Genomic DNA, 113,141 nt, shown 5'->3' on the forward strand with positions numbered 1-113,141 from the left:
GCGGGGTGACCTCGCACGGGACGTGGGTTGCCGACCGGTACGGCGTGATGACCGCCGCGCACCGGCTCGGGCAACCTCCCGCCATGACTCGGCGGAGAGCGTTTCCGGCACTTCCGCCTCGACCGTCGTGAACCGGGTGTGCTCCTCCACGCGCGTGGGGAGCCCGGCGGCGGACAGCCGGGCGGCGATGGCCGCCGCAGTCACTCCCGAAGCGGACACAGGGCAGCCTCCGTCACCAGCGATCACTTTCGGTGAAGCTAGTGGACTAGATTTTCCATATGTCTGAGCAGCCGCCGTATATCCGCATCGCCGACGAACTCCGGCGGCGCATTGCGGAGCACGTCTGGGGACCGGGGGACCGTCTCCCTTCCCGCGCCCAGATCGGCCAGGAGTGCGGCGTGGGCGAGAACGTGGTGCGCCGCGCACAGGAGTTGCTGATCTCCCAGGGAGTGTTGGAAGGTCGGGCCGGATCGGGCACGTACGTCGCCGAAGTCCGGCAACGGGTACGGGTCGTGCGGTCGTCGGCACGCGAACAGCCCACGGGGTCCCCGTTTCGCCAGGACATGAAGGCTCTCGGCAGGCAGAGCGATTGGGAGAGCCGGACCGAGGCGAAGGTGTCGGCCCCGACGGAGATCGCCGCGCGGCTCGGGATCGCCGAGGCAGAGTTGTGCGTGCGGACGACGTACGAGTTCCTGGCGGACAGCAGGCCGGTTCAGCTGTCGACGAGTTGGGAGCCGTACGACCTCACCGGCGGCACACTCGTCGTCCTCCCCGAGGGAGGGCCGCACGCCGGGGCGGGTGTCGTGAACCGCATGGCCGTGATCGGAGTGACCGTCAGCCATGCGGTTGAGCAGCCGGAGCCACGGCATGCGACCGCCGAGGAGGCGTCGCTACTCGGCATTCAGAAGGCCGCACTCGTGACGCACATCCGGCGGACGTACTACAGCGACCAGGGTCGGCCCGTGGAGACGGCGGACATCGTGGTGCCCGCGGCGCACTGCGAGATCGTCTACGAGATCCCGATCAGCCAGTAGCGGGCAGTCCTCGGCAGCTCCAAAGCACTGCATGGCCGTGCCCCCGGCGTGCCCCTTCCGTGCCCGATAGAGCGGGAAACCAGGGGGAACAGCGGTGACCGGCAGGGAGCGGGCATGGCAACGGCCCCTGACCATACGTACTGGTCAGGGGCCGTTTACCTGCGGTGGGTGTGGGATTTGAACCCACGGTGACATCGCTGCCACGACGGTTTTCAAGAGCGTCACGCTGCCCGCCTCTGCACACCGCTTGACCTGCTTGAACACTGTCTCCTTCATTCTCGACTGTCCTGCCGGCCCACAGATGGCCCACGAAGGCCGCTTCGCGGACGGGAGGACGACCTCCTTAACCCTCAGGCGGCGTGGCGTCGCATGGGCAACTCACAGACAGCCAGCCTCGTCACACCTCGCCTCACCAGTCAGACAGCAACTGGGCTTAGGCGCGGCGGCATGGGATCGCTCTGGCATCAACACCCCTCCCAGCGAGGTTACTTCGAAGAGGGGGGGCTTGCCGTAGCCACACAAGTACTGTAAGTCAGTGGAAGATCGTAGGCGCGACAAGGTGCCGCGACATCAGCAGTGGGGGCTTGATGATCGACATGTCGGCTTGGGAAGAAATCAACGTCGACGTCGTCGATGAACTCTACTTGGATCCAAAAAACGTTCGAATTGACCTTCAAGGCACGCTCCTGGAAGCTGATATCGTCCAAGATTTATTTCATAACGAAAAGGCACTAACTCTGGTCGAAAGCATTTGCAAGGTGGGGCTACTGACACACGAGGTACCGATCGCCCTTAAACGAGAGGGCCAACTTGTCGTCGTCGAAGGAAACAGGCGCATCGCAGCCTTGAAGGCGATGCAGAACCCGTTCCTGGCCCCCGAATATCAGGCCAGGATCAAGAGGGCGACTCAGAATGTGAGCCTAGACGCCTTCCGGCGCATCTCTGTAAAATTAGCCCCTAACCAGGACGACGCAAACCAACTAATCGCAGCTATCCATACAGGAAATCAGCGCGTGGGGTGGTCGCCCGCAAGGCAATCCGCCTTCTTTCAAGCCCAAATCGATGCAGGAAAGTCACCTGAGTATCTGATCTCGCACTATCCGACGGTTGAAGTGAAGAAGTTCATCATCCGCAGCCGAATTCTCAAGCTGTTCCGTGATGCGAAATATCAGGACCCCCAACTTGCTGACTATGTCGACACTCGCAACTTTCCCGTCTCTGTGCTGGCACGCCTTTACGCCTACGAAGAATTTTTGCTGCTGGCTCAAATTCGTGTCAACGAGCAGACTGCAAGCGTCGAATTGGGATCAACGGACGAACAATTCGCAACGATCGCCGAAAAGGTTGTCGGCGACATTAAGAACAAAAACATCAATACCCGCACCCTCAACTCAACAAAGTCTCAGTCCTACATCGATTATATGAATGAGTTGCGAAATCTCGTGACCTCGGGCGGCATCATCCCGAAAGAAGCTCCACCCATTATTCGATCACCTCAGCCGACAACGGGGGTTAGTCAGTCGACCATAAATGCTCCAGTTTCCTCGCCAACACAACCACCACTCCCGGCCGCCGGCACATCCGCGACTCCAACATCCAAGTCACAGTCAAGTCCACAGCCTTCTTTGGGCACCAACACGCCTCAAACCAAACCCAATGCCCCACAGAAAGAGAAGGAGCCTGGTCCGAATTACCTGAATTTCAGTCAAATAAAAATCGACCCCAGCTACCCTCCATCCATTCGAAAAATATGCGAAGAACTCGCAGTCATCAACGTCAAGAAGTTTCCCAATGCGACTCTTGATCTGATTCGCACTTTTCTCGAAAAGTCGATCAAAGCCTACGCCGAAAAATTAAACGTAGACCTCAAGGCTCACGCAGGTAAGCAGGCAGGCGGCTATGTGCAGTTGGGGAACTGTCTCAACTGGCTTGAGGAGTATGTTAAATCGACAAAGAAGACCCCCTTCATCCAGGTCATCCAGAAGATTCGAGGTAATAAAATCGGAGGCTATATACCAACAATCGACCACATGAACGCAATCAACCATAATCATCATGTTTTCGCCACGCCGGACGAAGTCAAGGCATGTTGGGATGGCATGGAAGGCCTTATCAGGATGGTGCTGAAGCCGTGACCAATTCAGGCGCAACCATGAGGCATCACAAAAAGCCGATCATTTCCCCACTGCGTTACCCGGGAGGGAAAGCCTCGCTCTATCCGAGGTTGCGGGGGATTATAAGGGCCAACAACCTGACTTCCGGGACATACGTAGAGCCGTATGCGGGTGGCGCTGGAGCAGCCCTGGGGCTGCTCGTAACTGGGCAGGTAAGACGCATCGTCATCAACGATCTCGACCCGGCAATCTTCGCTTTCTGGAAAGCCATCACCACCGAACCTCATGAAATTTCTCGAAGGATCAAAGGTGCAGAACTGACCGTTGCAGAGTGGTCACGCCAGAAGGACGTCTATCTCAATTCACCTCGCGACGAGTACTTGGATCTCGGATTTGCTACATTCTTCTTGAATCGCACCAATAGGTCAGGGGTGCTAAATGGTGGCCCCATTGGCGGAATGGACCAGACCGGAAAATATAAGATTGACGCTCGCTTCAACCGTGAAACGCTAACTGAGCGACTTAGGTTGATCTCTCTGCATGCCAAGAGAATTACAGTGAGCAATACTGACGGAATGGCAATAATCAAGAGATATTCAAAACGTGACAACACGCTAATCTACGCCGACCCGCCCTACTTCGAGAAGGCAGGCTCGCTCTATTTGAACTCATTCGAGGATTCAAATCACTCCGCTCTTGCTTCGTGCTTAAATGCGTTGAGTGATTCAAAGTGGTTGCTGACATACGATAACGTCCCTAGGGTGGCCGAGCTCTACCAAAAGCAACGTCGAGAGATTTTCTCTCTGAATTACTCGGCACATAGGGTGACTAAGGCAGATGAAGTCATGGTCTTCTCCGATGCATTGACGGTGGTATGAGATGGAGGCCGTCAACGTATGCATCGGTGAGATTAGCCAATGGGCGGTCCATAACGCTGACTCAACCGGGACCGGGTCGCTGAACAATCTCCACAGCACAGTTCGGTTTTCGTGTAACCAGTGGGCGTGAGGTGAGTGGAATTTGGCAAGACTGCTCTTCTGACCTGCGCGTCTGCCTCTCGTCTTCAGGGGTGAGAGGCATCCAGAATCGCGACCACAACCGCAGGGTCGCCGTCGTACAACAGGTGGGGTTCATCTGCCTGAGGGGGGATGAACCGCGTGCGGTACCGCAGTAGGTCGCTCTCGGAGAAGAAAATCGAGTTGGGGTCGTTCGCGTGGAAGTCGTTGCGCTCGCTGATCCTCGCCCACAGCTCATCGTGGCTGGCTGCAAGGTAGACAAGCGCTGGAGTGGCGCCGGCGGCGATGGCAATGCTTCGCCATTTCGCCCGATCCTTCGGGGTCCAAAAGCCGTGGTCAACGACGACGTCATGCCCGGCCTTGAGTTGTTCCTCAAGGTCGGCCGCCACGTCTTCCAGAACCGGCCGCTCAAGGTCGGGGAAGACGCCACGAGGGAAGTCCACGCCGTATACGCCGTGTCGCCGGAACATCTCTTCGTCAGGGCACAGCCGTACGAACCCGCGAGCTGTGAGAGCGCGGGACAAGGTCGTCTTGCCGGAGCCGGGAAGTCCGGCCATCAGCACGCAGAACGGAGGGCGTTGGGACATCGGTCTCGTCAAGGTTCGGGAGATAGCAGCCATCTCCGCTTCGGTATCGGGTGTGATTGTGCCAGCCCTGCGGGCCGCAAGCGCTGAGGCGAGGCGTTCTTCGAGCACACTCGCGAGCGTGTCATCCATGACCGTCACAACGGGATCTCCGATTCTGTGCGCCATGTTCGATCGGGACCGCCGAGGTCTACTCCGTACTCCACGACATTGCCCTCGCTGTCGACGAACTTCGCCGTCATCACAACCACTGGTTCCGTCGGCAGGTTGTCGGGGTCCAGCTCCAAGAGTCGTGCGTACTCCGGCGTGAGCAGGCGAGCTGAGGCAGTGTCGACGCGGTGGCTGATCGGGTGGCCGGTCACCTGGGCGATGAGCTGAAGCGAGGTTCCGCCCGTCAGACGTTCGCTCACTGCTAGCTGGGGGATCAGCGTTCCGTACCGAGCTGGGATCCATGACGTGCTGTGGGCCACGATGCCGTGCCGATCCCGGTAGACGCGGCTACGGCGCACCACGTCGGCGCCGGGCTGAATGTCCAGCGCCTGTGCGACTTCGTCGGGCGCGCGTACTACGGCCGCCTCGTGTGAGTCGGACCGTTCGCCCGCACCCCAGCTAGATCCGGTGCGGCGTCCTCGGTCCTGCCGCTGTGCCCCTGACGACATCGGCGCCGGCTGATCCAGCACCTCGGTGCCGATGCCGTGGATGCCACGAATAAGCCCCTCGTTACGCAACTTGCGGAGAGCTTTCTCCGCTGTCGCCGTGCTCACCTTCCACTCCTCCGAGAGGTTCTTGATGCTCGGCAAGAGAGTTCCCGGCTCTAGCTGACCAGACGTAATCAACTCTGTGTAGTGAGCAGCAATCTTTGCGTACGGTGCCCGATTGTCGGCCTGGCCTGCCATGTTGCTCACTTCCTGTCGGCACATCCCTGAGGTTCCCTAGCTTACCGCTTGACACCGCAGGGAACCCTAGGGAACCTTAGGGATGTGCCCGGCGCTTCGGGGAGCGGCGGACACGTAACCCCCGGCATACCTGCGTTCAAAGCGGGCGTGAACCGGAGCAGAGGGCGGGGACGCTGCAATCCCGCTAAAGGCCAGGTAGGACGCAATGGGCTTCGGCCCGACTGGCGAGGTGGCCCGGCGACCGCGAGCAACGGCCGGAGTGTGGGGACGAGGTCCCCCTTGTAGTGCTTCACCCCAACCAGGCCGGCCGAACGGAGCCCCGATGAGCAAGCGACATACCAGGGCCGCCGCCCGTCCTTGACCGGCACGGCGGCAACGCTCTCAGCGTCACCGCACCACCCGCCGCGCGACGCGGTGCCGGGATATCACTCCGGCGCCGGTCGGGCGGCTCATCCATTCCTCAGTGCGCATAGCCGCGCTGGGGCCGGTTGCCTCCGCTGCTCGTCTCGTACGGCGGCGTTGAGGGAAGCCGGACCTTTCCGCTTCAACGGCGCGCGACCCCGGGGGGCAACCCGGGGCCGCTGTTCGGGCCGTTCCCACCGTCTACGAGGAGTTCGACCCATGAGAATCATCGTTGCTGGTCATACGGCCGTTACGGCTGATGAGTTCGTTGAGCTGGCCCTGGGTACGCCGCTGGAGTTGTGGCTGGGTGTTGAGGGCGAGAGCGAGATGGAGCGCGCCGCCCGCATGGATGCGGCGCGCGACATCCTCGCGGACGACCCCACGCTGGTGGACCGTGCGAGCGCGGTTGCCGCGGAGACGGTTGAGGCGCTGGCGCCGGACCTGTTCAACGTCGTCACGCTGCCGCGCACGGCCCGCCGGGTCCGTGCGGGAAAGAGGGCCGCGGCATGAACGAGACGACCTTTGACACGCTGGCCGCGCCGCTGCGTGTGCTGCGGCTGCTGCACGCGGACTTCGGGCACCTGCCAACCCCCAGTGTCGACCTGTCCGGCATCTACCCCGACCGGCTCACGCTGCGTCTGCACGAGGGTCTGGGCGATTTCGAGACGTGGCGTGAGGCGCTGGCCATCCCGCCGGAAGGTGTCACGCACAGCGTCCACAGCGGCGGTCACACGCGGTCGCTCACGGCGTCGATCGCCTACGGCGGCGCGGACGTGCATCTGCACGGCTACAGCGACGCATCCGGTCCGGACGGGGGTGCGCTCGCATGAACGGCAAAGCCGCAAGCGCGCTCGTGCTCGCGCTGGTCGTGGTCGTCGGTATGGCGTTCCGAGTGTCGTGGAACGCTCTGCGGGACGTGGCCCGTGCGATCGGCGCCGACGAACAGGCGTCGCTGCTGTATCCGTTCGTGGTCGACGGCCTGATGGCTCTCGCGCTGATCGCGACCCTCGTCCTGACCGGACGGGACAAAACAGTCGCGCTGTGGATCCTCGGTGGCTACACCGTGGCTTCGTTGCTCCTGAACTACGTGCACGGACTCGTTCCCGCGCTGCACGCTCCTGAGGTCGGCTCCCTGGTCCGGCTCGCCGACTGGGACGCCGCCCATTACGCCCTGGTCCTTATCGCCACCTCGCTGCCGGTCGGGGCGATCTTCTTCGGCTCCGACCTGGTCGCGAAGGTGCTTCACCACCGTCCGGCACCCGTGAGCGAACCGGCGGACGAGCGGCGTGCGGATGAGTCCGCACACCTGCCGCACACCCCCGCCCCGGCCGCCCAGATGGACACGTTCAGCTCACGCGCCGGTACGGAGCTGCCTGCTGCGCCGACGGTATCCACCCTGGTCAGGGAGGGTGCGGATGGTGTGCAGGGTGAGGATCCGCACGGCCCGCACGCTGTCCGCACACCGGAGCCGGGCACGGGGGAAGAGGCTGCGAGGCAGGCTCAGTTCGAGGAAGCGGAGCTGGAGCGGACACGGCAGGACGCACGGCGTACGTACGCCGAATCCGCACAGGCGGGCCGCCCGCTCAGTGCCCGCGCGCTGGGTGAGGCGTACGGCATGAGCGAGTCATGGGCGCGCAAGCAGATCCTCGCCGTACGCGAGATCAGCGACTCGCACCCGCCGCACCTCGTGGCAGTCGGCGGTGAGCGCTGATGTCCCCGACGTTCGGCAAGTGCTACGACCCCAACGGCGCCCGCCACGGCATCCCCACCTACCCGTGGAAGTTCGCGCCGGACGGGCTGGCGACGCGCCGGCAGTTACGGGCCCGCGGACTGCGCCCCGGCGGTCAGGAGATCGCCGCCCAGTTGATGCGCCGATCCCGTCGCCGCAAGGCAGGTGTCGCGGTCGCCTACCTCTACCGCGTCGACCGGGCCAAGCCTGTACGGCCGATGACGCCGGGCCGGGCCGCGGCGCTCGCCAAGGCGATGCTCGCGCGCCGTACCTGTCCCAGCTGCCGTACGGACGCCGGGTACTGCATCCCGCCCACGCTCGGCATGTGCGTTCCCTGCGCCTACCCCAACTGATCAGCGCGCCGCCTGACCACCTCTACCACCTGGAGATTCATCGTGAGCAGCCAGTCGCACGCGCAGTCGCAGGGCAGCCACTTCTTCGTTCTGACGGTGGAGAAGCCGGGTCTTGCTTCGGCCACGTCCAGCGGCAGTTACACCCCGCCGGCCGGGGCCACCCGCCTGGACGCCTTCAACACCCACTACGCGGAGCTGACCGGCTCTGCCCCGGCTCTGCAACGGGCGAACGTCGTCTTCTTCTCCCTCGAACCGAACCAGGTCTGACCCATCAGTTCACCGAGGCCCGACCGCTTCCTCTCACAGTCCCGGTCGGGCCTCCAGTCTCCCCAAGAGGAGTGCCCCAAGCATGACGGATACCAGTACGGAAGCGGTAGCAGCCCCTGCGGCTGCACCCCCTTCCACCAGTGAAAAGACCCCCCAATCCGCGCTTACTCCGGCGCCTTCCGCCGATCAGGGCGGGCACACTCCGGGTGGTTGGCCGGTGGTGCCTCTCGCGATGGCCGGCGCCAACTCCACCGCCGGGCTGGTCGCCACCGCCGCCCTCACCGGCGGACCGGTGGCCGCCGCGGTCGCGGCGACCGGCGCCGTGGTGCTGGGCACGGTCGCCGCCACGCGTACCGCTCGCCAGTCCCGCACCGGCCGCAAGCGCAACCAGCCGCGGAGCGGGGCGGGTTCGGCTTCCGGTTCGTCGCCGCGCCGCACCGGTGCCGGCGGGCTCGCTGGTGTCCCGTCGCAGTCCCGCCGCTCCGGACGTTCGAGCGCGGCCGGTGGCCGCGGCGGTGGCACGGCGCCGGGGCTGATGTCCCGTTCCGGCGGGCTCGCCATCGGTTCCAAGTCCCGCACCGGCAAGGGGTCGTCTGCCGGTGGTCGTGGTGGGCGTTCTCCGCTCGGCTCCGGCTGCACGCCCGTAGGCCGGTTGGGGCAGGTCAAGGCGCTGCGACAAGCTCAGAAGCAGAAGGCGCCGACCCGTGCCGCGGCCCGTACGCAGGGCACTCAGGACCGGCGGAAGGTGGCGGATGCCCGCCGCGCGGCCAAGTCCGCCGCACGCACCGCCCGTTCCGGAACCAAGGGTGGCATCGGCCGTGCGGTGTCCAAGGGCATGGGGCAGGTCGGGCGGATGCGTGACGCCGCCGTCGGCAAGGCCCGTGCCGCGCGTGACCGGCGTGCTCAGAACAAGGTCGACGGTAAGCGGTCGTCGGTGCGTCACGCTGCGGCCCGTCGTCGGGCGCGTTCGGCGTTGTGGCGGTCCGCGCTGCGGATGCAGGGCCGCCGCCTGCTCGCCGCGGTGCTGTCCGCGCCGCTGGGTGTGCTCGGCATGCTCACCACCCCGTTGGGTCGCAAGCTCGGCTGGCGCTGGCTGATGTATCCGGGCCGCCGCTTCTACCGGCGCCTGATGGGTGCCGCGCGGCTGGCCCGCGAGGAGCGCGATCGCGCGATCCGCGCAGCTCAGGACAACGAGGAAGCTGCGGCCGATGCCGCGGCTGAGGACGACGACGTGATCGGGGATCGCGTTCAGCGTCCCGCACAGCTCATCCCTGGCGTTCCCGCCCCGCAGTTGGAGGTCAACAACGTGTCTGGTTTCCGGTTCGAAGAGGCCGCGGCCGAGATGGAGAACGCCGCCCGTTCCTACGACCCCGACGGGAGCATGGAGATCCTGGCCATGGTCGAGGGACTGCCCGAGGCGCTGCGGTCGGTGGCCAACACCTTCCAGATCCTCGCGGAGCGCTCCGACTCCGAGTTCCCGCTGGAGAAGGACGTCGCCTACGGCTTCGACGGCATCTTCCAGGCGCTCATGAACGCCGTGGACGCGGCCGAGGACCTGGGCCCGCTGTTCCGGCAGGCGCACGAGGCGGACATCGCCCGCCACGAGGACCCCCGCAACGGCCCCGAGGCCGAGAAGGGCTGGAACGTCTGATGACCACCAACACCACCACCAGCAAGAAGACCCCGAAGCAGAAGAAGCAGGATGCGGGTACGGGGCCGGTGTGGGACTGGGCCGCCGGCCACGGACCGGTGACCGGCGCCCTGTCCGCCACGACCGGGGCGTTCGCCGTCGCCACCACCGGAGCCGCCACCGGCATGCCGCCCGGCTGGGCACTCACTGCGGGTGTCGCCGGGGCGCTCGGTCACACCATCGCCGGACTGAGGGTGCGGAACGCGGGGCGCACGATCGCCACCCGCGCCGCCTCCTGGCTGGTCGGCGCCGGGTGGACCACGTGGGCCATGACCACCGGCCCGCTCACCTGGGCCGCCCTCGGGTCGCTGGCCACGATCGGGATCGGCATGGGCGCTGCCGCCCGCACCGCCAGCCTGTACGAAGAGGCCCGCGAGGAAGAGGCCCTTGCCGCGGCTGCCCGCCAGGTGGCTGCGGAGCTGTCCGCGGACCGGCGGGCGATCGCTGCGGAGTGGGTCGACCGGATCCAGCGCGTGTGCGGAATCACCCTGCGCGTTCTCGCAGTGGAGATGTGGCCGACCGGGACCGGGTTCACGATCGACGCCGAACTCCCCGCCGGCGGAACGACGTACGACCGGATCGCGAAGGAGTCCGCCAAGCTCAGCGCGGACGCCAGGCTCCCGCACGGCTGCACCGCCACCGCCGGCCCCGGCATCCACCAGGGCCGCGTGCTGGTCGACGTCACCACCGCGGACGTCCTGTCCGCGGAACTCACCTACCCCACCGACTACGGGCCGCTGTCCATCTACACCGGTCTGCCGTGGGGGTACCGCACCAACGCCGAGGAGATCTGCGCCTACCTGCGCGAGCAGTGCGCGCTGGTGGTGGGGCCGACCGGGTCGGGCAAGACGAACATGGTCCACGTCATCCTCGCGTCGTTCGCCCGTGCGACGGACGTGCTGACGTGGGTGATCGACCTGAACGCCGGGTCGGCCGGCCTGCCGTGGGTCCGTCCCGCACTCGACTCCACCGGTCAGACCACGAGCGGGATGCGGCCGGGTGTGGACTGGCTCGCCGGAACCTACGACGAAGCCCTGTTGATGCTGGATGCTGCGGTGAAGGTGGCCAAGCACCGCAAGATGGCCTACCAGGACCTCCTCTCCCAGGCCAACACCGATCTCCTGCCGGTGAGCGCGAGCATTCCTCAGGTCATGGTGGTCATTGACGAGGGTGCGGAGATCCTGGCGAGCAACGACCCGCAGATGCGGAAGCTCGCCGCGAAGATCCTCGAAGTGATCCGCATCGCCCGCGCCATGGGCATCCGCACCGTGTTGACGGCGCTCGGGGCCACCGGCTCCGTGCTCGGCAACCTCATGATCCGCCGCGAGGCCAAGGTGCGCGTCGCGCTCACCGGCGGCGAGACCGAAGGCATGGACCTGGCCAAGCTGTTCCCCGGATCTCGCGGGCTGCGCGTGGACCAGGCCCCGTACAAGGGCTCCGGGTTCATGGGCACCCCCGAGTCACCGGCCGCGTTGTTCAAGTGCTGGCGGATCCTGCCCAACCAGATCCGTGACATCGTCGCCGCCACCAGCGACCGGCACCCCGTGCTCGACGCCCCCTCGGCACACGCCGCCGGACCGGCCTACGCACGCCGCTGGGACAGCGGGCGCACGGCGTGGATGCGCGACCACCTCAACCCCAACCCCGTCCCCGCGGCAACCGGACCGACGTCGGCGTCGACACCGGCCACCAACGGTGCCGGTGGCGGGCTGAACCTGTCGGCGCTGCGCGACACGGGCGGGAGCACGCCGGACGAGGACGCAGCGGTACGGGCGTTCATGGAGGAAGTCGACGCCCACTTCGGCAACACCCCCGAACCGCCCATCGGGGGCCGGCCGCCAGCCGCGACCGGGCTGAACCTGTCCGCCCTGCGCGAGGGGGACAGCGACGCACGGCAGGCCGCGTTGGCGCTGCTGCTCGCCGCGGGCCCCGAGGGCACCGGTGCTTCCGCGATCGCCCGCGAACTCGCGGACGACTTCGGCACGACACGCCAGACCGTCGTCGGCTGGCTCAAGACGTGGACCGACGACGGGGAAGCGGTACGGATCGGGTCGGGCACCAAGACCCGCTACGTCCACCGCCGGCACGCCCCCGAGACCCCCGACAGCGAGTGAACCGAGCCTCTACCTGTCGCCTGTCACCCCACCGCAGAAACACGAGTCGGGCGGGTGTCGTGAGCGCCGAATCGGGTCTCTGACCTGCGAGGCGACAAGCGACAAGACAAGACAAGCGACAACCCGCACGACAAGACGGACGACAAGCAACACGACAAGTGCACACCGCTTCACGGGCCCCGCCGGAACACCTTCCGGCGGGGCCCGTGCGTACCCGGAAGGAGCACGTCATGAACGACCGCGAACCGCCGGGCACCCTCGCCCCGCACATCCCCGCCGACCTCTACCACCGCGCGCAGACCACCGGCCGACCCATCGTCATCATCACCGGCGCCCCGCCCACCGGACGCCCGGCACGGACGTACCTGATCCCGATCGTCATCACCGGCGCGTGCGCGCTCGGGCTCATCGGCACCATCGCCGCGGTCCTCGCGCTGCTCGACTACGCCGCCCACACCGCCGCCGCCATCGCGGGCGCCGCCGGACCGATCGGCATCGGCGGACTCACGCTCAAGCTCACCCGCCCGAACGGCAAGTGACGCTGGAACGACCGAGGGCGGCCCCCGTCTCGCCAAAGTCCGGGGCCGCCCTGGTTCTCCGCTCATCTCAGAACAGGAGACACCAAGCATGACCCAACCTGTCCACAACAGGCGAGAGCGCCTGCTGACCGCCGCCCTGAACGTGGCAGAACGCGGCTGGCACGTGTTCCCCCTCCGTCCCGACGACAAGCGCCCCGCCCTGCACGGCGAGGAACGCTGCACCCGTACCGGCGACTGCGTGAACGGCCACCTCAAGTGGGAGCAGCGCGCCACCACCAGCCCCGGACGTATCCGGTACTGCTGGGAGTTCTACCCCGCGAACATCGGGATCGCCACGGGCCCGTCCGGGCTGGTCGTGGTGGACCTCGACATGCCCAAAACCAAGAACAAGGCCACAGGCAGTGGGGACACGCCTTGCGGCGTGACGACCTTCAAGGCGCTCTGCGAGCGCGCCGGGCAGGAAGTGCCCGCCACCTACCGCACCCGGACCGCGAGCGGCGGACAGCACCTGTACTTCACCGCACCCACCGGAATCCGGCTCACCAACACCGCCGGGAAGCTCGGTGCGTTGATCGACACACGGGCGTGGGGCGGGTACGTCGTCGCGGCGGGCAGCACCACCCCGGCCGACCGGTACGAGGTCACCGACGACACTCCTGTCGCCCCGCTGCCCGGATGGCTGCTGAGCCTGCTCCAACCCTCGGCACCCGTCCGGGTGGAGCGGTTCGCGCCGCTGGTCGTCAACGGCGACCGCGCGGCGCTGGCGGCCATGGACCGCGAGTGCGACAACGTCCGCAACGCCCCGGAGGGGGAGGGCAACAACACGCTCAACCGATGCGCCTTCAAGGTCGGGCGCTTCGTCGCGTGGGGCGACCTCGCCCGGCACGTGGTTGAGGAGGCCTTCCAATCGGCGGGGCAGGAGCGGGGACTCACCGCTGCCGAGTGCCACGCCACGATCCGCAGCGCCCTCGACAACTCCATCCGCAAAGCCCGGCCCAGGGACGCGGCATGAACCACCGCCCACATCCCCCATTGGAAGGCCACACCCCCACCACCAACCCCCCGCCGGCCGCCGAACTGCGATCCGTACCCCCAGCCGTGGGCGCCCCGACGGGCGTCGCCGAAGGCGTCCCCACTGCTGTTCTCCCTGACCAGCAGCTCGGAGACGGGCGGCACGTCACCGGGTGGCTCACGATCCGGGTACCGCGCAAGGGAACGCCTACCGCCACCTCGTGGTGCGCCTGCGGCCGAGACCTGTTCGCCTCCGGACACGCCAAGGTCCTGGCCCTGACCGAGGACCACACCGCGCACCGCGACGCCTGCCCGCTCCGCACCACCAGCACTGAAGGGAGGGCCGCCGCATGACCGACCTGGAGGAACTACCCGCACCGTCGAACCCGATGGCCGTTGCGCGTCGTCTGCTCCCGGACTGGCAGAACGAGGACGGGCAGATGCTGTACCGGCGCTGGCGCGGTTCGTGGATGAGCTGGACCGGAACCTGCTGGCGCGAGATGGACGACGCGCAGGTACGCAAGGCCATGTACGAGCGGCTTGAGCACGCCATCTACACCACGCCCGGCAAGGACGGCGAACCCGAGGAACGTGCCTGGGCCCCCACGAAACCGAAGATCAGCAACCTGCTCGACGCCCTGGGATCGATCACGCTCCTGCCCACCGACACGGACGCCCCGGCATGGGTGGACCAAGACAGGGCCGGCGAGGACGACGGGCCGATCGTGGCCTGTACGAACGGGCTGCTGCGCATCCGGGACCGCGCGCTCCGCCCGCACACGCCGGACTTCTTCAACCTCGTCTCCGTCCCCTTCGCCTACGACCCGAACGCCACCGCCCCAACCTGGGAACGCTTCCTCGCCGGAATCTGGCCCGACGACCCCGAGGCCATCCAGTCACTCCAGGAGTGGTTCGGCTACGTCCTGTCCGGGCGCACCGATCAGCAGAAGATTCTCCTGGTCAAAGGCCCCTCCCGATCGGGCAAGGGCACTATCGCCCGCGTGCTGAAAGAGCTGGTCGGCAAGGAGAACCTTGCCGGTCCTACGCTGGCCGGCCTGGGGAGCAACTTCGGGCTGTCGACCCTCGTCGGCAAGCCCTTGGCGGTCATCTCCGACGCCCGGCTGTCCGGCAAGGACGGCGGCCAGGTCGTGGAACGGCTGCTCACCATCTCCGGTGAAGACACCATCGACATCGACCGCAAATACCGGCAACCCTGGACCGGAAAGCTGCCGACGCGGCTCATGGTTCTGACCAACGAGCTGCCGCACTTCGGGGACTCCTCCGGGGTCATCGCCCGCCGGTTCATCGTGCTCAACATGACGGTCTCCTGGCTGGGCAAGGAAGATCCCACGCTCACCGACCGGCTCACCGCGGAGATGCCCGGCATCATCAACTGGGCCCTTGAAGGACTCGCCCGCCTGGGACGCACCGGCCGCATCACCGAACCGGCCGCGAGCCGGGAAACGGTCATCTCCATGCAGGACATCGCCAGCCCCACCAGCGCGTTCGTCCGCGAACGCTGCACCACCGGACCCACGTGCAGCGTCCCCGTGGACGCGCTGTGGAACATCTGGCGCCAGTGGGCCGAAGACAACGGCGTCAAAGCCGTAGGCACCAAGCAACTCTTCGGCCGCAACCTGCTCTCCGTCGTCCCCCAACTCAACCGGGCCCGACCCCGAGACGAGTACGGGCGACAGGTCCCCACCTACACCGGCATCACCCTCAACCCGTCCGACCCGTAATAGCGAGTGTCGCGACTCAAGCGACTCAGGGGCCGCCGGTAGGGGGCTTGAGTCGCTTGAGTCGCGACACACAGCAATGCGGACTCAACACACATCAGCACCGCCGCCGCCGTGAGGAGTGCCATGTCCCGCCCCAAGATGCTCAAGCTCCGCGAAGTGCTGGAAGAGATCGACATGAGCCGAGCCGCGTTCTACCGCATGCGCGCCCGCAACCAGGGCCCGCGACTCATCAAGCTTCCCAACGGGCACCTCCGCGTGCGCCGTTCAGACCTGGACGCATGGCTGTCCAAGGGCGAAGAACTCGCTGCCTGATTCAGCCGCACACCGACAGGGCCCGCCAGCCGGCGGGCCCTGTCCCTCATTGGAGAGCCATGCTCACGTACGACGTAGACATCTGGTCCATCAGGCAGCGCAAGGGCCGCCCGAAGCCGTTCGAGCTACGGTGGCGGGTCGGCGAGCGCTCGCACTCACGGAGCTTCAAGCTCAAACCGCAGGCGGAAGGACGACAATCCGAGCTGCTGGCCGCGCTGCGCAACCGAGAGCAGTACGACGAGGAGACCGGACTCCCCGCCTCTGAGTTCGAGGCGCTGACGACACCCACCTGGTACGAGCACGCCACCGCCTACGTGCTGATGAAGTGGCCGAAGGCAGCGGCCAAGCACCGTGCGAGCATCGCGGAGACGTTCGCAACGATTACGCCAGCCTTCGTATCCAGTTCGCGTGGTGCCCCCGACGCCGCAGTACTTCGAAAGGCGCTCTACGGATGGGCTTTCCGCGCGGCACAAGACACGGACGGAAACCTACGCATGCGCCACCAGGTCGAGACGCCGCCTGCGGACATCGCGGCGGCCCTCACCTGGATCTCTGCGAACACGGTCAAGATGACCGAGGTCGGAAAGTCGGAACGGCTCCGGAGCGCGTTGGACGCGCTGTCCAAGAAACTCAACGGGATGCCAGCGGCGGACAACACGGTGAACCGTAAGCGCATGGTTCTGAGCAACGCTCTGCGATACGCGGTTGAGCGCGGAACCCTCGTCTCGAATCCGCTCGTTCGCGTCGACTGGACCGGCCCTGACAAGGACGACGAAGTCGACTTCCGGTACGTCCCCAACCCGGACCAGGCCGCCGCCCTGATCGACGCCGTGCGGCAGCTCAGCGCGCGCGGTGAGCACATGGCCGCCTTCTTCGGCTGCCTCTACTACGCGGCCATGCGGCCCTCGGAGATCGCGGCTCTCAGAGCCGAGGACTGCAAACTGCCCAAGAGCGGCTGGGGTGAGTTGGTTCTTGCCGGGAGCCAACCCGAGGTCGGCTCGGGGTGGACCAACGATGGGCAGTCGTTCGAGCAGCGCGGACTGAAACGGCGGGCTCGGACAGCCACTCGGTCTGTACCGATCCCGCCCGTACTCACCGCGATGCTCCGGGGCCACAAAGAGAGGTACGGGGTGGCGGACGATGGCAGGCTGTTCCGCGCTGCGAAGGGTGGGCGCGTCCGGTCCACGGAGTACTGCGAGCTCTGGGACTCGGCTCGGCTCAAGGCCCTGTCGGCGAAAGAGGCCAAGACACCGCTCGCGGACGTGCCGTATTCACTCCGGCACGCCGGAGTGTCCCTGTGGATCAACTCCGGGGTGGACCCGATGGAAGTCGCGCAGCGGGCCGGCCACAGCCTCGCGGTCCTCTTCCGCTTCTACGCCAAGATCCTTAAGGGACAACAGTCCCGCGCCAACGACCTCATTGAGCGAGGTCTGAGCGGGGGGTGAGTCCGCGGTTCTGGCCCACACATGGCCCACACGCACTGGTCAGCAGTGGGATACAACCGACTCAGGGTGAGACAGAGTGAACACAGAGGGCGGGCTCCCGAACCGGGGGTCCGCCCTCTGACCTGCTAGTTCTCTGACCTGGCGGTGGGTGTGGGATTTGAACCCACGGTGACATCGCTGCCACGACGGTTTTCAAGACCGTTCCCTTAGGCCGCTCGGGCAACCCACCCACGCCCCGCCCACCAGCGACGGAGCGGGTACAGCCTACCGGGTGTCTGATCCAGAGGCGGCGCAGTGCCGGGGAGAGGAGCCGGGTGGGGCAGGGGCTCGGTGTGAGGGAGGTGGCGGGGCGTGCCCGGCCGGGTGTCCCGTGGGGGGAGCGGGCTTTCGGTGTTCCGCCGGGTGGTCAGGGGTAGTACCGCGACGCCTTTTCCAGGACGCGAGTCGTGAACATTCCGCCCCATACGACTCCGCCCCGGTACATCGTGGCGCGGCCGGCCCCCGGGGCCGGGGTGTGGACCACGACGGGGCGGCCTATCACGGTCGTTCCGAGGATTCGGGCGTCCGCGGCGGCCCACTGCGTCGCCGACGGCTGGACGTTGCCGCTGATCAGAGTGGGCAGGACCATCAGTGCGTTGCGGGCGCCGGGCAGGCCGCCGCGGAGGTCGCCGGCGTACTCCGTCGCCCATCCGGTGAAGTTGGCCAGCAACGCGTCGTCGACCTGGGGGACGGCGGCGGCGAGGACGAACAGCTGAACCTTGGTGCCGAACCACCGTGCCTTGCGGTCCGATCGGCTGCCGATGACCGCTTGGTGCTCGTCCCAGGGGGTCGCGGTCACCTTGCATCCGTCGGCGGCGAGCCGCTCGCGGAGTGCCTCCAGGTAGGCGGTGGCCGGCTCGGCCGACGGCGTCCCGTCGGTTCTCTGTTGAGTCATGCGCCGATCCTCCATCACCGTCGCAGCAGGAGGAAGTGCGGGGGCAACACATCGGTGGCAGCGGCGTGTTGAGCGGACCGGAGGGGCGCGGGTGTATTGACGGGCGCTCAGGGGCGCGGGCAGCATTGATGGAACGTGTACGTTCCTGTTGCTTACTGTGCGGGAATGTCCTCGTGGAGAACGGTGTGCGTGCTTCCGACCCCCCACCTGCGGAGCTGCCGACGATGAACGTCCGAATGCTCAGACTCCACGCCAAGGCCGTAGCCACGCTGCTCGCCGGCTGCCTCATCGCGATGTTCTCGCCCGCCACCGCCACCGCCACCGCCATCAGCACCGCCACCGCCGTCCCGGTGCCGGATTCCCCGGTCGCCGAAGCCGGCAATCCGTTCGTCGACGGCTGGTACGCCGACCCCGACATCACCATGTACGACGGCACCTACTGGGTGTACCCGACCACGTCCAAGACGTACGCGGAGCAGACGTATCTCGACGCCTTCTCCTCGACCGACATGGTCAACTGGACGAAGCACGAGAAGGTGCTGACGACAGAGGATGTCGAGTGGGCCGAGTACGCGGTGTGGGCGCCCGCGCCGGTCGAGCGGAACGGGAAGTACTACCTGTTCTTCGCCGCCAACGACATCCAGAACGACTCCAGCCTCGGCGGTATCGGTGTCGCCGTGGCGGACAGGCCCGAGGGGCCCTACTCGGATGCCCTGGGCCACCCGCTCATCGGACAGTTCCACAACGGCGCCCAGCCCATCGACCAGGACGTCTTCATCGACGACGACGGTCAGGCGTACATGTACTACGGCGGCTGGGGACACGCGAACGTCGTCAAGCTCAACGACGACATGACGAGCCTCGGTACGTTCGCCGACGGCAGTACGTACAAGGAGATCACGCCCGTCGCCGACTACGTCGAGGGCTCGCAGATGTTCAAGCGCGACGGCATGTACTACCTGATGTGGTCCGAGGGAGGGTGGACCGGTCCGGACTACTCGGTCTCGTACGCCATGTCCGACTCACCGACCGGCCCCTTCGAGAAGATCGAGGAGGTGCTGGCCCAGGACCCCGCGGTCGCGAAGGGCTCCGGGCACAACTCCGTCGTCAACGTGCCCGGCACGGACATCTGGTACATCGTCTACCACCGCAGGCCGCTCAGTGAGAGCGCGGGCAACAACCGCCAACTCGCCCACGACCCGATGCACTTCAGGGCGGACGGGACGATCGAACCCGTCACGATGCGGGTCAGGGACAACTTCGCCGACGGCAACTCCCTCGGCTGGAAGACCTACGGCGGGTCGTGGTCGGCCGGTGACGGAAGCTACCGGGCCGAGAGTTCGCCGGGCGGCAGAGCGCTGCTCGACACGGACTTCGCCGACTTCACGTACGCCGCCGACGTCACGGTCCCCACGGGCAGCAGCGGCCTTCTCGGAGCGAGCGGCGGCGACGGGGGCCTGCTCTTCCGCGCCGCGCGGCCGGCCGTCGGTGTCGACAGCTACGCCGGCTACTACGCGGGCATCGGCCCGACCGGCAAGGTCGTGCTGGGCCGCGCGGACGACGGCGCCTGGACGCCATTGGAATCCGCCCAACTGCCCCTCCCCACAAGGCCGGACCACCATCTGCGGATCTCGGCCGTCGGCTCCACCATCAAGGTGTACGTCGACGACATGGCCACGCCGGCGATCTCGGTGACCGACGACACGTACCGCAGCGGCGCCAACGGAGTACGGGTCTTCAACACCGCCGCGGCCTTCGACAACGTCTCCGTCGACAAGGCCGGCTGAGCCGGGCCGAGCCGACCGGAAGCTCCGCCACGACCCGCCCCGCCCGTAGCACCGGTCGGGTGTCTCCGGCCGCGCCCCCGGGCGGGGCTTCCACGGCGGCGGGCGGACCCGGGTCATGATCGCCGTTGGCCGGCGTCCGGGCCTCGGGTCGGCGTGAACGAGCCGGTCAAGGAGCTGGTCATGCACATCCTGCTGGTCGCGAGTGCCTTCAACAGTCTGACCCAGCGCGTCTTCGCCGAACTCGGGGACCGCGGACACCGCGTCGGTCTCGAACTGGCCCTGGGTGACGAGCCGTTGCGCGAAGCCGTACGCCGCACCGCCCCGGACCTGATCATCGCCCCCATGCTCAGGACCGCGATCCCGCCCGACATCTGGTCCGCCCACGTCTGCCTGATCGTCCATCCGGGTCCGGTCGGCGACCGTGGACCGTCCTCCCTGGACTGGGCGATCCACCTGGGCGCCACCGAGTGGGGGGTGACGGTCCTGCAAGCGTCGGGAGAGATGGACGGCGGGGCGGTGTGGGCCACGGCCCGCTGTCCGGTGCCGGCGGACATCGGGAAGAGCGACCTCTACCGCAACGAGGTCTCCGACGCCGCTCTGGAGGCGGTGCTGCTCGCGGTGGGGCGTTTCGCCTCCGGGACATACGTTCCGCGGCCGCAGGAGAGCACCGGTCCGGGCGCGGAGGTCCGCGTCCGGCCGTACTTCGAGCAGAGTCTGCGGCGCGTGGACTGGGCGTCGGACCCGACCGAGACCGTCGTACGCAAACTGCGCGGGGCCGATTCGCAGCCCGGTGTCCTGGACGAACTCCTCGAAGAGGAGTGGTATCTGCACGGCGGCCACGCCGAGGACACCCTGCGGGGGCGCCCCGGAGAGCTGCTCGCCACCCGGTCCGGAGCGGTCTGCCGCGCGACGGTGGACGGTGCGGTGTGGATCCCGGAGCTGCGTCCCCGGCGCCGGGCCGGTGGCCCGGCCACCTTCAAACTGCCGGCTGTTCTCGCCCTCGGTGACCGGCTGCCGCCTGCGCTGCCCGAGATCGCCGCGCCCTGGGAGCACTCCCCCGAGTACTCCTTGGGAGCGTCGCGGGAGTCGCCCGGAGGGCGGTCCGCCACCCACCGGACATGGCGGGACATCCGCTACCGCGAGAACGGTCAGGTCGGATTCCTGTCGTTCACCTTCCCCGGTGGCGCGATGAGTACGGAGCAGTGCCGGCGCCTCCTCACGGCGTACCGCTTCGCCTGTGCACGGCCGACCACGGTGCTGGTGCTCGGCGGCGGCCGTGACTTCTTCTCCAACGGGATCCATCTGAACGTCATCGAGGCCGCCGACGCCCCCGCGCGGGAGTCCTGGGAGAACATCAACGCCATGGACGACCTCGTGGAGGCCGTTCTGACCACCACGGACCGGCTGGTCGTGAGCGCGCTCGGCGGCAACGCGGCAGCGGGCGGCGCCATGCTGGCCCTGGCGGCCGACCAGGTCTGGTGCAGGAGCGGAGCCGTACTCAACCCGCATTACCGGCTGATGGGGCTGTACGGGTCGGAGTACTGGACGTACACGCTGCCTCGTCGGGTGGGGGCCGAGGAGGCCGAGCGCCTGACGCGGCGGGCCCTGCCGGTGACGGCGGCCCGCGCGCGCGAGATCGGGCTCGTCGACGTCGTCGTCGACAGCACGCCCGAGGACTTCGGGTCCGTGGTCGCGCGCCATGCCGCCCGTCTCGGGTCGGCGCCGGGTACACAGCGGCGCGTCAGTGAGAAGAAGGCGGCCCGTGAACGGGACGAGGCCGTCGCGCCGCTGAGTGAGTACCGGGAGCGTGAACTGGCCCGGATGCGGGCCACGTTCTTCGACCCCGGCGCGCCGTACCACGCCCTGCGGGCCGCCTTCGTACGGAAGGTGAAGCCGTCGTCGACGCCGGAACATCTGCGAGCCGGGGCGTCACCCGTCGTCCGGGACGCGCGCACCGGCGGTGCGGCGCTCGGCACGACGAGCGCAGCACCCGGCGCCGCACCGGACGCCGCGGCCGACGGTCAGCCCTTGACCGGCCACTCCAGCGGTTCGTTGTAGAAGCCCTGCGTCAGCTCCACGGCCGCCGCCTTCTCGCCCTTGGTGATCAGGAAGGTCGTGCAGATCTCCGCCGACTGCCCCTCGCTCAGCTCCTTGTCGGTGTCCGGCGCGGGGCAGTCCGGCCAGGTGGCGCTTCCCATGAGGACGAGGAGGGCCTTGGTGCGGTCGTCCTGGTCCGTACGGACCACCAGAGCGCCGTCCATGTCGCCGACCGGCATGGGTTTGCCGCTCTTGTGGGTGAGGGTGGTCCACACGTACACGGGGACCTTGGGGCCCGGCAGTTCGGCCAGGTCCAGGCCGGACTTGGCCATGTCGGCCTCGGTACCCGTCAGCACCTTCGTGGGTGCGACCGTGAACGTGCTGTCCTTCGTCGCCTGCATGGTGCTCTCCTGGGGAGGACTGGCCTCACCCAGGCGGTACGTCAGCCGGCCAGTGCCAGGGCCAGCGCGAGGGCGCCGAGTGCCGCTGGAACGGCGCGAGTCCACGTGCGCATGTCTTCTGTGCTCCCCGTTGGTGCGTTGTCGCTCGCTGTGCGGCCGGGGGCGCCAAGTCCCCACGGTCAGAGCGTCGTTCGTATGACGATCTTGCCGGAGTGGAATCGTCAGCTCGGCGAGCGGTGGGGCGTCGGCTACAGCGGGCGCTCGAAGCACAGGGAGTTGCCCGACTCCGCGTAAGGACCGAAGGGCGGGATCGGTTCGTAGCCGGAGCGGGTGTAGAAGCGGACCGCGTCGGCCTGGGCATCTCCCGTCTCCAGACACAGACTTGACCAGCCCTGGTCCCGCGCCCACTCCTCCAGCGCGAGCAGGACGCGCTGCGCGACGCCCGAGCCACGGGACGCCGGCGCGACGTACATCCGCTTGATCTCACCGATTCCCGCGCCGAGGGCACGCAGCCCTCCACAGCCCACCGCGGACCCGTCGTCCTCGTACGCCACGAAGAAGGCGGCTGTGTCGGCCTGGGACGGGGGTATGCCGGGTTCGCTGTCCGGTGTGCCGTACCGCTCGGCGATCTCGGCCCGCTGCCGTGCGCGCAGGGCGACCGCGTCCGTGTTGTCCCACCCGACCTGTTCGATCTTCATGTGGGTGGATTCTGCTGAACGCTCGTTTCGAGCGGGTAAAACGGGCTCCGGAAGCCGATCATCAGGTGCCGGTGGCGGTGCCTGTGGCGGTGCCTGTGGGCGGTGCCGTACGGCCACGGGTGGCCGTGGGTGGCCGCGCGGGGAATTCGTGGCTCCCGTGCTGTCGATCGCGGGCGGTCCCCTTCGCCGTATCAGTGAGGCCGCCGACCGGCGCGGCACGGAGTTACGGGCGCAAGGACGCCGTACGAGCGAAGGAAAACGCGCATGCGAAAACTGACGGTGACCACATTCGTCTCCCTGGACGGGGTCATGCAGGGGCCCGGCGGCGCCGGCGAGGACCGGGACGGCGGGTTCGAGCACGGCGGCTGGTGCGTACCGCACTTCGGGGCCGATCTCATCGAGCGGATGACCGCCGTGGTCCGCCGCGCCGACGCGCTGCTCCTCGGGCGCAGGACGTACGACATCTCGCCGCCACCTGGCCGCTCGCCGAGGCCGACGACCCGATCGGGTCGAAGATGAACAGCGTGCGGAAGTACGTCGCGTCGCGGACGGCGGACACCGTGTCGTGGCAGAACTCGACGCTGCTGACGGGCGATGTCGCGGAAGCGGTCCGCGCGCTCAAGCAGGACAGCGGCGACGGCGACGGCGACGGCGTGGACAGCGGCGAGATCCAGGTGCACGGCAGCGGTGATCTGATCCAGACGCTGATCGAGCACGACCTCGTGGACGAGTTCCACGTGCTGGTCCTCCCGGTGCTCGTCGGCTCCGGCAAGCGGCTCTTCGGGGCGGGCACCGTCCCGGCGGGGCTGAAGCTGCTCGAACACCGCGAGTTCCGACAGCGGTGTCGTCATCAGCACGTACGCGCGGGCGGGCGAGGTCGGGTACGGGGCCATGGGCCCGGAGACCGGCAACTGGTGAGCGGCTGAAGAGGCGGAAAGCGGGCGGAGGATGCCGCGTTCGTCTGGGGGCGGGCCTTCGCGCTCCCGTACAACCGCGCGAACGCGACTTCCTCGCCGCGCCCGCCACGCGGACCGCCTCTGCGTCGAAGGGACCGCCTCTGCGTCAACACGACGACGGGGCGCCGTAGATCGGCGCCCCGTCTCCCGCCCCACCTGTGACGGCCTCTCGCGGTGTCCTTCGCGATGTCCGTCAAGTCCCTTACTGCGAATCGCCCTTGCGCTCACCCAGGGTGACCTCGACCTGCGACTCCTTGCCGTCGCGCGTGTACGTGATCTTGATCTTGTCGCCCGGCCTGTGCGTCCAGATCTCGCTGATCAGCGTCGGGCCGCTGTCGATCGGCACGTCGTTGAACTTCGTGATCACATCACCCGACTTCAGCCCCGCCTTCGCGGCCGGCCCGTCCGGCGTCACCGCCGGGGTGCCGCCCCCGCCGTCGCCCGAGATCGTCGCGCCGTCGCCGCCCTCCGCCATGGAGACCGTGGCGCCGATGACCGGGTAGACGGGCTGGCCGGTCTTGATGAGCTGCTCGGCGACGTTCTTCGCCTGGTTGATCGGGATGGCGAAGCCGAGGCCGATCGAACCCGACTGGCCGCCGCCTCCGCCACCGCCACCGCCCGAGGGCTGGATCGCCGAGTTCATGCCGATGACCGCGCCCCGCGCGTCCAGGAGCGGACCGCCGGAGTTGCCGGGGTTGATGGAGGCGTCCGTCTGGAGGGCGCTCATGTACGAGTTCTTGTCGCTCGACCCGTCGCCGGAGGCCACCGGGCGGTTCTTGGCGCTGATGATGCCCGTTGTGACGGTGTTGGAGAGCCCGAACGGCGCGCCGATCGCGATCGTCGAGTCGCCGACCGCCACCTTGTCGGAATTGCCCAGGGCCAGCGGCTCCAGCCCGGACGGCGGGTCCTTCAGCTTCAGCACGGCGACGTCGTAACCCTCGGCGCGGCCCACGACCTCGGCCCCGTACTCCTTGCCGTTGGAGAAGGTCGCCGTCAGGTCTCCGCCGTCGGCGGCCGACGCCACCACGTGGTTGTTCGTGAGGATGTGGCCCTGCTTGTCGTAGACGAAGCCCGTGCCCGTGCCGCCGTCGCCACCCTGGGCCTGCGCCGTGATGGTCACGACGCTCGGCAGCGCCTTGCCGGCCACCGCCGCCGTGCTGCCCGCCTCGCGCTTGAGCGCGGGGGCGTCGGCCGCCGAGACCGTGGTCGATCCGCCGCCGACGCTGTCGTCGTTGCGGTCCGCCGCCCAGTAACCGATCCCGCCGCCGACCACACCGGCGACCAGCGCCGCCGCGAGGACCGCCGCGATCAGACCGCCGGGGCGCTTGCGGGACGGCTTCGGGCCGGACGCGGGCGGCTCGCCCCAGCCGCCGCCACCGCCTCCGTAGGAAGGCTGGGCCGGCGGGGGCGGGGGCGGCCATCCCGCGTCGGGGGCCGATCCTGTCGATCCCGTCGAGCCGGGGTAGTACGCCGGTACGGCTCCGGGCAGCGGCGTCGCGGGCTCGGAGCCCTGACCGGGTCCGGACGGGGGCACCGACGGCGGCTGGGCCGGCGGCGACCCCTGCGCGGTCCCGCCGAAACCGCCCGCCCCACCGGGCTCACTGGACCGGCCGGGCTGGTCTGGGTACCGCTGGTCCTGGGGCAACCCCCCCGAGGCGGACGCGGGTGTGCCATCGGGAGCGGCAACCGGCACGGGAGGTACGGACGGGGCGGACGGGACCGCAGTGCCCTCGTTCTCGGTGCTCACAGTCTTTTACTCCTCGGTTCCACATCAGTCTTCGGCAAGAGTTCCGCTGTTTTCCGCCGCGTTCGGCTGTCCGCGCATGCCTCTTCGACATGTACACGTCTCTCGTATGTCTCTGCCCTCAGCTTTTCCCACAGCACGTCAGGCCACGGTAAGCAGGACCTGTGTGTCACCCCGCCATCCTTTATTACGGGGCAAACGGGACGCATCCGCAGGACGACCGCGGAGGGGTACCGCCCCACGCTTACCCCGTCTCGGTGACACCATGGCGGGGTGACTCACGCACGGCAGCCCAGCATCCAGGTCGTCGCCCACCGAGGAGCCTCCGAGGACGCCCCCGAACACACTCTGGCCGCCTACAAGAAGGCCATCGAGGACGGCGCCGACGCACTGGAATGCGATGTACGGCTCACCGCCGACGGGCACCTGGTGTGCGTACACGACCGACGTGTGAACCGCACCTCCAACGGACGCGGCGCCGTCTCCGCCCTGGAGCTCGCCGATCTGGCCACCCTCGACTTCGGTTCGTGGAGGGAGACCATGGAGAACTCGGGCAGCGAGGAGAGCCCCGACTGGAAGGACCGCTCCCTCACCTCCGTACTGACGCTGGAGCGCCTGCTGGAACTGGTCGCCGACACCGACCGGCGCATCGAGCTGGCCATCGAGACCAAACACCCCACCCGCTGGGCCGGACAGGTGGAGGAGCGGTTGCTCCACCTGCTGGCGCGCTTCGGACTCGACGGCCCGGCGCCCGACGAGTCACCGGTGCGCATCATGAGCTTCTCCGCCAGGTCGCTGCATCGCATCGCCGACGCCGCGCCGCAACTGCCCACCGTCTATCTGATGCAGTTCGTCTCGCCCAGGCTGCGTGACGGGCGGCTGCCGGCGGGGGCCAGGATCGCCGGGCCCGGCATCCGCATCGTGCGCAACCAGCCGGGCTATGTGGAGCGGCTGCACAGAGCGGGGCACCGTGTCCATGTCTGGACGGTGAACGAGCCGGAAGACGTCGAACTCTGCGCGAGCCTCGGAGTGGAGGCAATCATCACCAACCGCCCCAAACAGGTGCTGTCCCAGCTGGGACGCCTTGCCTGACTTATCGGGGATTCGGACACACAGGGTGTGACTGGGAGTGCACCGGCGCGTTCGGTAAGTGTTCGACCTTGTTGAGTGCGTCACTGACCCTCCCTTGGCCGGTTTCCGGTCCAGGCCATCGGGGCATTCACACCGTGGCGTGGGGCAAAGGAGGTCTCGGGGGTGGCGTTTGTGGTGGCACAAGAAGTGCCCACGTCGTCGAGCATGGCCGTTCCCCATGGCCCTGCGGGCGTGGGACAGGCAAGGCATCGGATGCGTGAGCAGTTGCGCGACCGAGGCGTTTCGGACGCGGTCGTCGACGATGCCGTACTGATCCTCTCCGAACTGCTCAGCAATGCCTGCCGACACGGCAGACCGCTGGGCCGGGCGGAGATCGGCGACGGCGACGTGCGCGCCGCCTGGCAGGTCGACCCGGCGGGCCGGCTGACCGTCGAGGTGACGGACGGCGGCGGCCCGACACGACCGGTTCCGGCCACGCCCTCGGTCACGGCGCGCGGCGGTCGCGGTCTCAACATCATCACCTCGCTCGCCCAGGACTGGGGCGTACGGGACGGCGCGTCCGGCGAGGTCACGGTATGGGTCCTCGTAACCGAAGGGCACCGCCGCGAGGATTTCGCTACGCGCGTCAACGTCCCGGAACTGGACTTCAACGACACCTACGACGACCTCGGCTGAAGCATTCCCGATCACGGCCGACGTACCACCCGGCGCGCATCGGGCCCGTACACGCACTCCCACCGGCCCTGCCCCGATGGGGCGTTGCGCCCACGACCGCGGGCGGTACGGCTAGGCTCGCGCCCGAGACCGCACTGCCGCTATCGGGAGAAGCCCACCATGGCCAAGAAGCGCCCCCAGACCAAGGCCGCGAAGGCTCAGTCCGCGAAAGCTCAGCTCACGGACGGGCCGATTCCGGTCGTGGGGGCCCGCGAGCCCTGCCCGTGCGGCTCGGGCCGCCGCTACAAGGCCTGTCATGGACGCGCCGCCGCACACGCCGTCACCGAGCTGGTCCAGCGCCCCTTCGACGGGCTGGTTGGCGAGTGCGACTGGATCGCACTGCGCGAGCTGGTGCCCGCCGCGACCGCCGAGCTGACCCTCAAGGGCGGCCTGCCGGAGGGCGTACCGTCCGTGACGCTCGCGACCGTACTGCCGATGGCGTGGCCCGCGCTGCGCCGCGACGACGGCTCCGTCCTGCTCGCGCTCCAGAACGACACCTCGTCCGGCGACCTCAGCCGCGACCTCGCCGACACGCTCCGGCGTGCGCTGACCGCCGAGCCCGGCAATCCGGTCGCGGCCCAGCGTGTCCCGGCCGACGGTCCGCGCCTTCAGGACCTGCTCGACCCGGAGGCCGACTTCGCGCCGGTCGTGCACCCCGGCTTCGAGTTCTGGGTGCCGGACGCCGAGAACGCGACCCCCGAGGTGGCCGCCTCGCTGGAGCGCGCCAACGCCGCCGCGATCCCGACGGTGAAGCTCTCCGGTACGGACGCCGCGTACTGGTGCGAGACGCCGGACAAGAACCATCTGCGCTGGGTCATGCCGCACCCGGAGGAGAAGCTGCTCGACGCGCTCGCGCGGCTGCACGCCGCCGGTACGTCGAGCCTCGGCGAGGGGACGCGGCTGGTCGGCTCCTTCCGGGCGCACGGGCTGACGGTGCCGGTCTGGGACCTGCCGAGCGCGATGCGCGCCGAGGACTGCGAGAAGCCGGCGGCGGAGCTCCAGGAGCGGCTGACCGCGGCCCTGGCGGTGGACGCGTCACTGACCGGGGACGAGCGCCGGGCGCGCGGCGGTCTCACCAACCGCCAGGTGACCCTCAGCTGAAGCTCAAGGAATTCGTCGCCCACGGTGACAGTCGTCACAACTGCCCGTACCGGCAAGTAATTTCTTGTCCGAATACACCAGATCGAATTTGCTAACCGCCGATCTCTTGTTACCGTTCTAGAAGCCCGGTCGCTGGTGCATCCCCCGTCGCCAGCGACCGGGCGTCCGCGTTCCCCGGGACTGTTCCTGCAATTTCCGGAGTGGAGACTGCAGAGTTGTCGGCCGCTCACGACGGCTCCCGCCGACGCTCGCGCCAGGCACCCGGATCGCTCAACCAGCGGACGGAGCAGCCGAGTTGCTGCCGGACCTGAGGAGGAGCGGCCCGGTCCCGTCGGCGCTTCCCGCGAACTCCGCCACCGCCCAGTACCGCGCGGGCTTTCCCGCTGTGCGTTCACGCGGAGTTTCACAAGAACCCGGCTCATCGCCGTCTTCGACCGCGCAGTGGGACTGCACGGTCCGCCCGCCGGGGCCCATCAGACTGAGCACGGAACTCAATTCCCCGCCCGACACGTTCCGGTAGTACGTACGGCCCCAGGTGTCCCCGTTCCCGGTGAGTACACAGGTCTGGGCCTCGATCCCGTCACGCGACGTGAGCGCCGGTCCGCAGCACTCGACAGCCGCCACGTCGCCGTTCTTCGCCGCCAGGAGCCCGGCGGGGAGCACCGCCGGGGGCGCTGCGCGCCGGAGAGCGGGCCGGTGCGGGGCATCGGACCCGGATCGGACGGCGGGACCGCCCGCGGGGCCCGCGGACGCGGCCGGTGGCAGCAGGGCGGTGACCGCCACCAGGGTGGCGAGCCCGATCACGCGAAGATTCATGGGGCCCACCTGCCGGGGAGGTCTTGACGGTCGGCCGAAGATACCGGCGGAATCGGGCTCCCCGGAGCGCCGCGCGCCCATTCCCCCACAACTCGGGCCACGTCACACCCGTACGAGTGATGGCGCGCACGGAAGCCGGGTCGCACCCATGGGTGCGACCCGGTTTCCGGTCAGTACGCGAAGCTCCGTAAGAGGCTCAGTACGCGAGCCTGCTGCCACCGTCCGGTGCGCTCGTGCTCGCCTCGACCAGCGCGTCCACGACCGCCTCGACGTCCGGCAGCCACGGCGACGCCGAACCGGGCAGCGGCGCCCGCTCCCAGCGGACCTGACCGCCGACCGCCTCGGACGGCGGGAGCACCAGATAGCCGCCCTCGCCGTGGAAGCGGAGCGAGCTGGGCACCCAGTCCTTGGCGAAGAGCAGCTCGCCGAGCCGCTCCAGGGTGTACGGGGCGACCAGCAGCGACCAGCGAGTGGGGGTCGCCACGACCGGGCCGAGGCGCATACCCATCTCGTCGAGTGCGACCAGCGCACGCTCCCCGGCGGCCGCGGGCAGAGACACCGCGCAGGGCGCGGCGCCTCCCGTGGCCATCACGATCGGGGCCGTGGGCCGGTTGGCCCACCACCAGCGCACCATGCGCTCGTCGGTCGTCGCGGCCAGCAGGCCGGGATCGAAGGGGTGCGCGCCGGGTACGGCGCACTCGGGGTCCGGGCAGGCGCAGCCGCGGCCACGATCGCCCCGGCCGCCGGACGTCTTCAGGCCGGCTCCGGGAAGTACGGGCCACTGCCACGCCGTGGCGCACGTGAGCGCCGCTTCGAGTGGGGCAGGCATCCCCTTGCGCCTGAACAGGAGCCTGCGTCGCCTTCCGAGGATCTCGCGCATGAGCGCTCGTTCCTTTCCGTTGAACGCCGAGGTCCACATGCCACACCGGTCAATCTGTGTGCATGGCTTCACTGTGCGTATCGCTGTGCGTACAGTCGACGCGTGTCGTCGACGCTCCGCCGCCCCCGTGGACAGGGCACAGTCGGACTTTGCCAACCTGCGGCTGGGCTCACCGCTCCTGGGCCGAACGCGGTCTGTCTTCACTAACCCGTGGCGATGGGTGGCGCACTCTACGGCTGTCGTCGCGCTGTGACAGCCCCGCCGTTCCGGGATGGCGCGCGGGCTACGGCGGGTAAGACGCCGAAGCCGTCCGTCAGGTTCCGGGGCAGTCCCAACTGCCCCTGTCCGTCACCGTTCACGTACCCATCACGTGCTGGATGACGCTCCTCCTCGATGTCGCCTGCGCTTCACCGGGGAGGCCCCTGTCGAGTTCCCTCAGTCGATCGCAGAATACAGCGTTGGGAGCATTTTCTCGCCAAGTTGAACGTAGCGCAGACACCAGTGCTTCCACCGGGACAATGCTGGACATCGCCTCAGTTGTGCGTGTACATGTGGACGCATTGCTAGTGGCGCAGAATCACGCGGTGGTTTGCGATGCTATTGCGCGAAACGCACCAGTCAGAAAGCCGGTTGCCATGAGCGCTCCGCACATGCCGAAAGTGGCTGGAATCGATTCAGCAGTTCCGGCTCCCGCGCACACTGTCGCTCCACTCGACGAGTCCCCCGGCGCCCCCGTGATCCTGATCCAGGACCGGCTGGCCGGCTGGGTCTCCGACCTGACCACCCTGCACGAACTCACCGAACGCATGGTCAGGACCGGTTCGGTGGACGCGGCGCTCAACGAGGTCGTACGGGCGGGCGCCGCCCTCGTCGGCTCCTCGCGCGGTCTGGTCGTCCTCGAACCGGCAGCCCGAGCGGACGAGCACGTTCCCGGCACCTCCGTAGGGCTCGGTCTCAGCCACGCGGACCTCGGCCAGTTGGAGACCGTACCGCGCGGCGCGTCCTCCTACGGACGGCTGCTCGACGACACCGCTGAGCCCGCCACGGCGGCCGAGTCCGTCGGCGACGTGCTCGGCGACCCGGACCTCGACCCGCTGCACCGCGAAGTCGCCCTGCGGCTCGGCTACAGCGCCACGTACGCGGTCTCCCTCGCGACCGACACCACGGGCCGGATCGGCGCCGCGGTCTGGTTTTACGACGAACCCGCCGAACCGGTCGAAAGACAGCGCCATCTGGTGGGTCTCTACGCGAGGTACGCCGCCGAGCATCTCGCGCGCCTCCTGGAGCTGGAGACCGCCCGCGCCCGCGAGGCCACGATCGCCGACGAACTGCTGCCCAGCCGGCTCCCCCGGGTGCCCGGCGTGCGGCTCGCCGTACGGCACCGCACGAGCAGGCGCGGCGGCGGCGACTGGTACGACGCGCTGCCGCTGCCCGAGGGCGCGCTGGGGCTGGCCGTCGGGTCGGTCAGCGGCTCCGGGCCGAGCGCGCTGGCGGCCATGGGACGGCTGCGCGCCTCCCTGCGGGCGTACGCGGTGATGGAGGGCGAGGACCCCGTCGCCGTCCTGTCCGACCTCGAACTGCTGCTGCGGCTGACCGAACCGGCACGCACCGCCACCGCGCTCTTCGTCTACGCCGAACCCGCGCTGCGCAAGATCGTGCTCGCCGGGGCCGGGCACGCGCCGCCGCTGGTCGTGGGGGAGCGGCGCACCGAATTCGTCGAGACGACCCTGTCGGCGCCGCTCGGGATGCTGTCCTGCTGGGAGGCGCCGAGCGTCGAGCTGTCACCCGCGCCAGGAGAAACCGTGCTGCTCTACACGGACGGCCTGCTGCGGCGCACCGGCGACCCGATGGACCGGGCCTTCGCGCGGCTGCACGCGGCGGCCGCGAGCGTCCCCAGGAGCCTGAGGGACGATCCGGGGGCCGTCGCCGACCACGTGCTGCGCGTGATGCTGCCGGACGGACCGGACGGAGCCGGCCCCGGCGCCCGCTCCGCGGGAGACGCGGCCGGGAGCGCGGAGGACGTCGTGATCCTCGCCGCCCTCTTCGAGTAGCTGGCGCTCTCTCCGAGCGAAACGGACGGAACCCCTCCAGCGGTGGTACATCCGCCGGTCACCTTGTCCACAGGCCCCCTGGCCTGTCCCCCGTACAGACATACGATGGTGCCGGGACCCGAAAGGTCCAGTGTCGTACAGGAGGAGGCAGACCGTGGCCGAGGAGCTCATCCCGGAAACGCCGGAGACCCCGGAGACCCTGGGAAATCCGGACACAGTTCTCGATGACGCCGACGAGGCGTCGGCCGAGAAGCCCGTCAAACAGCGCAAGAACGGCCTCTACATGAGCGTGTCCGACGAGCTGGCCGAGAACATGAAGTCGGGCTGGGCCGACACCGAGCTCCGTGATCTGGAGCCCGTCGCACAGGCGCCGTTCGCGGCGGCCCGCCGTGCCGCGCTGTCCGCGCGATTCCCGGGCGACCGCCTGGTGATCCCGGCGGGCGGCCTGAAGACCCGGTCCAACGACACGGAGTACAGCTTCCGCGCCTCCACGGAGTACGCCTATCTCACCGGCGACCAGACGGAGGACGGCGTCCTCGTGCTGGAGCCGGAGTCCGGCGGCGAGGGCCACCGGGCGACGATCTATCTCACTCCCCGCTCCAACAGGGAGAACGGCGAATTCTGGCTCGACGGCCGCCAGGGCGAGCTGTGGGTCGGCCGCCGGCACTCACTCGCCGAGGCCGAGCAGCTGCTCGGCCTGCCCGCGAAGGACGTACGGGAGCTGGCCGGGGCGCTGCGCGAGGCGACGGGCCCGGTGCGCGCCGTCCGCGGGCACGACGCGTCGATCGAGGCCGCGCTGGCCGACAAGGTCACGGCGGAGCGCGACGACGAACTGCGCGTCTATCTGTCCGAGGCCCGCGCCGTGAAGGACGAATTCGAGATCGGCGAGCTCCAGAAGGCCGTCGACGCGACCGTGCGCGGCTTCGAGGACGTCGTACGGATCCTCGACAGGGCCGAGGCGACGAGCGAGCGCTACATCGAGGGGACGTTCTTCCTGCGTGCCCGCGTGGAGGGCAACGACATCGGCTACGGCTCGATCTGCGCCGCCGGCCCGCACGCGACCACCCTGCACTGGGTGCGCAACGACGGGGACGTGCGCCCCGGCGATCTGCTGCTCCTCGACGCGGGCGTGGAGACCCACACCCTCTACACGGCGGACGTCACGCGCACCCTGCCGATCAACGGCCGGTTCGACGCGCTCCAGCGCAAGATCTACGACGCGGTGTACGAGTCGCAGGAGGCCGGTATCGCCGCGGTGAAGCCGGGCGCGAAGTACCGGGACTTCCACGACGCGTCGCAGCGGGTGCTCGCCGAGCGGCTCGTGGAGTGGGGCCTGCTCGACGGACCGGTCGAGCGGGTCCTGGAGCTCGGTCTCCAGCGCCGCTGGACGCTGCACGGCACCGGGCACATGCTCGGTCTGGACGTCCACGACTGCGCGGCGGCGCGTACGGAGGCGTACGTGGACGGGACGCTGGAGCCCGGTATGTGTCTCACCGTGGAGCCGGGGCTGTACTTCCAGGCGGACGACCTCACGGTGCCGCAGGAGTACCGGGGCATCGGCGTCCGGATCGAGGACGACATCCTCGTCACGGAGGACGGCAACCGGAACCTGTCGGCGGGGCTGCCGCGTACGTCCGACGACGTGGAAGCGTGGATGGCGGCCACCAAGCAGGGCTGAGCCCGGAGGTCTCCGAGCCGGCCCGGTCGTGCGAGAGGCACGGCCGGGCCGCAGGGTGCGGCGTTCGGACTCCGGTGCGGTGTCAGACTCCGGCGGTCGTGCCGCCCAGTGCCACCAGCGGGGTCTCCTCGCGCCACTTCAGTATCTTGTCGAAGCTGATCACCGCGCCCCGCCCCGGCCGGTTCCGGCAGTGGACGTGGTCGGCCAGCTGTTCGATCAGTGAGAGCCCCCGCCCGTCCTCGGCGGTGAAGGGGGCGAGGGCGGTGGCCCGCCGCAGGGTCCGGCGGGCGGGGAATCCGGGCCCGGAGTCGGCCACCTCGATACGGCACTTCTCGCCGTCCAGATAGGCCGTCACCCGGTACGCCTCCGACGACCGCCCGGGGTCGTCGGAAGGACAGCCGTCTCCACCGTGTTCGACGGCGTTGGCACATGCCTCACTCAGTGCGACGGACAGATCGAAGGAAATGTCGGGGTCGACGCCCGCGGTCTCCATCGTGCCGATCAGGAGACGGCGCGCCAGCGGGACGCTCGCGGCTTCACGCCGCAAATGGAGGGACCACCAGATGCTCATGCTCCAGCCTCCTGGCCACAGCTCGACATACCGATACGTATTGCCCCTGTAGGCGTGTCGTAAGCGCTTCGACTGCGTGAAACAACCCATTCGGCGGAAGCGGATGGCCGGTCCGCCGCTGTAAGGGACAGAGGGTGATCTTCCGGACCTGCCGTACGAAGCCGTCGGCCGCAGTGCGATGATGAGCCGGCCATGCCTGATCGTGTCGCACACGCCGGAGCCAGTCTGCGGCTCCTGAGGGCCGCGGTGTTCACCGCGGTCTGTGTCGTGCTGTCCGCGACAGGACATGTGATCGCGGCCTGTCAGGCCGTCCCCTGGTGGACGCTCGTCGTCGGATTCGCCGGTGTCCTCGCCGTGGCCGCGCCGCTCGCGGGCCGCGCCCGTTCGCTGCCCGCCATCGCGCTCGCCCTGACCGGTGGACAGCTCGCGCTGCACGCCTTGTTCGGGATGAGCCAGCACCACCTGACGATGCGCCCCGGCGCCGACGACGTACTGGTCCGCATGGCGGCGAAGCTGATCTGCGGGGCCGGTCCGGCGTCGCTGAGCCCCGGGGACGCGCACCGCATCGTGACCGACGCCGGGATCGACCCCGCCACGGTCTCCGGGGCCTCCGGCGGGCTCGCGCAGGGCGGTCACCTGCACGGTACGGCCGACGCGGCCCTTGGCGCCGCCGGACCGCTGCCCGAGCTGCCGACCCTGCCCATGTTCCTCGCGCATCTGCTGGCCGCCCTCGCGACCGGCTGGCTCATGCGCCGCGGTGACCTCGCGCTCGCCCGGCTCGCCACGCTCTCGGCCCAGGGGCTCGGCGACGGCATCGGCGAAGCCGTGGCGGACAACGCGCGGCTGCGGGCGCTGCGGGCCGCCCTCCGTCTCGTACGGGCCCTGCGCTGGGGCCTGCCGGTCGCGTCCGCCCCCGGGCTCCACGGACAGCCGGCCCCGCGTCCCGACGCCCCGCCGTCGGACACGGACAGGACGCTCCAGCATTCGGTGATCAGGCGCGGCCCGCCGGCCGTATTCACTCTCGCCGCCTGACGCGACGACACGCTCCGTACGAAGACGCGGTGCGGTGGCGTCGCGATGCCGTCGCGTATCCGCGCGCGGTCCACCGTCCTCCCCACACCGTGGAGTGTCTCCTGTCATGAACGCCTCTCGTGCGAACACCTCTCGTCGCGGCGTCCCGCAGCCGTCCACCGCCGGTCGTAACCGCACTGCGCGCCGCGCGGCAGTCGTCGGCGGTGTCGCCGCGTCCGCCGTCGTACTGCTGGCCGGTCCCGCGCTCGCGCATGTCGGCGTGCAGCCGGTCGGCGAAGCCGCCAAGGGCGGGTACGCGACGGTCAACTTCAAGGTGCCGAACGAGCGTGACGACGCCTCGACCGTCAAGCTCGAGGTGAACTTCCCGACCGAGCACCCGCTGGCTTCGGTGTCGCCGCAGGCCGTGCCCGGCTGGAAGATCGCCGTCACCAAGAGCAAGCTCGACAAGCCGATCGAGATGCACGGCAAGCAGATCACCGAGGCCGTCTCGAAGGTCACCTGGACCGCCACGGGCGACAGCAAGGTCGCGCCGGGCTACTTCCAGCAGTTCCCGCTCTCCATCGGCCAGCTGCCCGAGGACGCGGACCAGTTGGTGTTCAAGACCCTCCAGACGTACGACAACAAGGAAGTCGTGCGCTGGATCGACGCGCCGACGGAGGGCGCCGAGCCCGAGAGCCCGGCACCCGTACTGGCACTAACCGCCGCCGCCGAGGACGGCCACGGCGCGGCGGCCGGTGCCGAGGACGACGACGCCAAGGGCGGCGCCGACCACGCCTCGGACGAGAACGACGGCGAGGACGGGGCCACCAAGAACGCCGCCTCGTCCGACAGCAGCGACGGCACCGCGCGCGCCCTCGGCATCGTCGGCATCGTCGTCGGCGCCGCCGGTGTGGCCTTCGGCGTCCTGGCCGGGCGCCGCCGTACCTCCTCCACCGGCACTCCGGCCACCCCCGCCAGCTGACCGCCGGGCGCGGGCCCGCCGCAGGGCCCGCGCCCGTCACCCGTACTCCACCAATGGGATCTCTCTCCATGCGCAAGAAGACCGTGCTCACCGCCGCCGCACTCACGGCGGTGGCGGCACTCACCCTGTCCGCCTGCGGAAGCGGCGGCGACGACGCCGCGTCGAAGCCCGTGGCCGACGTCTCCGCACAGCCGAAGACCGAAGCGGCGACCGTGCTCGACAAGCCCTTCGAGAAGCCGGACCTCGTCCTCAAGGACACCGAGGGCAAGACGTACGACTTCCGCGAGGAGACCAAGGGCAAGCCGACGCTGATCTACTTCGGCTACACGCACTGCCCCGACGTCTGCCCGCTGACGATGAGCAACATCGCCATCGCCAGGAAGGCGCTGCCCAAGGCCGACCAGGACAAGCTCCAGGTCGTGTTCATCACCACCGACCCCGAGCGGGACACCTCCGCCGAGCTCGCCAAGTGGCTCCCGAGCGCGGGCGATCCGTCGTTCGTCGGCCTCACCGGCGACTTCCCGACCATCCAGGCCGGCGCGCGTCAGGTCGGCATCGGCATCGAGCCCGCGACCAAGGAGAAGGACGGCAGCGTCGTCTCCATGCACGGGGCCCAGGTCATCGCCTTCTCACCCAAGACGGACGGCGGTTACGTCCTGTACGGCGAGGACACGACGGCCGACGACTACACGAAGGATCTGCCGAAGCTCGTCAAGGGCGAGACCCCGTGAGGAGGCGCGGCGGCCGTCCCTCCGTGGGGGCGGTGCTGGTGTCGCTGGCATCGGCGGTGGCACTGGTCGGCTGCTCGTCGGCGGACGCCTCCGAGGACCGGCCTCAGTTGGAGGTCACCGGGGCCTTCATGCCGCAGCCCGTCGGCGACATGGCGTCCGGCTTCCTCACCGTCACCAACAGCGGCGGCGCGGCGGACAAGCTCACGTCCGTCACCAGCGACGTCTCGGACGACATCACGATCCACGAGACCAAGGACCAGAGGATGCGGCAGGTGAAGTCCTTCGACATCCCGGCCGAGGGCGAGCTGACCCTGGACCGAGGCGGCAACCATCTGATGTTCATGGGCCTGAAGAAGAAGCTCGTCCAAGGCCAACGGATCTCCGTGGAACTGCACTTCGAGAAGACCGACCCGATCGAGGTCGACCTTCCAGTGAAGGAGACCACCTACAACCCCACGCGGCACTGAGGGACTGACCCACCATGACGGCCACCGCCCCCCGCATACGTCAGCTGCCGCTCGTACGGCTGCTGTTCGTCATCGCCGTACTCGTCTGCGGCCTCTTCGGCACCCTCTCCGGGACGGCGTCGGCGCACGCCGCGCTGACCGGGAGCGATCCGAAGGACGGGGCGGTGGTCGATGTCGCCCCCAAGGACGTCACGCTCACCTTCTCCGAACAGATCGCCATGGGCGACAACTCGATCCGGGTCCTCGACCCCACCAGCAAGCGCGTCGACGTCGCGAAGATGCGTGATCTGAGCGGGGGCGGCACGGTGCGCTACGCCGTCGACCTGAAGCCCGGACTGCCGGACGGCACGTACACCGTCGCCTGGCAGGCGGTCTCCGCCGACAGCCACCCCGTGTCCGGCGCGTTCACCTTCTCCGTCGGGGCGCCTTCAAAGACCACGGCCACCGTGCCCGACCAGGAAGCCGGCGGCGGGCTGGTCGGCACCCTCTACGACACGGTGCGCTACCTGTCGTACGCCGGATTCGTCCTGCTCGTCGGCGGGACCGCCTTCATCCTCGCGTGCTGGCAGCGCGGCGCCTCCGTAAGGCCGTTGCAACGGCTCGTCGTCGGCGGCTGGGTCACCCTGACCGCGGCGACGCTCGTCCTCCTACTACTGCGCACTCCGTACACCGGGTCCGGCAAGCTGGGCGACGCGTTCGACCTCGGCGGGCTCGCGGACGTACTGGACACCAAGACGGGGGCCGCGCTCGTCTCACGGCTGCTGCTGCTCAGCGCGGCGGCGCTCTTCATAGCGGTACTGTTCGGCGCGTACGCGAAGCGCGTGACGGAGACGGAATCCGGGACGGAGGCCGAAGCGGAATCGGGGACCGGAGCGGAATCCGGTACGGATGACGGGGAGGGCTCGGGCGGCGCGGGCTCCGAGGCGGAGAAGGCGAAGGCCGACCTCACGTTCGGACTGGGCCTCGGCGGCACGGTCGTCGCCGCCGGTATCGCCGGGACGTGGGCGTTGTCCGAGCACGCGTCGACCGGGATCCAGACCGGTCTCGCCATGCCGCTCGACGTCCTGCACCTGCTGGCCGTGGCGGCCTGGCTCGGCGGCCTCGTGTCGCTGCTGACCGTGCTCCACCGGATGCCGGACATCGAACGTGCCGCCGTGCGGCGCTTCTCCCGGATCGCCTTCACCAGCGTCGTCGTGCTGGCCGTGACCGGGCTCTACCAGGCGTGGCGACAGGTCGGCTCCTGGTCCGCGCTCACCGACACGTCGTACGGCCGGCTCCTGCTGGTCAAGGTCGCGCTGATCGCCGTACTGCTCTGCGCGGCCTGGTTCTCACGGCGCTGGACGGGGCTGCTCGGCGAGCGGACGACGGCCGGGACGCAGGCCGGGGAGGAATCGGAAGCGGAAGCCGAAGCGGAATCGGAAGCCGGGGGTGAGGCGGTTGACGGGGCCGGGGAGACGTCCGATCCCGCGCGCGCCGCTCAACTCGCCCGCCAGCGGACCGCGTTGGCCACGGCGCGAAAGAAGCGCGACCGCGACGCCGACACCGAGCGCTCCGGACTGCGCCGCTCCGTCCTCATAGAGGCGTGCGTCGCCCTGGTGGTGCTCGCCGTCACGACCGCGCTGACGGGCACCGAGCCGGGACGTACGCAGGAGAAGGAGGCCGGCCGGCCGGGCACCGAGGCCGCCGCTCCCGCGCCCGCCCGCCCCGTCAGCCTCACCGAGCCCTTCGACACCGGCGGCGCGAACGGCAAGGGCACTGTGCGGCTCACCCTCGACCCCGCCCGCTCGGGCGACAACCTCATGCACGTCTGGATCGACGACCCGGCCGGCAAGCCGATGGACGTGCCCGAGGTAAAGGTCGCGTACACCCTGAAGTCCGAGCAGATCGGCCCGCTCCCCGTCGTGCCCGCGCGCCTCGCACCGGGACGCTGGAGCGCGAGCAGCGTACAGATCCCGATGCCCGGCGACTGGCATCTGCAGGTGACGGTGCGGACCTCGGACATCGACCAGACGACCATCGAGAAGAACGTGAAGATCGGCTGACCGCGTGAGCGACACCCGTACGACCAGCGAAACCGACACCGGCGGACCCGACTCCGGTTCCACCGGTGCGGGCAACACAGGCGCCGCTCCCGCGATCTCACGGCGGCGGCTGCTCGGTACGGCCGGGGCCGCCGGCGCCGCCGGGCTCGTCGCGGGGGCGGCCGGCGGGAGCGCCACGTACGCCGCCACCCGCGCGGACGAGCCGACCGCGCTCAGCACGGTCGGCTCGGCGACCGCGGCCTTCCACGGCGCCCACCAGGCCGGTATCACCTCCCCCATGCAGGCGCGCGGCCATCTGGTCGCCCTCGACCTCGCGCCGGGCGCCGGACGCAAGGAGGCCGCCGCGCTGCTGCGCCGCTGGTCGCAGACCGCGCGGCGGCTCATGGCGGGCGAACCGGCCGGGGAGCGCGACACGGGCGTCGCGCTGGACGCGGGACCCTCCGCGCTGACGGTCACCTTCGGCTTCGGCCGGACCTTCTTCGACCGTACGAAGCTGACCGCCCGGCGTCCGACGGCGCTGGACCCGCTGCCGGCCTTCTCCTCCGACCAGCTCGACGCCCGCCGCAGCGACGGCGATCTGTGGGTACAGGTCGGCTCGGACGACGCGCTCGTCGCGTTCCACGCGTTGCGCGCCCTTCTCAAGGAGGCGGGCGACGCGGCGCACGTGCGGTGGCAGATGAACGGCTTCAACCGCTCGCCCGGCGCCACCGCCCGCCCGATGACCGCCCGCAATCTGATGGGCCAGATCGACGGCACCGGCAACCCCAGGCCCGATGAGCCCGACTTCGACCGGCGGATCTTCGTGCCCGCGAAGCCGCCGGCGGGCACACCGGAGTGGATGGCGGGCGGCTCGTACGCCGTCGTACGCCGGATCCGGATGCTGCTCGACGACTGGGAGGCCCTGTCGGTCGACCGCCAGGAACTGGTCATCGGCCGCCGCAAGTCCGACGGCGCCCCGCTCACCGGCGGTGAGGAGACGACCGAACCCGACCTCGACAGGAGGGGCCCGGACGGCAGACTCGTCATCCCGGACAACGCGCACGCCCGGATCTCGGCGCCGGAGCAGAACGGCGGCGCCGCGATGCTGCGCCGTCCCTTCTCCTTCCACGACGGGATCGCGGCGGACGGCGCCCCCGACGCGGGCCTGTTGTTCATCTGCTGGCAGGCCGATCCGCTGAGGGGTTTCGTGCCGGTGCAGCGCAAGCTCGACCGCGGGGACGCGCTGTCGGCGTTCGTCCGGCACGAGGCGAGCGGCCTGTACGCGGTGCCGGGCGGGGCGCGGGAGGGCGAGTACGTGGGCCAGCGGCTGCTGGAGTCCTGAGCCGGAATCCGCGGCAGGAGTCCTCGGCGGCGGTCCCCGGCCGTCCGCGGGCGTCCGCCGGTCGGACTAAAGTGACCACATGTCGGCCACGCGCTACACATACCTCGGCCCCGAGGGCACCTTCACCGAAGCCGCCCTCCGCACCCTTCCGGAAGCCGCCACGCGGGAGCTCGTCCCGATGGTCTCGGTGCCCGCGGCCCTCGATGCCGTACGGCACGGGGACGCCGCGGCAGCCCTCGTACCGATCGAGAACTCGGTGGAGGGCGGCGTCACCGCGACCCTCGACGAACTCGCTTCGGGCGAGCCCCTGATGATCTACCGCGAGGTGGTGCTGCCCATCGCCTTCGCGCTGCTCGTCAGGCCGGGGACGGCGCTGTCGGACATCAAGACGGTGACCGGTCATCCGGTGGCGCAGCCGCAGGTGCGCAACTGGCTGCGGACCCATCTCCCGAACGCGCTGTGGGAGTCGGCCGCCTCGAACGCGGACGGCGCGCGGCTGGTCCAGGAGGGCCGGTTCGACGCCGCCTTCGCGGGTGAGTTCGCCGCGGCGACGTACGGGCTGGAGGCGCTGGTCACCGAGATCCACGACGCCGAGAACGCGGAGACGCGCTTCGTGCTGGTGGGCAGGCCCGCGCGCCCGTCCGCGCCGACCGGCGCGGACAAGACGTCGGTCGTCGTCTGGCTCGGCGACGACCATCCGGGCGCGCTGCTCGAACTGCTCCAGGAGTTCGCCGTGCGCGGGGTCAACCTGATGCTCATCCAGTCGCGGCCGACGGGCGCGGGCATCGGTAACTACTGCTTCGCCGTGGACGCCGAGGGCCACATCGCGGACCGCCGCGTGGGCGAGGCGCTGATGGGGCTGAAGCGGATCAGCCCGAAGGTGCGGTTCCTGGGGTCGTACCCGAGGGCGGGGGTGGCTCCGGAGGACGTACGGCGACTTCGGGCGGGGACGTCGGACGCGGAGTTCATGGACGCGGCCGACTGGCTGGCCCGCAGCCAGGACGGCCGGATCTGAGCCGCCGGGGGCAGCGGGCGGCCCGCTGCCCCCAAAGTTATCCACAGGCTGATCGGTTCTCCTGGGGACAAGTCGACAGTGCCGTCCTGGCGTGGTCGACAAATCGGCTCAGTCACCACACTTCCGCCCACAGGGCCTCAGGTGGCCCGTGTCACCCCAATTCCATTGATCAACTCGTTAGAGGGATCAAGTCCCACCCGAAGGAGGGTGTGAAGCGGGTTCAAGGGGGGAATTCTCCCGCCCCCACTTGGGCTTTCACCGCGACCTCGCTCTCGATCCACAGATCCCTCACACAGTCTGTGGATAACTTTCCGAACCGGTGGGGCCCTGTGGACAACGTCGACCCAAGTACCGTGCGCCGCAAGAGAAATGGGTCAACGGGCCACCCGTCGACGCCCCTTTCCGGGGAATTGGCCGCCCATTATTGACGGGGAAGCCCCTTCCTTTTCACTCTTTCCTCACCCTCGCCAATTGCGGCAATTCAGACAAAGTGCCACACGCTGAAATATGGGGTGGGGTGGCGGAAGCGCGCACCGGTAGCCTGGTGGGGTGATTGACCTTCGCCTGCTCCGAGACGACCCCGACCGTGTCCGCGCCTCGCAGCGCGCCCGTGGAGAGGACGTCGCCGTCGTCGACGCCCTGCTCTCCGCCGACGAGCGGCGCAGGGCCTCCGGCGTCCGCTTCGACGAGCTGCGTTCCGAGCAGAAGACGCTCGGCAAGCTGGTGCCCAAGGCCACGGGCGACGAGAAGACGGAGCTGCTGGCGCGCACGCGGGAGCTCTCCGCCGCCGTCAAGGCCGCCGACGTGGCGCAGCACGAGGCCGACGAGGAGGCCAGGCGGCTGCTCCTGCGGCTCGGCAACATCGTGCACCCGGACGTGCCCGTGGGCGGCGAGGAGGACTTCGTCGTCCTCGAAACGGTCGGCACTCCCCGCGACTTCGGCGCCGAGGGCTTCGAGCCCAAGGACCACCTGGAGCTCGGTGAGGCGCTCGGCGCCATCGACATGGAGCGCGGCGCGAAGGTCTCCGGATCGCGCTTCTACTACCTGACGGGCATCGGCGCCCTGCTCGAACTCGCCCTGGTGAACGCGGCGATCGCGCAGGCGACCGAGGCGGGCTTCGTCCCGATGCTGACTCCCGCGCTGGTGCGCCCGCGCGCGATGGAGGGCACGGGCTTCCTCGGCCAGGCGGCCGAGAACGTGTACCACCTGGAGAAGGACGACTACTACCTGGTCGGTACGTCGGAGGTGCCCCTCGCCGCCTACCACATGGACGAGATCATCGAGGCCGACAAGCTGCCCCTGCGGTACGCGGGATTCTCCCCGTGCTTCCGCCGCGAGGCGGGCACCTACGGCAAGGACACCCGTGGCATCTTCCGGGTGCACCAGTTCGACAAGGTCGAGATGTTCTCGTACGTCGACCCGGCGGACGCCGAGGCCGAGCACGCGCGGCTGCTGGAGTGGGAGAAGCAGTGGCTGACCGGCCTCGGGCTGCCCTTCCAGGTGATCGACGTGGCCACGGGCGACCTGGGGGCCTCGGCCTCGCGCAAGTTCGACTGCGAGGCGTGGATCCCGACGCAGGGCAAGTACCGCGAGCTGACGTCCGCCTCCAACTGTGACGGTTTCCAGGCGCGCCGGCTCTCCGTACGGATGCGGGTGTCGCAGGACGGCAAGCAGCAGGTGAAGCCGCTCGCGACGCTGAACGGCACGCTCTGCGCCGTACCGCGCACGATCGTGGCGCTGCTGGAGAACCACCAGCGGGCCGACGGTTCGGTGTGGGTGCCCGAGGTGCTCCGTCCGTATCTGGGCGGGCGCGAGACGCTGGAGCCGATCGCCAAGTGAGCTCCGCCGCCTCAGCCGCCTCAGCCTTCCCGTACAGACTCGTCGCGACCGACCTCGACGGCACGCTGCTGGGCGAGGACCACGCGGTCTCCGCGCGTACGCGTGAGGCGCTCGCCGCCGCCACGGCGGCGGGCGCCGCGCACATCATCGTCACGGGGCGGGCCGTGCCGTGGACGCGGAGCATCCTCGACGATCTCGGGTACGAGGGGTTGGCGGTCTGCGGCCAGGGCGCGCAGGTTTACCACGCGGGCGAGCACAGACTGCTGACGTCGGTGACGCTGGACCGGCAGGTGGCCGTCCTGGCGGTGTCGAAGATCGAGGCGGAGGTCGGCCCGCTGGCGCTCGCCGCGAGCCGTGACGGGCTGGACGGTGACGTCCTGATCGGTCCCGGCTACCGGGTCCAGGAGGGCCCGCTGCCCGCGCTGTTCCTCGACGATCCCGCCGAGATGTGGACGGCGCCGATCAACAAGGTCTACATCCAGCATCCGGAGCTGAGCGACGACGAGCTGGCGAAGGTCGCGCAGGAGACGGTCGGCGGTCTGGTCGCCGTGGTGATGGCGGGGCCGGGTGTCGTGGAGATCCTGCCGCTGGGTCTGAGCAAGGCGACGGGGCTCTCGCTCGCCGCGCGGCGGCTCGGTGTGACGGCGGCCGACACGATCGCGTTCGGCGACATGCCCAACGACATCCCGATGTTCGGCTGGGCGCGGCACGGTGTGGCCATGGCCAACGCGCACGAGCGGCTGAAGGCCGTGGCGGACGAGATCACCGCGTCGAACGACGAGGACGGGATCGCCGTGGTGCTGGAGAGGCTGCTTCAGCCGCGCTGACGGGCGCGCGTGCCGCCGGCGTCGGGGCGTGCTCACGGGAGTGGGGAGGGGGCGGTCCACGCGCGGACGCGCGCTCGAAGCGACCGCCCCCCTGGGCGGGTCACCGTCGGCTGCACGGAGCGGAAGTGGTTACTCCGGTGCCGGGCCGGGACTGCCCTGTCGGGAACCCGACGGACTCGGACTACCGGTCATCGCCGCGCTCCTCTCCCGGTTCAGTGGTACCTGACATCACCACTGTCCCCCCGTGAGGGGGTTGAGCGCCAGTGAATTACTTCGGGCTACTTCGCCGCTTTTTTCGACGGTACGACCTTGATGTTGAAGGTGTACGTCCCGAGGGCGCCCGCGATGCCGATGAACAGCAGCGCGAAGTGCTCCTGCCCGCGCGCCGTCTCGATGCCGCCCAGGTCCAGCCGGGAGCCGGCGGGCCAGCCCAGGTCCCCCAGCAGCGCGCCGACCTCGGCCTTCGCACCGGCGTCGTCGCCGGACAGGAAAACCGTGCTCTCGCCGCTCAGCCCGCCCGGATCGACCATCGCGGCGGAGTCCATCGTGGCGAGCGTCTTGACGACCCTGGTCTCCGGGAGCGCCCGCTGAAGCTGCTCGCCGATGCTGGAGTTGGGGTGGGCCAGCGCCATGTCGTCGGTGAGGCCCACCGCGATGTCGAGGAGGATTCTCCCGGCGAGTCGCTCCCGCAGCTCACCGAGCAGTTCCAGGGACACGGTGCCGGGGGTGGCGTTGACGACGATCCCGCCGTGCTCCACCGCCTCGGCCAACCCGGTCACCGGCAGGCCGAGTTCTCTGTCCGCGGCGGCCTTGGGGTCGCGTGAACCGAGCACGACGTCGTGGCCCGCGGCGGCCGCTCCGGCGGCCACCGCGCGGGCGACAAATCCTGTTCCGAGAAATCCGATTCGCATGGCTGTGACGCTAGGTGCGACTTCCCGGCAGGTCATCGGGCGCTGGGACCAGAACGGGCTCCCGCGCGACGGCTTGAGTCCTAGGCGTATCCGTACGACGACCTAGGTCCGAGGTTCCTGGGCGGAGCGGGAAGCGGCGTACGGAGGCGGCCCCCGCCCGGATCGGGCGGGGGCCGCCTCCGTAGGCAGAGACACTGTCGGGACGGGCCGGCCTCACTCGTCGCCGGCGAGCGTCAGCGTGCGCAGCTTCTGCCCCGCGTACCAGGTCGCGACGATCGTCACGCCGGCCAGCAGCACGACGGCGAGCGGCAGTCCGACGTCCGAGGTGATCATGCCGTCTCCGCCGGTCTTCTCGGCGACCGCCAGGGACCACTGCTGGACGCTGAGGGTGCGCGCGCCGGCGATCAGGCTGCCGAAGAGCGTCTCCCACACCAGGGCGTAGACGAGACCGATGACGACCGCGTGGCGGCTGACGGTGCCGAGCAGCAGGAACAGCGCGCTGTAGGCGATGGAGGCGACCAGCGCGGCGATGGTGTAGGACACCGCGATCTGCTGGCCGTTGCCGTTGAGGATGTATCCGGCGATGAAGGTGGGGATCGCGGAGAACGCCATGGTCACGGAGATCGCGACGATCAGCTTGGTGAAGATGATCGTCGGCCGTTTCACCGGCTTGGCCAGCAGGTAGACGATCGATCCGTCGTCGATCTCGGGGCCGATGGCGCCCGTTCCGGCGATCACGCCGATCAGCGGGATCATCGTGGCGAGGGCGAAGCCGCCCAGGACGTCCGAGGCGATCTGGTCGTCCACGCCGTTGAAGGTCCGCACGGCCACGGAGATGAGGATCAGCAGGGCCGGCAGGATGAACAGGACGGCGGCCCGGCGCCGGCCGAGCAGGGCCCGGTAGGTGAGCCGGGCGACTGTGGGGTGGTACATGGACGTCACAGCTCCTATCAAGGCCGCTCAGGCCGCTACGAGGTACGAGAAGACCGATTCGAGGGACTCGTCGGACGGCGAGACGGTGAGCAGCCGGATGGAGTGCTCACGGGCGACTCTCGGCAGCAGCTCGGTGAAGCGCCCGAAGTCGACGGCCTGGATGCGCAGCGCGCCCTCGGTGACGTCGACCTCGATGCCGGCCGTGGACGGGTCGGCGATCAGCGCGGCGGCCAGGGTGCGGTCGTCGCTGGACCGTACGAGGTAGCGGTGCGGCCGGTCGGTCATCAGCCGGCGGATCTTGCGGAAGTCGCCGGACGCGGCGTGCCGGCCGGCGACGATCACCTCGATGTGCGCGGCGAGCTGCTCGACCTCCTCAAGGATGTGCGAGGAGAACAGGACGGTGCGGCCGGAGTCGCCCATCCGCCGCAGCAGGTCCATCAGTTGCATGCGCTGGCGGGGGTCCATGCCGTTGAAGGGCTCGTCGAGGAGAAGCACCGACGGGTCGTGGACGAGCGCGGACGCCATCTTCACGCGCTGCCGCATGCCCTTGCTGTACGTCCCGATCTTGCGGTCCTGGGCGTACTCCATCTCGACGGTGGCGAGCGCCTTCCCGGCCTCCTTCTTACCGAGGCCGTGCAGTTCGGCGTTGGCGACGACGAAGTCGAGCCCGGTGAGGAAGTCGTACATCCCTTCCCGCTCGGGGACGATGCCGATCTGCCGGTAGACGGACTCGTTGCGCCAGATCTGGTCGCCGTCGAGGGTGACGCTTCCGTTGGAGGGTGACAGGAACCCGGCCATCATGTTGATGAGCGTGGACTTGCCCGCGCCGTTCGGTCCGAGCAGTCCGGTGACGCCGGGGCCGACGGTCATCGTCACGTCGTTGACGGCGACCACGTTGCCGAACCAGCGCGACGCGTGCTCGATGTTGATGGTGGTCACAGCCCGACCTTCCGGTAACGGCGCATGAGGACGGCGTACGAGCCGAGGACGAGCGCGAGAACGACCAGCAGATAGATGACGCCGGCACCGGCCGAGGGACCGGCCTCACCGGGGAACGACGAGGTGGCTCCGAGGAACGCGGTCTGTACGCCGTCGATGAGCGTGATGGGCGAGAAGAGGCCGATCCACTGGACGGCGCTGTCCGAACCGGTCCCGAAGGCGATCGCCTGCACGGTGGAGACGGCGCCGTAGGTGATGGTCAGCGTGGCGATCACGGCGGCGACGCCGAAACCGCGGCGCGGGGTGAGGGCGGCCATCACCAGGCCGAGTCCGCCGAAGAGCAGTGCGAGCAGGGCCACGGAGACGAGTCCCTGGCCGAAGCCCTTGGTCTGGTCGACGAAGTCCATCTTGGCGAGCAGCGAGCCGATGTAGAGGATCAGGAGCGGCGCGGCGGTCAGGACGAAGAGGGCGGAGGCCATGGCGCCGTACTTGGCGACGACGTAGTCGACGCGCTCGATGGGGCGCGAGAAGTACAGCGGCACCGTCTTGAACCGCAGGTCGCGGGAGACGGACTGGGGGGCCTGGGCGGCCAGGAAGAGCGCGATGACGGCCTGGAGGAAGATCGCGTACTGCGTGTAGGGCACCGGCAGGGACTTGAGGTCCGTGGCGACGGCTACGGCGACCATGATCGCCGCGGGCAGGCACATCACGGCGAACAGGATCATCGGCAGGATCTTGGACTTGCCGGAGCGGCCGAGGCCGTAGGAGCCGCGCAGGGACTGGGAGAACAGGGATCGGCGGGCGTAGGCGCGGCCCAGCCGAGGGCCGTCGTAGTTGCGGTAGCCGATGTTGTGGATCTGGGTGAGGTCAGTGCTCATCGCTGCCGCCTCCCTTCTGAAGTGCGAGTTCCGCGGTGCCCGTGCCCGCCGGTGCGGCCGGCGCGTCGGCGGCCGCCGACGCGGCGTCCTTCGCGCGGAAGACCTCGGCGATGTGGTGGCGGCGCTGTTCCATCCGTACGAGGCCGAGGCCGAGTTCGGCGACGGTGTCGCGTACGACGTCGTACGTCTCCTCGCCCGTGGCCTCGATCAGCAGGATGTGGCCGGCGCCCGGCAGCCCGTCCTCCTCGCCCACGTGGAGCGAGAGTCCGGCCGCGGTGAGGGCCTCGCGCAGGGCGCGGGTGCCGTCGTGGTGGGTGTCGGTGTCGGTGACCTCCACGGCGAGCGTCGCCGTGTTCTGTGTGAAGTCACTCGTGGAGCTGGAGCGCAGCAGCTTCCCGCCGTCGATGACGACGACGTGGTCACAGGTGCGTTCGAGCTCGCCGAGGAGGTGCGAGGTCACGAGGACGGAGATGCCGAAGTCCGTGTACACGCGGCGGATCAGATTGAGCATCTCGTCGCGGCCGACGGGGTCGAGACCGTTCGTCGGCTCGTCGAGGAGGACGAGTTTGGGGTCGTGGACCAGCGCCTGCGCGAGCTTGACGCGCTGCTTCATGCCGGTCGAGTAGCCACCGATGGGGCGGTACCTCTCCTCGTACAGGCCGACGTGACGCAGCGTGTCCGCGGTGCGTTCACGGGCGGCGGTCGGGGGGAGTCCGGACATGCGCGCCATGTGGACGACGAGTTCGGTCGCCGACACGTCGGGCGGCAGGCAGTCGTGCTCGGGCATGTATCCGACGCTCTCGCGGATGGCGGCGCCGCTGGTGGCGACGTCGAAACCGAGCACGGCGGCCCGGCCTTCCGTGGCGGGGGACAGACCCAGCAGGATCTTGATCATGGTGGACTTGCCGGCTCCGTTGGCACCCACCAGACCGGTCACACCCGGTCCGATGTCCAAGGAGAGCCGGTCAAGCGCGGTTACCCGGGGGAACCGCTTACTCAGGCCTTCGGTAGCGATCACAGTCACGTGTCTGACGGTAGTGGCGCACACCACAGCGGACGTCAGCCCTGACGGTTGTCTCGGGGTCCGTCTTGAGGTGTACAGACCCGTAAGGGCAGCGTCAAAAGTCAGTCCGAAGGTTCGGGGTCGGCCGGAAATGGGCTGGAACCGGGCCGGAATTGGCGGGGATCGACCCTGATCGGGGAGTTGTCCACAGGCCGAAAGGACCCCCTTGACGCAGCCGTCGGACATTGTCACATTCATCAGTGTCAAGTTACGAATGCGTACCGCACACGGCACACGGCACAGAGGGGTGGCATGGCTTCGGCGGTGAGGGGCGAACAGACCGCGGAGCTGCGCGGATTCAGATCGGTGCAGCGGCTGGCCTACGAGTGCGCCAAAGCCGTTGCCGCGCGCCTGCGGCCCGGTGTCACGGAGCGCGAGGCGGCCCGGATGCAGCGCGAGTGGCTGCGGGCGCGCGGGGTGCGCGACTGGTTCCATCTGCCCTTCGCCTGGTTCGGGGACCGCACGGCCTTCAAGGGGTTCCGGATCCCGCTCCAGTTCTTCCCCACCGATCGCAGGCTGACGGAGGGCATGCCGTTCATCCTCGACCTGGCGCCGGTCCACCGGGGTTACACCGCCGATGTCGGCTACTCGGGCCGTCTCGGCCCCGGCCCCGACCCGCTGCACGACAAGCTGCTCGCCGATCTGCGGGCCCACCGCGACCTGCTGCTGCGCGAGGTGCGCGAGCGGCGTCCGCTGCGGGAGATATACGAGGACGTGGACAGGCTGATGGTGCGGCAGGGATATGAGAACAGACACCGGGCCTACCCCTTCGGGGTGATCGCCCACAAGGTCGACCGCGTGAAGGACCGGCGCTGGTCACCGCGTGTTCTCGGTTTCGGTACGCAGTCGCTCAAGGGCCTGGCGAGCGACGCGCTGCACGGGCACCGGGACGGCTGGTCGCCCCTGTGGAGTCCATACAGATTCTCCGACCACCCGCCGAGACCCGGGCTGTGGGCGGTCGAGCCGCACCTCGGATTCCGGGGCACGGGCGCCAAGTTCGAGGAGATCCTGGTGGTCACCGACTCAGGGGACCCGGCTCAGAGCGCGTTCTGGCTGGATGACGATCTGCCGCATGTGCGGCGTTGGGCGGAGGGTGCGTGATGTCGCTTCAGTCAGGTCCGTGGCCGGCCGGTGCGCGTGAGCGCAGGGTCCGCACGGGCGGGATCGATCTGTGCGTGGCCGAGCTGGGTGACCCGGCGCGGCCGACGGTCCTGCTCGTGCACGGCTATCCGGACAGCAAGGAGGTCTGGTCCCGGGTCGCCGCCCGGCTCGCCGGACGGTTCCACGTGGTGCTGTACGACGTGCGGGGGCACGGCGGTTCGACGGCGCCGAAGCCGCTGCGCGGCGGCTTCACCCTGGAGAAGCTGACGGACGACTTCCTGGCGGTGGCCGACGCGGTGAGCCCGCGCCGCCCGGTGCATCTGGTGGGGCACGACTGGGGCTCGGTGCAGGGCTGGGAGTTCGTGACCGTACGGCGCACGTCGGGCCGCATCGCCTCCTTCACCTCCATGTCGGGTCCCTCGCTCGACCACTTCGGGCACTGGATCAAACGGCGGATGACCCGGCCCACCCCGCGCGCGGTGGGCCAGCTCCTCGGCCAGGGCGCCAAGTCCTGGTACGTGTACATGCTGCACACCCCGGTGCTGCCCGAGCTCGCCTGGCGCGGGCCGCTCGGAAGGCAGTGGCCGAGGATCCTCGAGCGGTTCGAGAAGCTGCCGTCGGGGCGTCGGCCCGCGAAGCGGGGAAGCGGCGCACGCGGGAAATCGGCGGGCACGGAACGCATCGAGGCCTATCCGACCGCATCGCTGCCGGACGACGCCGCGCACGGCGCCTGGCTCTACCGGGACAACATCCGAGCCCGGCTGAGCCGGCCCCGCGCCGACGCGCACGCGCACGCGCCGGTCCAGCTGATCACCCCGACCGGCGACGCCTTCCTCTCCGAGCGGCTCTACGACGACCTGGAGCGGTGGGTGCCCCAGCTGGTGCGCCGTACGCTCCCCGCCAAGCACTGGGTGCCGCGTACGCGACCGGATCAACTGGCTTCCTGGATCTCCGAGTTCGTCATGGCCCACGAGCCCGACCCGGAGCCGGTGAGCGATGCCGACATCGTGACGGCGATCGAAACGGCCGGCAAGGCGCGCCGGGAGAGCCGGGCCCGCCGGGTGCGGGACCTGGTGCCGAGCGGCCCCTACGGGGAGCGGTTCGGCGGACAGCTCGTCCTGGTGACCGGCGCCGCGAGCGGCATCGGGCGGGCCACCGCGTTCGCGTTCGCCGAGTCGGGCGCCCGGATCGTCGCCGTGGACCGGGACGCCGAAGGGGTCGCCAGGACCGCCGAGATGGCCCGGCTGATCGGCGCACCGCGGGCGTGGGCCGAGACGGTCGACGTGGGCGACGAGCAGGCGATGGAGAAGCTGGCCGAGAAGGTCGCCTCCGAGTGCGGCACGGTGGACGTCCTGGTGAACAACGCGGGGATCGGGCTCTCGGGACCGTTCCTGGACACCACGAGCGAGGACTGGAAGAAGGTCCTGGACGTCAATCTCTGGGGCGTCATCCACGGCTGCCGGATATTCGGCGGACAGATGGCGGCCCGCGGCCAGGGCGGGCACATCGTCAACACCGCGTCGGCGGCGGCCTATCAGCCCTCGCGGACCCTGCCCGCCTACAGCACGTCCAAGGCGGCGGTGCTGATGCTCAGCGAATGCCTGCGCGCCGAGCTGGCCGGCCAGGGCATCGGCGTCACCGCCGTCTGCCCCGGCTTCGTGAACACCAACATCGCGGCCACCGCGCGGTTCACGGGAGTCTCCGCGGAGGAGGAGAAACGGCGCCGGAGGAGAACGTCCCGGCTGTACGGGCTGCGCAACTACCCGCCGGAGAAGGTCGCCGACGCCGTCCTGCGGGCAGTCGTCCGTAACGAGGCCGTCGTACCGGTCACTCCGGAGGCCCGGGGAGCCCGGCTGCTGTCCCGCTTCGCGCCCAGGACGCTGCGCGCGATAGCCCGTCTGGAGCCACCGCTGTGAACGCGTCGGCGAACGGCCGGGAACCGCGCGAGGACCCCCGGAGGGAGGATCATGCGATCGCTCCGCGCCGGGTGTCGTTCGACTGGCGGGAGACCCCGCTGCACTGGATACCGGACGAGCCCACCGCCACCCATGTCATCAACGTCCTGCATCTGCTGCTCCCCGCGGGCGAGCGCTGGTTCGTCAAGGTCTTCAAGGAAGCCCTGCCGCTGGTCGACGACCCGGTCCTGCTGGGGGACGTCAAGGGCTTCATGGGCCAGGAGTCGACGCACAGCGTGCAGCACGCTTATGTGCTCAGCCACCTCGCGGAGCAGCGGCTGGACACCACGCCGTACACCCGGCACGTCGACTACCTCTTCGAGATCCTCCTCGGCGAGAGGCCACCCTTCGGGGTGCCGTGGCCCCAGCGGGAGTGGCTGCGGTTCCGGCTGGCGATCGTCGCCGCGATAGAGCAGTTCACGGCGGTGCTGGGGGACTGGGTGCTGCGCGCGGACGCGCTGGACCGGGCGGGGGCCGACGAGGTCATGCTCGACCTGCTGCGCTGGCACGGCGCCGAGGAGGTCGAACACCGGTCGGTGGCCTTCGACATGTACCAGCACTGCGGCGGCCCCGATCCGGTCCGCTACGCCCGCAGGCTGGAGACGATGGCCGTCACCGCGCCGGTGATGCTCTGGCTCTGGGGCCGGGGAGCGGCGTATCTGATCCGGCACGATCCGCAGCTCGCGGGCGGGCCCCGCTACTCGCTGCGCGAGCACAACCGGGCCGTGGCCAAGGGCCTGTTGCCCACCTGGCGGGAGCTGGGCTCGGCGGTGCCCCGGTACTTCCGGCGGTCGTACCACCCCTCGCAGGAGGGCTCGCTCCGCAGGGCCGCCGACTATCTCGCGACCTCGCCCGCGGCCGGGGCCGTCGGCCGCGCCGCCCTGAGGTAGGGCGTGCCGGGGACCCCGGCGGGTGGCCGGTACCGGATCGAGGCCTTGGCGCACGCGAGCGGCGCCACGGTCCGGACCATCCGCGCCTACCAGGACCGGGGGCTGCTGCCGACCCCCGAGCGGCGGGGCAGGGCCAATGTGTACGGGGACCGGCATCTGGCCCGGCTGCGGCAGATCGCGGACATGCTCGACCGGGGCTACACGCTGGCCTCCATCAAGGAGTTGCTGGAGGCGTGGGACACCGGGCGCGGTCTCGGCGGGGTGCTCGGCCTGGTCGCCGAGGTGCACGGGCCCTGGACGGACGAGCACGCCGTCCGGATCACCCGCGCGGAGCTGGACGAGCGGTTCGGCGGCTCTCCCGACGACGCGGCGCTCGCCGAGGCGGTGGAGCTGGGGGTGCTGGAGCGGATCCCCGGGCGCGACGACGAGTTCCTCGTACCGAGCCCTCAAGAGCTGTCGGTGGCAGCCGAGTTGTACGCGGCCGGGGTGCCGCTGACCGCGATCTCCGCCCATCTGCGGGAACTTCGCGGCCAGGTCGAGCACATCGCCGCGCGCTTCCTGGAGTTCACGACCGAGCACGTCTTCGCGCGGTATCTGGGGCATCACCCGCCGACGGACGCGGACGCGGCGGAGGCGGCCTCGCTCGTACGGCGGCTGCGACCGCTGGCACGGCAGACCGTGGACGCCGAACTGGCCCGCGCCATGCGGCTGTTCGCGACGCGCCATCTCCAGCAGCATCTGATGGACGGGGAACCGGGACCGGCGGGTGCGCGGACCCGTTCCGTACGGCTGCCGGCCACCACGATCGACGCCGTACAGGCGCTGGTTGGCGAGGAGAACACCTCGGCGTTCATCGCTGCGGCGGCCGAACGGGAGCTGGGGGCGAGGACGTTGGACGCCCTGACCACAACCCACAGACAGAGCACTCAACTTGACCAAATAGGTTAATCCGTCCAGCAGTTGTCCACAGACTCGTCAAATAGCCTGTGGATAAGTCGAGTTGACTGTGGATCAAACATTTCGGCACTGATCGTTTTCCGATCGATCGGATCGGATCGAAGCGCTTCGGAACGGGGCCGGTGCGCCGGGGACGGGACCGAAATGAGTGGCGGCCACCCGACACCACCGGGCACGCTGTGCGAATGACCATCACACGAACACCGGGCACGGGAACGCCCGACGAGCGACGCACCGTGAAGGTGTCGAAGTATCTCTCCAAGCACCTGCGGCACCAGCCCGAGCGGATCGGCCTCACGCTCGACCCGAACGGCTGGGTGGAGGTCGACGCGCTGCTCCGCGCCACGGCCGACCACCGCTTCCCCATCACCCGCGCGGAGCTGGACCATGTCGTGGCCGTCAACGACAAACGGCGCTTCACCATCGAGGGCGACAGGATCCGCGCCAATCAGGGCCACACCGTCGAGGTCGACCTGGACCTGCCGCCCGCCGAGCCGCCCGCGTACCTCTACCACGGCACGGTCGCCCGCAGCCTCGACGCGATCCGCGCCGAGGGCCTGCGGCCCATGAACCGCCACCACGTCCATCTCTCGCCCGACCGCGAGACGGCGACCCGCGTCGGCGCGCGCCGCGGCCGGCCCGTGGTCCTGCCCGTGGACGCCGGCGCCATGCACCGCGACGGCCATGTCTTCCGGGTGAGCGCCAACGGCGTCTGGCTGGCCGACGCCGTACCGCCGTGCTACCTCCGCTTCAGCGGCTGAGCTGCGCCAACCCTTCCGTGGCGATCCGCTCGAAGAGGGCCGGCTCCATCGCGAAGTCGGAGTCCGGGATCGGCGCGTGGACCACGATCTCCGTGATCCCGAGCTCGAAGTGCCGTCCCGCGAAGTCCACGAACGCGTCGAACGAATCGAGCGGACGGCCCGGTGTGAAGCCACTGAGCAGGATCTTCTCCAGACCGGCCGCGTCACGCCCGATCTCCGCGCACGCCTCGCCGAGCCGGCCGATCTGTCCGCGGACCGCCTCCAGCGACTCCTCGGCCGTGCCCGACTCGAAGAGCTTCGGATCCCCCGTCGTCACCCAGGCCTGGCCGAACGCCGCGGTCAGCCTCAGTCCGCGCGGCCCGGTGGCGGCGACGGCGAACGGCAGCCGCGGGCGCTGCACACACCCCGGAATGTCGCGCGCCTCGACCGCCGAGTAGAACGTCCCCTCGGCCGTCACCGCGTCCTGCGTCAGCAGCCGGTCGAGCAGTGTCACGAACTCCGCGAACCTGTCGGCCCGTTCACGCGGCGACCAGGGCTCCTGCCCGAGCACCACGGCGTCGAAGCCCGTCCCGCCGGCCCCGATCCCGAGGGTGACCCGGCCACCGGAGATGTCGTCCAGCGATATCAGCTCCTTGGCGAGCGTCACCGGATGCCGGAAGTTCGGCGACGTCACCAGCGTGCCCAGCCGCAGCCGGGCGGTGGCCGCCGCGGCGGCTGTCAGGGTCGGGATCGCGCCGAACCACGGGCGGTCCCGGAAGGTGCGCCACGACAGGTGGTCGTAGGTGTACGCCGCGTGAAAACCCAGCTCCTCGGCGCGCGACCACTCGTCGCGACCGCCCTCGTGCCAGCGGCGGACGGGAAGAATCACAGTGCTCAGACGCATGGCCCCGACCCTACGTCCCGCCTTCGAGGCGCCGCGCGGCAGGCGGTGGGCGGGCATCGCGGCAGTTCGGTGCCGCGGGCGCGGCGGCGGGGCGGTGCGGTGGATGTCCGCCACCTACGGGCGTGAGGGCGCTCACATGTGCGTGCTCCGCACTCACGTTCACATGTGTGCGGGAGAATGGGCGCGTGACCTCAGCTAGCGAGTCCCCGCTTCCCGCCCGCCCCCGGCTGATCGCCACCGATCTTGACGGAACGTTGCTGCACGACGACAAGACCGTCTCGGAGCGCACCGTCGCCGCGCTCGCCGCCGCCGAGGAGGCCGGGATCGAGGTCTTCTTCGTCACCGGCAGGCCGGCCCGCTGGATGGGCGTCGTCAGCGACCATGTGCACCGGCACGGCCTCGCCATCTGCGCCAACGGGGCCGTCGTCGTCGATCTGCACGGCGGCGGGGAGCTGGTGAAGGTCCGCGGGATGGACCGGGCCGTCGCGCTCGACGTCGTACGGGCGCTGCGGGACGCGGCGCCCGGCACCGCGTTCGCCATTGAGAAGACGACGAGCTTCGACTACGAGCCGAAGTACCCGCCGTTCCTGGACGACGGCGGCGCGAACGTCGCCGCCGCCGAGAAGCTCCTCCAAGAAGGCGGGCCGGGCGACGGCGAACCGGTCGTGAAGCTGCTGGCGCACCACCCGACCCTGACACCCGACGGTTTCCTGACGCTGGCCCGTACGGCCGCCGGACACCTGGCCTCCTTCACCCGTTCCAGCCCCACCGCGCTGCTCGAAATCAGCGGCCTCGGGGTGAGCAAGGCGAGCACTCTCGCGCTCTGCTGCGCCGAGCGCGGTATCTCCTCCGACGAGGTCGTCGCCTTCGGGGACATGCCGAACGACGTGGAGATGCTGGCGTGGGCCGGTACGTCGTACGCGATGGGCAACGCGCATCCGGACGTGATCGCGGCGGCGTCCGGACGCACCGTGGCGAACAACGAGGACGGTGTCGCCGTCGTCATCGAACGTCTGGTGGCACGCGCGCGGGCGGCGTCGGGGCGGGGCTGACGACCGGAAAGCCTTTGGAAACCTCCGGCGGACAGACCCTAGAGCGGGGCCTGCCAGGTCACTGTCGTACCGGTGCCGTCCTCGCCGAGGCCCGGCCCGACCTCGCTCGAACCGCCCAGCGACTCGGCGCGCCGCCGCAGGTTCCGCAGTCCGCTGCGGCGCCGGTCGCCCTCGGGGATGCCCACGCCGTCGTCGGCGACCGAGAGCCGGACGGCGGGCGTGCCGTCGGGCAGCACGGCGCTCGCGTCCACCGTGACCTCGATACGGGAGGCCCGCGCGTGCCGGAAGGTGTTGGAGAGGGCCTCGCGCAGCGCCGCGATGAGGTTCTTGCCGGTGAGTTCGCCGACGGCCGAGTCGAGCGCGCCGACGAAGCGATGGGCGGGCTTGAAGCCGAGCGGCACGGCCGCCATGTTGATCTCCCGCAGCACCCGGGTGCGCAGCCCGGACGGCGCCTCGGATGAGCCCTGTTGGAGCGCGAAGATGGCCGTACGGATCTCCTGGATGGTGACGTCCAGCTCGTCGACCGCCTTGCCGATGCCCGTACGCACCTCGGGCACGTCCGACTGACGCTGCGCGGTCTCCAGCATCATCCCGGCGGCGAACAGCCGCTGGATGACCAAGTCGTGCAGGTCGCGGGCGATCCGGTCGCGGTCCTCGAAAACCGCGAGCCGCTCCCTGTCGCGCTGTGCCTCGGCCAACATCAGCGCGAGGGCCGCCTGTGAGGCGAACTGGGTGGCGAGGGTGCGTTCGGACTCGGTGAAGGGCCGGCCGCCGATCGCACGCGGTGTCACGAGCACGCCGAGCACCCGGCCGTCGCTGTGCAGGGGGAGCACCATGGTCGGGCCGAAATGGGCGGCTTGCGGGGAGACCAGCCGCGAGTCGGTACTGGAGTCCTCTATGTAGACGGACTCCCCGGCCAGCAGTTTGGCGACGATGGCGCTCCGTCCCGGGATCCGGGTGCCGACGGAGACGTCCGGGGTGTCGGACGAGACGGCGACGATCTCCAGTCCCCCGTCGGAGGTGGGCAGCAGGACGAGGCCGGCGGCCGAGTCGGCGAGCCTGCGTGCCTGTTCGGCCACGACGATGAGGGCGTGGTGGGCACGGTCGGCGTAGTCGGTGCGCTCGGTGCGCTCGGTGCGCTCGGTGCCCTCGGTCGCCTCCGTACCGACGGGGCGTTCGAGGCGGCCGGAGTGGTCGGCGTCCTTGCCCGAGAGCAGGGCCGTCGTGACGGCGACCGAACCGTCGATCCACCGCTCACGCCGGCGGGCCGCCTCGTACAGCCGCGCGTTGCCGATGGCGAGACCCGCCTCGGTCGCGAGCACCCGCGCCATGTGCTGGTCGTGGTCGGTGAATTCGGTGCCGTCGTGCTTCTCGGTGAGGTAGAGGTTCCCGAGAATCTCGCCCTGGACGCGGATGGGGACTCCGAGGAACGTCCGCATCGGCGGGTGGTGCGGAGGAAAACCGGCCGAGCGCGGATCGGCGGTGAGGTCGGTGAGGCGGATGGCTTCGGGGTGGCGGATCAGTTCGCCGAGCAGTCCGGTGTGGCCGTCCGGGCGGTTGCCGATCTGCCGGGCGACGTCATCGCCGACGCCGTAGGTGACGAAGTCGGAGAGGCCGCCGCCCGTCTCGTCCACGACGCCGAGCGCCGCGTAGCGGGCGCCGGCGAGCCGGGCCGCCGTCTCGCAGATCCGGTCGAGGGTGGAGTGCAGTTCGAGGCCGGTGCCGACGGAGCGCATGGCTTCGAGGAGTTGCGGGACGCGGGCGGTCAGCTCGGTGGACCGGCCCTGGAGACGGCGCGCCGCGTCGGCCTCGGGGAAGTTCTCGGGTTCGGGCGCCTTCATGCCCTTGACCCTAATTAGTACTATTTGATAAGGAAAGTCGGCTGACGGGGTCGGCCGGCCGAGCCGCTGACGACACCGCTGATCAGGCCGGTTGATGGACCGGCGCGAGCGGACCTCGCTCACGCTCCAGCATCGTCCGCAGTGGCCCCGCGACCGCGACGAGCTCGGCGTACGGCCCGCGCTGCACCACCTGCCCCTCGTCGAGCACGATCACCTCGTCCACCGCGTCGAGCCCCTGAAGCCGATGGGTGATGAGCAGCGTCGTCCGCCCCTCGGTCACCGCCAGCAGGTCCGCGGTCAGCGCGTCGGCCGTCGCCAGGTCGAGATGCTCGGCGGGCTCGTCCAGCACGAGGACGGGGAAGTCGGCGAGAAGCGCGCGGGCCAGTGCGAGGCGCTGCCGCTGGCCCCCCGACAGGCGCGCGCCGTGCTCGCCGACCAGGGTGTCGAGGCCGGCGGGGAGCGAGTCGACCCAGTCCAGCAGACGGGCGCGGCGCAGGGCGTCGCGGAGGTCGTCCTCGGTCGCGTCCTTGCGGGCGAGAGCGAGGTTCTCGCGTACGGAACTGTCGAACAGGTGCGCGTCCTGTGCGCACAGCCCGACGAAGCGCCGCACCGTGTCACCGCCCAGCGCGGCGGTGTCCGTCCCGCCGAGGCTCACGCCGCCCTCGCGGGCGTCCATGAACCGCAGCAGCACCTGCGCGAGCGTCGTCTTCCCGGCGCCGGACGGGCCCACCACGGCCACCCGCTTCCCGGCCGTCAGGGTCAGATCGACGCCACGGAGCGCGTCGCGCTCCTGCCCCGCGTAACGGGCCGCCAGACCCCGTACCTCCAGCGGGAACGGCGTGGCGGGAGCGGCGGCCGGGCGCTCGGGCTCCCGTACGGGGACGGGCGCGTCCAGCACCTCCCACACCCGCTCGGCGCCGCGTGCCGCCCGCTGCCGGTACTGCACCGCGAGCGGCAGACCGGCGACCGCCTCGAACGCGGCGAGCGGGGTCAGTACGACGACGGCCAGCGCGACGCCCGGAAGCCGCCCGTCGTGCACGGCGCCCACTCCGGCGTACGCGGCGGCCGCCACCGTCAGACCGCAGATCAGCGCGGAGAGGCCGCCGCCGAGCGCGGTGGCGGTGGCGCCGCGTGCGGCGATGGCCGTCAGCGTCGCGTCGGCGGCGCGCGCGGCGCGGACGCGGCTGCCGAGGGCGCCTGCCACGGTCAGTTCGGCGCAGCCTTCGAGGAGTTCGGCGACCCGCGTCGCCAGCAGGCCCCGCGCCGGGGCGAGTCGCCGCTCGGCCCGGCGCGCGCGGGCACCGCTCACCAGCGGCACGCCGACGCCCGCTGCGAGCAGTCCGACGGCCAGCACCGCGCCGGCCTCGGGCAGCAGCCAGCCGGTGAATCCGACGGCGCCGACGCCGACGAGCACGGCGGAGCCGACCGGCAGCAGCCAGCGGAGCCAGTAGTCCTGGAGCGCGTCGACATCGGCGACGAGCCGGGAGAGCAGATCACCGCGCCGGGCCTCGCGCAGCCCGGCGGGGGCGAGGCGTTCGAGGCGCCGGAAGACGGAGACCCGGAGGTCGGCCAGCATGCGGAGCACCGCGTCGTGGGACACGAGCCGCTCGGCGTACCGGAAGACGGCCCGCCCGATCCCGAACGCACGCGTCGCGGTGACGGCGACCATCAGATACAGCACGGGCGGCTGCTCGGACGCCCGCGATATGAGATACCCGGACACGGCCATGAGCCCGACGGCGGAGCCGAGGGCCAGACTCCCCAGCACCAACGCCACGACGAACCGCCCCCGCAGGGCGCCGACCGCGGCCCGCATCCGGGCGAGCGGGTGGGCCCGGACGTCACCGACGACACCGGAGCCTTCGGCCCCGCGGGTCCCACCGGGCGCCCCGGAGCCCGCCTCTGCGGCCGTCGACGCCGACGTCCGGCGAGCATCGGTGGGCCGGTCGGGCGCGGTGTCCGTGACGTCCGCCCCGGAACCGGCAGCCGCGCCGGCTCCCGCAGGCGACCCGATCCCACCGAGCCCCGAGGCCGACTCCGCCGACGCCGACGCCGACGCCCGGCCCGTACCGGACGGCCAGATGACCGCCCCCTCCGAACCGGCAGCCGCGCCCGCTGCCGCAGGCGACCCGATCCCACCGAGCCCGGAAGCCGGCTCCGCCGGCGCCCGGCCCGTGAGGGACGGCCAGATGACCGCCCCCGCATCCGCCCTCGCCGTCCGGTCGCCCAGTTCGATCACGCGGTCCGCCACCGACAGCAGCGCCGGGCGGTGGATCACCAGGAGGACCGTGCGGCCCACCGCCAGGCGGCGGACCGCCTCCACGATGCCCGCCTCCGTCTCGCCGTCGAGCGCCGCCGTGGGCTCGTCAAGCAGGAGCAGTGGGCGGTCGGCGAGAAAGGCCCGTGCCAGGGCGAGGCGTTGGCGTTGGCCGGACGAGAGGCCCGCGCCGTCCTCGCCGAGAAGCGTGTCCGCACCTTGGGGGAGCGCGGTCACGAAGTCGTACGCCCCCGCGTCGCGCAGCGCCTTCCGTACGGCGGTGGCGTCCGCGTCCGGGCGGGCCAGGCGTACGTTCTCCGCGATCGTCCCCGCGAAGAGGTACGGGTGCTGCGGCACCCAGGCGATCCGTTCGCGCCAGCGGTCGAGGTCCAGGGACAACAGGTCGGTCCCGCCCACCCGTACGCGGCCCTCCGTGGGGGCCGTGAAGCCGAGCAGCACGTTCAGCAGCGTCGTCTTCCCCGCGCCGCTCGGGCCGACCAGGGCGACCGTCTCCCCCGGCTCGACCACCAGCGTCGCCGAGTCCAACGAGGGCTCCGTACGGCCTTCGTGGCGGACCGTCACACCTCCGAACTCCAGCCGCGGTGAGTCCGGCACCTCCGTGATGCCACCGGAAGCCCCGGCCGCCGCACCAGACGCACCGCCGGCACCACCCGCCCCCGCCCCCGTCTCCAGCACCGCGAAGATCTCCTCCGCCGCCGCCAGCCCCTCCGCCGCCGCGTGGTACTGCGCCCCCACCTGCCGGAGCGGCAGATACGCCTCGGGCGCCAGGATCAGCACCACCAGGCCCGTGTAGAGATCCAGGTCCCCGTGGACCAGCCGCATCCCGATCCCCACGGCCACCAGCGCGACCGACAGGGTCGCGAGCAGTTCCAGCGCGAAGGACGAAAGGAACGCGATCCGCAGCGTACGGAGCGTGGCCCGCCGGTACTCCGAGGTGATCTCCCGGACCGACTCCGCCTGCGCCTTCGCCCGTCCGAAGACCTTCAGCGTGGGCAGCCCCGCGACCACGTCGAGGAAGTGACCCGACAGCCGGGACAGCAGTTGCCACTGACGGTCCATCCGGGACTGCGTGGCCCACCCGATGAGCACCATGAACAGTGGGATCAGCGGCAGCGTCAGCACGATGACGCCCGCCGACACCCAGTCGTCGGTGACGATCCGCGCCAGTACCGCCACCGGCACCACCACCGCGAGCCCCAGCTGCGGCAGATAGCGCGCGAAGTAGTCGTCCAGCGCGTCCACGCCACGGGTCGCCAGCGCGACGAGCGACCCGGTGCGCTGACCGCTCAGCCACCCCGGCCCCAGCTCGGCCGCCCGCTCCAGCAGCCGCCCCCGCAGCTCGGACTTGACCGCCGCACTCGCCCGGTGCGCCGCCAGCTCCGTCAGCCACGCGACCAGTCCGCGCCCGGCGGCGACCGCGCCGAGCAGGAGCAGGGGCGTACGCAGCCCGGAGGCGTCGAGCCCGTCCCCGAACGCGCCGACCACCACCTCGGCGATGATCAGCGCCTGGGCCACGACCAGCCCCGCACCGGCGAGTCCCAGGACCACCACCGCCACCAGGAAGCGCCGGGTGGCCCTTGCGTACCGCAGCAGACGCGGATCGATCGGTTTCACGTGAAACACCCGCCCAGTCAGCTAGTGCGCGTCCGCGATGTGATGCGTACCGATGCGCTTGCGGAAGACCCAGTACGTCCAGCCCTGGTAGAGCAGCACGACGGGCGTGGCGATGCCCGCGCACCAGGTCATGATCTTCAGGGTGTACGGCGTCGACGACGCGTTGGTCACCGTCAGATTCCACTGCTCGTTGAGCGAGGACGGCATGACGTTCGGGAAGAGCGTCAGGAAGAGCATCGCCACGGCGGCCACGATCGTCAGCCCGGAGAGCGCGAACGACCAGCCCTCCCGGCCCGCCCGGATCGCCACTACCGCGGCGGCCAGCGCCACCACCGCGACGACCATCGCCCCCAGGCTCGCGCCGTCGCCGCTGTCGAGCTGGGTCCAGCTCAGGAATCCGATCGCCAGCACGGCCGTGAGCAGCCCCAGGGCCACCGCCTGCTTCCGCGCCCGCGCCCGGATGTCCCCCACCGTCTTGAGCGCCGCGAACACCACGCCGTGGAAGGTGAAGAGGGTCAGCGTCACGAGCCCGCCGAGGATCGCGTACGGGTTGAGCAGGTCGGCCAGGTTGCCCACGTACTCCATCTCCGCGTCGATCTTCACACCGCGCACGATGTTCCCGAAGGCCACGCCCCACAGCACCGCCGGCAGCAGCGAGGTCCAGAAGATCGCGTGTTCCCAGTTGCGCTGCCACCGCTCCTCGGGCCGCTTGGCGCGGTACTCGAAGGCGACGCCGCGCACGATCAGACAGACCAGGATGAGCAGCAGCGGGAGGTAGAAGCCGGAGAAGAGGGTGGCGTACCACTCGGGGAACGCGGCGAAGGTCGCCCCGCCGGCCGACAGCAGCCACACCTCGTTGCCGTCCCAGACGGGTCCGATGGTGTTGATGAGGACCCTGCGTTCCTTGCGGTTTCGGGCGAGCAGCTTCGTCAGGACGCCGATCCCGAAGTCGAAGCCCTCCAGAAAGAAGTAGCCGGTCCACAGGACGGCGATCAGTACGAACCAGACGTCGTGGAGTTCCATGACTCAGATCAACTCCTCAAGCCTCAGTAGGAGAAGGCCATCGGGCGGTCGGCGTCCTCGGAGTCGTGGCCGCCGATCTTCGTGGGTGGGTTGAGGTCGTCGTCCGTCAACTCCGGTGGTCCCGCCTTGACGTACTTCACGAGCAGCTTGACCTCGATGACGGCGAGCACCGCGTAGAGCAGGGTGAAGACGATCATCGAGGTGAGCACCTCTCCCTGGGACGTGCCGGGGGAGACGGCGTCGGCGGTGCGCAGCACCCCGTAGACCACCCAGGGCTGCCGGCCGGTCTCGGTGAAGATCCAGCCCCAGGAGTTGGCGATCAGTGGGAAGAGCATCGTCCACAGGGCGACGAGCCAGTACATGTGGGCGAACCGCGCGCCGAGCGCCTTGTTGCGGAAGAGCACGAGATTCGGCACCTCGTCCTCGCCGGTCCGCAGCGCCTTCGGCAGCAGGAACTTCCGGCGGGTCAGCCAGAGCCCGAGGAGGCCGATGCCCAGCGACGCCATGCCGAAGCCGATCATCCAGCGGAAGCCCCAGTACGCGACGGGGATGTTGGGCCGGTAGTCGCCGGGCCCGTACTTCTCCTGCTCGGCCTTCTGCACGTCGTTGATGCCGGGCACGAAGGAATCGAAGTCGCTGTGGGCGAGGAAGGACAGCAGGCCGGGGATCTCCACGGCGACCCTGTTGTGGCCCTCGTCCACGTCCCCGTAGGCGAAGAGGGAGAACGGCGCGGGCGCCTCGCCGTCCCAGAGGGCCTCGGCGGCGGCCATCTTCATCGGCTGCTGCTCGTACATGATCTTGCCGAGCGTGTCGCCGCTGACTGCGGTGAGCAGGCCGGCCGTCACCAGTGTGACCAGTCCCAGGCGCAGCGAGGCGCGCATCACCGGGATGTTCTTCCGGTGTGCCGCGCCCTTGCGGCGCGCGAGGTGGAAGGCGGATATGCCGACCATGAACGCGCCGCCGACCATGAAGGCCGCCGTCATGGTGTGGAAGAACTGGGCGAGCGCGGTGTTCTGGGTCAGTACGGCCCAGAAGTCGGTCAGCTCGGCCCGGCCGCGCTCCTCGTTGATGCGGTAGCCGACGGGGTGCTGCATCCAGGAGTTGGCCGCCAGGATGAAGTAGGCGGAGAGGATCGTGCCGATCGAGACCATCCACATGCAGGCCAGATGGATCTTCTTGGGCAGCTTGTCCCAGCCGAAGATCCACAGACCGATGAAGGTGGACTCGAAGAAGAAGGCGATCAGCGCCTCGAAGGCGAGCGGGGCGCCGAAGACGTCGCCGACGAAGCGGGAGTAGTCGGACCAGTTCATCCCGAACTGGAACTCCTGCACGATGCCGGTGACGACACCCATGGCGATGTTGATCAGGAAGAGTTTGCCCCAGAACTTCGTCGCCCCGAGGTACTTCGGATTCGACGTCCGCACCCAGGCGGTCTCCAGGCCGGCGGTCAGCGCGGCGAGGGAGATCGTCAGGGGGACGAAGAGGAAGTGGTAGACGGTGGTGATGCCGAACTGCCATCGCGCGAGAGTCTCGGGAGCCAGTGCGATGTCCACGTCGTCGTCTCTCCTTCTCCTAACGAGCCGGCCCTGTGAGGCGGCGGCCTGCCCTATTGGTCCCGGCCTGATCGGGAGGAACCGGGATACAGGGACGCGCTTGTGAACGCGTTCACATTCACAAGCAAAAGTATGGCGCACGGCCCGACCGGATCTTCAAGGGGGGTCCCCTTCGAACATCCGACCGCGACCGCGCGCCGGAAAACGGTGCGCGAGGACCGCCCGGAGGCGCCTCAGATCGCCTTGGAGGCCTCGGGTCCCCGGCCCCGGGAGTCCTCCTCGATCTCCTTGCGGAACGATTCCGCCGTGTGCAGGAACAGGTCGTTCGCCTCGTACTCGCCGATCGTGACCCGCACCCCTTCGCCCGCGAACGGCCGGATCGTCACGCCCGCGCGCTCGCACACCGCCGCGAAGTCGGTCGTACGCTCCCCCAGCCGCAGCCACACGAAGTTGGCGTGCGTCTCGGGCACCGTCCACCCCTGGCCGCGCAGCGCGTCGTACACCCGGGTGCGCTCACCGACCAGCGACCCCACCCGCCCCAGCAGCTCGTCCTCGGCGCGCAGCGAGGCGACCGCCGCGTCCTGCGCGATCTGGCTCACGCCGAAGGGCACCGCGGTCTTGCGCAGCGCGGCGGCCACCGGCTCGTGGGCGATCGCGAAGCCGACCCGCAGCCCCGCGAGGCCGTAGGCCTTGGAGAAGGTCCGCAGCACGGCCACATTGGGCCGCTCCCGGTAGATCTCGACGCCGTCGGGGACATCGGTGTCCCGGATGAACTCGCGGTACGCCTCGTCCAGGACCACCAGGACGTCGTCCGGCACCCGGTCGAGGAACCGCTCCAGCCCGGCCCGGCGCACAACGGTGCCGGTGGGGTTGTTCGGGTTGCAGACGAAGATCATCCGCGTCCGGTCGGTGATGGCGTCCGCCATCGCGTCGAGGTCGTGCACCTCGTCGGCGTCCAGCGGCACCTTCACCGACGCGGCGCCCGAGATCTGGGTGATGATCGGGTACGCCTCGAAGGACCGCCACGCGTAGATCACCTCGTCGCCGGGGCCCGAGGTGGCCTGGAGGAGCTGCTGGGCGACGCCCACGGAGCCCGTGCCGGTCGCGAGATGCGAGACCGGCACCCCGAAACGGTCGGCCAGTTCGTTCATCAGGCCGGTGCACGCCATGTCGGGGTAACGGTTGAACGCGCCGGCCGAGGCCAGCACCGTCTCCATCACGCCGGGCAGCGGCGGATAGGGGTTCTCGTTCGACGACAGCTTGTACGCGACGGGCCCGCCGGCAGCCGCCGGCCTGCCCGGCTTGTAGGTGGGAATGCCGTCCAGCTCGGCGCGCAGCTTCGGGCTCGTCTCGCTCACCGCGGGTCCTCCTCGGGCGTTCTGGGGGCGTGCACATCGTCGGCTCGCCTCATGCGGATGTACCAATACTGCTCACCTTAAGAGGATTGACGGGCGCTGCGAATACCGCCCGCGAGACCGGTCCCCGACTCCCCCCGGGGCCGGTCCCAGCAAGGGGAGCACTCGCGAACCCGGCGCGCGCCGGTGGCTCACTCCGTGGCGCGCATCCCCCGTGAGGGTGAGTTGAGACCTCTTCGAAACATCGGACACTCGCCAGGCCCATCCTGCTCAACGCTTGACAGACCACAACCGAATCGCTCAACGACCTTGATTTCCATGCCCATTGAGCTTTGTTGATCATGCAGAAACGTGACTCTTGGGGAGTGAATATGCGACCGGCCTTACCACCTTGATGCGCCCTACTATCGGCTCGCCATGACACCAGCAGGGAAACACCAGGTGAGCCGGACGGACACATCCCGCCGGGGCAGCCGGCAAGGTCGGGCGGGCATCCGGGACGTGGCCGCCGCAGCCGGTGTCTCCATCACGACCGTGTCCGACGCGCTCAACGGCAAGGGACGGTTACCCGACGCCACACGCAGACATGTCCGTGAAGTCGCCGAGCGGCTGGGCTACCGCCCGTCCGCCGCGGCCCGAACCCTCCGTACGGGCAAGTCGGGTCTGATCGGCCTGACCGTGACCACGTACGGGGATGAACCTTTCACCTTCACCGAGTTCGCCTACTTCGCCGAGATGGCCCGGGCCGCGACCTCCGCGGCGCTCGCCCGCGGCTACGCCCTCGTCATCCTGCCCGCCACCTCCCGCCACGACGTCTGGTCGAACGTCGCACTCGACGGCACCGTCGTGATCGACCCCTCCGACCACGATCCGGTCGTCACCGAACTCGTACGCCAGGGCCTGCCCGTCGTCTCCGACGGCCGTCCGGCCGGCACGCTCCCCGTCACCGCCTGGGTCGACAACGACCACGAGGCCGCCGTACTCGATCTGCTCGACCATCTCGCCGCCGCGGGCGCCCGCCGGATCGGGCTGCTCACGGGGACCACCACCGACACCTACACCCGGCTCTCCACCACCGCCTACCTGCGCTGGTGCGAGCGCGTCGGACAGGATCCGGTGTACGAGTCCTACCCCGCGCACGACCCCTGCGCCGGGGCCGTGGCCGCCGACCGGCTGCTCGCCCGGCCCGACCGCCCCGACGCGGTGTACGGGCTCTTCGATCCCAACGGCACCGATCTGCTCGCCGCCGCGCGGCGGTACGGCCTGCGGGTGCCCGAGGACCTGCTGCTCGTCTGCTGCAGCGAGTCCACCGTGTACGCGACCACCGAGCCGCCCATCACGACGCTCTCGCTCAAGCCGCGCCGTATCGGCACCGCCGTCGTACAGCTCCTCATCGACGCCATCGAGGGGATCGACACCGGGCGGCCGGTCGAGCAGGTGATACCCACGGAGCTGATCGTCCGGACCTCGTCCCAACGGCGCCCGCCCCGCACCACGGTCAGCGCTCCGAGGTCTCCGGCGAGAGACTGACGCGGGCGGGCCGGGAACGCGGCCGGGGACGGACCGGAGACGGTCCGCGGACGAACCTGGTACGTACCGGGGACAGGACGCAGATCGCACAATTCGGGGCGATCCTCGTGAAAACATCCGGTGAAACGTGAGTGGAATCGGATTGACCACCCCTGGTGCGTCACACAGGGGTGGCTGCATTCCTATGATGGGCGCACGACACCGCGGACCCTCCCCTCCCTCCGGTGGGGATGTCCCGCCCGACCAGGCGGGCCCGAAAGGTGTACGGAGGCGCGACGTTGGTGGAGGGGTCGATGACTCAGGGGGCCGGGGCCGGTCAGGGACCCGTGGTACGGACAGCGACGTTGCGCGATTTCCGGGTGCCGCCGTACACGCAGGTTCCCGTGCGGCCGGGGGAGCCCGGGGACCCCACGGCGTCCAAAGTGTCCGAGACGCCCGCAGAACGGCCCGTCGCCGGGCAGCCCGGCGCTCCGGGGAGCCTCGGTGTCCTGCCCCGTACGGATCCGCGGGGCATCTCGCTCACCGGGCCGGTCGGGCGACCCGCCGCGGCGCCGGCTCCCGCTCCGGCACCCGCCGCGACTCCCGCGGCCACGAGGGTCTCTGACGCCCCGTCGCACCCCGATCCGCGCAGCTTCGTCGGTACGGTGGCCGCCGCGCCGCCGACGCCCGCCCCAACGTCGGCGCCGGGCGCGCCCGCCGCCGACGCGACCCCCTCCGTCCACCCCGGCAACGCGGTCCCGCGCGACGAGACCCCCGAGGGCTACACCCCCACCGAACGCGATCTCCCGGTCATCAAGCGCGTCGAGAACGCCCAGGTGCGCGCCGCGCCGGCCGAGAGCCCCGCCGACGCGGACGGCCTCGGCCCGCTCTTCGTCGTCGGCGACGTCCACGGCTATCTCGACGAACTCGTCGCCGCCCTCACCGAACAGGGCCTCATCGACCACGAGGGCAGCTGGGCGGCGGGCAACACCCGACTCTGGTTCCTCGGCGACTTCACCGACCGGGGACCGGACGGCGTCGGCGTCATCGACCTCGTCATGCGGCTCTCCGCCGAGGCGGCGGCCGCCGGCGGCTACTGCAAGGCCCTGATGGGCAATCACGAGCTGCTGCTGCTCGGCGCCAAGCGGTTCGCCGACACCCCCGTCAACTCCGGGGCCGGCACCGCCACCTTCCAGGCCGCCTGGCTGCTCAACGGCGGTCAGAAGACGGACATGGAGCGCCTCCAGGACGTGCACCTCCAGTGGATGTCGCGGCTCGACGCCCTCGTCGAGGAGGACGGGCATCTGCTGATGCACTCCGACACGACCGCGTATCTCGACTACGGCACCACCATCGACGACGTCAACGACAACATCCGCGCCATCCTCACCCGCAACGACGCGGACGAGTGCTGGGACATCTTCCGCAAGCTCACCAAGCGCTTCGCGTTCCGCGACGACGGCGGCCCGGACGCCGCCCGGGAGCTGATGGCCGCGTACGGCGGTGGGCGCATCGTCCACGGTCACAGCCCCATCCCGTATCTGCTCGGTGAGGTCGGCACCGAGGACGCCTCGGACGGCGACGAGAACGCCGGTCCCGTCGTCGACGGGCCGCACGTGTACGCGGACGGTCTCGCCATCGCCATGGACGGCGGAGTGACCATGGCCGGAAAGCTTCTGGTCGTACGGCTCCCGTTGCATAACTGAACAGAGTGGGGTCGGGCGATTTCGGTGAACCCCCTGTCACCGGGTGCCGTAACCGCTCTACCATCGGCTTATCCGTAGCAGGCTCTCCTCCGTTTTCGCCAACCGCCCGTTCTCAACGGGCAATCCGGCTCTACGGAGCATCGGGGGACGCACATGAACAGCGCTCCGCATCTGCTGAACGAGGATCGCGCCGATTTCGAGCGGATTCTCGACGAGACGCTGCGCCACGCGCACGACCGTCCGGATCTGGCCGATGTGGGGCAGCGGCTCAATACCGAACAACTGCGCACGATGGCTCTCAACGCGACGTCTCTGATAACCGCCGCCGCCGCGACGGAGTACGAGCACTACGCGAAGATCCGGGAGGAGTTCCGGGCCCCGGCGACCTCGCCGGTGGGCAACTCCGTACTGGCTCCGGCGATGCACGGGGCCACCGAGACCGGCGCGGGTCTCGCCGCCGTCGTCGCCGTCCTGGTGCCGGTCCTCGCGGGCGCGGCTGCCGTCGTCTTCCTGCTCGTCGGGTACGCGCTGAGAATGCTCAGCCCGGTGCCGGGCTTCTCCGACACGCTGCTGACCGTCGGCTGGTTCTTCTCCGCCGTCACGGCCCTCGGCCTGGCGGTCGCCGCGGCAGGGCTGCTGATCACCGCGCTGCGCAACGCCTCGACGCAGGTCCCGGCCGGCGACAGGGACGGCTCCTGGCCCGACGACTTGTCACGGGCCCGCGAGGAGTGGCGCGTCGCCGTACTGGAACGAGGCATCCTGCCGTTCCTGCGCGAGGCCCTGGCCGCGCCCGGCGTGGAGCCGGCGCCGAAGGTCCGCCCGGCACAGCATCTGCCGAAGATGGGCTACAGCCGCCCGAACTTCTCCAGCCCGGACGACGGCGCCACGGCCGGCCAGCGTCCGACGTACTCCAGCCCGGACTTCTCCAGCCCCGACTTCGGCGGTCCCGAGCACAAGCCCGAGTGAGCCCCGCGGGTGGGTCTTCACCCTGCGGGGCTCGATACGGCGGGCGGGTCAGCGGGTCGCGAGGCTGCGGCGTTCGAGGACGGCGGCCACGGCGTACGCGCCGCCGCCTGCGACGGTGAGGACCCAGTAGAGACCGGGGGTGTCGAGGAAGAGCGCCGCGGTGGAGGTCAGGGCGAGCCAGCAACCGAGCCCGTAGTGAAGAGAGTTGCGGCGTGCGGCGCCCTCGGCGAGATAGAGCAGGCCGACGACCAGGCCGGAGCCGGTGGGCCAGAGCGTGGACTGCAGGTCCGGCATGTCGAGACTGTTCGTCAGGCCGGTGATGGCGAGGAACAGGGCGGCGAAGGCGACCACCCAGGCCGCGCCGAGCAGTTTGCCGGTGCGGATGTCGTCGGGGTCGGTCGCGGCACGCTGTGCGCGTCCGGCGGCGACGGTCGCGCTGACGGTGCCGGCCGCGAGCCCGATTCCCAGGAGCGTCATGGGCAGCCACCCGGGCAGGTCGAGCAGGGGGGCGGCGCCCTGGGAGACCGCGGCGGCGCCGTGTCCGAGCAGATAGGCCAGTCCGAAGCTGACATAGGTGGCGCGGTTGTCGACCTCGCTCGTACGGCCCGTCGGACGGCCCGTCGGAGCGACGGGGGCGGGGGTGGGGGTGGGGGCGGGGGTGTGGGCGGCCTGTGAGGCGAGGGTGGCGACGGACATGGCGGAAACCTCCGGGTGTCGGGGCGCGGAAGCCCTGTCGGGCGGCGCGTGCAGGTGCTGAATACGGGGGAGTTCGGGTCCGGCCGGGCTCAGACCGGGCCGAGGCGCGACAGCGAGGCCGCAAAGTGCCGCACCAGATCGGCGGGCCGGGGGAAGGCGTGGGAGACGGTGCGCTGGTGAGCGAGTCCGTGCAGACCGAGCCAGAGCGCGACCGCGTCGGCGCAGGGGTCGGTGCTGGTGGAGCGGCCGGCGGTGACGCAGTCGCCGAGGACGCCGGTGAGGACGCGCAGGGCTTGTGCGCCGAGGGAGGCCGGGCCGGGGCCGGGGGCGCGTCGCCGGTGGTCCTGCTGCCCGTCGTCCCGTCGTCGGCGGTTCCGCCGTCGGTGGTGGCGGGTTTCGCGAGCTCACCGAACATGGCGCGGTAGCGCTCGGGGTGGGCGGCGGCGAAGTCGAGATAGGCGTGGCAGGCGGCGTACGGGCGCTGTTCGGCGTCGTCGCCTGCCGCGTCCACGGCGGTCCGGAGCCGGAAGGCCAGTTCGGCGAAGGCTTCGCGGACGACGGCGAGCAGGATGGCCGGGCGGCCGGGGAAGTGCGGGTAGATCGAGAGGGTGGCTATCCCGGCCTTCCGGGCCACGGCGCGCAGGGTGACGGCCCGTTCGTCGCCGTGGTCGAGCAGGTCGGTCGCGGCGGCCAGGATGTCGGCCCGCAGGTGGCCGCCCTCGCCCCGGCGGTTCCTCGGACGGAGGGTGCGGCGGGGAGCGGGCGCGTCGGCGGCGAGTGCCACGGCGTCACGTTCCGGGGACGATGACGACCTTGCCGAGGACGGTGCGGGACTCGGCGAGTGCCAGCGCCGACGCGGCGTCGGTCAGCGGAATCTCCGCGGCGATCTGCGGGACGAGGGAGCCGTCGGCCACCAGTCGCAGCACCTGGGTGAGGTCCTCGTTCAGCCGGCGCTGCCAGGAGGCCCGGCAGCGCTTACCCGCCCAGTAGTTGTAGAAGTGGGCGCTCCTGCCGTTGGGGAGGGAGTTCCAGGCCGCCAGGCGGGCGAACAGCTTGAGCACCGGCAGCTGTGAGTTGCCTTCCTCGTCCTTCGTGGCCGCGGTGCCGTAGGAGACCAGCGTTCCGCCACGGCGCAGCAGCCGCCACGACTGCTCCAGCGCGTCGCCGCCGACGTGGTCGAAGACCGCGTCCACGCCGTCCGGGGCGATCTCCCGGATCCGGGCGTACATGCCGGGGTCGCGGTAGTCGACGGGGCTCGCGCCCAGTTCACGCACGGTGGCGTGGTGGCGGGGGGACGCCGTGCCGATCACCGTGATCCCGGCGTGCCGGGCCAGTTGTACGAGTGTGGAACCGACGCCGCCGTTGGCGCCGAGCACCACGATGATGCCGCCGGAGCGGACCTTGGCGATCCGGTGCAGCATCTGCCAGGCGGTGATCCCGTTGACGAGGACGGTCTCCGCGGCGGCCGCGTCCACGTCGTCCGGCACGGGCATCAGGTCCGCTGCGTCGATCAGCAGGTGGCTGGCCCACGCGCCGGTCTTGGTGACGGCGGCGAACCGGCGTCCGGTGAGCCCGGTGTCCACACCGGGGCCGGTGGCGGTGACGGTACCCACGACGTCGTAGCCGGGGACGAAGGGGAACGGCGGCTGGTCGTAGTACTTGCCTCGGCGCATCTGCTGCTCGGCGAACGCGACCCCGGTCGCTTCCATCCGCAGTACGACCTGGCCCGCGGCCGGCGCCGGGAGATCACGGGTCCGGACCTCCAGGCCGTCCGGCTCGACTGTGCCGGGCAGGACGATCTCGGTGGCGCTCACGGTGACGGTGCTGGTGGTCATGGGATTCCCTTCAATGCTGCACTCGTTAGCTTACGGATGTAACTGTACGAGCGCAAGTCTCGGTTCGCACGGGGATACAGCCATAACCTTCACGGCGTAAGGTGACACCATGGACAGCACCGGAACAGCGGCCTCGGCCGCACCGAAACAGGGCCGCGCGCGCAACCGTCGCGGCGAGGGCGGGCGCCTGCGGGAGGACATCATCGCCGCCGCGGTGGAACTCCTCGACGAGGCGGGCGACGAACACGCCATCACACTGCGCTCGGTCGCCCGCCGGGTCGGAATCGCCGCCCCGTCGATCTACCGGCACTTCCCCGACCAGCCGGCCATCATGCTCGCCGTCGTACAGGGGGAGTTCGCCGGGCTGCGGAACAGCCTGCTCTCCTCGGTGGAGAAGGCCGGGGACGACCCCCGGCGACGGATGTACGCCGTCTGCGAGGCGTATCTGGAGTTCGCCCGGATCCACCCCGAGCGCTACCGCACGATGTTCGGCGGGCTCTGGATGCCGGATTTGGACGACAGTTCACTGACCAAGGAGGATCTGGCCTCGCTCGGAGACGAGAGCATGCGGATCCTCGTCGACACCCTCGGCGAGTGCGCCGCCGCGGGGCAGTCCACCAGCACCGACCCGTCCAGCGACGCGGTCGCGCTCTGGCTGGGCCTGCACGGACTCGCCCACCAGCGAGCGGTGGCCGAGTCCTTCCCCTGGCCCCCGGACATCGCCGACCGCATCATCACCACCCTCGCCCGCCTGAAGGCCACCTGAGCCCATCCAGGGGCCCAGTTCGTGGGTTGGGCCCGGGGTTGGGTCTCGGGGCCCATGCCGGTGGGTGCCGCCTCTTCGTATGTTTCTCATGTCGCCAGCGGGACCGGCCAGGAGGAAGCCGGAAACGCGGGGCGACACCAAGGACTCGTACGAGTCGGCCGGTCACCGGCCGGCCGACACATAAGGGGAAAGCTCATGTCGAACGTCACGCTGAAGGCCGCCACCAACGCCAAGCTCTACGTCGGCACCTGGGCCAACACCGCCGTCACCGCGATGAAGCGCCGCAGCGACAAGGGCCAGGGCGCCGTCGAGTACGTCGGCGTCATCGTCCTCGTCGCCCTGATCATCGCCGCCATCGTCGGCTCCGGTGTCGCGGACGAGATCGCCGGCGGTCTGACCGACAAGGTCGGCGAGATCCTCGGCGGCTGATCACCCACAGATCACACACACCCCCATCGAGTAGGGCAGGCCCCTTCCATCCCAGGCCAGGATGGAACCGGACCTGCCCTACTCGCGTTCAACGGCCATGGGCCGTTCCGGGGTCAGAACGCGGCGTGTCAGTCGGCGATCGGCAGGTACACCCGGTTGCCGCTTGCCGCGAACTCCTTGGATTTGGCCGCCATGCCCGCCTCGATCTCGTCCTGCGAACCGCCGTGGTCACGACGGATGTCGTGGGAGATCCGCATAGAGCAGAACTTCGGCCCGCACATCGAGCAGAAGTGCGCGGTCTTCGCCGGCTCCGCCGGCAGTGTCTCGTCGTGGAACTCCCGTGCCGTGTCAGGGTCGAGCGCCAGATTGAACTGGTCCTCCCAGCGGAATTCGAACCTCGCGTCCGACAGCGCGTCGTCCCATTCCTGCGCCCCCGGATGGCCCTTGGCCAGATCCGCCGCGTGCGCGGCGATCTTGTACGTGATGACGCCGGTCTTCACGTCGTCGCGGTTGGGCAGGCCAAGGTGCTCCTTGGGCGTCACGTAGCAGAGCATCGCCGTACCCCACCAGGCGATCATCGCGGCGCCGATGCCGGAGGTGATGTGGTCGTACGCCGGGGCGACGTCCGTCGTCAGCGGCCCGAGCGTGTAGAACGGTGCCTCCTCGCAGATCTCCTGCTGGAGGTCGATGTTCTCCTTGATCTTGTGCATCGGGACATGGCCCGGCCCCTCGATCATGGTCTGTACGTTGTGCCGCTTGGCGATGGTGTTCAGCTCGCCGAGCGTCCGCAGCTCCGCGAACTGCGCCTCGTCGTTGGCGTCGGCGATCGAGCCCGGTCGCAGGCCGTCACCGAGGGAGTACGTCACGTCGTACGACGCGAGGATGTCGCACAGCTCCTCGAAGTTCTCGTACAGGAACGACTCCTGATGGTGCGCCAGGCACCACGCCGCCATGATCGAGCCGCCGCGCGAGACGATGCCGGTCTTGCGGCGGGCCGTGAGCGGCACGTAGCGCAGCAGGACGCCCGCGTGGACGGTCATGTAGTCGACGCCCTGCTCGGCCTGTTCGATGACCGTGTCCTTGTAGATCTCCCAGGTCAGTTCCTCGGCCTTGCCGTCGACCTTCTCCAGCGCCTGGTAGAGCGGCACGGTGCCGATGGGGACCGGGGAGTTGCGCAGCACCCACTCGCGGGTGGTGTGGATGTTGCGGCCGGTGGAGAGGTCCATGACCGTGTCGGCGCCCCACTTGGTGGCCCAGGTCATCTTGTCCACCTCCTCCTCGATGGAGGAAGTGACCGCGGAGTTGCCGATGTTGGCGTTGACCTTCACCAGGAACCGCTTGCCGATGATCATCGGTTCGATCTCGGGATGGTTGACGTTGGCCGGCAGTACGGCGCGGCCCGCGGCGATCTCGTCGCGCACCACCTCGGGCGGGACGTTCTCCCGGATGGCGACGTACTCCATCTCCGGGGTGATGTCGCCCCGCCGGGCATAGGCGAGTTGTGTCACCGCCCGCCCTTCGCGGCCCCGGCGCGGCTGGCGCGGGCGGCCGGGGAAGACCGCGTCGAGATTGCGGAGACCACCGCGCGGCGAGGTGTGCTTGAGGCCGTCGTCCTCGGGACGGACCGGGCGGCCCGCGTACTCCTCGGTGTCGCCGCGGCCGATGATCCAGTTCTCCCGGAGCGGTGCGAGACCGCGCCGTACGTCGGTTTCGACGGTGGGGTCGGTGTACGGGCCCGACGTGTCGTACAGCGTCACGTCGTCGCCGTTGGTGAGGTACACCTGACGGACCGGCACCCGGAGGTCGGCGCGCGATCCTTCCACGTATCCCTTGTGCCAGCCGATGGCTCGTGCGGCAGGCGTGCGTGCGTCCTGAACGGTCATATGAGACCTACTCCCTACGCCGGCATTACCCGGTAACAGGTTCGGCGGTCGACGCAGCTCAGGGATCCGGGGAAGCCCCGGAACTCCACAGTCAGCGTCCTCTCAGCCCGGTGCTCCGAGCTCCCGCGTGTGTAAAGGCACCACCACGCTAACGCGATGTCGGGCGTGCTGAACAGAGGGCCCCCGCCGTTCTTGCGATGATCGGTCGGTGACCTCACCCCAGCAGACACCCGATTCGCACGGCCACTCGCACAGCCACGGGCCGGCCGCGCCGGTCTCCAAGCACCTGCGCAAGGTCATCGCCGCGGTGCTGATCCCCTTCGCCACGGCCGTCCTTGTCGGACTCGTCGTGCTGTGGCCCGGCGGCGCCCCGGCGCACGAACGCACCGGTGTCGGCTTCGACCGCCAGACCGAGCAGGGCCAGGTGGTGAAGATCGAGCAGATCGACTGCAAGGACGTGAACGCCGCTCAGGTCCCGCCGACGGGCGACACGACGACGCCGGAGGGGCGTGAGGCGCAGCGCGCGCAGACCGGCGACTGCGAGAAGGCGACGGTCGAGGTGACGACCGGCAAGGACAAGGGGCGCAGGTTCGTCGAGATCGTCCAGCCCGACGCGCCGCGGCAGTTTCACGTGAAACAAGGCGTTGTGGTGGCATTCGCCCCCGACGCGCCCCGGGATCTCCAGTACTCGGTCACGGACGTGGACCGTTCGACGCCGATGGCGCTGCTCGCCGGGATCTTCGCGCTCGCGGTGGTCGTGGTGGGGCGGCTGCGCGGGCTGATGGCGCTGATCGCGCTGGTCATCTCGTTCGCCGTGCTGACGCTGTTCATCCTGCCGGCGATTCTTCAGGGCTCGAATCCGCTGATCGTCGCGGTCGTCGGCTCAAGCGCGATCATGCTGCTCGCGCTGTACCTGTGCCACGGTCTGACGGCCCGTACATCCGTCGCCGTACTCGGCACGCTCATCTCGCTGCTGCTGATCGGGCTGCTGGGCTCGCTGTTCATCGGCTGGGCGAGTCTGACGGGCAACACGGACGACAACACCGGACTGATCCACGGGCTCTATCCGGAGATCGACATGAGCGGCCTGCTGCTGGCGGGCGTCATCATCGGATCGCTCGGTGTACTGGACGATGTGACGGTCACCCAGACATCGGCGGTGTGGGAGCTGCGCCAGGCGAATCCCGACATGGGACCGCGTGCTCTCTACCGGGCGGGCATCCGTATCGGGCGTGACCACATCGCGTCGGTGGTCAACACGCTCGTACTGGCCTACGCGGGCGCCGCGTTGCCGCTGCTGCTGCTCTTCTCGATCGCCGAGTCGAGCGTGGCGACGGTGGCCAACAGCGAACTGGTGGCCCAGGAGATCGTACGGACCCTGGTCGGGTCGATCGGTCTGGTCGCGTCGGTGCCGGTGACCACCGTGCTGGCGGCCCTGGTGGTGTCGGCCGACCGGCCGGGGACGGGGGAAGGCGCGACGCCGGAGACCGAGACGGGAGCGCCGTCGGGGACGCCGTCAGGGGCACCCTCGGGGGCGCCGCCGAAGGCGCCTACCGGGCGGCCGTTCGGGGGCCTGCGGACGCGGGGCGGCGGCGGGCGGCGCCGCAAGGCGTAAGCGCTCAGCCCGCGTTCTCCTCGGCGAGGATGCGCCCCAGCGTCTCCTCCAGGTTGGTCTCGAAGTGCCCGAGCGTCATCTCCTGGCCGAGCGGGACCAGCCGGTCCGTACGGTCGAGGAAGGCCACCAGCGGTGGTGCGCTGACGCGGAACAGGGCGCGTTCGGTGCCGACCTGGAGTCTGATGTGGACATCGGAGAGCTCTTCGGGCTCGGTCGGCGAGATGTACACGTCGCCGTCGCCGCTGGGTTCGTTGATGCCGTCGACCAGCAGCTCGCGGCCGAAGGCCCAGGTGACCGGGGCGTCGCCGGGCAGATGGAACGTCATCCGCACCGCGTAGGGGTCCGCCGTCTCGTAACGGAGTTCCACGGGAATTCGGAATGAGAGCTCCTCGGAGACGAGGAAACTCATCAGGACTTCGGCCTGAACCAACTCGCGCATCATGTACCCCGCAGTTGATGACGGAAAGTTACGGAGAGTAAGAAATTCAGAGGGATTTCGGGGGTTTGAAGGGTGAAACGTCCGATATTGATGCCCCTTGATCCTCTTCTTAATCGTCCAACACGCAGTAACGGATCACAAGGAGTGATATTTCAGATACTGATAGAGAATTCCAGCGAGCCGATCAAGTTTCCGATCTCTTTGCATAGCCGTTCGACATTGGGAAGCAGTTTTCTCTCCTGATGCAGCGGCACCGACGTCGCGAGCGCCGCGACCGTCGGCCCGTGCGGCACGGGTACGGCGGCGCAGACCTGGCCGAGCACGTACTCCTGCCGCTCCAGAAAGGGTCCCGTACGCCCCCTGGCACCGAGGCGCGACAGAAGTGCGCGCCGGTCCGCCACGGAGTAGGGGGTGAGCGGGCCCACGGGGTGCCGGTCGAGGTGGTCCCGGCGGGCGGCCTCGTCGAGCTGGCCCAGCAGGCACTGGCCGATCGCGTGCGCGTGCCCGGTCTCGCGGAAATCCGCCCATTCGGCGACGGCGGGCGCGGCGGGGCTGTCGGCGACCGCGACGATCTCGATCTCGCCCTCTCGGTAGACCGCGAAATAGACGGGCGCCCCGATCAGATCGCGGCAGTACTCCATCGACTCGGCCAACGTGCGGCAGGCCGGGCCGGTCCCGGGGCCTTCGCCGCTCACCAGGCGGTCCACCGCGGCGCCGAGGAAGAAGACGCCCTTCTCACGGCGCAGATAGCCCTCGTGGGTCAGGGTGCGCAGCAGGTGATAGGCGGTGGGGAGGGGAAGGCCGGCCTCCCGGGCGAGCTGTTTCGCCGGTGCCCCGTTCGGATGGGCGCCGGCCGACTCCAGCAGACGCAGCGCTCGCCGCACCGAACCGATCAGGGTAGGGGCAGCTGACGTGCTCGCTGTGGCCAAAGGTCACCCCCGGGCGTACTGACGGGCGTGCGCCCGCTCGCGGGGGCCGCCCCCGCACCTGTCACACCCCCGGTGACCCGAGACAGAGTCTGAGGCCCGGCGCCGGGAACTCGCACAATGCATTGGTCAAAATGACCGGCGACGCTGTTTTCGCAAGGGGTGCCAGAGGCTTGCCACTCTAATGGCAGTCTCTGAGGTGGAAGTGGTTTCGTCTCCGCCTTTCCCCCGCGCGGGCTAACGGCCGGGGCGGGGGCCGCCCCCGGCGGGGGCGGGACGGCGGCGGAACGACAGGGGCGGGGGTACGAATGTGGAGGACGGCGCGGGCTACCAGTCACCTCGCGAGGACGACGCCGTGAACTTCCGCACCGCGTAGACGAGCCCACCGACCAGGGCCACCAGGATCAGCAGCTTGAAGAGCAGTCCGATCACAAAACCGACCACGCTCGCGATCAGCCCGCCGAACACGACGAGCACGACCACGGGCAACGCGATCCACTTCACCCACCAGGGCATTCCCGCGACCATCTCCCGCACCGCCATCGTCCCTACCTCGTTCCGTGAGTACCTGAAGCACGCAGAAGCGTGAATACCTGATGAGCGTTCCCGCTGCTTCCGATGCTAGAGCGGCGCGGGGCGGAGCGGAGGCCCCGCGGCCCTGGAACTCCCCTGATCCGACCCTGACGGAATCATGAGGGTCCGGCCTCAGCCCTCCGGAGGGGAGAAGACGACCATCACCCGCAGGTCCTCGGTGATGTGGTGGAACTTGTGCGGCTGACCGGCCGGTACGTAGACGACGCTGCCGCGACCGACCTGCGTCGTCTCCATACCCACGGTGATCGATGCGCGCCCGCTCACGACGAAGTAGACCTCGTCCTGTCGGTGCGGCTGCTGCGGGTCGATGGTCCCGGCGTCCAGCGCGTACAGGCCGACGGACATATTCCGTTCCCGTACAAACTGCAGATACGCCCCGTCGTTGGCGGCACGTTCCGCCTCCAGCTCGTCCAGTCGGAATGCCTTCATGCCACGATCTCACCATGAAGAATTTCGTAGTCAAGACGATCGCCAACGCCGGAGCGCTGGCCGTCGCGATCTGGCTGATCAATGACATCACCCTGACCGGCGACAGCACCGGCAAGAAGGCGCTGGCACTGGTGGTCGTGGCGCTGATCTTCGGAGTGGTGAACTTCGTCGTCAAGCCCATAGTCCAGCTGCTGACACTGCCGCTGTTCATCGTCACCCTGGGGCTGTTCACCCTGGTCGTGAACGCGCTGATGCTGTTGCTGACCTCCTGGTTCGCCGACAAGCTCGACCTGAGCTTCCATGTCGAGGGTTTCTGGACCGCGGTGCTCGGCGGGCTCATCATCTCGATCGTGTCGTGGGCGCTGAACGTCGCGCTCCCCGACGACAAGGACTGATCCCCCTTGGACCCCATGAACCTTGTGGAGCCGGCGGGGAGCGGCCTCGGGGACGGCACACGCGCCGTCCGGGCAGGGCTGCCCGACCCGGTGAAATACGAACCGACCATGCCGGGCCCGGTGTTCGCCGCCCACTTTCATCTGCCGGGTGAGCCGACGGGTCCCTACACCTACGGCCGCGACACCAATCCGACCTGGACCCATCTCGAACGTGCCATCAGCGAGCTGGAGGCGCCCGGCCGGAGCGTCGAGACCGTCGCCTTCGCCTCCGGGATGGCCGCGATCTCGGCGGTGCTCTTCTCCCAGCTGCGCACCGGCGACGCGGTCGTCCTGCCCGACGACGGCTATCAGGCGCTGCCGCTGCTGCGGGAGCAGCTCACGGCGTACGGCATCGAGGTACGGACCGCGCCCACCGCGGACGACGCGCAGCTCGGTGTGCTGGCCGGTGCCCGGCTGCTGTGGATCGAGACCCCGTCCAACCCCGGGCTCGATGTCTGCGACATCCGCCGGCTGGTGCGGGCCGCGCACGACCGGGGCACTCTCGTCGCCGTCGACAACACGCTCGCCACACCGCTCGGCCAGCGGCCCCTGGAGCTCGGCGCGGACTTCTCCGTGGCCAGCGACACCAAGGGCATGACGGGCCACGGCGACATCCTCCTGGGCCATGTGACCTGCGAGGATCCCGAGCTGGCGGCGGGTGTGCGGCGCTGGCGCAAGATCGCCGGGGCCATCCCCGGACCGATGGAGGCCTGGCTCGCCCACCGCTCGCTGTCCACGCTCCAGCTCCGCGTCGACCGCCAGTGCGCGACCGCGCTGCTGCTGGCGCGGGCGCTGGCCGGGCGCGCCGATGTGAGCGGACTGCGGTATCCGGGGCTGCCCGACGACCCCTCGCACGCAGTCGCCTCGGCGCAGATGCGGCGGTACGGGTGCGTGGTGTCGTTCGTCCTGCCCGACCGCGATCACGCCGAGCGTTTCCTGGACGCACTGCGGCTGGTGGACGACGCGACGAGCTTCGGCGGTCTGCGCTCGACCGCGGAACGGCGGGGGCGGTGGGGCGGCGACGCGGTACCGGAGGGCTTCGTCCGGTTCTCCGTCGGAGCCGAGGACCCCGACGATCTCGTCGCCGACGTCCTGCGCGCACTGGCGGAAGCCGCCGGCTGAACCGTGGGCGAGACCCCGGGCGGAACGGACGGTCCGAGCCTCCCCCCTCGTGGCTCGGGCCGTCCGTTCCGCCCCGGGTCTCGCGCGCGAAGAACCACGCCAGCAAGGCTAGTTGACTCTGCGTCAGTGTCCAATCACGGTAGCGACAGCCGCCTATCGACTTATTTATAGTTGGACGTTCCGGCGAAGGGCCCGGGACGGGTTCGGACGGACCGGAAGTTGAGGAGGGCTGCCATGGACCTGGCCCTGCTGCGTACCTTCGTCACCGTGCACCGAGCCGGATCGTTCACCCGCGCCGCCGCCCTGCTCGGGCTCTCCCAGCCCGCGGTCACCGGCCAGATACGCACCCTGGAACGCCAGTTGGGCCGCCCGCTGTTCCTGCGCCAGGCCCGTGGCGTCACCCCCACCACCATGGGCGACGAACTCGCCCACCGTGCCGCTCCCCATCTCGACGCCCTGGTCGAGATCACCGAGACCGGTCTCGACGAGGAGTCCGGCGTACGGACGCTGCATCTCGCCGGGCCGCCCGAGTTCACCTCCGTACGCGCCCTGCCCGCGCTCACAGCGCTGATCAGCCAGGGGCTCGCCCTCCGCGCCTCCTTCTTCGCCGACGCCGAGGAACTCCTGGACGGCCTCGCCGCAGGACACCACGACCTCGCCATCGTCACCGCCCGGCCACGCGGCGGACTGCTCACCTCGACCCCGCTCTGCGACGAGGAGCACGTCCTGGTCGCCTCGCCGCGCTGGGCGGCGCGGCTGGGCCACGACGTGCTGCGCGAGGGCCATGTCGTACTGGAGCAGCTTCCGGTGGTGGAGGTACACGAGTCCCTGCCGCTCGTCTCGCGCTACTGGGCGTCGGTCTTCGACTCACGGCCGGCCGCCGCGGGCGCCGTCATCGCACCCGACCTGCGCGCCGTCCTGGAGAGCGCGGCGGCCGGCGCCGGGCTGGCCGTGCTGCCCCGCTATCTGTGCGAAGCCGCACTGGAACGCGGTGAGATCGTCGCTCTCTACGATCCGCCGGTGCCCCCGCTGCGGACGTACTTTCTCGTCGTACGGACCGGCACACTGGCCCTTCCGCACATCGCGCGGGCGCACGAATGGCTGCTGCGTGCTTCGGTCGACTGGTGACCGCGCGGGCCCGGGGAGTTTCGGCACGGCCGTATCGGGCCACGCTCTTCCCATGACCGAACGGCCCGTGGTCAAGCGCACCGCACGCGCCATCCTGCTCGACGGCGACCATCTCGTCCTGATCAAGCGCACCAAGCCGGGTGTGGATCCGTACTGGCTGACTCCCGGCGGCGGGGTGGAGCCCGACGACGCCACCGTTGTCGCCGCGCTCCACCGCGAGGTCGACGAGGAACTGGGCGCCAAGATCACCGATGTCGTGCCCTGCTTCGTCGACACCGTCGAGCACATCGCGGACGGCGGCATCACCGGTGTGAAGGTGCAGCACTTCTTCGTCTGCCGGCTCGAATCGCTGGACCCGTCACTGCGGCACGGGCCGGAGATCGACGAGCCGTGCGGGGAGTACGAGATCGTACGGGTGCCGTTCAGCCGGGTCGGGATCGCCGCCGTCCATCTCGTCCCGCTCTCGCTGCGGCACTATCTGGACGGCAACATCGAGGGCGTACGGGCGATGCACGCGCCCGACCTGGGCTGACACGCCGACCGGCCTCAGCCGCGCGAGTGCGGGCGGGTGCTCAGCAGTTCGAACGCCTCGCGCAGATCGCCGCCCCGGTAGGTGTGCGTGGCGAGCCCGGTCAGATGGTGGTCCGCGTTCACCGCCACCGCGCGGGGGACGGACGCGAAGATCGCCGCGTCGGACATGGAGTCCCCGAAGGCGACACAGTCTTCGAGGCGGACACCGAACCGCTTACACAGCTCGTTCGCGATCCGGACCTTGGCCGCCGTGTCGAGGATCCCCGACCGGTCCACCGGCCCGGTGAACGGCAGGGCCGGCCAGCGTGAGCCATGGGTGGCGTGCGCGCCCCACGGCAGCAGGCGTTCGACGAAGAAGTCCGGCGACAGCGTGATCACGGCGCAGTAGTCGCCGCGTGCACGGATGTCCGCCCAGACCTCGCGGATGCCGGCCAGCCACGGCGCCCCCTCGAAGGCCGTCTCGACCTGCGCGGCGGTCAGCTCCGCCCACAGCTCCCTGGCCCGGACGGCGAACTCGTCCGGGGCCAGCCCCGCGGTCAGGAACTCACGCTCCAGCTCCGCGATCTCGGCACTCACACCGAGCTGCCGGGAGATCTCGACGGCGGCGGCCGATCCCCGGATCAGCGTGCCGTCGAGATCGAACAGATGCAGGGTACGCGGGCGGTCGTGGATGTTCTTCCCGGGGCTCTCCATGTACGCCGAGGTTAGTACGGGCGGTTACTCCCGCCGTCAGACGCCCTCCGCCGCGGATCGCGGCACCGTGTTTCACGTGAAACCAGTCAAGCGGCCCGTCCGCCGGGCACTCCTCGTCGTCCATGTCGCCGTCTCCGTGAGCTGGCTGGGCCTCACCCTCGGCCTGCTCACGCTCGGCATCACCGCGTACACCACCGGGGACTCCTCCCTCACCGAGGCGTCCTACCGTGCGATGAAGGTGTTCGCCGACTGGCTGCTCGCGCCCGTCGTCGTGATCACGCTGGTCAGCGGGCTGGTGCTCTCCCTGGGAACGCCCTGGGGGCTGGCCCGGTACCACTGGGTCCGGGTCAAGTTCTGGATCACGCTGGTCACCGGCGCGGCCACGGTCTTCGCACTGCGGCCGGGGATCGGAGAGGCCGCGGAGAGCGGCGGTGTGCCCGACATCAGTCTGGTCGCCGCGCCGTCGGTGGCGACCGGTGCGTATCTCTTCATGACCGTCGTCTCGGTGCTGAAGCCGTGGGGGCCGACACGCCGGGGGCGGCGGGTCCGGGCCGCCTCGGCCGGGAAGCGTGCCGGTCGCGAGGTGGCGGAGAAGCGCCTCGGCCCGGCCGCGTGACGGCCCCGGCGGGGACCGTGTCCGTCGCCGCCTCCGAGGTGGTGGCCGTGGTGGTCTCCGTGGTGGCGATCTCGCCGTCACGGGCAGCGCGGCGTTCCAGGGTGCGCGAGACGACGGCGAGGAGCAGCGCGGAGGCGGCCAGCGCGGCACCGACCCAGTTGGGCGCCGTGTACCCGAGCCCGGCGCCGATGACAAGGCCGCCGAGCCAGGCGGCGAGGGCGTTGCCGAGGTTGAACGCGCCGATGTTGACGGCGGAGGCGAGCGTCGGGGCGCCGGACGCCTGGTCGAGCACGCGCTTCTGGAGCGGCGGCACGGTCGCGAAGCCCAGCCCACCGATCAGGAGGAGGGTGACGGCAGCGGCGATCTTGTTGTGCGCGGTGAGGGTGAACAGCCCCAGGACGACGGACAGGGCGCCCAGCGAGACGTACAGCATGGGCATGAGGTGGCGGTCGGCGTACCTGCCGCCGATGAGGTTGCCGCCCACCATGCCGAGGCCGAGGAGCACGAGGAGCCAGGTGACGGAGGAGTCGGCGAAGCCGGCGGTCCGCGTCATCATCGGGGTGATGTAGGTGATCGCGGCGAAGACGCCGCCGAATCCGAGGACCGTCATCCCCATGGCGAGCAGGACCTGGACGTTGCGGAAGGCGGCCACCTCGTGGCGGATCCGTACGCCTCGCGGCCCGGGCTGCTCCGGTACGAGCTTGGCGACACCGGCGAGACCGACGACTCCCAGGCCCGCGACGAGGAGGAAGGTCGCGCGCCAGCCGGTGCTCTGGCCGACGTATGTGCCGAGGGGGACGCCCACGACATTGGCGAGGGTGAGACCGGTGAACATCATCGCGATGGCGCCGGCCCTCTTGTGCGGGGCGACGAGCCCGGCGGCGACGACCGAACCGATGCCGAAGAAGGCGCCGTGGGCGAGTGAGGCGACGACCCGGCCGGTGAGCATGAGGCCGAAGGTGGGGGCGAGTGCGGACATGACGTTGCCCGCGATGAACAGGCCCATCAGCAGCATCAGCATGCGCTTGCGGCTGACGCGGGTGCCCAGGACGGTCATGATCGGCGCGCCGAGTACGACTCCGAGGGCGTAGCCGCTGACCAGATGGCCCGCGGTGGGGATGGTGACGGCGTACTCGGCGGCGACCTCGGGGAGCAGCCCCATGATCACGAATTCGGTGGTCCCGATCCCGAACGCCCCGATGGCCAGGGCGAGGAGCGCGAGTGGCATGGATGTGGCCTTTCCCGGATGTGTGTCGGTACGCGGGCCGCTCGCGTGTGCGCTGCCCACGTGTGCGCTGCTGACGCGCCTGCTGCTTGTGCATGCGCTTTACGAGCGTGGACAATACTTGCAGACGCCGTTTAATTGCAAGCGCGCTATATTGCAGACGTGCCCTATCCTGGGTCCCGCAAGCTCCGGTCGATGGAGACGACGGAGACGACGGAGGAAGACGCCATGACCGCCACGGATCCCGCACTCACCGCCCTCGCCCAGGGCTGGGTGGCCCTCTCCCTGCTGCACAGCAGGATCGAGACGCATATCGAGCGGGCCCTGCAGAGCGGGCACGATCTGAGTGTCCGTGAGTACTCGCTGCTCGACGTCCTCAGCCGCCAGCACGACGGCGAGGGCGGACACCTTCAGATGAAGCAGGTCGCCGACGCGGTGGTCCTCAGCCAGAGCGCGACCACCCGACTGGTCACCCGTCTTGAGGATCGCGGCCTGCTCACGCGCTATCTCTGCCCGACGGACCGGCGCGGGATCTACACCGACGTGAGCGAGGCGGGCCTGCGCCTCCTCGCCGGGGCCCGGCCGACGAACGACACCGCGCTGCGGGAGGCCCTGGACGCGGCGGCGACGAATCCGGAGCTCGCGCCGCTGGTCAGGGCCGTGGAGGAGCTGCGTGTACCCGCGCGGTCGACCCCGGTGACATCGGCGTAATCTGCGAGCCATGAGCGATCTGCGCATACGGCCGGCCGACGCCGGTGACCTCCCCGAGATCGTGGCGATGCTCGCCGACGATCCACTGGGAGCGGCACGCGAGTCGCCGGACGACCTCACCCCTTACCTCAGGGCCTTCGAGCGGCTCGCCGACGACCCGAATCAGTACCAGGTCGTCGCCGAACGCGACGGGCGCGTCGTCGGCACGCTCCAACTGACGATCATCGCGGGCATCTCACGCCGGGGCGCCACGCGTTCGGTCATCGAGGGCGTCCGCGTACACGTCGACGAGCGCGCCTCCGGCCTCGGCACCCGGCTGATCCGGTGGGCCATCGATGAATCCGGGCGCCAGGGCTGCCAGTTGGTCCAGCTGACGTCCGACGCGACGCGAAAGGACGCCCAGCGCTTCTACGAGCGGCTCGGATTCACCGCGTCCCACGTCGGATTCAAGATGAGCCTGGAGAGCGGGAGCTGACGCGAGGGACGGCCCGGTGCGGGCACCGGCGCCGTGCGTCCGGTTTCACGTGAAACATCACAGACCGCGCCAGCCCTGCTCGTCCACCCCGCCCGGGACCGCGTCCCCCGGCGCGTACGGCTCGCGGGTGTAGACGAAGGAGCCCAGGTCGAGATGGCTCACCCGGCCGTCCGGGCGGCGGACGGCCTTCAGCGTCTCCCCCGTGTAGTAACCGTCGAGCCCCTTCCACGTACCGTCCGCTCGGGCCACGAACCGGGAACGCCGGCCCGCGTCGCGCAGCGGCGCGAAGTCCAGTCCGCGATCCGCCGTCAGGCGCAGGACATACGGAGTCGCCCCCCAGTACCAGGGACCCGTCAGCTCCAGCAGTGACTGGTCGACCTCGGGCAGCGGCCGCCACGGCTCGGGGATACGGGGCTCCGCCTCCGCGACGATGTTGATGAGTTCGGCGGCCACGACACCGGTGAGCGGGCCGGAGGTGGCGTTGGCGAGCGCGACGCCGACCAGTCCGTCCTCGACACTCACCCAGAGCGCGGCGACAAAGCCGGGCAGCGAGCCCGTATGCCCGGCGTATGTGCGGCCACCCCCGTGGACGAGCTGCACGCCGAGCCCGTAACCGCCGCCCCACTGACCGCTCTCGGGGGGCGTGGCGGGAGTCCGGGCCTCCTGTACGGAAGCGGCGCTCAGGACCCGGTCGTCGCCCCCGGCGAGGAACGCCCCGAAACGGCACAGATCGTCCGCCGTCGACCAGAGCTGGCCCGCCGGGGCCATCAGGCCGAGATCCTCGGCCGGTTCGGGCAGGATCGCGTCCGCCCAGGGATGCACGGCCCAGCCGCCGGCCGCCGGGGCGACGGGCTGTGTGGTCGTACGGCGCATCGACAGCGGCTCCAGGATCTCCCGCCGCAGCACCGCCTCCCAGGGCGCGCCGCGCAGCGCCTCGATCAGCGAACCGAGCAGGGTGTAGCCGGGGTTGGAGTAGTGGTGCAGCCGGCCCGCGGGGTGCAGCACGGGGTTCTCGCCGAGCACGTCGGCCAGTTCGGGGCGCGTCGTGCCGGGCGTGCGCTCCCACCAGGGGGCCGGTGCCTCGGCCGCCAGACCTGCCCCGTGGCCGAGGAGCTGGGCGATGGTGACCTCACCGACCCCGGTACCGGGCAGGTGCTTCTCCAGCGGGTCGGCCAGATCGAGCAGGCCCTCGTCGCGCAGCCGCAGCACCAGAACGGCGGTGAAGCACTTGGTGATCGAGCCGATCCGGTACTGGGTGTCCGCGTCCGGCTCATGACCGTCCACACAGCTGCGCCCGCCGGACCAGACCGTGTGCCCGTCGCGCGCGACCGCGCCGACGAGCGAGGGGGCGCGCCCTTCGGACTGCGCGGTGGCGACGCGGTGCAGCAGGGCCCGTCGCGTACTGGGGAGGAGTTCTTCGAGGGGTGAGGTCATGGTCCACATCTATCGGTAGAGCCCTGTCCCGTCGACCGCATTTCGGCGACCCTGCCTCCGGGGGCGGAGCGCTCTCTCAGAGCGCCAGGCCGTCGAGGATCCCGGCCACCTTCGGGGCCTGGAGCAGGAACCCCGTGTGGCTGCTGTCCAGGGTGTGCACGTCGTAGGGGTTCTGCGGCGTCAGCTCGTCCGCCTCGGCGATCAGCCGGTCCTGCATGGCGAGCGGGATCGACCGGTCGTTGGCGAGGCGAATGTAGGAGCGGGCGACCGTGCCCCACATATCGGCGTGCCCACGCCCCTCGCCACCGATCACCATCAGCGACTTGTCGGGCTGGAGGATGTTGATGAAGGCCATGAACTCCGCGTCGGTGGCCTCCGCCATCGTCGCCTCCTTGAGGGCGGCGAGCAGCTGCGGATCGGCGGTGCGGTAGTTGGCCCGGCCGACTCCGATCACCTCCGGGTCCCCCACGTTGAAACCGCCGAGACCGGGGAGCAGGCTGTCGGCGAACTCCGGCTCCGCCATGTACTCCATCGGGTTGCCGTGCCGCACGCACGACCACGCGGAGATGTACACGAGCCGGTCGATCAGACCGGGAATCTCATTGCCGACGGCGGTGGTCGTCAGTCCGCCGAGGCTTGCGCCGACGAGCACCACCGGCCCGTGCCCGGCCACCCGGCGGACGGCATCGGCCACCAGGTCGACGTTGTCCCGCAGGGTGACACCGGCCAGGGTCGACGGCTCGGCCGCCCACGCGTCGAGATCCTGCGGTGCCTGGTAGGCGACCGGATACTGCGCGTCGAGCCCGTGCCCCGGCAGATCGACGGCGAGACCGCGGTGCCCGATCCAGCGCCAGCTCCCGCTGGATCGGGGCCCACATGAAGGAGCCGCCGCACGAGCCGTCCACGAGTACGAACGTGGGGCGGGCAGCAGCGGCGGAGGGCACTGGGACCAGTCCAGTTCGACGGAGTCGGAGAGTGCGACGAGCGTATCGACGGCCGGACTTCTCATCCGTACTTTGGTCGGCCGAGCGGTGGCGACGAGCCATACCTTGGACGGAAACGGCAGTACAGAAGGCGGGTTACCGGGCCCGTACCCCGTTCCTAGCGTTGAGCCATGACAGCCGAGACGACGCACGAGACCCCGCGCACGGCACCGGCTCACCCAGGCCGGGCAGGAGCGAACTGAAGGCGGCGAGGACGGAAGGCACCCTCCCCGCGTACGTCTTCGACGGCCCGGCCGCCCACCGGGACCGACGGCTGCGCCGCGTCGTCGCGGGAACGGCGATCCCCGCCGGCCTGGGACGGTCGCTGATACGCATGGGCAGGGCCGCCGATCCGGACCACGGCCACGACTACGAGGACGGCGGGGACCCGGACTCGCCTTCCGGCAGCCACTCGTCCCCGGAACCGGGCGGCTTCAGCTGCGGAAGCGGCGGCGGGGGCGGCGGCAGCGACTAGGTCCGGACAGAGCCCGGGGTGGGGCTGATCCGATAGCCTCCAGCGCCCCCGGTCGCCCGCCTCGGCGACCTCGGAGCGGGCGACGTCCCCGGAGTCCTCGAAGTCCGCCGGAAGAATTTCGCGGCAGGATGTCGAGAACCCGGCCGCGGCTCCGTCTCAGGGGTGAACGCGGCCACAATGGGCCGTACAGCACCAAGGAGAACCATCATGGCCAAGTACCTGCTGCTCAAGCACTACCGGGGCACTCCGACCGCGGTCAACCACGTGCCGATGAACCAGTGGGAGCCGGAGGAGGTCGTGGCTCACGTGCAGTACATGCGTGACTTCGCCGCTCGGCTCGAAGGCACCGGCGAGTTCGTCGACGGCCAGGCGCTCTCCGAGAAGGGCACGTTCGTCCGCTACGACGGCGAGGGACGGCCACCGGTCACCGACGGCCCGTTCGCGGAGACCAAGGACCTGATCGCGGGCTGGATGGTGATCGACGTCGAGACCTACGAGCGGGCGCTCGAACTGGCGGCGGAGCTGTCCGCGGCTCCGGGCGCGGGCGGGAAGCCGATCCACGAGTGGCTTGAGCTGCGCCCGTTCCTCGCCGCGTCCCCGACCGTCACGGAGTGACGCGCATGGACGAGGCGCTGCTGCGCACCCTCACCCCCGCGGTGATCGGCGTCCTCGTCCGTCGCGGAGCGGACTTCGCGTCGGCCGAGGACGCCGTGCAGGACGCCCTGGTCGAGGCTCTGCGCGTATGGCCGGACGACCCGCCGCGCGATCCCAGGGGCTGGCTGGTCACCGCGGCCTGGCGCAAGTTCCTCGACACCGCCCGCGCCGAGACCTCACGACGGCTCCGCGAGGTGCGCGTCGAGAGCGAGCCAGTGCCCGGCGCGGGCGAGGCGGTGGACGACACGCTCCATCTGTACTTCCGGTGCGCGCACCCGTCCCTGACACCGGCCTCGGCCGTCGCGCTCACGCTGCGCGCGGTCGGCGGCCTGACCACACGCCAGATCGCGCGCGCCTACCTGGTGCCGGAGGCGACCATGGCCCAGCGCATCAGCAGGGCCAAGCGGACCGTCTCCGGTGTCCGGTTCGACCGGCCCGGTGACGTCGCCACGGTGCTGCGCGTGCTCTACCTGGTCTTCAACGAGGGCTACTCCGGCGATGTCGACCTCGCCGGCGAGGCGATCCGGCTCACTCGCCAACTCGCGGCCAGGACCCACCACGAGGAGGTCGCGGGACTGCTCGCGCTCATGCTGCTCCACCACGCACGCCGCCGGGCACGGACCGGCCCCGACGGCAGGCTCGTGCCTCTCGCGGAGCAGGACCGCGGCCTGTGGGACACGCGTCTGATCGCCGAGGGCGTCGACGTGCTCCAGGCAGCCCTCGCCCGCGACCGGCTGGGCGAGTTCCAGGCCCAGGCCGCCGTCGCCGCGCTCCACGCCGATGCCCGGTCGGCCGAGGAGACCGACTGGGTGCAGATCGTGGAGTGGTACGACGAACTGGTGCGGCTCACCGACAACCCGGTGGCCCGCCTCAACCGGGCCGTCGCGGTCGGCGAGGCCGACGGCGCGCGGGCCGGCCTGGCGGCCCTGGCGGCGCTCGACCCCGCCCTGCCCCGCCACACCGCCGTCGCGGCGTATCTGCACGAGCGCGACGGCGACCCGGCGACCGCGGCCCGGCTCTACGCCGAAGCCGCCCGATCGGCGACCAGCCTGCCGGAACGCGACCACCTCACACGCCAGGCCGCACGGCTCAACGCGAGGCTGAGGGGCTGCTGAGCGGCAGAGCGACGAGGGTCCGAACACCGTCCGGTGGCGCCGCAGGTCCACGCCCCGGCGCCTTCGCTTCGACGCCTGGGCCCCGTCCGGGCGTGACCGCACTCCCACCGGTACAGCCGCGTCGCTCAGGTCTGCGCCATGTCCACGAAGCGCGAGTAGTGGCCCTGGAACGCCACCGTGATCGTCGCCGTCGGGCCGTTACGGTGCTTGGCCACGATCAGGTCCGCCTCGCCCGCGCGCGGTGACTCCTTCTCGTACGCGTCCTCCCGGTGGAGCAGCACCACCATGTCCGCGTCCTGCTCGATGGAGCCCGACTCACGCAGGTCCGAGACCATCGGCTTCTTGTCCGTACGCTGCTCGGGGCCACGGTTCAGCTGGGAGAGCGCGATGACCGGCAGCTCCAGCTCCTTCGCCAGCAGCTTGAGGTTTCGCGACATGTCCGAGACCTCCTGCTGGCGGCTCTCCGCGCGCTTCGAACCGCCGGACTGCATCAGCTGGAGGTAGTCGATGACCACCAGCTTCAGTCCGTTGCGCTGCTTGAGCCGGCGGCACTTCGCGCGGATCTCCATCATCGACAGGTTCGGCGAGTCGTCGATGTACAGCGGCGCCTGCGAGACGTCCGGCATCCGGCGGGCCAGCCGCGTCCAGTCCTCGTCCGTCATCGTGCCGGACCGCATGTGGTGCAGCGCCACCCGCGCCTCCGCAGAGAGCAGGCGCATCGCGATCTCGTTGCGCCCCATCTCCAGGGAGAAGATGACGCTCGGCAGGTTGTTCTTGATGGAGGCCGCGCGCGCGAAGTCCAGCGCGAGGGTCGACTTGCCCATGGCGGGACGGGCCGCGATGACGATCATCTGGCCGGGGTGCAGCCCGTTGGTGAGGGAGTCGAAGTCCGTGAACCCCGTCGGCACACCCGTCATCTCTCCGCTGCGTGAACCGATCGCCTCGATCTCGTCGAGCGCGCCCTCCATGATGTCGCCGAGGGGCAGATAGTCCTCGCTGGTGCGCTGCTCGGTGACCGCGTAGATCTCGGCCTGGGCGGAGTTGACGATCTCGTCGACGTCGCCGTCCGCCGCGTATCCCATCTGTGTGATCTTGGTGCCGGCCTCGACGAGACGGCGCAGCACCGCGCGCTCGTGCACGATCTCCGCGTAGTACGACGCGTTCGCCGCCGTCGGGACCGACTGGACCAGCGTGTGCAGATAGGACGCTCCGCCGACCCGGGTGATCTCGCCGCGCTTGGTCAGCTCGGCGGCCACCGTGATGGGGTCGGCCGGCTCGCCCTTCGCGTACAGGTCGAGGATCGCCTGGAAGACCGTCTCGTGCGCGGGGCGGTAGAAGTCGTGGCCTTTGATGATCTCCACGACGTCGGCGATCGCGTCCTTGGAGAGCAGCATGCCGCCGAGCACGGACTGTTCGGCGTCCAGGTCCTGGGGAGGCACCCGCTCGAAACCGGGTGATCCGCCGTCCCACGCGGCGTTGTCCCTGCCGCGCTCGTGCTGCTCGTCGCGGCCCCTTCCCTCACCTCGGCGCTGGCGGGAGACCGGCAGACGATCACCCGGACCGGCTTCGGTCCAGGGGTCGTCCAATGGCTCGGGGATGCTCATCCGGCCACCTCCTCCCGTCCGCCATGCGGACCTCGCCGTGCGAGTCTTTCTACGGCACGACACTGACAAATCGAGTGGCCTGACTCCGGTTCCGGCGCGTCGGACGTCGGTCCACGGTAGGCCTGCGGGGACGGTCCGCCAATCTGGTTATCCACAGGCCATGTGGACGAAGGACCATATGCTGTGGAGAACTCCGGTGAACCTGTGCACGGACCGGGGGACAGCACTGTGGACAACCTCGTGCCACCTCCGCCACACCGACTCTGACCTGGGTTTTCTCCATCCACCGGCTGTGGGGGAGAAAAACTTTCCAAGCTGGTCCAAGATCCGAGCAAACGGCGCACAGCAGCGCCCGAATCTCATCAGTCGGTAAGGATCACAGCCGCATTGCATCTCTTACCTGTGGAAGATTGGATTGAGCGCATGACACAGGTCCCCACGGCATCCGGTTCCGGCTCCGACAGCGGTCGGGACAGTGACCCCGGCGACCGGCTCGACAGGGGACCCGACACGGGGTCCAAGGCCGCCCGACGGCGACACGACCGCGAGATCGTCGCCCTCGCCGTGCCCGCTTTCGGCGCCCTCGTCGCCGAGCCTCTCTTCCTGATGGTCGACAGCGCGATCGTCGGCCATCTCGGTACTCCGCACCTCGCCGGACTGGCGATCGCGGCGGCTCTGCTGGGCACGGCCGTGAGCGTCTTCGTCTTCCTCGCCTACGCCACCACTGCGGCCGTCGCGCGCCGCGTCGGCGCGGGTGATCTTCAGTCCGCCATCCGGCAGGGCATGGACGGGATCTGGCTCGCCCTGCTGCTGGGCGCCGCCGTCATCGCCGTCACCCTCCCCCTGGCGCCCTGGCTCGTCGGCGTCTTCGGCGCCTCGGACACCGCCGCGCCGTACGCGATCACCTATCTGCGCATCTCCAGCCTCGGCATCCCGGCCATGCTGGTCGTCCTGGCGGCGACCGGCGTCCTGCGCGGTCTGCAGGACACCCGGACCCCGCTGTACGTCGCCATCGGCGGCTTCGGCGCCAACGCCGTCCTCAACGTGGTGCTCGTCTACGGCGTCGGCCTCGGCATCGCCGGTTCCGCCTGGGGCACCGTCCTCGCGCAGTTCGGCATGGCCGCGGCCTATCTGGTGGTCGTCGTACGGGGGGCGCGCCGCCACGGCGCCTCGCTCCGGCCCGACTCCGCCGGCATTCGGGCCAGCGCCCACGCGGGCGTCCCCCTTCTGGTCCGTACGCTCTCCCTGCGGGCGGTCCTGATGATCGCCACCGCCGTCGCGGCCCGCCTCAGCGACGCCGATGTCGCCGCGCACCAGATCATCCTGTCGCTGTGGAGCCTGATGGCCTTCGCACTCGACGCCATCGCCATCGCCGGACAGGCGATCATCGGCCGCTATCTGGGCGCGAACGATCCCCAGGGTGCCAAGGACATCTGCCGTCGCATGGTGCAGTGGGGTGTGGTCTCCGGCGTGGGACTCGGGGTGCTGATCGTGCTGGCACGCCCGCTGTTCATCCCGCTGTTCACGGGCGATCAGCTGGTCCAGGACACCTTGCTGCCCGCCCTCCTGGTGGTGGCGGTCACCCAGCCGGTCGCGGGCATCGTCTTCGTACTGGACGGTGTGCTGATGGGCGCGGGCGACGGTCCCTATCTCGCGAAGGCGATGGTGGTGACGCTGGCCGTCTTCGCACCGGTCGCGCTGCTGGTGCCGGTGTTCGGGGGCGGACTCACCGCCCTGTGGTGGGCCATGACGCTGATGATGGCGGTCCGCATGCTGACTCTGTGGCTGCGCACCCGGTCCGGCCACTGGCTGGTCACGGGCGCCACGCGCTGACCGGAGACTCCGGCGTCCCCGCGTTTCACGTGAAACAGCGCGGAAAACGCAATCGCCGGACGGGCCTGAGCCCGTCCGGCGATTGCGGACGAAACAGCTACCGGGCGGACCCGGTCAGCCACCGCGGTCGAAGCCCTAGGCGGACACGACCTCGACGCCGAACTTCGCGGCGACCTCGGGGTGCAGACGCACCGACACCTGGTGCGAGCCCAGGGTCTTGATCGGCGAACCGAGCTCGATACGGCGCTTGTCGACCTCCGGACCACCGGCGGACTTGATCGCCGAAGCGAGGTCGGCCGGGGTGACGGAGCCGAAGAGACGGCCGGCGTCGCCGGAGCGAACAGCCAGACGCACCTTCACACCTTCGAGGCGGGCCTTGATCTCGTTGGCCTGCTCGATGGTGGCGATCTCGTGGATCTTGCGAGCACGACGAATCTGCTCGACGTCCTTCTCGCCGCCCTTGGTCCAGCGGATCGCGAAACCACGCGGGACCAGGTAGTTGCGGGCGTATCCGTCCTTGACGTCGACGACGTCGCCGGCGGCGCCGAGGCCGGAGACCTCGTGAGTGAGGATGATCTTCATGATTAAGTCACCCTCCCCTTATCGCGCGGTGGACGTGTAGGGCAGCAGCGCCATCTCACGGCTGTTCTTGACTGCCGTGGCGACGTCACGCTGGTGCTGCGTGCAGTTGCCGGTGACGCGGCGGGCACGGATCTTGCCACGGTCGGAAATGAACTTCCGCAGCATGTTCGTGTCCTTGTAGTCCACGTACTGGGTCTTGTCCTTGCAGAATGCGCAGACCTTCTTCTTAGGCTTGCGCACAGGCGGCTTCGCCATGGTGTTTCTCCTGTGTGATCAAGAAAGTGGGAGCGAGCTGCCCTAGAAGGGCGGCTCGTCCGAGTAGCCGCCGCCGGAACCGCCGGAGCCTCCGCCCCAACCGCCTCCGTTGCCTCCGCCACCCTGCTGCTGGCCACCGCCGGCCGGCGCGCTGGTCGCCCAGGGATCGTCGGCGGATGCTCCGCCGCCGCCCTGCTGCTGACCACCACCGGGGCCGCCGCCCCAGTTGCCGCCGCCCTGCTGCTGACCGCCGCCACCGCCGCCGTAACCGCCCTGGCCACCACGACCGGTGGTCTTGGTGACCTTGGCCGTGGCGGTCTTCAGGCTGGGGCCGACTTCCTCGACGTCCAGCTCGTAGACCGTGCGCTTGACGCCTTCGCGGTCCTCGTACGACCGCTGCTTGAGCCGGCCCTGCACGACGACGCGCATGCCCCGCTGAAGCGACTCGGCGACGTTCTCCGCCGCCTGACGCCAGACCGAGCAGGTGAGGAACAGGCCATCGCCGTCCTTCCACTCGTTGGTCTGCTTGTCGAAGATGCGGGGAGTCGACGCGACACGGAACTTCGCGACCGCCGCACCGGACGGGGTGAAGCGCAGCTCGGGGTCGTCGACGAGATTGCCGACGACCGTGATGACGGTCTCGCCTGCCATTGGGTGAACCTCTCGGCGGGGATTGCTTCTGGTGCTGGCTGCTACTCGGACCCGATTACCGCTGAGCTAGAAGCTCAGTGGGTCTCGGGACGGAGGACCTTGGTCCGGAGGACCGACTCGTTCAGGTTCATCTGTCGGTCGAGCTCCTTGACGATCGCGGGCTCAGCCTGCAGATCGATGACCGAGTAGATGCCCTCGGGCTTCTTCTTGATCTCGTAAGAGAGACGACGACGGCCCCAGGTGTCGACCTTCTCCACCTTTCCGTCGCCCTCACGGACGACGGAGAGGAAGTTCTCGATCAGCGGGGAGACTGCTCGCTCCTCGAGATCGGGGTCGAGGATGACCATCACCTCGTAGTGACGCATGTGGAACCCACCTCCTTTGGACTCAGCGGCCACGGTCGTTCCGTGGCAGGAGGGTCGTGATGCGTGAGCAACGGTATCGGCAGCCACTGACAATCCCGCTCGACGAGCGAGGATCGCGTTCTGGCCTGGGCAGACACCGGTGCAGACCGTACAGACTACCTCTTGACCGGCTTCCGGTTGAAATCCGGCCGGGGACGGACGCACCCTGTACACATCGGGTGTGGGCGGCGCTACGATGCGCCGCCCTCCGGCAAGGCGCCAGGAGGTGCCCCATGGCTCAGGCAATGCAATCCAGGAGAACTGGTTCTCTCTTCGCCTCCGATCACCGGCCCCATCCCCTCCAGGACGTTCTTCTCTGGGTGACCGCGGTGGTGGGTGTCACCGCCTTCGTCTCCGGGATGTTCGACAACCTGCACATCCTCAGCTCCTGGGCGGGGCTCATCGGCATCCTCACGGGCCTGTACGGCCAGTTCGTCTCGGTGACGACCCACGAGCGGTTCGCGTTGATCATGGGCCTGGCCTCCTCGGCGGTCGGCTTCTATCTCGGGATGGCGCACGGCGGTCTCTTCGGCGGAGTACTGGGCTGAGGCCCGCTCCGCCCCGTGGCCAGCCGGGGCGCTCCTTCGGCAAGTAGGCTTCGGCGCGAGAGCCGGAGCCCCCCTACTCCATGGGGACACATCTGCGAGGAGCGCCCCGCATGACCCTGACGCTGAGCACCATCAGTCGCGAGCAGCATCTGGCGTACATCCAGAGCCTGCCCGCGGCCAGCCACTGCCAGGTCCCCGCGTGGGCGGACGTGAAGACGGAGTGGCGCTCGGAGAGCCTGGGCTGGTTCGACAGGGACGGCCAGCTGGTCGGCGCCGGCCTGGTGCTCTACCGCCAGCTGCCCAAGATCAAGCGGTATCTCGCGTATCTGCCCGAGGGCCCGGTCATCAACTGGTACGCCCCCAACCTGGCCGACTGGCTCCAGCCGATGCTCGCGCATCTGCGCAACCAGGGCGCCTTCTCCGTGAAGATGGGGCCGCCGGTGGTGATCCGCCGCTGGGACGCGGCGGCCATCAAGTCGGGCATCCAGGACCAGGACGTCAAGCGGCTCCGCGATGTGGAGGCCACCCACATCGAGCCGCGTGCCTTCGAAGTGGCCGACCGGCTGCGCAAGATGGGCTGGCAGCAGGGCGAGGACGGCGGGGCGGGCTTCGGAGACGTACAGCCCCGCTACGTCTTCCAGGTGCCGCTGGCGAACCGGTCGCTGGACGATGTCCTCAAGGGCTTCAACCAGCTGTGGCGGCGCAACATCAAGAAGGCGGAGAAGGCGGGCGTCGAGGTCGTCCAGGCCGGCTACGACGACCTGGCCGAGTGGCAGCGGCTGTACGAGATCACCGCTGAGCGCGACCACTTCCGGCCCCGGCCGCTCTCGTACTTCCAGCGGATGTGGACCGTCCTCAACTCCGAGGACCCCAACCGCATGCGGCTGTACTTCGCCCGGCACGAGGGGGAGAACGTCGCGGCCGCGACGATGCTCATCGTGGGCGGCCACGTCTGGTACTCGTACGGGGCGTCGGCCAACCACAAGCGGGAGGTCCGGCCCTCGAACGCGATGCAGTGGCGGATGCTCCGTGACGCCTACGCGATGGGCGCGACCGTCTACGACCTGCGCGGGATCTCGGACTCGCTCGACGAGACGGATCACCTGTTCGGTCTCATCCAGTTCAAGGTGGGCACGGGTGGCGAGGCCGTCGAGTACGTGGGCGAGTGGGACTTCCCGCTCAACAAGTTGCTCCACAAGGCTCTCGACATGTACATGTCTCGCCGTTGAGCCGTATCCCGACGCATATCCAGACCGGTATCCCGACCCGGTGGACCCAAGACCCTCAAGCACGTTCATATCCTTCATACACCGCAGCCACGAGAAAGGTTCCGGACCGGCATGGCGCTCTCCCTCTACGTCGACACCGCGCGCTGGCGGGCGCACCAGAAGACGGTCATTGACCAGTTCCCGGGCCTCGTCCCGGTCTGCAAGGGCAATGGCTACGGCTTCGGTCACGAACGGCTCTCCGAGGAGACCTCCCGCTTCGAGTCCGACATCCTCGCCGTCGGCACCATCTACGAAGCCGCCCGCATCAAGGACTGGTTCAGCGGCGATCTCCTGGTCCTGACCCCGTTCCGCCGCGGCGAGGAGCCCGTACCGCTGCCCGACCGCGTCATCCGCTCCGTCTCCTCGGTCGACGGCGTCTTCGCGCTGGTGGGCGCCCGTGTCGTCATCGAGTGCATGAGCTCGATGAAGCGCCACGGCGTCCGCGAGGAGGAGCTCGGCCAGCTCCACACCGCCATCGAGGACGTACGCCTCGAAGGCTTCGCCCTGCACCTGCCTCTCGACCGCACGGACGGCTCCGAAGCGGTCGAGGAGGTCATCGGCTGGATGGACCGGCTGCGCGCGGCCCGGCTCCCGCTGCACACCATGTTCGTAAGCCATCTGCGCGCCGAGGAACTGGCCCGTCTCCAGCGGCAGTTCCCGCAGACCCGGTTCCGCGCCCGCATCGGCACGCGGCTGTGGCTGGGCGACCACGAGGCGACCGAGTACCGGGGCGCCGTGCTGGACGTGACGCGCGTCGTCAAGGGCGACCGGTTCGGCTACCGCCAGCAGAAGACCGCGTCCGAGGGCTGGCTGGTGGTCGTCGCGGGCGGCACCTCGCACGGGGTCGGACTTGAGGCACCGAAGGCGCTGCACGGCGTGATGCCGCGCGCCAAGGGCGTCGCGCGGGCGGGCCTGGCGACGGTCAACCGCAACCTCTCGCCCTTCGTGTGGTCGGGCAAGCAGCGCTGGTTCGCCGAGCCGCCGCACATGCAGGTGTCGATCCTGTTCGTGCCGGCGGACGCGCAGGAGCCCAAGGTGGGCGACGAGCTGGTGGCGCATCTGCGGCACACGACGACCCAGTTCGACCGGCTCGTGGACCGCTAGAACCGCCTGTCGGACAGGAGTCAGGAACGCGATGGCCGGTCGGCCGCCCTTCCGGGCGCCGACCGGCCGTCGGTTTTCAACCCGTCGGTCGGTGGCTCAGGCGGCCCCGGGCGGCCGCATCCCCCACGAGACGCGCTGAGACGCCTCCACCGTGTGCGCCGTGTACGCCCCCGGCCGGGCGGCCCGGCCGAGCACGAACACGTCCCGCGCCCCGTCCAGCACCCCGCCCGACGGATCGTCCGAACCGTCGCGCCGTACGCCGTCGCGCTCCGGCAGCAGGACGTCCCGTACGACGACGGCGCACAGGTACAGCGTCCCCAGCAGGTGCAGCGCGATGGCCAGCTGGTAGCCCTCGGTCGGCAGCCCCTTGTGGGCGTCACCGCTGGTCGTGTACGCGAGATACATCCAGATGCCCAGGAAGTACATGACCTCGCAGGCCTGCCAGATCAGGAAGTCGCGCCACCGGGGCCGGGCCAGCGCGGCGAGCGGGATCAGCCACAGCACGTACTGCGGCGAGTAGACCTTGTTGGTCAGGATGAAGGCGGCGACGACCAGGAAGGCGAGCTGGGCGAACCGGGGACGTCGCGGCGCCGTCAGGGCGAGCGCCGCGATGCCCGCGCACGCCAGCACCATCAGCACCATCGACCAGGTATTGACGGTCTCGACCTCCAGGGAGCGCCCCGTGCGCTGAGTGATGATCAGCCAGAACGAGCCGAAGTCGACCTGCCGCTCCTGGCTGAACGTGTAGAACTTCTTCCACCCCTCGGGCGCGAACAGCATCACCGGCAGATTCACCAGCAGCCACGAGAAGGCCGTACCGCCCAGCGCCGCCCCGAACTCCCGCAGCCGCCCCGCGCGCCAGCACAGCAGCAGCAGGGGCCCCAGCAGCAGTACGGGATAGAGCTTGGCCGCCGTCGCGAGGCCGATCAGGATGCCGAATGCCAGCGGACGGCCGCGCGACCACATCAGCATCCCGGCCGCCAGGAGCGCGACGGCCAGCAGGTCCCAGTTGATGGTGGCGGTGAGGGCGAAGGCGGGCGCCAGGGCGAGGAGCAGGGCGTCCCAGGGGCGGTGCCGGTGGGTGCGTGCGACGCAGACGGCGATGATCACCGCGCAGATCATCAGCATCCCCGCGTTCACCATCCAGTACATCTGTTCGCGGTGCTGGATGGAGCCGTCGCCGGGGGTGAACCAGGAGGCGACCTCCATGAACAGACCCGTCAGGACGGGGTACTCCAGGTACTGCATGTCGCCGTTGAGCTGATCGAAATACGGTACGAGGTTGTCGGCGAAGCCCCGCCCGAGGAAGAGGTGCGGGATGTCCGAATAGCAGGCGTGCGTGTACTGGGAGCTGGCGCCCCGGAACCAGGCCCATTCGTAGCAGGGCATCTTCTGCACCATGCCGAGCGCGAACATCCCGATCGCCACCAGCGCGACCACCCGTACCGGCGTGAGCCGGCTGGTGCCGTACCAGGCCCAGCGGCCGATGGGACCGCCGATCAGCTCGCTGCCCGCCGCGGCGATCCTGTCCCGCCTGGTGGGCGGTACGACCGGCCGGTCCTTGGGCACCGCGATGTCTTCTGTGCTCGGCATGCCGCCCATCCTGCCGTACGCCGCCGCGGCACGGCGAAGGCCGCCGCACCGGGGCGTACACGGTGTGTGTACGCCCCTGGTGCGACGGCCTTCGCGTCGCTTCCGGACTCTCTCTCGCGGGCCTCACGACCCGCGTCCCGGCCCGGGGGGGTGTCTCAGCCTCCCGGGCCGCCGATCCAGCCTCCGCCGTCGCCGCCCTCGGGATCCCCGGTCTCCGGTGGTGGACTGGTCGAAGAGCCGGGATCCCCGATGACTCCGCCGGGATCCTCACCGCCCGGACCACCCGGATCACCGGTGCCTCCGTCCTCACAGCCGTTCCACTGGTCACAGGACTCGGTCGGCTCCGGGCTCTCGGACGGCTCCTCGGACGGGCTCTCGGACGGCTCCTCGGACGGGGTCTCGGACGGCTGCTCCGTCGGCGTCGGCTCCGGGCTCGGCACGCCGCCGCCGTAGACCGCCTCGCCGATCGGCGAGGGCTCGGGGAACTTCAGCGCTTCCTTGCCCTTCATCGCGACCGTCATGTACTCGCGCCAGATGTCGGCCGGGAACGACGCACCGTGGATCTTGTCCTGGCCGCCGGTGCCGAACATCTCCAGGAACTTGCGGTTCTTGTTCTCGGCGTTGTCGTCCAGCCGGTACATGTCGATGGCGGTGGAGAGCTGCGGGGTGTAGCCCACGAACCAGGCCGACTTGTTGCCGTCGGTGGTACCGGTCTTGCCGGCGACCTCACGGCCGTCCGGCAGCTGCGCCGAGGTGCCCGTGCCGCCCTTCTCCATGACCACGGACTTGAGGACGTCGGTCACGTTGTTCGCGATGTCGGCGTCGAACGTGTTCTGCGGCTTCTTGTCGTACTCGAAGACGACAGTGCCTTCCTTCTTGACCTCCTGGACGGAGTAGGGCTCACGCTGCGTGCCGTTGTCGGCGAAGGTGGCGTACGAGCCCGCCATGCGGATGGCGCTGGGGTCGGAGATACCGATGGAGAACGACGGGTTGCTGCCGCCCGGAAGGCTGTCCTCCAGCAGACCGGCGTCGACGGCGGCCTGTCGGACCTGCGGAATACCCACGTCCATACCGAGCTGGACGAAGGGGGAGTTGGCCGAGACCTTCATGGCCTCGCGCAGATTGATGTCCTCGTAGTCCTCGTCACCGTCGTTGCGCTGGTGCCACTCCTCGCCCTTCTCGTTGGTCCAGATGTCGCCGTTGTAGTCCTTGATCTTCAGTTTGTTCTTGCCGTTGTACTCGCTCTTGTCCGGCGAGACCTTCCTACGCGACTCGGCGCCCTGCTCCGGCCCGAGCTCGGGGTCCCGCACACCGTCACGCATCGCCGCCGCCAGGACGTACGGCTTGAAGGTCGATCCGACCTGGGCACCGGTCTGGTCGGCGTTGTTGGTGAAGTGCTTGGTGGCGTCCTGCCCGCCGTAGATCGCGACGATCTTGCCGGTCGAGGGTTCGACCGAGGCGCCGCCGAACTGGACGTGGGTGTCCGTCTTCGGGCGCTTCTTCTCGTCGATGTTCGCCTTGTAGATGTCGGTGACGGCCTTGTTGAGCGCGTCGACCTTCTTCTTGTTGAAGGTCGTCCTGATCTCGAAGCCGCCCTTGGCCAGGTCGTCGGCCGTGATGCCCTTTTTGTTGTTGTTGATGAAGTAGGCCTTGGCGAGGTCCACGAGGTAGCCGACCTGGCCGCCGAGCTGTGCGTTCTTCTTCGGCGAGTCCGGCATGGGGAACTTGCCGTACTTCGCCCGCTCCGCCGCCTCGAGATGGCCGTCCTTCACCATCTCGTCGAGAATCCACTTCCAGCGCTTCGTCGCGCGCTCGGTGTTGTTCTTCTGCGTGGCGTTCGCGTCGATCGACGGGTTGCCGTTCGGGTCGTAGTACGTCGCGCCCTTCAGGAGCGTCGCCAGGAAGGCGCACTGGCTCGGGTTGAGCTCCCTGGCGTCCACGCCGTAGTACGTACGGGCCGCCGCCTGGATGCCGTAGGCGCCACGTCCGTAGTAGGAGGTGTTGAGGTAACCCGCCATGATATCGGGTTTCTCCATGTCGGCGCCGACCTTGATGGAGATGAACAGCTCTTCGAACTTGCGCTTGAAGGTCTGGTCCTGGCTGAGCATGGCGTTCTTGACGAACTGCTGGGTGATGGTCGAGCCACCCTGCGTCTGACCGCCCTTGGCCATGTTGAACACGGCCCGGCCGATACCCATGGGGTCGACGCCCGAGTCTTCCCTGAACGTCTTGTTCTCCGCCGAGATCACGGCGTTCTGCATCGCCGCGGGAATCTGCTCGATCTTGACGATCTGGCGGTTGACCTCACCCCCGGTGGAGACCATCGGCGTTCCGTCGTCCCAGAGGTAGACGTTGTTCTGGGCCTTGGAAGCCAGACTCACCTGGGGCTTCTCGACCAGCGCGTACGCGATCGAACCCGCGGCCATCAGACCACCGAGGAAGCCGATGAAGAGGCCGGTCACGAGCTTCCAGGACGGCATCCAGCGACGCCATCCGTACTTGTCGTGCCTCGGGTAGTCGATCATCCGCTTCTTGCCCGGCCTGCCGCCACGTGGCCGGCCGGGACCGTCGGGACCGCCGCCACCACGGCGGCCTCCGCCATGGCCGCCCGCGCCGGCGCCGCCCCCCTCGGCGGCACGGCGCCGGCCCCGCTGGGCGGCCCTGCGGGCTTCGGCTCGGCCTCCGTAGGAAGGCTCCGGTTCATACGAGCCGGAGTGGGACGCCGTGGGGACTCCACGGGAGGGATCCGCGCGGCGGCCTGCCGACCGCTGCGCGGCGCGCCTGGCCGCGGCTCGTCCGCCACCCTGGCCACCCTGCGGCTGGGCCTGTTTGCGACGGTGCTCGCTCATCGAACGACTACTCCTCGGGCAGGCGCGAACGCCTGGAAGCGGCAGTTGAGTTCCGGTCCCCCCGAAATGAATACGGATGTGCCCGGCGTCGGGCTCATCCGGCATGCATCCAGAACGACGACGCTCTCACACGTCACGCGGTTCCCGGTGGTCTGCATGCCGCACAGACTACGCAGGGTCAAACCCGCCGAGATCTGAACTTCACCCCAAATCAGGCAAGTTACTCGCTGTGAATCGGTGATGTGACGCCGTTCACCATGACCCCTCTTGTCCCATCAGCATCGGTGTTCTATCGTCCCGATGTATCGAGTCGATACATCGGGACGGCATAAGCAGCCGGGAGGGCGGAGGAGGCGAAAGTGAGCAGACGCTCGGGCATCCTCGAATTCGCTGTCCTGGGTCTGCTGCGGGAGTCTCCGATGCACGGCTACGAGCTGCGGAAACGGCTCAACACCTCGCTGGGGATCTTCCGGGCCTTCAGTTACGGAACGCTGTATCCGTGCCTCAAGACGCTCGTCGCCAACGGATGGTTGATCGAGGAGCCGGGCAGTGCGCCCGAGGAGGCGCTCGCCGCGTCACTCGCGGGCCGCAGGGCCAAAATCGTCTACCGGCTGACGGCGGACGGCAAGGAGCACTTCGAGGACCTGCTGTCACAGACGGGCCCGGACGCCTGGGAGGACGAGCACTTCGCCGCTCGCTTCGCCTTCTTCGGACAGACGGAGCGCGAGGTACGGATGCGCGTGCTGGAGGGCCGTCGCAGCCGGCTGGAGGAGCGCCTGGAGAAGATGAGCGCTTCCCTGGCCCGCACCCGGGAGCGTCTCGACGACTACACGCTCGAACTTCAGCGGCACGGTATGGAGTCCGTGGAGCGCGAAGTGCGCTGGCTCAACGAGCTCATCGAGAGCGAGCGGGCGGGACGGGATCAGCGAGGGCCCGGCCCGGAGAGCCCCGCTGCCCGGCGGGACGGCACGCCGAACAGCACGACCGGCACGACGAGCAGTACGACCAACAGCACAACGGGAGACGAGGACGGCCTGCCCCGGCTCCGGGGGACTCCCGGAGGTTCGCCTCCGGAAGCCCCCGGCCAGCCGGATCCGTCCGAGGACACCACCACATGAGGTTCCGCATCATCGCGGGGCTTCATCGCAACATTGAGATCACACACAGGGAGCAACCAGGATGGGTTCCGTTCGCGTAGCCATTGTCGGCGTGGGCAACTGTGCCGCCTCGCTGGTGCAGGGCGTCCAGTTCTACAAGGACGCCGATCCGGCCGGCCAGGTGCCCGGCCTGATGCACGTGCAGTTCGGCGAGTACCACGTGGGGGACGTCGAGTTCGTCGCCGCCTTCGATGTCGACGCGAAGAAGGTCGGTCTCGACCTCGCGGACGCCATCGGTGCCAGCGAGAACAACACCATCAAGATCTGCGACGTCCCGAACTCGGGCGTGACCGTCCAGCGCGGCCACACCTACGACGGGCTCGGCAAGTACTACCGCGAGACGATCGAGGAGTCGGACGAAACGCCGGCCGACATCGTGCAGACCCTCAAGGACAAGCAGGTCGACGTCCTGGTCTGCTACCTGCCCGTCGGTTCCGAGGACGCCGCGAAGTTCTACGCGCAGTGCGCCATCGACGCCAAGGTCGGCTTCGTCAACGCCCTCCCGGTCTTCATCGCCGGCACCAAGGAGTGGGCGGACAAGTTCACCGAGGCCGGTGTCCCGATCGTCGGTGACGACATCAAGTCGCAGGTCGGCGCCACCATCACGCACCGTGTGATGGCGAAGCTGTTCGAGGACCGCGGTGTCGTCCTGGACCGCACGATGCAGCTGAACGTCGGCGGCAACATGGACTTCAAGAACATGCTGGAGCGCGACCGCCTGGAGTCGAAGAAGATCTCCAAGACGCAGGCGGTCACCTCGCAGATCCGCGACCGTGACATGGGCGCCGACAACGTCCACATCGGCCCCTCGGACTACGTGGCGTGGCTGGACGACCGCAAGTGGGCGTACGTCCGTCTCGAGGGCCGCGCCTTCGGTGACGTTCCGCTGAACCTGGAGTACAAGCTGGAGGTCTGGGACTCCCCGAACTCCGCGGGTGTCATCATCGACGCCGTGCGCGCCGCGAAGATCGCCAAGGACCGCGGTATCGGCGGCCCGATCCTCTCCGCTTCTTCGTACTTCATGAAGTCCCCGCCGGTGCAGTACTTCGACGACGAGGCCCGCGAGAACGTGGAGAAGTTCATCCGCGGCGAGGTCGAGCGCTGACCTGAGCCACATCAGGTGAAAGGTCCCCGGGCAGAGTGCCCGGGGACCTTTCCATGTGACGTCCGAGGACCCTTCGTATGTGACGCGCGTGCCGTGTGTGACGCTGATCCACATGTCTGTCGTGCGCGATCTGCGCGTGCTCCTGCGTCTGCCCAACTTCCGTCGTCTGCTGACCGTGCGTCTGCTGTCGCAAGCGGCGGACGGGGTCTTCCAGGTCGCGCTGGCCGCGCACGTCGTGTTCTCCCCCGAGAAACAGACCTCCCCCGGCGCCATCGCGTCGGCAATGGCGGTGCTGCTGCTGCCGTACTCACTCATCGGCCCGTTCGCCGGGGTGCTGCTCGACCGTTGGCGGCGGCGCCAGGTCATCCTGTACGGCAATCTGCTGCGCGCCGTCCTCGCGGCCTGCACCGCCGTACTGATCCTCGTCTCCATGCCGGACTGGCTCTTCTACGTCTCCGCGCTCGCCGTGACGGCCGTCAACCGGTTCGTACTCGCCGGGCTGTCGGCCTCGCTGCCCCGCGTCGTCGAGGACGGACACCTGGTCGTCGCCAACTCCCTCTCCCCGACGGCCGGCACGCTCGCCGCGACCGCGGGCGGCGGCCTCGCCTTCCTCGTACGGCTGGTCGTCTCCAGCTCCGACGCCGCCGTGGTGCTGCTGGGCGCCGCGCTCTATCTGACGTCCGCGCTGGCGTCGGTCACGATGACACGCGATCTCCTCGGCCCCGATCCGGGACTGGTGCAGCCCCGGATCGGGGCCGCTCTCGCCTCCACCGCACGCGGACTCGGCGAAGGGCTGCGCCATTTGGCGGAGCGGCGCGACGCGGCGGTCGCACTGCTCGCGATGACGCTGATGCGCTTCTGCTACGGAGCACTGACCGTCATGGTGCTGATGCTCTGCCGCTACGCCTGGTCGAACACCGAGGAGGACGGGATCGCGCTGCTGGGGGTGGCGCTCCTCGTCTCGGGGGCGGGGTTCTTCGCCGCGGCCGTGTTCACACCGGCGGCGGTCGGGCGCCTCGGCTCGTTCGGCTGGATGACGGCGTGCGCCGCGGCGGCGGCCGTACTGGAGCCGGCGCTGGCGCTGCCGTTCTCTCCCGTCCCGATGCTCGCCGCCGCGTTCGTGCTCGGCCTGACCACCCAGGGCGCGAAGATCTCGACGGACACGGTGGTGCAGACGTCGGTGGACGACGCGTACCGAGGTCGGGTCTTCTCCCTCTATGACGTCCTGTTCAACGTCGCCTTCGTGGGCGCGGCCGGGGTCGCCGCACTGATACTGCCGCCGGACGGCCGCTCGGCAGTGCTCGTACTCGGGGTGGCGGCGCTGTACGCGTGCACCGCGGCGGGGCTGTTCCGCTGGAAGAAGCGCGCGGCGAAGTACGGGTAGCGCGGAGAGCACACGCGAAGGGGGCGATGTTTCACGTGAAACATCGCCCCCTGTGTCGCCGTCCACCGATCGATGTTTCACGTGAAACATCGACCACCGGACTCCGCCCGCCGCCCCGGGCTCAGTTCTGTGAAGCCCACCATTCCTTCAGCGCGCTCACCGCTTCGTCACGCCCCATCGGTCCGTTCTCCAGCCGCAGCTCCAGCAGGAACTTGTACGCGGCCCCGATCACCGGCCCCGGACCGACACCCAGCGTCTCCATGATCTGGTTGCCGTCCAGGTCGGGCCGGATGGAGTCCAGCTCCTCCTGCTCCTGCAACTGCGCGATTCGCTCCTCAAGACCGTCGTAGGCCCGCGAGAGTGCCATCGCCTTGCGCTTGTTGCGGGTGGTGCAGTCCGAGCGGGTCAGCTTGTGGAGCCGGTCCAGCAGCGGGCCGGCGTCGCGTACGTACCGCCGCACCGCCGAGTCGGTCCACTCACCCGTGCCGTAGCCGTGGAAGCGCAGATGCAGCTCCACCAGTCGCGAGACGTCCTTCACCAGCTCGTTGGAGTACTTGAGCTCGGTCATCCGCTTCTTGGTCAGCTTCGCCCCCACCACCTCGTGGTGATGGAAGGAGACCCCGCCGTCCTTCTCGAACCGCCGCGTCCGGGGCTTGCCGATGTCATGGAGCAGCGCGGCCAGCCGCAGCACCAGGTCCGGCCCGTTCTCCTCCAGGTCGACGGCCTGCTCCAGGACGGTCAGCGAGTGCTCGTACACGTCCTTGTGCCGGTGGTGCTCGTCACTCTCCAGCCGCAGCGCGGGCAGCTCGGGCAGCACGCGCTCCGCGAGTCCGGTGTCCACCAGCAGCGCCAGGCCCTTGCGCGGGTGGCCGGAGAGGATCAGTTTGTTCAGCTCCTCCCGTACCCGCTCGGCCGAGACGATCTCGATGCGCTCCGCCATGGCCTTCATGGCGGCGACGACGTCGGGGGCGACCTCGAAGTCCAGCTGTGCGGCGAAGCGCGCGGCCCTGAGCATGCGCAGCGGATCGTCGGAGAAGGACGCCTCGGGGGTGCCGGGCGTGCGCAGCACACCGGCCGCGAGGTCCTGGAGACCACCGTGCGGGTCGATGAACTCCTTCTGCGGCAGCGCGACCGCCATCGCGTTGACGGTGAAGTCCCGGCGCACGAGATCGTCCTCGATGGAGTCCCCGTACGACACCTCGGGCTTGCGCGACGTGCGGTCGTAGGCCTCGGAGCGGTAGGTCGTGACCTCGATCTGGAAGTCCTGCCGGTCGTCGCCGACCCGGCCCTCCTTCTGGACGCCGACCGTGCCGAAGGCGATGCCGACCTCCCAGACGGAGTCCGCCCAGGGCCGGACGATCTTCAGTACGTCGTCGGGCCTGGCGTCGGTCGTGAAGTCGAGGTCGTTGCCGAGGCGACCGAGGAGGGCGTCCCTCACGGAGCCTCCGACCAGGGCGAGGGTGAAGCCCGCCTCCTGGAATCGGCGCGCGAGGTCGTCGGCGACAGGGGACACCCGCAGCAGTTCGCTGACCGCGCGGCGCTGCACCTGACTCAGTGCAAGGGGAGTCTCTTCGTTGGCGTTCGGCACAACAGAAAAGGGTACGTGCCCCGGCCGACCCCGGCGTCCGGGTTTCCGGAGCGCCGGTTTCCACCACCCGTGAGATTCTTCCGATCATGAAGGTCGGTCCCCGGCACTTCGTCACAGCGCACATCGTTACCATGCGTGGACGCACAATCGACGACTATTGACGACGACCATTGACGACAAGGGACGGGCGGGCGCGTGGCCGAGGCGGCAGACATCCAGGGGATGAAGCACTCTCCTGCCCGCCGATGGCTGGGGCGCACCGCCGCCACGGCCGCAGGGGTGCCGCTCCTGGCCGGGCTGCTGGGGGGTCTCGCCGCGCCGCAGGCGGCCGCGGCCGACTCGGCCGCCTCGTCCCTCTCCACGGCCACCACAGGGGCCGTCAAGGGCTCTCCGGCGAGCGCCGCCGCCCAGCCGTCCGGTCCGAACACCGTCTCCGTCGCGCTCGACACCCTGGCGCCCAGCGCGCCCACCAAGGGTGACACCCTCACGATCTCCGGCACGGTGACCAACAAGAGCAAGAAGACGGTCACCGACGCCCGGGTCGATCTCCGGGTGGGCCCGCAGCTCACCGGCCGCACCGCCATCGACGACGCCGTCGAGCGCTCCAACGACACCACGTACGACCCGCTGCCGGTGGGCGGCAAGTACAAGGTCGAGTTCGAGAAGCTCGCCTCGGGCATCAGCTACGACTTCGCCCTGTCGGTACCGGTGAGCAAGCTCGGCCTCGGGGCCGACGGCGTCTACCAGCTCGGTGTGACGCTCACGGGCCGGACGGCGGCCGAACCGTACGACCACACCCTCGGCGTCCGCCGCACGTTCCTGCCGTGGCAGCCGGACCCGGTGGACAAGAAGACCAAGTTCACCTACCTCTGGCCGCTGATCTCCACGTCGCACGTCTCCGCCGAGACCGGCTCGGACGACCAGCAGACCCCGGTCTTCGAGAACGACGACCTGGCCCAGGAGCTGGCCCCCGGCGGCCGGCTGGAGCAGCTCGTCTCGCTCGGCGGTCAGCTCCCCGTCACCTGGGTCGTCGACCCGGACCTCCTCGCCACCGTCGAGGCGATGACCGACCCCTACCGGGTCCGTGAAGGCAAATCCACGGTCGCGGGCAAGAACCAGCTCGTGGCCAGGACGTGGCTCAACTCTCTGGAGAAGGCCGTCCAGGACAACGGCAACATCGTCGCGCTGCCCTTCGGCGACCCCGACCTGGCGTCGCTGGCCCACGGCGGCGAGAACGTCTCCGGCACCCTCGGCCATCTCCAGAGCTCCAGCGAGGTGGCCGGGAAGACCGTGGAGACCATCCTTCATGTGCCGCCCGCCACCGACTTCGCGTGGCCCGCGGACGGCGCGGTCGACCCGTCGATCGTCGATGTGGCGACCTCCGCGGGCGCCGACAAGGTGATCTCGCGCAGCGACAGCATCCAGGACAACCTGCCGTACACGGCGAGCGCGGCCCGGCCCATCGGCGGCGGCACGACGGCCGTGGTCAGCGACACCCGGCTGTCCACCGCCTTCCAGGGCGATGTGACCAAGGCGGGCAGTTCCACGCTCGCGGTCCAGAAGTTCCTCGCCCAGTCGCTGGCCGTGAATCTCCAGGACCCCTCGAAGCAGCGCGACATCGTGGTCGCCCCGCAGCGCACTCCCTCGGCCAGCCAGGCGCAGTCCATGGCCCGTGCCCTCCAGGGTCTGGACGGAGGGCGCTGGACCCAGCCTTCCGACCTGGTCGCCGCCGCCGCCGCGAAACCGGACACCAACGCCACCACCAAGGTGCCCGGCCCGACGCGGTATCCGGACAAGCTCCGTGACCAGGAACTCCCCGCGTCCGCGTTCGAGGAGCTCAAGGGGATGGGGGAGCGGCTCGGGAAGTTCAAGGCCATCCTCACCCTCCCCGACCGGGTGGCGACCCCCTTCGCCAACGCCGTGAACAGGGCGGTCTCCATGTCCTGGCGGGGCAACGCCAAGGGCGCCGACCAGTACCGCGACTCGGTGAACCGCTATCTGACGAGCCTCTCCAGCGAGGTCCAGCTCATCCAGAAGTCCGAGCTGACCCTGTCCGGACGCAGCGCGACCATCCCGGTGACGGTCCAGAACCAGCTCCTGCAGGGCGTCGACAACCTCGTCCTGCGTCTCCAGTCCACGAACGCGACGCGTCTGAAGCTGGACGACGGCAGCGCCGTCACCGAGCAGCCGATCAAGATCGACGGCGGACACACCCAGGTGGTGAAGTTCACCGGCGCGGCCAACGCCAACGGCCCGGTGGAGCTGACGGCGCAGCTCTACACGACCGACAACCGGCCGTACGGCAGCCCCATGACGTTCCAGGTCAGGGTCTCCGAGCTGACTCCCACCGTGATGCTCGTCATCGCCGGCGGTGTGCTGATGCTCGTCCTGGCGGGGGTCAAGATGTACAGCCAGCGCAAGCGGGCGGTGGCGGCGAAGGCGGCGGAGGACAAGGCCGCCGCCGACGCCGGTGCGGATGCCGACGGCGACACCGGGGGCGGCAGCGCCGACGACGGTGACTCCCCCGGCCGCCCCGACAACGGCACCGAAGGCGACGCGTCCCCTGCCCCGGATCCCGCCGCCCCGGACCCCTCCCCGGATTCCGCAGCGGCGTCCCCCGGGCCGTCCGCGACGGCCTCCGCCGCGCCGGAGACTCCGGGCGACCTCGACGGCGCCGGATCTGGGCAGCCGAGTGACCCTGCCCCGGACACCCGTCCGGAAAGCGGGGACCCGTCGGGCAAGGGTGAGAAAGTGGACCGTTGAGCGATGTCGTGGCCGGTCGGCCGGAAACGATGAGGTGGGGTAACGATGAACGCGCCGTACGACGGTGACCGCGGGCAGGGTGCTGGCGGCGATCCGGCAGGGCATGTTCCGCCCCAGCCACCCGCCGCCGATCC

The 113,141-nt window shown here is 69.6% G+C and carries 104 protein-coding genes, 1 tRNA gene, 2 pseudogenes and 1 riboswitch (1 of these 108 only partly in view); of the genes and pseudogenes, 65 read left to right on the top strand and 42 right to left on the bottom strand.

Annotated elements, in window-relative coordinates; all coding sequences use genetic code 11:
- Nucleotides 1–278: 278 nt before the first annotated feature.
- The 3 genes from SSPS47_RS16205 to SSPS47_RS16215 all read left to right on the top strand — a co-directional run bounded on the left by SSPS47_RS16205 (nt 279) and on the right by SSPS47_RS16215 (nt 4,026).
- Complete coding sequence (locus SSPS47_RS16205; RefSeq protein ID WP_164251726.1) at nt 279–1,034, top strand: GntR family transcriptional regulator; 756 nt, start codon at nt 279–281, stop codon at nt 1,032–1,034.
- 587 nt (nt 1,035–1,621) lie between these two features.
- Nucleotides 1,622–3,169: a hypothetical protein gene (locus SSPS47_RS16210; protein WP_164251727.1), complete on the top strand. Its 1,548-nt coding sequence runs from the start codon at nt 1,622–1,624 to the stop codon at nt 3,167–3,169.
- Entirely contained in the window at nt 3,166–4,026 is an 861-nt protein-coding gene (locus SSPS47_RS16215; RefSeq protein ID WP_203557856.1) for a DNA adenine methylase, read from the top strand. The genes SSPS47_RS16210 and SSPS47_RS16215 overlap by 4 nt, the downstream gene beginning before the upstream one ends.
- 185 nt (nt 4,027–4,211) lie before the next feature.
- Here the strand turns inward: SSPS47_RS16215 and SSPS47_RS16220 are convergent, their stop codons facing one another.
- On the bottom strand, nt 4,212–4,889 hold the full coding sequence (locus SSPS47_RS16220; RefSeq protein ID WP_239064930.1) for an AAA family ATPase: 678 nt from the start codon (nt 4,887–4,889) through the stop codon (nt 4,212–4,214).
- Nucleotides 4,886–5,644 carry a GntR family transcriptional regulator gene (locus SSPS47_RS16225; RefSeq protein ID WP_164251729.1) on the bottom strand — a complete coding sequence of 253 codons (759 nt, stop codon included), beginning with the start codon at nt 5,642–5,644 and terminating at the stop codon, nt 4,886–4,888. Before SSPS47_RS16225 ends, SSPS47_RS16220 begins: the two co-directional genes overlap by 4 nt.
- A 621-nt stretch (nt 5,645–6,265) precedes the next feature.
- On the opposite strand from SSPS47_RS16225, the gene SSPS47_RS16230 reads away from it, so the two are divergent.
- From SSPS47_RS16230 to SSPS47_RS16290, 13 genes are all read left to right on the top strand, one after another.
- Nucleotides 6,266–6,556 (top strand): hypothetical protein, encoded by a 291-nt coding sequence (locus tag SSPS47_RS16230; RefSeq protein ID WP_164251730.1) that lies wholly within the window; start codon nt 6,266–6,268, stop codon nt 6,554–6,556.
- Nucleotides 6,553–6,876 (top strand): ARMH3 family protein, encoded by a 324-nt coding sequence (locus SSPS47_RS16235; RefSeq protein WP_164251731.1) that lies wholly within the window; start codon nt 6,553–6,555, stop codon nt 6,874–6,876. Before SSPS47_RS16230 ends, SSPS47_RS16235 begins: the two co-directional genes overlap by 4 nt.
- Nucleotides 6,873–7,757: a DUF2637 domain-containing protein gene (locus SSPS47_RS16240; protein ID WP_164251732.1), complete on the top strand. Its 885-nt coding sequence runs from the start codon at nt 6,873–6,875 to the stop codon at nt 7,755–7,757. Before SSPS47_RS16235 ends, SSPS47_RS16240 begins: the two co-directional genes overlap by 4 nt.
- On the top strand, nt 7,757–8,128 hold the full coding sequence (locus SSPS47_RS16245; protein WP_164251733.1) for an RRQRL motif-containing zinc-binding protein: 372 nt from the start codon (nt 7,757–7,759) through the stop codon (nt 8,126–8,128). The genes SSPS47_RS16240 and SSPS47_RS16245 overlap by 1 nt, the downstream gene beginning before the upstream one ends.
- A gap of 42 nt (nt 8,129–8,170) precedes the next feature.
- Nucleotides 8,171–8,395, top strand: a complete 225-nt coding sequence (locus tag SSPS47_RS16250; protein ID WP_164251734.1) for a hypothetical protein — start codon at nt 8,171–8,173, stop codon at nt 8,393–8,395.
- Between the two features lie 217 nt (nt 8,396–8,612).
- Entirely contained in the window at nt 8,613–10,046 is a 1,434-nt protein-coding gene (locus tag SSPS47_RS35440) for a hypothetical protein (RefSeq protein ID WP_239064931.1), read from the top strand.
- Complete coding sequence (locus tag SSPS47_RS16260) at nt 10,046–12,199, top strand: hypothetical protein (protein ID WP_164251735.1); 2,154 nt, start codon at nt 10,046–10,048, stop codon at nt 12,197–12,199. The genes SSPS47_RS35440 and SSPS47_RS16260 overlap by 1 nt, the downstream gene beginning before the upstream one ends.
- A 230-nt stretch (nt 12,200–12,429) precedes the next feature.
- Entirely contained in the window at nt 12,430–12,738 is a 309-nt protein-coding gene (locus tag SSPS47_RS16265; protein ID WP_164251736.1) for a hypothetical protein, read from the top strand.
- Nucleotides 12,739–12,826: 88 nt separating this feature from the next.
- Complete coding sequence (locus tag SSPS47_RS16270) at nt 12,827–13,750, top strand: bifunctional DNA primase/polymerase (protein WP_164251737.1); 924 nt, start codon at nt 12,827–12,829, stop codon at nt 13,748–13,750.
- Nucleotides 13,747–14,103 carry a hypothetical protein gene (locus SSPS47_RS16275; RefSeq protein ID WP_164247425.1) on the top strand — a complete coding sequence of 119 codons (357 nt, stop codon included), beginning with the start codon at nt 13,747–13,749 and terminating at the stop codon, nt 14,101–14,103. Before SSPS47_RS16270 ends, SSPS47_RS16275 begins: the two co-directional genes overlap by 4 nt.
- Complete coding sequence (locus SSPS47_RS16280; protein WP_164251738.1) at nt 14,100–15,491, top strand: phage/plasmid primase, P4 family; 1,392 nt, start codon at nt 14,100–14,102, stop codon at nt 15,489–15,491. The genes SSPS47_RS16275 and SSPS47_RS16280 overlap by 4 nt, the downstream gene beginning before the upstream one ends.
- Nucleotides 15,492–15,614: 123 nt before the next feature.
- Complete coding sequence (locus tag SSPS47_RS16285; RefSeq protein ID WP_164251739.1) at nt 15,615–15,803, top strand: helix-turn-helix domain-containing protein; 189 nt, start codon at nt 15,615–15,617, stop codon at nt 15,801–15,803.
- A 59-nt stretch (nt 15,804–15,862) separates the two neighbouring features.
- The gene (locus SSPS47_RS16290; protein WP_164251740.1) at nt 15,863–17,248 is read left to right on the top strand and encodes a tyrosine-type recombinase/integrase; all 1,386 of its coding nucleotides are present in this window, start codon (nt 15,863–15,865) and stop codon (nt 17,246–17,248) included.
- Nucleotides 17,249–17,387: 139 nt separating this feature from the next.
- On the opposite strand, the gene SSPS47_RS16295 is transcribed toward SSPS47_RS16290, so the two are convergent.
- Nucleotides 17,388–17,477, bottom strand: a tRNA-Ser gene (locus tag SSPS47_RS16295).
- Between the two features lie 177 nt (nt 17,478–17,654).
- Entirely contained in the window at nt 17,655–18,182 is a 528-nt protein-coding gene (locus SSPS47_RS16300; RefSeq protein ID WP_164251741.1) for a hypothetical protein, read from the bottom strand.
- Nucleotides 18,183–18,418: 236 nt separating this feature from the next.
- Between SSPS47_RS16300 and SSPS47_RS16305 the strand changes: the two genes are divergently transcribed.
- Together SSPS47_RS16305 and SSPS47_RS16310 are read left to right on the top strand one after the other, a co-directional pair.
- Nucleotides 18,419–19,969, top strand: a complete 1,551-nt coding sequence (locus SSPS47_RS16305; RefSeq protein ID WP_164251742.1) for a family 43 glycosylhydrolase — start codon at nt 18,419–18,421, stop codon at nt 19,967–19,969.
- Nucleotides 19,970–20,149: 180 nt separating this feature from the next.
- Entirely contained in the window at nt 20,150–22,027 is a 1,878-nt protein-coding gene (locus SSPS47_RS16310) for a hydrogenase maturation protein (RefSeq protein WP_164254612.1), read from the top strand.
- On the opposite strand, the gene SSPS47_RS16315 is transcribed toward SSPS47_RS16310, so the two are convergent.
- Together SSPS47_RS16315 and SSPS47_RS16320 are read right to left on the bottom strand one after the other, a co-directional pair.
- Entirely contained in the window at nt 21,991–22,407 is a 417-nt protein-coding gene (locus SSPS47_RS16315; RefSeq protein ID WP_239064932.1) for a hypothetical protein, read from the bottom strand. The two genes, SSPS47_RS16310 and SSPS47_RS16315, sit on opposite strands and share 37 nt — an antisense overlap.
- 248 nt (nt 22,408–22,655) lie before the next feature.
- Entirely contained in the window at nt 22,656–23,105 is a 450-nt protein-coding gene (locus SSPS47_RS16320) for a GNAT family N-acetyltransferase (protein WP_164251743.1), read from the bottom strand.
- A 264-nt stretch (nt 23,106–23,369) separates the two neighbouring features.
- Between SSPS47_RS16320 and SSPS47_RS36240 the strand changes: the two genes are divergently transcribed.
- Nucleotides 23,370–23,624, top strand: a complete 255-nt coding sequence (locus tag SSPS47_RS36240; RefSeq protein ID WP_343234887.1) for a hypothetical protein — start codon at nt 23,370–23,372, stop codon at nt 23,622–23,624.
- A 5-nt stretch (nt 23,625–23,629) separates the two neighbouring features.
- The gene (locus SSPS47_RS36245) at nt 23,630–24,031 is read left to right on the top strand and encodes a dihydrofolate reductase family protein (protein WP_343234888.1); all 402 of its coding nucleotides are present in this window, start codon (nt 23,630–23,632) and stop codon (nt 24,029–24,031) included.
- Nucleotides 24,032–24,263: 232 nt separating this feature from the next.
- Here SSPS47_RS36245 and SSPS47_RS16330 read toward each other — a convergent pair whose 3' ends face one another.
- On the bottom strand, nt 24,264–25,808 hold the full coding sequence (locus SSPS47_RS16330) for a trypsin-like peptidase domain-containing protein (RefSeq protein ID WP_164251744.1): 1,545 nt from the start codon (nt 25,806–25,808) through the stop codon (nt 24,264–24,266).
- 270 nt (nt 25,809–26,078) lie between these two features.
- Between SSPS47_RS16330 and SSPS47_RS16335 the strand changes: the two genes are divergently transcribed.
- The 3 genes from SSPS47_RS16335 (at nt 26,079) to SSPS47_RS16345 (ending at nt 28,712) form a co-directional block, all read left to right on the top strand.
- Nucleotides 26,079–26,897 (top strand): glycerophosphodiester phosphodiesterase, encoded by an 819-nt coding sequence (locus tag SSPS47_RS16335; protein WP_164251745.1) that lies wholly within the window; start codon nt 26,079–26,081, stop codon nt 26,895–26,897.
- A gap of 117 nt (nt 26,898–27,014) precedes the next feature.
- Entirely contained in the window at nt 27,015–27,572 is a 558-nt protein-coding gene (locus tag SSPS47_RS16340) for an ATP-binding protein (protein WP_164254613.1), read from the top strand.
- 159 nt (nt 27,573–27,731) lie between these two features.
- Complete coding sequence (locus SSPS47_RS16345) at nt 27,732–28,712, top strand: DUF5926 family protein (RefSeq protein ID WP_164251746.1); 981 nt, start codon at nt 27,732–27,734, stop codon at nt 28,710–28,712.
- A 270-nt stretch (nt 28,713–28,982) separates the two neighbouring features.
- On the opposite strand, the gene SSPS47_RS16350 is transcribed toward SSPS47_RS16345, so the two are convergent.
- Both SSPS47_RS16350 and SSPS47_RS16355 read right to left on the bottom strand, forming a co-directional pair.
- The gene (locus SSPS47_RS16350; protein ID WP_164251747.1) at nt 28,983–29,528 is read right to left on the bottom strand and encodes a hypothetical protein; all 546 of its coding nucleotides are present in this window, start codon (nt 29,526–29,528) and stop codon (nt 28,983–28,985) included.
- A gap of 196 nt (nt 29,529–29,724) precedes the next feature.
- Nucleotides 29,725–30,408 carry a bifunctional DNA primase/polymerase gene (locus SSPS47_RS16355; RefSeq protein WP_147873086.1) on the bottom strand — a complete coding sequence of 228 codons (684 nt, stop codon included), beginning with the start codon at nt 30,406–30,408 and terminating at the stop codon, nt 29,725–29,727.
- Nucleotides 30,409–30,926: 518 nt separating this feature from the next.
- On the opposite strand from SSPS47_RS16355, the gene SSPS47_RS16360 reads away from it, so the two are divergent.
- Nucleotides 30,927–32,459, top strand: a complete 1,533-nt coding sequence (locus tag SSPS47_RS16360; RefSeq protein WP_203557858.1) for a PP2C family protein-serine/threonine phosphatase — start codon at nt 30,927–30,929, stop codon at nt 32,457–32,459.
- Nucleotides 32,460–32,613: 154 nt separating this feature from the next.
- The gene (locus SSPS47_RS16365; RefSeq protein ID WP_164251749.1) at nt 32,614–34,137 is read left to right on the top strand and encodes an aminopeptidase P family protein; all 1,524 of its coding nucleotides are present in this window, start codon (nt 32,614–32,616) and stop codon (nt 34,135–34,137) included.
- An 82-nt stretch (nt 34,138–34,219) separates the two neighbouring features.
- On the opposite strand, the gene SSPS47_RS16370 is transcribed toward SSPS47_RS16365, so the two are convergent.
- Nucleotides 34,220–34,708 (bottom strand): ATP-binding protein, encoded by a 489-nt coding sequence (locus tag SSPS47_RS16370; protein ID WP_164251750.1) that lies wholly within the window; start codon nt 34,706–34,708, stop codon nt 34,220–34,222.
- 192 nt (nt 34,709–34,900) lie between these two features.
- On the opposite strand from SSPS47_RS16370, the gene SSPS47_RS16375 reads away from it, so the two are divergent.
- The 9 genes from SSPS47_RS16375 to SSPS47_RS16415 all read left to right on the top strand — a co-directional run bounded on the left by SSPS47_RS16375 (nt 34,901) and on the right by SSPS47_RS16415 (nt 44,943).
- A complete protein-coding gene (locus tag SSPS47_RS16375) occupies nt 34,901–35,740 on the top strand; it encodes a hypothetical protein (RefSeq protein ID WP_164251751.1) in 840 nt (279 codons plus the stop codon).
- Nucleotides 35,741–35,846: 106 nt separating this feature from the next.
- The gene (locus tag SSPS47_RS16380; protein ID WP_164251752.1) at nt 35,847–36,701 is read left to right on the top strand and encodes a YcnI family protein; all 855 of its coding nucleotides are present in this window, start codon (nt 35,847–35,849) and stop codon (nt 36,699–36,701) included.
- Nucleotides 36,702–36,769: 68 nt separating this feature from the next.
- Complete coding sequence (locus tag SSPS47_RS16385) at nt 36,770–37,432, top strand: SCO family protein (RefSeq protein ID WP_147873122.1); 663 nt, start codon at nt 36,770–36,772, stop codon at nt 37,430–37,432.
- The gene (locus tag SSPS47_RS16390; protein WP_164251753.1) at nt 37,429–37,899 is read left to right on the top strand and encodes a copper chaperone PCu(A)C; all 471 of its coding nucleotides are present in this window, start codon (nt 37,429–37,431) and stop codon (nt 37,897–37,899) included. The genes SSPS47_RS16385 and SSPS47_RS16390 overlap by 4 nt, the downstream gene beginning before the upstream one ends.
- Nucleotides 37,900–37,913: 14 nt before the next feature.
- Entirely contained in the window at nt 37,914–39,941 is a 2,028-nt protein-coding gene (locus tag SSPS47_RS16395) for a copper resistance protein CopC (protein ID WP_164251754.1), read from the top strand.
- Nucleotides 39,942–40,035: 94 nt separating this feature from the next.
- The gene (gene efeB / locus SSPS47_RS16400; protein ID WP_239065278.1) at nt 40,036–41,262 is read left to right on the top strand and encodes an iron uptake transporter deferrochelatase/peroxidase subunit; all 1,227 of its coding nucleotides are present in this window, start codon (nt 40,036–40,038) and stop codon (nt 41,260–41,262) included.
- 79 nt (nt 41,263–41,341) lie between these two features.
- A complete protein-coding gene (pheA, locus tag SSPS47_RS16405; protein ID WP_147873094.1) occupies nt 41,342–42,277 on the top strand; it encodes a prephenate dehydratase in 936 nt (311 codons plus the stop codon).
- A 549-nt stretch (nt 42,278–42,826) separates the two neighbouring features.
- On the top strand, nt 42,827–44,116 hold the full coding sequence (serS, locus tag SSPS47_RS16410; protein ID WP_164251756.1) for a serine--tRNA ligase: 1,290 nt from the start codon (nt 42,827–42,829) through the stop codon (nt 44,114–44,116).
- Nucleotides 44,113–44,943: an HAD-IIB family hydrolase gene (locus SSPS47_RS16415; protein WP_164251757.1), complete on the top strand. Its 831-nt coding sequence runs from the start codon at nt 44,113–44,115 to the stop codon at nt 44,941–44,943. Before serS ends, SSPS47_RS16415 begins: the two co-directional genes overlap by 4 nt.
- A 278-nt stretch (nt 44,944–45,221) precedes the next feature.
- Here SSPS47_RS16415 and SSPS47_RS16420 read toward each other — a convergent pair whose 3' ends face one another.
- The 5 genes from SSPS47_RS16420 to SSPS47_RS16440 form a co-directional block, all read right to left on the bottom strand.
- A complete protein-coding gene (locus tag SSPS47_RS16420; protein ID WP_164251758.1) occupies nt 45,222–45,854 on the bottom strand; it encodes an NAD(P)-binding domain-containing protein in 633 nt (210 codons plus the stop codon).
- Between the two features lie 213 nt (nt 45,855–46,067).
- A complete protein-coding gene (locus tag SSPS47_RS16425) occupies nt 46,068–46,787 on the bottom strand; it encodes an ABC transporter permease subunit (protein WP_147873098.1) in 720 nt (239 codons plus the stop codon).
- A 27-nt stretch (nt 46,788–46,814) separates the two neighbouring features.
- A complete protein-coding gene (locus SSPS47_RS16430; protein WP_164251759.1) occupies nt 46,815–47,726 on the bottom strand; it encodes an ABC transporter ATP-binding protein in 912 nt (303 codons plus the stop codon).
- On the bottom strand, nt 47,723–48,604 hold the full coding sequence (locus SSPS47_RS16435) for an ABC transporter permease (protein ID WP_164251760.1): 882 nt from the start codon (nt 48,602–48,604) through the stop codon (nt 47,723–47,725). The genes SSPS47_RS16430 and SSPS47_RS16435 overlap by 4 nt, the downstream gene beginning before the upstream one ends.
- The gene (locus SSPS47_RS16440) at nt 48,594–49,655 is read right to left on the bottom strand and encodes an ABC transporter ATP-binding protein (RefSeq protein ID WP_203557859.1); all 1,062 of its coding nucleotides are present in this window, start codon (nt 49,653–49,655) and stop codon (nt 48,594–48,596) included. The genes SSPS47_RS16435 and SSPS47_RS16440 overlap by 11 nt, the downstream gene beginning before the upstream one ends.
- A gap of 264 nt (nt 49,656–49,919) precedes the next feature.
- On the opposite strand from SSPS47_RS16440, the gene SSPS47_RS16445 reads away from it, so the two are divergent.
- The 5 genes from SSPS47_RS16445 to SSPS47_RS16465 all read left to right on the top strand — a co-directional run bounded on the left by SSPS47_RS16445 (nt 49,920) and on the right by SSPS47_RS16465 (nt 55,331).
- Nucleotides 49,920–50,768: a M24 family metallopeptidase gene (locus SSPS47_RS16445; RefSeq protein ID WP_164251761.1), complete on the top strand. Its 849-nt coding sequence runs from the start codon at nt 49,920–49,922 to the stop codon at nt 50,766–50,768.
- Nucleotides 50,768–52,684: an SDR family oxidoreductase gene (locus SSPS47_RS16450; protein ID WP_164251762.1), complete on the top strand. Its 1,917-nt coding sequence runs from the start codon at nt 50,768–50,770 to the stop codon at nt 52,682–52,684. The genes SSPS47_RS16445 and SSPS47_RS16450 overlap by 1 nt, the downstream gene beginning before the upstream one ends.
- 56 nt (nt 52,685–52,740) lie before the next feature.
- Nucleotides 52,741–53,613, top strand: a complete 873-nt coding sequence (locus SSPS47_RS16455) for a metal-dependent hydrolase (RefSeq protein WP_164254615.1) — start codon at nt 52,741–52,743, stop codon at nt 53,611–53,613.
- A gap of 3 nt (nt 53,614–53,616) precedes the next feature.
- Nucleotides 53,617–54,561 (top strand): MerR family transcriptional regulator, encoded by a 945-nt coding sequence (locus SSPS47_RS16460; protein WP_164251763.1) that lies wholly within the window; start codon nt 53,617–53,619, stop codon nt 54,559–54,561.
- A gap of 194 nt (nt 54,562–54,755) precedes the next feature.
- Nucleotides 54,756–55,331 (top strand): RNA 2'-phosphotransferase, encoded by a 576-nt coding sequence (locus SSPS47_RS16465; protein ID WP_164251764.1) that lies wholly within the window; start codon nt 54,756–54,758, stop codon nt 55,329–55,331.
- Here SSPS47_RS16465 and SSPS47_RS16470 read toward each other — a convergent pair.
- Nucleotides 55,321–56,214 (bottom strand): LLM class flavin-dependent oxidoreductase, encoded by an 894-nt coding sequence (locus SSPS47_RS16470; protein WP_164251765.1) that lies wholly within the window; start codon nt 56,212–56,214, stop codon nt 55,321–55,323. The genes SSPS47_RS16465 and SSPS47_RS16470 overlap by 11 nt on opposite strands.
- Nucleotides 56,215–56,399: 185 nt before the next feature.
- Here SSPS47_RS16470 and SSPS47_RS16475 point away from each other — a divergent pair, with 185 nt between their 5' ends.
- Nucleotides 56,400–57,266 (top strand): Cof-type HAD-IIB family hydrolase, encoded by an 867-nt coding sequence (locus SSPS47_RS16475; RefSeq protein WP_164251766.1) that lies wholly within the window; start codon nt 56,400–56,402, stop codon nt 57,264–57,266.
- A 38-nt stretch (nt 57,267–57,304) separates the two neighbouring features.
- Here the strand turns inward: SSPS47_RS16475 and SSPS47_RS16480 are convergent, their stop codons facing one another.
- The 5 genes from SSPS47_RS16480 to hisC all read right to left on the bottom strand — a co-directional run bounded on the left by SSPS47_RS16480 (nt 57,305) and on the right by hisC (nt 66,933).
- Nucleotides 57,305–59,107, bottom strand: coding sequence for a GAF domain-containing protein (locus SSPS47_RS16480; RefSeq protein ID WP_164251767.1), 1,803 nt, complete (start codon nt 59,105–59,107; stop codon nt 57,305–57,307).
- Between the two features lie 82 nt (nt 59,108–59,189).
- Nucleotides 59,190–62,999 carry a thiol reductant ABC exporter subunit CydD gene (gene cydD / locus SSPS47_RS16485; RefSeq protein WP_164251768.1) on the bottom strand — a complete coding sequence of 1,270 codons (3,810 nt, stop codon included), beginning with the start codon at nt 62,997–62,999 and terminating at the stop codon, nt 59,190–59,192.
- Between the two features lie 21 nt (nt 63,000–63,020).
- The gene (gene cydB, locus SSPS47_RS16490) at nt 63,021–64,022 is read right to left on the bottom strand and encodes a cytochrome d ubiquinol oxidase subunit II (RefSeq protein WP_164251769.1); all 1,002 of its coding nucleotides are present in this window, start codon (nt 64,020–64,022) and stop codon (nt 63,021–63,023) included.
- Nucleotides 64,023–64,045: 23 nt separating this feature from the next.
- The gene (locus SSPS47_RS16495) at nt 64,046–65,575 is read right to left on the bottom strand and encodes a cytochrome ubiquinol oxidase subunit I (protein ID WP_164251770.1); all 1,530 of its coding nucleotides are present in this window, start codon (nt 65,573–65,575) and stop codon (nt 64,046–64,048) included.
- Nucleotides 65,576–65,808: 233 nt separating this feature from the next.
- Nucleotides 65,809–66,933 carry a histidinol-phosphate transaminase gene (hisC, locus tag SSPS47_RS16500; RefSeq protein ID WP_164251771.1) on the bottom strand — a complete coding sequence of 375 codons (1,125 nt, stop codon included), beginning with the start codon at nt 66,931–66,933 and terminating at the stop codon, nt 65,809–65,811.
- Nucleotides 66,934–67,347: 414 nt separating this feature from the next.
- On the opposite strand from hisC, the gene SSPS47_RS16505 reads away from it, so the two are divergent.
- The 3 genes from SSPS47_RS16505 to SSPS47_RS16515 all read left to right on the top strand — a co-directional run bounded on the left by SSPS47_RS16505 (nt 67,348) and on the right by SSPS47_RS16515 (nt 71,111).
- A complete protein-coding gene (locus SSPS47_RS16505) occupies nt 67,348–68,460 on the top strand; it encodes a LacI family DNA-binding transcriptional regulator (RefSeq protein WP_164251772.1) in 1,113 nt (370 codons plus the stop codon).
- Nucleotides 68,461–68,738: 278 nt separating this feature from the next.
- Nucleotides 68,739–70,145 (top strand): metallophosphoesterase, encoded by a 1,407-nt coding sequence (locus tag SSPS47_RS16510; RefSeq protein WP_275405149.1) that lies wholly within the window; start codon nt 68,739–68,741, stop codon nt 70,143–70,145.
- A gap of 153 nt (nt 70,146–70,298) precedes the next feature.
- Entirely contained in the window at nt 70,299–71,111 is an 813-nt protein-coding gene (locus tag SSPS47_RS16515) for a hypothetical protein (RefSeq protein ID WP_164251774.1), read from the top strand.
- A 48-nt stretch (nt 71,112–71,159) separates the two neighbouring features.
- On the opposite strand, the gene SSPS47_RS16520 is transcribed toward SSPS47_RS16515, so the two are convergent.
- The 4 genes and pseudogenes from SSPS47_RS16520 to SSPS47_RS16530 all read right to left on the bottom strand — a co-directional run bounded on the left by SSPS47_RS16520 (nt 71,160) and on the right by SSPS47_RS16530 (nt 73,642).
- Nucleotides 71,160–71,807 carry an ABC transporter permease gene (locus SSPS47_RS16520; protein WP_164251775.1) on the bottom strand — a complete coding sequence of 216 codons (648 nt, stop codon included), beginning with the start codon at nt 71,805–71,807 and terminating at the stop codon, nt 71,160–71,162.
- An 89-nt stretch (nt 71,808–71,896) separates the two neighbouring features.
- Complete coding sequence (locus SSPS47_RS35980; protein ID WP_275405193.1) at nt 71,897–72,097, bottom strand: TetR-like C-terminal domain-containing protein; 201 nt, start codon at nt 72,095–72,097, stop codon at nt 71,897–71,899.
- A gap of 129 nt (nt 72,098–72,226) precedes the next feature.
- Nucleotides 72,227–72,591 (bottom strand): annotated as a pseudogene (locus SSPS47_RS35985) (helix-turn-helix domain-containing protein); the annotation flags it as partial.
- 4 nt (nt 72,592–72,595) lie between these two features.
- Entirely contained in the window at nt 72,596–73,642 is a 1,047-nt protein-coding gene (locus SSPS47_RS16530; RefSeq protein WP_164251776.1) for a medium chain dehydrogenase/reductase family protein, read from the bottom strand.
- Nucleotides 73,643–73,751: 109 nt separating this feature from the next.
- On the opposite strand from SSPS47_RS16530, the gene SSPS47_RS16535 reads away from it, so the two are divergent.
- Both SSPS47_RS16535 and SSPS47_RS16540 read left to right on the top strand, forming a co-directional pair.
- Complete coding sequence (locus SSPS47_RS16535; RefSeq protein ID WP_164251777.1) at nt 73,752–74,408, top strand: TetR/AcrR family transcriptional regulator; 657 nt, start codon at nt 73,752–73,754, stop codon at nt 74,406–74,408.
- 195 nt (nt 74,409–74,603) lie between these two features.
- Entirely contained in the window at nt 74,604–74,837 is a 234-nt protein-coding gene (locus tag SSPS47_RS16540) for a hypothetical protein (RefSeq protein WP_078075313.1), read from the top strand.
- Nucleotides 74,838–74,965: 128 nt separating this feature from the next.
- Here the strand turns inward: SSPS47_RS16540 and thiC are convergent, their stop codons facing one another.
- A complete protein-coding gene (thiC, locus tag SSPS47_RS16545; protein WP_164251778.1) occupies nt 74,966–76,720 on the bottom strand; it encodes a phosphomethylpyrimidine synthase ThiC in 1,755 nt (584 codons plus the stop codon).
- Nucleotides 76,715–76,857: riboswitch (TPP riboswitch) on the bottom strand. Its footprint overlaps the gene before it by 6 nt.
- 71 nt (nt 76,858–76,928) lie before the next feature.
- On the opposite strand from thiC, the gene SSPS47_RS16550 reads away from it, so the two are divergent.
- The gene (locus SSPS47_RS16550; protein ID WP_164251779.1) at nt 76,929–78,335 is read left to right on the top strand and encodes a YibE/F family protein; all 1,407 of its coding nucleotides are present in this window, start codon (nt 76,929–76,931) and stop codon (nt 78,333–78,335) included.
- 4 nt (nt 78,336–78,339) lie between these two features.
- On the opposite strand, the gene SSPS47_RS16555 is transcribed toward SSPS47_RS16550, so the two are convergent.
- The 4 genes from SSPS47_RS16555 to SSPS47_RS16570 all read right to left on the bottom strand — a co-directional run bounded on the left by SSPS47_RS16555 (nt 78,340) and on the right by SSPS47_RS16570 (nt 80,723).
- On the bottom strand, nt 78,340–78,774 hold the full coding sequence (locus tag SSPS47_RS16555; protein WP_147873126.1) for an SsgA family sporulation/cell division regulator: 435 nt from the start codon (nt 78,772–78,774) through the stop codon (nt 78,340–78,342).
- A gap of 152 nt (nt 78,775–78,926) precedes the next feature.
- Complete coding sequence (locus SSPS47_RS16560; protein ID WP_164251780.1) at nt 78,927–79,703, bottom strand: helix-turn-helix domain-containing protein; 777 nt, start codon at nt 79,701–79,703, stop codon at nt 78,927–78,929.
- A 324-nt stretch (nt 79,704–80,027) separates the two neighbouring features.
- On the bottom strand, nt 80,028–80,243 hold the full coding sequence (locus SSPS47_RS16565) for a DUF5326 family protein (protein ID WP_203557860.1): 216 nt from the start codon (nt 80,241–80,243) through the stop codon (nt 80,028–80,030).
- Between the two features lie 162 nt (nt 80,244–80,405).
- Nucleotides 80,406–80,723 (bottom strand): cupin domain-containing protein, encoded by a 318-nt coding sequence (locus SSPS47_RS16570; protein ID WP_147873129.1) that lies wholly within the window; start codon nt 80,721–80,723, stop codon nt 80,406–80,408.
- A 14-nt stretch (nt 80,724–80,737) separates the two neighbouring features.
- Here SSPS47_RS16570 and SSPS47_RS16575 point away from each other — a divergent pair, with 14 nt between their 5' ends.
- The 4 genes from SSPS47_RS16575 to SSPS47_RS16590 all read left to right on the top strand — a co-directional run bounded on the left by SSPS47_RS16575 (nt 80,738) and on the right by SSPS47_RS16590 (nt 83,939).
- A complete protein-coding gene (locus SSPS47_RS16575) occupies nt 80,738–81,118 on the top strand; it encodes a phage holin family protein (RefSeq protein WP_164251781.1) in 381 nt (126 codons plus the stop codon).
- 15 nt (nt 81,119–81,133) lie between these two features.
- Nucleotides 81,134–82,279, top strand: coding sequence for a cystathionine gamma-lyase (locus SSPS47_RS16580; protein ID WP_164251782.1), 1,146 nt, complete (start codon nt 81,134–81,136; stop codon nt 82,277–82,279).
- Nucleotides 82,280–82,513: 234 nt separating this feature from the next.
- Nucleotides 82,514–83,407 (top strand): LysR family transcriptional regulator, encoded by an 894-nt coding sequence (locus tag SSPS47_RS16585; protein WP_147873131.1) that lies wholly within the window; start codon nt 82,514–82,516, stop codon nt 83,405–83,407.
- Nucleotides 83,408–83,459: 52 nt separating this feature from the next.
- Complete coding sequence (locus SSPS47_RS16590) at nt 83,460–83,939, top strand: NUDIX hydrolase (RefSeq protein ID WP_164251783.1); 480 nt, start codon at nt 83,460–83,462, stop codon at nt 83,937–83,939.
- A 14-nt stretch (nt 83,940–83,953) separates the two neighbouring features.
- Here the strand turns inward: SSPS47_RS16590 and SSPS47_RS16595 are convergent, their stop codons facing one another.
- Nucleotides 83,954–84,631: an HAD family phosphatase gene (locus tag SSPS47_RS16595; RefSeq protein ID WP_164251784.1), complete on the bottom strand. Its 678-nt coding sequence runs from the start codon at nt 84,629–84,631 to the stop codon at nt 83,954–83,956.
- Between the two features lie 76 nt (nt 84,632–84,707).
- Between SSPS47_RS16595 and SSPS47_RS16600 the strand changes: the two genes are divergently transcribed.
- Nucleotides 84,708–85,247, top strand: a complete 540-nt coding sequence (locus SSPS47_RS16600) for a DUF2269 domain-containing protein (RefSeq protein ID WP_164251785.1) — start codon at nt 84,708–84,710, stop codon at nt 85,245–85,247.
- Between the two features lie 88 nt (nt 85,248–85,335).
- Here SSPS47_RS16600 and SSPS47_RS16605 read toward each other — a convergent pair.
- Nucleotides 85,336–86,475, bottom strand: a pseudogene (locus tag SSPS47_RS16605) (MFS transporter); the annotation flags it as partial.
- A 225-nt stretch (nt 86,476–86,700) separates the two neighbouring features.
- Here SSPS47_RS16605 and SSPS47_RS16610 point away from each other — a divergent pair.
- Nucleotides 86,701–87,183, top strand: a complete 483-nt coding sequence (locus SSPS47_RS16610; protein ID WP_164251786.1) for a MarR family transcriptional regulator — start codon at nt 86,701–86,703, stop codon at nt 87,181–87,183.
- Nucleotides 87,184–87,193: 10 nt separating this feature from the next.
- Nucleotides 87,194–87,658, top strand: a complete 465-nt coding sequence (locus tag SSPS47_RS16615) for a GNAT family N-acetyltransferase (protein WP_164251787.1) — start codon at nt 87,194–87,196, stop codon at nt 87,656–87,658.
- Nucleotides 87,659–87,715: 57 nt separating this feature from the next.
- On the opposite strand, the gene SSPS47_RS16620 is transcribed toward SSPS47_RS16615, so the two are convergent.
- Both SSPS47_RS16620 and SSPS47_RS16625 read right to left on the bottom strand, forming a co-directional pair.
- Nucleotides 87,716–89,092, bottom strand: coding sequence for a serine hydrolase domain-containing protein (locus SSPS47_RS16620; protein ID WP_164251788.1), 1,377 nt, complete (start codon nt 89,090–89,092; stop codon nt 87,716–87,718).
- Between the two features lie 76 nt (nt 89,093–89,168).
- Entirely contained in the window at nt 89,169–90,101 is a 933-nt protein-coding gene (locus tag SSPS47_RS16625) for an alpha/beta hydrolase (protein WP_343234889.1), read from the bottom strand.
- Between the two features lie 98 nt (nt 90,102–90,199).
- Between SSPS47_RS16625 and SSPS47_RS35445 the strand changes: the two genes are divergently transcribed.
- The 3 genes from SSPS47_RS35445 (at nt 90,200) to SSPS47_RS16640 (ending at nt 92,319) form a co-directional block, all read left to right on the top strand.
- Nucleotides 90,200–90,550 (top strand): hypothetical protein, encoded by a 351-nt coding sequence (locus SSPS47_RS35445; protein ID WP_164251789.1) that lies wholly within the window; start codon nt 90,200–90,202, stop codon nt 90,548–90,550.
- Nucleotides 90,551–90,757: 207 nt separating this feature from the next.
- Complete coding sequence (locus SSPS47_RS16635) at nt 90,758–91,165, top strand: YciI family protein (protein ID WP_164251790.1); 408 nt, start codon at nt 90,758–90,760, stop codon at nt 91,163–91,165.
- Between the two features lie 5 nt (nt 91,166–91,170).
- On the top strand, nt 91,171–92,319 hold the full coding sequence (locus SSPS47_RS16640) for a DUF6596 domain-containing protein (RefSeq protein ID WP_164254617.1): 1,149 nt from the start codon (nt 91,171–91,173) through the stop codon (nt 92,317–92,319).
- A gap of 125 nt (nt 92,320–92,444) precedes the next feature.
- On the opposite strand, the gene dnaB is transcribed toward SSPS47_RS16640, so the two are convergent.
- Nucleotides 92,445–93,923: a replicative DNA helicase gene (gene dnaB / locus SSPS47_RS16645; RefSeq protein WP_078076239.1), complete on the bottom strand. Its 1,479-nt coding sequence runs from the start codon at nt 93,921–93,923 to the stop codon at nt 92,445–92,447.
- A gap of 423 nt (nt 93,924–94,346) precedes the next feature.
- On the opposite strand from dnaB, the gene SSPS47_RS16650 reads away from it, so the two are divergent.
- Nucleotides 94,347–95,756, top strand: coding sequence for an MATE family efflux transporter (locus tag SSPS47_RS16650; RefSeq protein WP_164251791.1), 1,410 nt, complete (start codon nt 94,347–94,349; stop codon nt 95,754–95,756).
- A gap of 135 nt (nt 95,757–95,891) precedes the next feature.
- Here the strand turns inward: SSPS47_RS16650 and rplI are convergent, their stop codons facing one another.
- The 4 genes from rplI to rpsF all read right to left on the bottom strand — a co-directional run bounded on the left by rplI (nt 95,892) and on the right by rpsF (nt 97,609).
- Nucleotides 95,892–96,338: a 50S ribosomal protein L9 gene (gene rplI / locus SSPS47_RS16655; protein ID WP_164251792.1), complete on the bottom strand. Its 447-nt coding sequence runs from the start codon at nt 96,336–96,338 to the stop codon at nt 95,892–95,894.
- A gap of 18 nt (nt 96,339–96,356) precedes the next feature.
- Entirely contained in the window at nt 96,357–96,593 is a 237-nt protein-coding gene (rpsR, locus tag SSPS47_RS16660) for a 30S ribosomal protein S18 (protein WP_003967857.1), read from the bottom strand.
- Nucleotides 96,594–96,635: 42 nt separating this feature from the next.
- Nucleotides 96,636–97,244, bottom strand: coding sequence for a single-stranded DNA-binding protein (locus SSPS47_RS16665; protein ID WP_164251793.1), 609 nt, complete (start codon nt 97,242–97,244; stop codon nt 96,636–96,638).
- Between the two features lie 74 nt (nt 97,245–97,318).
- Nucleotides 97,319–97,609 (bottom strand): 30S ribosomal protein S6, encoded by a 291-nt coding sequence (gene rpsF / locus SSPS47_RS16670; RefSeq protein WP_023540278.1) that lies wholly within the window; start codon nt 97,607–97,609, stop codon nt 97,319–97,321.
- Between the two features lie 272 nt (nt 97,610–97,881).
- Between rpsF and SSPS47_RS16675 the strand changes: the two genes are divergently transcribed.
- The 3 genes from SSPS47_RS16675 (at nt 97,882) to SSPS47_RS16685 (ending at nt 100,568) form a co-directional block, all read left to right on the top strand.
- Nucleotides 97,882–98,196 carry a hypothetical protein gene (locus SSPS47_RS16675; protein WP_164251794.1) on the top strand — a complete coding sequence of 105 codons (315 nt, stop codon included), beginning with the start codon at nt 97,882–97,884 and terminating at the stop codon, nt 98,194–98,196.
- Between the two features lie 110 nt (nt 98,197–98,306).
- A complete protein-coding gene (locus SSPS47_RS16680; RefSeq protein ID WP_147873142.1) occupies nt 98,307–99,425 on the top strand; it encodes a peptidoglycan bridge formation glycyltransferase FemA/FemB family protein in 1,119 nt (372 codons plus the stop codon).
- Between the two features lie 111 nt (nt 99,426–99,536).
- Nucleotides 99,537–100,568: an alanine racemase gene (locus tag SSPS47_RS16685; protein ID WP_164251795.1), complete on the top strand. Its 1,032-nt coding sequence runs from the start codon at nt 99,537–99,539 to the stop codon at nt 100,566–100,568.
- A gap of 96 nt (nt 100,569–100,664) precedes the next feature.
- On the opposite strand, the gene SSPS47_RS16690 is transcribed toward SSPS47_RS16685, so the two are convergent.
- Nucleotides 100,665–102,161: a glycosyltransferase 87 family protein gene (locus tag SSPS47_RS16690; RefSeq protein WP_164251796.1), complete on the bottom strand. Its 1,497-nt coding sequence runs from the start codon at nt 102,159–102,161 to the stop codon at nt 100,665–100,667.
- A 155-nt stretch (nt 102,162–102,316) separates the two neighbouring features.
- A complete protein-coding gene (locus SSPS47_RS16695; protein ID WP_164251797.1) occupies nt 102,317–105,010 on the bottom strand; it encodes a transglycosylase domain-containing protein in 2,694 nt (897 codons plus the stop codon).
- Between the two features lie 359 nt (nt 105,011–105,369).
- Between SSPS47_RS16695 and SSPS47_RS16700 the strand changes: the two genes are divergently transcribed.
- The 3 genes from SSPS47_RS16700 to SSPS47_RS16710 all read left to right on the top strand — a co-directional run bounded on the left by SSPS47_RS16700 (nt 105,370) and on the right by SSPS47_RS16710 (nt 108,656).
- The gene (locus SSPS47_RS16700) at nt 105,370–106,128 is read left to right on the top strand and encodes a PadR family transcriptional regulator (RefSeq protein ID WP_164251798.1); all 759 of its coding nucleotides are present in this window, start codon (nt 105,370–105,372) and stop codon (nt 106,126–106,128) included.
- A 61-nt stretch (nt 106,129–106,189) separates the two neighbouring features.
- Nucleotides 106,190–107,272 (top strand): inositol-3-phosphate synthase, encoded by a 1,083-nt coding sequence (locus SSPS47_RS16705; RefSeq protein ID WP_147873147.1) that lies wholly within the window; start codon nt 106,190–106,192, stop codon nt 107,270–107,272.
- A gap of 112 nt (nt 107,273–107,384) precedes the next feature.
- Complete coding sequence (locus tag SSPS47_RS16710) at nt 107,385–108,656, top strand: MFS transporter (RefSeq protein WP_164251799.1); 1,272 nt, start codon at nt 107,385–107,387, stop codon at nt 108,654–108,656.
- Between the two features lie 121 nt (nt 108,657–108,777).
- On the opposite strand, the gene SSPS47_RS16715 is transcribed toward SSPS47_RS16710, so the two are convergent.
- Nucleotides 108,778–110,244 carry a CCA tRNA nucleotidyltransferase gene (locus SSPS47_RS16715; RefSeq protein WP_164251800.1) on the bottom strand — a complete coding sequence of 489 codons (1,467 nt, stop codon included), beginning with the start codon at nt 110,242–110,244 and terminating at the stop codon, nt 108,778–108,780.
- 195 nt (nt 110,245–110,439) lie between these two features.
- Between SSPS47_RS16715 and SSPS47_RS16720 the strand changes: the two genes are divergently transcribed.
- Together SSPS47_RS16720 and murJ are read left to right on the top strand one after the other, a co-directional pair.
- Complete coding sequence (locus SSPS47_RS16720) at nt 110,440–113,007, top strand: DUF6049 family protein (protein WP_164251801.1); 2,568 nt, start codon at nt 110,440–110,442, stop codon at nt 113,005–113,007.
- 45 nt (nt 113,008–113,052) lie between these two features.
- On the top strand, nt 113,053–113,141 hold the 5' end (the start) of the coding sequence (gene murJ / locus SSPS47_RS16725; protein ID WP_164251802.1) for a murein biosynthesis integral membrane protein MurJ. 2,134 nt of this gene lie beyond the right edge of the window; the window shows 89 of its 2,223 coding nt (coding positions 1–89); its start codon is at nt 113,053–113,055; its stop codon lies off the right edge, out of view.

Source organism: Streptomyces sp. S4.7, from assembly GCF_010384365.1.
In the GTDB taxonomy this organism is placed as follows: domain Bacteria; phylum Actinomycetota; class Actinomycetes; order Streptomycetales; family Streptomycetaceae; genus Streptomyces.

Excerpts from the sequence above, each read along its gene's own strand:
- SSPS47_RS16205 (WP_164251726.1), top strand. The coding sequence starts at position 279 with ATGTCTGAGCAGCCGCCGTATATCCGCATCGCCGACGAACTCCGGCGG.
- SSPS47_RS16210 (WP_164251727.1), top strand. The coding sequence starts at position 1,622 with ATGATCGACATGTCGGCTTGGGAAGAAATCAACGTCGACGTCGTCGAT.
- SSPS47_RS16225 (WP_164251729.1), bottom strand. The coding sequence starts at position 5,644 with ATGGCAGGCCAGGCCGACAATCGGGCACCGTACGCAAAGATTGCTGCT.
- SSPS47_RS16230 (WP_164251730.1), top strand. The coding sequence starts at position 6,266 with ATGAGAATCATCGTTGCTGGTCATACGGCCGTTACGGCTGATGAGTTC.
- SSPS47_RS16235 (WP_164251731.1), top strand. The coding sequence starts at position 6,553 with ATGAACGAGACGACCTTTGACACGCTGGCCGCGCCGCTGCGTGTGCTG.
- SSPS47_RS16240 (WP_164251732.1), top strand. The coding sequence starts at position 6,873 with ATGAACGGCAAAGCCGCAAGCGCGCTCGTGCTCGCGCTGGTCGTGGTC.
- SSPS47_RS16245 (WP_164251733.1), top strand. The coding sequence starts at position 7,757 with ATGTCCCCGACGTTCGGCAAGTGCTACGACCCCAACGGCGCCCGCCAC.
- SSPS47_RS16260 (WP_164251735.1), top strand. The coding sequence starts at position 10,046 with ATGACCACCAACACCACCACCAGCAAGAAGACCCCGAAGCAGAAGAAG.
- SSPS47_RS16265 (WP_164251736.1), top strand. The coding sequence starts at position 12,430 with ATGAACGACCGCGAACCGCCGGGCACCCTCGCCCCGCACATCCCCGCC.
- SSPS47_RS16270 (WP_164251737.1), top strand. The coding sequence starts at position 12,827 with ATGACCCAACCTGTCCACAACAGGCGAGAGCGCCTGCTGACCGCCGCC.
- SSPS47_RS16275 (WP_164247425.1), top strand. The coding sequence starts at position 13,747 with ATGAACCACCGCCCACATCCCCCATTGGAAGGCCACACCCCCACCACC.
- SSPS47_RS16280 (WP_164251738.1), top strand. The coding sequence starts at position 14,100 with ATGACCGACCTGGAGGAACTACCCGCACCGTCGAACCCGATGGCCGTT.
- SSPS47_RS16285 (WP_164251739.1), top strand. The coding sequence starts at position 15,615 with ATGTCCCGCCCCAAGATGCTCAAGCTCCGCGAAGTGCTGGAAGAGATC.
- SSPS47_RS16290 (WP_164251740.1), top strand. The coding sequence starts at position 15,863 with ATGCTCACGTACGACGTAGACATCTGGTCCATCAGGCAGCGCAAGGGC.
- SSPS47_RS16300 (WP_164251741.1), bottom strand. The coding sequence starts at position 18,182 with ATGACTCAACAGAGAACCGACGGGACGCCGTCGGCCGAGCCGGCCACC.
- SSPS47_RS16305 (WP_164251742.1), top strand. The coding sequence starts at position 18,419 with ATGCTCAGACTCCACGCCAAGGCCGTAGCCACGCTGCTCGCCGGCTGC.
- SSPS47_RS16310 (WP_164254612.1), top strand. The coding sequence starts at position 20,150 with ATGCACATCCTGCTGGTCGCGAGTGCCTTCAACAGTCTGACCCAGCGC.
- SSPS47_RS16315 (WP_239064932.1), bottom strand. The coding sequence starts at position 22,407 with ATGCAGGCGACGAAGGACAGCACGTTCACGGTCGCACCCACGAAGGTG.
- SSPS47_RS16320 (WP_164251743.1), bottom strand. The coding sequence starts at position 23,105 with ATGAAGATCGAACAGGTCGGGTGGGACAACACGGACGCGGTCGCCCTG.
- SSPS47_RS36240 (WP_343234887.1), top strand. The coding sequence starts at position 23,370 with ATGCGAAAACTGACGGTGACCACATTCGTCTCCCTGGACGGGGTCATG.
- SSPS47_RS16345 (WP_164251746.1), top strand. The coding sequence starts at position 27,732 with ATGGCCAAGAAGCGCCCCCAGACCAAGGCCGCGAAGGCTCAGTCCGCG.
- SSPS47_RS16350 (WP_164251747.1), bottom strand. The coding sequence starts at position 29,528 with ATGAATCTTCGCGTGATCGGGCTCGCCACCCTGGTGGCGGTCACCGCC.
- SSPS47_RS16355 (WP_147873086.1), bottom strand. The coding sequence starts at position 30,408 with ATGCGCGAGATCCTCGGAAGGCGACGCAGGCTCCTGTTCAGGCGCAAG.
- SSPS47_RS16360 (WP_203557858.1), top strand. The coding sequence starts at position 30,927 with ATGCTGGACATCGCCTCAGTTGTGCGTGTACATGTGGACGCATTGCTA.
- SSPS47_RS16370 (WP_164251750.1), bottom strand. The coding sequence starts at position 34,708 with ATGAGCATCTGGTGGTCCCTCCATTTGCGGCGTGAAGCCGCGAGCGTC.
- SSPS47_RS16375 (WP_164251751.1), top strand. The coding sequence starts at position 34,901 with ATGCCTGATCGTGTCGCACACGCCGGAGCCAGTCTGCGGCTCCTGAGG.
- SSPS47_RS16380 (WP_164251752.1), top strand. The coding sequence starts at position 35,847 with ATGAACGCCTCTCGTGCGAACACCTCTCGTCGCGGCGTCCCGCAGCCG.
- SSPS47_RS16385 (WP_147873122.1), top strand. The coding sequence starts at position 36,770 with ATGCGCAAGAAGACCGTGCTCACCGCCGCCGCACTCACGGCGGTGGCG.
- SSPS47_RS16395 (WP_164251754.1), top strand. The coding sequence starts at position 37,914 with ATGACGGCCACCGCCCCCCGCATACGTCAGCTGCCGCTCGTACGGCTG.
- pheA (WP_147873094.1), top strand. The coding sequence starts at position 41,342 with ATGTCGGCCACGCGCTACACATACCTCGGCCCCGAGGGCACCTTCACC.
- SSPS47_RS16420 (WP_164251758.1), bottom strand. The coding sequence starts at position 45,854 with ATGCGAATCGGATTTCTCGGAACAGGATTTGTCGCCCGCGCGGTGGCC.
- SSPS47_RS16425 (WP_147873098.1), bottom strand. The coding sequence starts at position 46,787 with ATGTACCACCCCACAGTCGCCCGGCTCACCTACCGGGCCCTGCTCGGC.
- SSPS47_RS16435 (WP_164251760.1), bottom strand. The coding sequence starts at position 48,604 with ATGAGCACTGACCTCACCCAGATCCACAACATCGGCTACCGCAACTAC.
- SSPS47_RS16445 (WP_164251761.1), top strand. The coding sequence starts at position 49,920 with ATGGCTTCGGCGGTGAGGGGCGAACAGACCGCGGAGCTGCGCGGATTC.
- SSPS47_RS16450 (WP_164251762.1), top strand. The coding sequence starts at position 50,768 with ATGTCGCTTCAGTCAGGTCCGTGGCCGGCCGGTGCGCGTGAGCGCAGG.
- SSPS47_RS16465 (WP_164251764.1), top strand. The coding sequence starts at position 54,756 with ATGACCATCACACGAACACCGGGCACGGGAACGCCCGACGAGCGACGC.
- SSPS47_RS16470 (WP_164251765.1), bottom strand. The coding sequence starts at position 56,214 with ATGCGTCTGAGCACTGTGATTCTTCCCGTCCGCCGCTGGCACGAGGGC.
- SSPS47_RS16480 (WP_164251767.1), bottom strand. The coding sequence starts at position 59,107 with ATGAAGGCGCCCGAACCCGAGAACTTCCCCGAGGCCGACGCGGCGCGC.
- cydB (WP_164251769.1), bottom strand. The coding sequence starts at position 64,022 with ATGGAACTCCACGACGTCTGGTTCGTACTGATCGCCGTCCTGTGGACC.
- SSPS47_RS16505 (WP_164251772.1), top strand. The coding sequence starts at position 67,348 with ATGACACCAGCAGGGAAACACCAGGTGAGCCGGACGGACACATCCCGC.
- SSPS47_RS16515 (WP_164251774.1), top strand. The coding sequence starts at position 70,299 with ATGAACAGCGCTCCGCATCTGCTGAACGAGGATCGCGCCGATTTCGAG.
- SSPS47_RS16520 (WP_164251775.1), bottom strand. The coding sequence starts at position 71,807 with ATGTCCGTCGCCACCCTCGCCTCACAGGCCGCCCACACCCCCGCCCCC.
- SSPS47_RS16530 (WP_164251776.1), bottom strand. The coding sequence starts at position 73,642 with ATGACCACCAGCACCGTCACCGTGAGCGCCACCGAGATCGTCCTGCCC.
- SSPS47_RS16535 (WP_164251777.1), top strand. The coding sequence starts at position 73,752 with ATGGACAGCACCGGAACAGCGGCCTCGGCCGCACCGAAACAGGGCCGC.
- SSPS47_RS16540 (WP_078075313.1), top strand. The coding sequence starts at position 74,604 with ATGTCGAACGTCACGCTGAAGGCCGCCACCAACGCCAAGCTCTACGTC.
- thiC (WP_164251778.1), bottom strand. The coding sequence starts at position 76,720 with ATGACCGTTCAGGACGCACGCACGCCTGCCGCACGAGCCATCGGCTGG.
- SSPS47_RS16555 (WP_147873126.1), bottom strand. The coding sequence starts at position 78,774 with ATGCGCGAGTTGGTTCAGGCCGAAGTCCTGATGAGTTTCCTCGTCTCC.
- SSPS47_RS16565 (WP_203557860.1), bottom strand. The coding sequence starts at position 80,243 with ATGGCGGTGCGGGAGATGGTCGCGGGAATGCCCTGGTGGGTGAAGTGG.
- SSPS47_RS16570 (WP_147873129.1), bottom strand. The coding sequence starts at position 80,723 with ATGAAGGCATTCCGACTGGACGAGCTGGAGGCGGAACGTGCCGCCAAC.
- SSPS47_RS16575 (WP_164251781.1), top strand. The coding sequence starts at position 80,738 with ATGAAGAATTTCGTAGTCAAGACGATCGCCAACGCCGGAGCGCTGGCC.
- SSPS47_RS16580 (WP_164251782.1), top strand. The coding sequence starts at position 81,134 with ATGAACCTTGTGGAGCCGGCGGGGAGCGGCCTCGGGGACGGCACACGC.
- SSPS47_RS16585 (WP_147873131.1), top strand. The coding sequence starts at position 82,514 with ATGGACCTGGCCCTGCTGCGTACCTTCGTCACCGTGCACCGAGCCGGA.
- SSPS47_RS16590 (WP_164251783.1), top strand. The coding sequence starts at position 83,460 with ATGACCGAACGGCCCGTGGTCAAGCGCACCGCACGCGCCATCCTGCTC.
- SSPS47_RS16595 (WP_164251784.1), bottom strand. The coding sequence starts at position 84,631 with ATGGAGAGCCCCGGGAAGAACATCCACGACCGCCCGCGTACCCTGCAT.
- SSPS47_RS16610 (WP_164251786.1), top strand. The coding sequence starts at position 86,701 with ATGACCGCCACGGATCCCGCACTCACCGCCCTCGCCCAGGGCTGGGTG.
- SSPS47_RS16615 (WP_164251787.1), top strand. The coding sequence starts at position 87,194 with ATGAGCGATCTGCGCATACGGCCGGCCGACGCCGGTGACCTCCCCGAG.
- SSPS47_RS16620 (WP_164251788.1), bottom strand. The coding sequence starts at position 89,092 with ATGACCTCACCCCTCGAAGAACTCCTCCCCAGTACGCGACGGGCCCTG.
- SSPS47_RS16625 (WP_343234889.1), bottom strand. The coding sequence starts at position 90,101 with ATGAGAAGTCCGGCCGTCGATACGCTCGTCGCACTCTCCGACTCCGTC.
- SSPS47_RS16635 (WP_164251790.1), top strand. The coding sequence starts at position 90,758 with ATGGCCAAGTACCTGCTGCTCAAGCACTACCGGGGCACTCCGACCGCG.
- SSPS47_RS16640 (WP_164254617.1), top strand. The coding sequence starts at position 91,171 with ATGGACGAGGCGCTGCTGCGCACCCTCACCCCCGCGGTGATCGGCGTC.
- dnaB (WP_078076239.1), bottom strand. The coding sequence starts at position 93,923 with ATGAGCATCCCCGAGCCATTGGACGACCCCTGGACCGAAGCCGGTCCG.
- SSPS47_RS16650 (WP_164251791.1), top strand. The coding sequence starts at position 94,347 with ATGACACAGGTCCCCACGGCATCCGGTTCCGGCTCCGACAGCGGTCGG.
- rplI (WP_164251792.1), bottom strand. The coding sequence starts at position 96,338 with ATGAAGATCATCCTCACTCACGAGGTCTCCGGCCTCGGCGCCGCCGGC.
- rpsR (WP_003967857.1), bottom strand. The coding sequence starts at position 96,593 with ATGGCGAAGCCGCCTGTGCGCAAGCCTAAGAAGAAGGTCTGCGCATTC.
- SSPS47_RS16665 (WP_164251793.1), bottom strand. The coding sequence starts at position 97,244 with ATGGCAGGCGAGACCGTCATCACGGTCGTCGGCAATCTCGTCGACGAC.
- rpsF (WP_023540278.1), bottom strand. The coding sequence starts at position 97,609 with ATGCGTCACTACGAGGTGATGGTCATCCTCGACCCCGATCTCGAGGAG.
- SSPS47_RS16675 (WP_164251794.1), top strand. The coding sequence starts at position 97,882 with ATGGCTCAGGCAATGCAATCCAGGAGAACTGGTTCTCTCTTCGCCTCC.
- SSPS47_RS16680 (WP_147873142.1), top strand. The coding sequence starts at position 98,307 with ATGACCCTGACGCTGAGCACCATCAGTCGCGAGCAGCATCTGGCGTAC.
- SSPS47_RS16685 (WP_164251795.1), top strand. The coding sequence starts at position 99,537 with ATGGCGCTCTCCCTCTACGTCGACACCGCGCGCTGGCGGGCGCACCAG.
- SSPS47_RS16690 (WP_164251796.1), bottom strand. The coding sequence starts at position 102,161 with ATGCCGAGCACAGAAGACATCGCGGTGCCCAAGGACCGGCCGGTCGTA.
- SSPS47_RS16695 (WP_164251797.1), bottom strand. The coding sequence starts at position 105,010 with ATGAGCGAGCACCGTCGCAAACAGGCCCAGCCGCAGGGTGGCCAGGGT.
- SSPS47_RS16705 (WP_147873147.1), top strand. The coding sequence starts at position 106,190 with ATGGGTTCCGTTCGCGTAGCCATTGTCGGCGTGGGCAACTGTGCCGCC.
- SSPS47_RS16710 (WP_164251799.1), top strand. The coding sequence starts at position 107,385 with ATGTCTGTCGTGCGCGATCTGCGCGTGCTCCTGCGTCTGCCCAACTTC.